Origin of the sequence: Mesorhizobium loti (assembly GCF_003148495.1) — a bacterium.
GTDB classification, from domain to species: Bacteria; Pseudomonadota; Alphaproteobacteria; order Rhizobiales; family Rhizobiaceae; genus Mesorhizobium; species Mesorhizobium loti.
In genome coordinates, this window is the sequence record NZ_QGGH01000010.1 from 1 (window position 1) to 113,317 (window position 113,317).

A 113,317-nucleotide genomic window follows, 5' to 3' on the forward strand; every position below is an offset into this window, starting at 1 on the left:
TTGACGTTGGCGAGCTCCACCGCCGAACCATCAGCCTTCACGCGAACCTTGACGTTCGCATCCACAACCCGCTTCACGGGCACAAGGATCTTCATAGCTCATCCTTTCGGGAGTTTCGGTGACTTTCCAACACCTGCACGATCACATGCGGGCGCGCTTGGCTTCCGGGTCGTAGGGCGACTCCGTGATCACGCGCGCCCTGCGACGCTCGCCAAGGATCGGCACTACGAGTTCAGTGCCGGGAACGGCAAGGTCGGTTGGAAGAAGGGCGATGGCTACGTCGTAACCCAGTGTGTAGGAGTAAGTGCCCGAGGTGATGCGACCGACGAGGCTGCCCTGGTGGTAGACACCCTCGTGAATCAGCGAGCTTGCTTCGTCGGTGTCGATCGAAAGCGTGACCGAGCGGCGAGCGATCCCCCTTTCCTTCTCCTTAACAAGGGCATCGCTACCGATGAAATTACCCTTGTCGAGTCGGATGAAGCGGTCGAGGTTGCTTTCCCAAGCGGAAAGCTCCGGGTTCATGTCACGATACATTGCCCGATAGGATTTTTCGAGGCGCAATGATTCCAGCGCATGCATGCCGATCAGGCGAAGGCCATGTGATTCCCCCGATGCGAGCAGCGCATCCAGCAGATGCCTCTGGTAGCAGAGTGGATGGTAGAGTTCCCAGCCGAGCTCACCTTCGTAATTGACGCGGAGCATTCGAACGTCGCTGGCGAGCCCAACCGTGCCCGATTTCACGCCGAACCATGGGAACGCGTCATTCGAAAGATCGATCTCCGTCAACGGTTGCAGCACGTCGCGCGCCTTCGGGCCTACGATGGTAAAGCAGCCCCGGTCATTGGTGACGTTGCGGAGATGGACGCTGCCGTCTTTCGGCAGTAGTTTCGAAAGGTCGTCGAAATTCCAGCGTTCCGCCCGCGGCGTAGAGATGAGATAGAAGGTTCCTGTCTCGAGACGGGCAACTACGTACTCGGCCTGGACGCCGCCTTTCGGTGTCAGATGATGGCTGAGGTTGACACGGCCAGTCTTTGGCAGTCGATTTGCAAGAACCCAGTCCAGCCAAGCCTCGGCACCAGGGCCACTGACCTCGAATTTGGTCATCGGCGTCATTTCTACAAGGCCGACGGCGTTGCGGACCGCATGAACCTCCTCGCCGATGTATTTGCCCTTCTCAGTCCAGCGCCAGCTGTACTGGTCCTTGGCTTCGACGCCTTTGGGCGCGAACCAGTTCGGCATTTCCCAACCGTTGAGAACACCCCAGATGGCGCCGCGCTCGGAAAGCCTGTCATAGGACGGCGCGGTCTTCTGGGGCCGGGCAGCAGGCATATCCTGACCGGGATAATGCAGCTCGGCATGGGTACCCCAAGCCTCACGGACCTTCTCGCGCGTCCAGTTTTTGTTGGCGTAGTCGCCGAAGCGACGCGAGTCGATCTCGGATGTGTCAAGACTGTTAGCGCCCTCCACGATGCGCTCGGAAAGATAATAGCCGATCGCTCCGCCCCACAGGATGCCGCCGGGCACGCCTTCGGCAATCCAGACATTTTCGAGACCCCAGGCAGGACCGACCAGCGGCAGTTCGTCGGCGGTCATCTGAAAAGGGCCACGCACATTGGCTTTGAGGCCAACACGGCCCAGCGCAGGGACCAGGTCCATCGCCCTTTCCCAGTTCCATGCGACCGCATCGAAATCTTCCTCGAGGAGATCGGCACCAAACCACTCCGGCACGCCGTTCTCGGCAAACAACTTCAGATGCTCGGTCTTTTCATAGGGACCGAACATCAGCCCGTCGCCCTCCTCGCGCAAATAGCCTTCAAAGCCCTCGTCGCGCAGGATCGGCATTTCCGGCAATCCCTGACGCTTGCGTTCGACGACCTCCGGAACCGCGTCCGTGATCCAATACTGATGCACGATCGGGATCGCCGGAATTTCGAGACCAAGCATCGCACCCGTCTGGCGAGCATAGTTGCCTGTGGCCGAAATGACGTGCTCGCAGACGATCTCCCCCTGACTGGTTTTTATTTTCCACTCGCCATTCGACATGCGCTCGAAGCTTCGGACCTCGGTGTTCGTGTAGATCTTGGCGCCACGATCACGCGCGCCCTTGGCCAGGGCCTGTGTCACGTCGGCTGGTGCGATATGGCCGTCATCGGGATGATAGAGGGCGCCGAGCATTGTCTTGTTGTTTTCAAGCAGCGGCCAGAGTGCACGCGCTTCGGCAGGCGATATGAGTTCAGCGCGGATCCCTTGAACCTCGGCGACGCTCATGTAGCTCTTGTACTCGTCGAACCGGTCACGCGTGTTGGCAATGCGCAGCTGACCGCATTTGTGCCAGCCGACATGCTGGCCAGTCTCCGCTTCGAGGTCCTCGTAGATCTCGATTGTCTTCTTGATCATCCGGCCGATGTTGATGCTGCGCGCGTAGGACGGGATAAGACCGGCGGCGTGCCAGGTGGAGCCGGCCGTCAGTTGCGTGCGCTCCAGCAGCGCGACGTCCGTCCAGCCGCGTTTTGTCAGACCGTAGAGAATGGCCGCGCCTACGCAGCCGCCGCCGACAACTACGGCTCGAGCATGACTTTGCATGAGAAGAGTATCCTCTTTGTGAAATTCCTGTCACCTTACAAAGCCCGACGGTGCTTGTGATCTTGCTAAAAAATGCCCCGAGGCATAACCTGGATTTATGCATCGACTTCGGTCCCTCGTGCCTTCGGCCAACTATCTTTTCGTGTTCGAAGCCGCCGCCCGACGGCAGAGTTTTACGGCGGCCGCCGAAGAGTTGAACATAAGTCAGCCTGCTGTAAGCAAGACGATTCGGCTCTTGGAGGATGCAACTGGACTGAAGCTTTTCCGGCGCGAGCATGCACGCCTGGAACTCACTGCCGAAGGCCGGCGGCTCTATAAGGAAACGCAGGAGGCGTTCGACCACCTGCACATGGTGATCTCAGCGCTCAGGCAGAAGCATTCGAAGGATATCGTCCGCGTTTCTTTCTCCGCTTCTTTCGTGCAGCTATGGCTGCTGCCACGATTGAATGATTTCAAGGCGCAATATCCGGATGTCGCCCTTCGCATCGAGGAAAGCGGTCGCGACGATCAGGACCTCATGGAGGAGGATATTGATCTGTCGGCGCGGCTTGGCACTGGCAAATGGCCAGGGGTCCATGCCTGGCATTTTGCAACTGAAGAGGTAGGGCCGGTATGTAGCCCGGCTTATCTCAAGGAGCATGGACCGATCCATCTGCCGGTCGAACTCGTCAATCACGCGCTGCTGCATTGCGAGGAGCGCCACCGTTCACGTATGGGCTGGCGGGAATGGTTGGAGCGCAACGATGTCCCCGTCACCAGGCTAACGCAGGGCTTCGTCTTCACTGACGCCCTGAGCACAATTGAGGCAGCTGTGCTTGGACAGGGGGTCGCACTTGGGTGGAAGCATCTGGTGCACGACCATATCCGGGCGGGGCGGCTTGTTTGCCCAATTCGCTTGAACTATCGGTCCGGCCAAAGCATCCATATCGTCATGCCGGCACAGCGTCCCCCGAAGCGGGGCGCGGAGCTGTTCCGTGATTGGCTTCTTGAGCAGGATGCCGACGCCTTGATTGCCACCTAGCTTATTTGCCGAACCGGTCAACTCTTCGGCCGACCGATCACATAGTCGGAAACCTTCGGCAGAAAGGTCTCGCTGTAATAGCTGCGGGGCTTGTCGCCGACTGACGCGCCGGCGTTGAGGATGCCTGCCTGATAGTCATCGGCGAAAAGCGAATAGGGATAGACAGGCTCGACGGCACTGGCCGCGTCGAGTTGCTTGCGCAACGGTTCGGGGATCTCAAAGTCGAGCGATGATAGGTTGTCGTCAAGCTGCCCGATACGGCTTGCTCCGATAATGGCGGCACCTATACCCGGACGGGCGACCACCCAGTTCAGTGCCACCTGTGCCATGCTACGGCCTATTTCAGTCGAGACCTGTTTGAGGACTTCCACGATCCGAACGTTGCGTTCGGTAAAGAAGCCAAGACCGTTGCCGGAGGCATCGAGGGCAAGACGCCCGGGAGTCTGCCGGCCAGTATGATACTTGCCGGAAAGCAGACCCATGGCGAGCGGGCTCCAGGCGGTGATGCCAAGGCCCAGCGCCTGCGCTAGCGGCACGAACTCGTTCTCCATGCTACGCTCCGCAAGTGAATAGGGAAGTTGTAAGCTGATCAGCGGCGTCAGAGCATGTGCTTCCGCCCAGGTCTGGGCGCGCGCCGCATACCAGCCCGGCACGTCGGAGAGCCCGGCGTAGCGGATCTTGCCGGCCCGTACCAGATCGTCGAAGGACCGCATGACTTCCTCGACCGGAGTCATACGATCCCAAGTGTGCAGGAGAAACAGGTCGATATAGTCGGTCTTCAATCGGCGCAGCGAGGCATCGACGGCGCGCATCAGGTTCTTGCGGCCGTTGCCACCTGCGTTCGGGTTGCCTGGTTCAAGGCAGTTCGAGAACTTGGTGGTGATGACCACGCGATCGCGCGCAGCTGCTTCGCTCACGAATTTGCCGACCAGCGTTTCGCTCATGCCTGCTGCGTAGGAATCGGCTGTGTCGATGAAATTGCCGCCGCAATCGAGGTATCGATCGAAGATCGCGCGTGCGGCGGTCTCATCGGACCCCCAGGAGCCGCCGAGACCGCGTATGCCGCCATTGCCGAAGGTCATCGTTCCAAGCGCGATACGGCTCACCCGCAAGCCCGAACGGCCGAGGAGATAGTAGTGATCAGCAGACATGGATGGCCTTCCTGTTTGGCGTCCGGCCGATCTTGCTTGTTCTTACATGTGGCCGGAGTAGGCCTTGCGGGTGACACTCTGCTGCACGTGGTTGATCATGGTGATGAAATCGAAGACCGGGCGCCCGGTTGCCGCCTGAACCGCGTGAGCGTAGGGGGGCAGATCGCTGCATTCGAGCAGGATCGAGCGAACATCGGGGTTGTCCTTCACGAGCTTGCGGGCCACTTCGGTGACCTCGCGTTCGATCGCGGCGGAATCGAGCGTGCCTTTCTCATCAAGGATCGCCTCACGGAATTCGGTCTGCGCTTCCATGCCGGCAACCGCTATCGGGATGTTGCCCGGCACGTTGCATGACTCGAAATGATGGGGCGTCAGACAAGCTCCATTGGCGGCGATAATGCCGACGGTGCCGCCAGAGAACGCGTGCATGAAGGGAACCTGCATGATGCTTGAGAGAAAAACCGGAATGTCGACGGCAGCGGCCACTTCCCTCTGGAAGTATGCCATGAACCCACACGCGCCGGTGATCGCTTTGACACCACGGCTCTGCAATTCCAGGGCAGCCTCCACGAAAACCTCGCACAGCGCGGGGTCGCGCTGGTTTATGAGCCGCTCGCTTGTGGCGCCTCGCACTTCCTGGTAGCGGACCGGAAATTGATAGGTCGTCGCGTTGCCAACATTGCCTGGTACGCATGGATAGGCAGCATCAAGAATTAGAATGCCGATCGATTCACCATACCACGACTGGGTCTTGCGAGTGACTGAGTGGACAGCCATCGTTTTGTCTCCGCAATTCTTCTTGTTTCGAGTTTTCCGCCCCGCCAAAAGCGGGGCGGAAGATTTGACCCAGATTTATTTCTCAGTGGATGAGACGCGGCGCACCCGTGTCGGCAGCCGTACCGTCCAGGCCATAGGACTTGATAATCGTCACGATCGTTCCGTCGGCATGCATGGCTTCGATGTCAGCGTCGAGCGCGGCACCGAAATCCTTGGCGGCGGAAGCATAGGGGAAAGCCGCCTGAGCTGCCTCTTTCGTCGCCTTCACGCGTTCGTCCGGAACTGTGACCTTGACCTGGATATTCTTCAGAGCGCCGCTCTTTTGCGCGACGACACCGGTCGAGTAGCCATCGAAGGCAACGTCGATGCGGCCTGACAGGAGGTCCTGCTGCAAGTTCACCGAGTTCGGATAGAGCTTGAGCTTGGAGCCGAGCATCGCCTTCAGGTCGCTGACCCAGAGGTAGCCCTGCACGGTACCGACACGCTTTTCGCCCAGATCGGCAAGCTTCGTCAGGCCCTCTTTCGAATAGATGCCCATCTGATCGGTATAGAGAGGACCAGAGAGGTTCATGACTTTTGCGCGCTCAGCGGTGCGATACCAATCACCGACAGTAATGTCGGCCTGTCCTGAAAGGACGTATTGAATGGCGGCCGCCGGATCGACAGCAATCGCCTTGACGGTCAGGCACTCCCGCTTGGCGAACTCGTTGGCGATATCGCCATCAATACCCTTCAAATTGCCATTCGCTTCGAGGTAGGAGTGGGGAACCAGGGTGGTGACGGCAACGGTCAATGAGCCTGTGGAAACCGTCGCGAACTTGTGCTTTGGCGTGCAGTCCTGAGCGAAGGCTGCCTGGCCGAAGGCAAGGGTACCTGTGATGCCGGTGAGAAAAAGGCGGACTGCGTTCTTCAGTGAGTAGGCCATGCTGGTAGGATCCTTTCCTTGTGAAGATCTAGCGAAGAGCATACCCGCCCGCCTTTCGAGATAGCTGACGATCAGGGCGGCGGGGATGGAGATGAAGGCGTAGAGGGCGCCGGCTGTGAGCAGCACCGGAAAGTAGCGGAATGTGTTCGATCCAATTTCGTAGGCGCGGCTGACGAGCTCCGGCAGAGCAATCGTGAAGCAGAGCGACGTCCCCTGAAAGATCAAGATGGAGAAACCAAGGAGTGCGGGAAGCGCGACGCGCAAGCCTTGCGGCAACAAGACGTACCGCAGCGTGTCGAGCCGATTGAGGCCGATCGACAGCGCGGCCTCGCGCTGGCCGTCCGGGATGGACTGCAGGCTGGCGCGGATGATCTCGCTGGTATAGGCGCCGGTGTTCCAGGTGAGCGCTATGACAGCAGCCGCAAAGGATTCCAGCGCCAGGCCGGCGGATGGCAATCCAAAGTAGATGAACTGCAGCAACACAAGCGCCGGTGCGCCGCGGCCGACCTCCACGAGGAACAGCGAAGCAGCTTTCACGGACTTCCTCTTCGCCAGTACGCCAAGGGCGAGCAAGAGCCCAAAGGGAATGCCGAACAACAGGCTGAAGGTCGTGACTTGCAGGCTTATCGACAGGCCGGCAAGCAGGTCCGGCATCCAAGCCGCAAGTTCATCGGAGGACGGGAACATCAGCGGGCCACCTTCGCCTGCAGATAGCTGTCAGCAATACGGGAAAGCCATGCGACCGGCAGACTGATCAGCACATAGATCAGACCGACCACGGCGAAGACTTCCAGACCGCGGAAAGTCAGCTGCGACTGCTGATTGCCGTAAAAGGTGAGTTCGGTGACGCCGATGGTGGAGGCGACCGCGGTTTCTTTCATCAGGCCAATAAGGTAGCTCGCCGCGGAGGGGAGTGCGACGCGAAACGTCTGTGGCGCGACGATATCGACGAGAGTAGACCAGCGTCCGAGATTGAGGGCGGAAGAGGCTTCCCATTGGCCAGGATGGATTGAGGCAAGCGCTCCACGATAGATTTCCGCCATGTTGGCGGCAGAGATCAGGCCGAGGCTGGCGACTGCCGCGCCGAATGGGCTGATCGGAAGATAGCCCGTTCCAAGGCCGAAGAAGACGATAAACAGCCACAGGATTGGCGGGATGCCACGCACGATCTGGATGATTGTCATTGAAAGCCCCCGCAGTGGTACCGAGCGGCTCTGGCGGGCGGCGAGAAGCGGCATTCCGAGAAGCGCGCCGATCAGGAAGGCCCCAAGGGTCAGGCCGAGCGTCCAGGGCAAACCGCGCAGGATCGGCAACAGGTCGGCGGCACTCATCGGTCGTGAACCGCACGAAGGAACCGTTTCGTGCGCTCGTGCTGCGGATTGCGCATGACCTCAGTGGAGGGACCTTTTTCGACGATCCTGCCATCGGCCATGATCATAACCGTGTCGGACACGTTTTCAGCAAAGCTCATCTCGTGAGTGACAACGATCATCGTCATGCCGGTCTCGGCAAGCTCGCGCATGACCGCCAGCACTTCGAGACCAAGTTCCGGGTCGAGCGCCGACGTCGGTTCGTCGAAGAGCATAACTTGAGGGTCGAGTGCCAGCGATCTGGCGATCGCGACACGCTGCTGCTGGCCGCCGGAGCAGCGGGCGGGATATTGCCCGGCTTTGTCCCCAAGTCCAACGCGTTTCAGCAGCTGCATCGAGCGCTCTTCAGCTTCCTTGCGGCTACGCCCGAGCACTCGCTCCTGCGCGAGGCTGATGTTTCTGAGCACCGTCATATGGGGAAAGAGATTGAATGACTGGAACACCATACCAACGGAGCGGCGCAACCTCGCGAGCTCGGTCGAAGAAGCTGGCATCGCGGCGCTGAGGGTGATGTCGCCGATGGTGACAAAGCCGCCATCCGGCGGTTCAAGATAGTTGATGCAACGGAGCAGTGTGCTCTTGCCAGAGCCGCTCGGCCCAATAATGGCAACGACCTCCCCCGACATAACCTCGAGATCAATGCTGTCGAGGACTGTATGGCCGCCATAGCGCTTACTAAGGTTGTCAAGCTGGATCAACGGGCGCTTCGGCGCGCCGGCGATGGCAGGCTCCTCGACTAGACGCACGCCTCTTGCAGCTGCCACAGACTTCTCGTATCCCCGATCCGTCATATTTGGTCCTTCGCCCTGGACACAGTAGCCAGCTCCGCCCATCGGATTCCTACGTCCGGAAGCCACGTGCTACCTAGAAGACATATACCTTGGCTCACGGCGGGTTGTTCGACGCAATCAAATCAGGTCGACAATAGCGCGCGACGCTGGTTCGTTCGGCCCGACCCAGCGGGCTTGATCCAGGCAGTTCCCTTATTATTAGGGTCACCTTAGATGACGGTGGTCGCCAAGATGAGTGCAAATAAAGTGGAGTGATCCATACCCTGGAGTTATGGGTGACTTCACGAACAATTCTTCGGCAAGCACGGAGCAAGCGGCCGGGTTCTTTGTTGTAATTGTGAGAAGGTTGTGTTCGCTCTCGGCCACGAGGGTCTGCCATGCCGGTGCTCGAATCCGACATCTTTCTGTCCAACGAACCGACCCGCAATCCGCTGATGACCAAGCCGTTCGGGCTGATGTTCGAAGCGCTGGATGATCTGAAGCCCGGCGAAATCTACGTGGCCAGTGGCGCTTCGCCGCGCTACGCGCTGTGGGGCGAGCTTATGTCGACCAGTGCGAAGATCCTCGGCGCGCATGGCGCGCTGGTCGACGGCTTTGCTCGCGACACCGACGGCATCAAGGCGCTGGGATTGAGCGCCGTTGCTTTCGCGCACGATTTCATCGTCTGGCATAGTGGATTAGATCGGACACGCCCACCTCCTTCCAGGCAAAGCACCCTGCCCCATCCTTGCTTATAAGTCCGCAGCCAATCTCAACACGTCGTCCACGGAAGCGCGCGAAATCTCGCCCACCTGCCTGGCACTCATGTCCTTCAGCATTGGTGAGAACACTTCCGCGCCGACCTGGTTGAGGCCGCCGGTCCGAGCCAGGATGCGAACGATCTCGACATTGGGGAACTGACCGTCGCCGGGAAACTTGCGGTCGTAGCAATCATCCTTGATCGTCACGCCGGCCGGCAGTTCCAGCGGCCCGTCATTCAGCTGCACACAGTGGATCTTGTCGCCCGGTATGGCTCTGAGATCGGCTAGGTCGGATTTCCCGCGCACGAAATGCCAGGTGTCGAAGACCAGCCCGCCATTGCTTGCGCCGGCGCCCTGCACGATCTGCCAGGCCATGTCGAGGGTCGGCACACCCCACAGCGGAATGAACTCCAGCGAGCAATCGAGGTCGAACCGGGCCGAGGCTTCGCAGATCGCCGCATAATCCTCGATGATCGCCTCCATCGGCATCGAGCCCAGCGGGAACGTCGCATTGAGGCTGATCGAGCGGCAGCCAAGCTCGGCGCACAGTGCGAAGACCCGCTCGCGCGGCGTGTCGACGGTGGCGATATAGGCATCGTCCATATTGTCGGGCAGCCAGACCCGCGACCAGGTGTTGAGCGGATCGAGCCGCAGGATGCGCATTCCGGCATCGTCGGCGCGCCGGCGCACCTCCTTGGCCGGAATGCCCGCCGCCGCCATCTGCTCGACCTCATAGGGCATCAGCGACAGCGCATTGCAGCCAGCAATGCGGGCCGCCTCGAATTTCTCCCTCAGCGGCAGATGGGCGACGTTCGAGAACGGCATCAGCGTGCTGTTGACGGCTTCAGACATGGTGGGTTTTCCCCAGTGGATTGGCGGTCGCAATGCCGAAGTCGGTCGCCGCGATATGGTCGGAGACGCGCAGCGCCTGGGCGGCGATGGTCAGCGCCGGATTGACTGCCGCCGAGGATGGAAAGAACGAGGCATCGACGACGAACAGGTTCTTGTGGTCGAACGCCCTGCAATAGGGGTCGAGTGCGGCCTTGGCCGGATCGCTGCCGAAGCGCACGGTGCCGCACTGATGCGAGGTCGTCGCCACCGGCATCAGCTTGGTCAGGGTCAACGGCAGTCCGGCGCGGAGCATGGCGCGGGCGGCGCGCCTGGTCAGTTCGGTGTGCGCCCTCAGATTGTTGCGGCGCACATCCATCTTGATCGTGCCGCCGGAGATCGACACCCGGTTGCGCGCATCGGGAAGGTCCTCCGACATGATCCACCAGTCATAGCTGCGGTCCGACAGCATCCTGTTGACCAGCTTCGGCACCAGCGGATTGGCAGCCGTCATCATGCCCGGCTTCAGCTTGCCGAGCGACATGATGCAGCCCATCGGATAGCGGAAATCGTCGTCGCCGAAATAGAAATCATTGATGGTGACGGTCTTCTGGAAAACGGTTGGGTTGCGGCGCGCCGAGATCGCCATCATCGCCGTGTTGTTGTGCGCCATATAGTGCCGGCCGACGACGTCCGAACTGTTGGCGGCACCCTGCGGCGCCTGGTCGGTCGCAGAGCGCAGCAGGATGGCGGCCGAATTGATGGCACTGGCGGCAAGCACATAGATGCCGGCGGTCAGCACCTCGAGATGACCGCCCTGCTCCACCTCTATGCCAGTCACCTCTCCGCCGTCCGGCGACAGCAGCACCCGCCTGGCGACTGTCCCAGTGCGCAAGGTCACCCGGCCGCTCGCCAGCGCCGGCGCTACGACGCTGCGCTCCGCATCTGCCTTGGCGCCGATCTTGCAGGGATAGCCGTCGCAGGTGCCGCAGCGCACGCAATTGCCCCGAGGCGGCATGTGGATGGCGGCCTGCTGCGGAAACGGGTGCAGCCCTTGCCCGCGCAGCCGGGCGCAAAGCACTTCCATCGGCGGATCGGAGCGCACACCGGGGTAAGGAAACGGGTTGGCGCGCGTCGCCTCTGTCGGGTCGATGCCTTCGGTGCCCATCGTGTGGAACAGGCGCTCGGCCTCGTCGTACCAGGGCTCCAGATCGGAATAGGAGATCGGCCATGCCGGCGACAGCCCGTCATGATGCTCGAGATCGCCAAAATCTCGTTCCCGGAAGCGGATCATGGTGCAGCCGAAGAACTTGGTGGCGCCGCCGACATTGTAGAAGACGGACGGATGGAACGGCCTGTCGTCGCCATCGAGCCAGGTTTCGCGGGCCGTGTATTTGCGGTCGATATAGACCGCTTGCGGGCTCCAGTTGTCGGCCTCCTTGGGCAAATAGTCGCCGCGCTCCAGCATCAGCACCGACAGGCCATGTCCGGCCAGCCGAAGCGCCGTGGTGCCGCCGCCGACACCACTGCCGACAACGATGACATCCGGTCTGGAAATCGCGTTCATGGATGTTCCGTTCTCTTGCCCACTCGGGGAAATGCATGCGCGGGAGTGAACCATCGCCCCCGCGCATCCTGTCCGGGTCAGACCAGGACCCTACTGGCGCAGGCGCGTCCAGATCAGGTCGTATTTCTTCGCCGCCTCTTCCGAGCAGACAGGGCTGACGACCTTCTTGTAGTCCGTGGGCACTTGCGCCTCCGGCGCGGTGGCGATCTCCTTGGGCAGCATCGGCTCCGTGCCGACGACGCCTGTGGGATAGCCGACATCCTTCTGCTGCAGCGCTGCATTGGCGGGGTCCATCAGAAAGGAGATGAACTTCTTGGCGAGATCCGGCCGGGCCGCCGAAGTCGGCACCACCAGATTGTCGATCCAGGCGACCCCGCCCTCCTTGGCGAAGACGAATTTGAGCGAGGGCTTCTGCATCCGCGCCTGCAAGCCTTCGCCATTGGCGACCTGCGATATCGCGGTCTCGCCCGACACCAGCCGGCCCATGATGCCGGCCGAGTCGTAGATCTTCACGAACGGCTTCTGCGCCTGCAGCAGCGCGTCGACCTTCTTCAGTTTTTCAGGATCGGTGGTGCAGGGTTCGATGTCGAGATAACGCATGGCGAGCGCAATCACCTCGGTCGGCGCCGAGAACATGCCGACCTTGCCCTGCAATTCGGCAGGCGGGTTGAACAGCAGCGAGAGGCTGTCGGTCGGCCCCTTGTAGAGATCGGTGTCGACTGCATAGGAGGTCACGCCCCAGAAATACGGAATCGAATAGACATTGCCCGGGTCCCAGGTGGTTTTCTTCCACTGCGCATCGAGATGATCGTAGTTGGGCAGTTCGGCAATGTTCACCGGCTGGATCAGTTTCTCGGCAATCATCAGCGGCACGAAATCCGTCGAGGCGACGGTGATGTCGTAGCCGCTGGAGCCGCCGCGCAATTTGGCCAGCAGCGTCTCGTTGTTGTCGAACGTATCCAGCGAAACCGCGACGCCGGTGTCCTTGGTGAACTTGTCGAGCATCGCCTGCGAGATGTAGCCGGTCCAGTTGTAGATATGCAGCGTGTCCGCCGCCATGGCGGAACTGCCAAGCAGACTGGCGAGAGCCAGCGCGATCGCCCCGCTGCGCATCAGTTTCAATACAGCTGTCATTGTTATTCCCCTTCGGTTTCTTGTGTTGAGTCTCTGCTATTCAGCTTTTGCGTTTCGTCATGCCTTGCATGCGCAGGGCGACGAGGACGATCACCACGGACGACGCCAGAAGCAGCGTCGACACCGCATTGATCTCTGGCGACACACCCAGACGGAGCATCCCGTAGATGTAGACAGGCAGAGTGGTCTGGCCGGCATCCGCCAGCAGCATGCTGATCAGGAAGTCATCCAGCGACGAGGCGAAGGCCAGCATGGCGCCGGACAGGATCGCCGGCAGAAGCAGCGGCAAGGTCACGCGGCGAAACACCTGCCATTCGTTGGAATAGAGGTCGCGCGCCGCATCCTCGACCGCCGAGCCCATGTCGGTCAGTCGCGCCTGGATGGGCAGATAGGCGAAGGGCACGCAGAACACGGTGTGGGCGATGATCAGATTACCAAGGCCAAGTTTCAGGCCGATGCCGGAAAAGAACACCAGCGTCGCCACCGCCACCACGATCTCCGGCACCACCAGCGGCATCAGGATCAGGCCGAGCGTGATCTGACCGCCGCCGCCTGCCCTGGCGTGGCGCAGGCCAAGTGCGGCGGTGACGGCAAGCATAGTCGACAGGATCATCGCTGCGACAGCGACGATCAGGCTGTTCGACAGGGCGATGCCGATATCACGGTTGTGGAAGACCTTGGCATACCAGTCGAGGCTAAAACCTTCCCAGAGCGTCGCCTGGCGACCGGCGTTGAAGCTGTAGATGATGATCACCAGAAGCGGTGCGTAGAGGAAAAGGTAGACCACCCAGGACAGCGTCGAGAGCCCCGGCGTCGCCTTCCAGTCGAATGGCTTGCTGCTCATCGTGCCGGCACCTTGTTGAAGCTCCTGCGCACGACCACGAACAGCACCGCCAGGATGGCGACCGAGACGACGCTGGCAAGCGCAGCGCCAAACGGCCAGTTGCGCGAGGAGGTGAACTGCAGCTGGATCAGGCTGCCGATCATCAGCCGGCGGCCACCGCCGAGCAGGTCGGGGGCGAGGAAGCTGCCCAGCGCCGGAGCGAACACCAGCAGGCTGCCGGCGATCGCACCCGGCATCGCCAGCGGCCAGACGATGCGCCGGAACGTGCTCCAGCGGTCGGCATAGAGATCGTGCGAAGCCTCGATCACGTCGCCATCGACGCGTTCGAGCACGGCATAGATCGGCAGCACCATGAATGGCAGATAGGTGTAGATCATGCCCAAAAGGATGGCGAAGTCATTGTAGAGGAAATGGCCGCCGGCCAGACCGAAGTAGCGCAGGCCGCCGTTGAGCAGCCCTTCGTCGCGCAGGATCAGCACCCAACAATAAGTGCGGATCAGCGTGTTGATCCAGAATGGCAGCGTAATCAGCAACAGCAGCCGGGCCCGCTTTGCCGGCGAGCTGCAGGCCATGTACCAGGCCAGCGGCAGGCCGATCGCGAGGCTCGCCACCACCGTCAGCGCGGCCAGCAGCACCGAGCGCCACAGGATTGCGAGATAGCCGGTTGAAAACACCAGATTGCCGTCGAAATCCTCCTGGAACAGCAGCTGGCGGTAGGCTAGCGCTGTGAACGGCATGCGCACGCCGCCATAGGCGCCATTGGTCATGAAGGAATAGACGACCGCCAGCGCCATCGGCGCCAGCATGAACAGCACCATGGTCACCAGGACAGGCGAACGCAAAAGGATGGTGGTGAGCCGGGCGTTCATTCGCTGAGCAGCCACTCGCTGGAGTGATCCCAGGCAAAGTCGGCGCGGTCGCCGACAGCCAGGCCCGAAACCGCGCCGCGCACCCGTGCCTTGATCGGCACGTCGCCGGCGCAGCGCGCCTCGATCAGCGTGTCGGCGCCAAGGAAGGTCAGCGCAGTAACGATCGCCTCGACGCTGCGCCTTGTCGTGGCCGGCCGCGAGCGCACCGAGATGTGCTCAGTGCGGATCGAGATCGTGTGGCCGTCGGCCAGACCGACAAGGCCTGCAGGGATCAGGTTCGCCTCGCCGATGAAGTCGGCGACGAAACAGGTTTTCGGGCGCGCATAGATCTCCTCGGGCGTGCCCACCTGCAGCACCTTGCCCTTGTTCATCACCGCGATGCGGTCCGACAGCGCCAGCGCCTCCTCCTGGTCGTGGGTGACCATGACGAAGGTCAGCGACGTCTCCCTCTGCAGCCGCTTCAACTCGCTCTGCATCGCCTTGCGCAGCTTGAGGTCGAGCGCCGACAGCGGCTCGTCGAGCAGCAGCACACGCGGACGCGGCGCCAGCGCCCGCGCCAGAGCGATGCGTTGCTGCTGACCGCCCGACATCTGCGTGGTGCGGCGGTCGGCGAAGGCCGGCATCTGCACGAGCTCGAGCACTTCATCGACGCGGCGCTTGATGTCGGCCGGCTTCCAGCGCAGCATTTCCAGCCCGTATGCAATGTTCTTTCGCACGTTGAGATGCGGAAACAGCGCATAGCTCTGGAACATCGTGTTGACCGGCCGCTTGAAGGGCGGCTCGTGGCCAATGTCGCGGCCGTCGAGGAGGACGCGCCCTTCGGTCGGATGCTCGAAACCGGCGATGATCCGCAGCAGCGTCGTCTTTCCACAACCCGACGGGCCGAGCAGCGTGAAGAACTCGTTGTCGGAGATCTCGAATCTGGCGTCGTCCAGCGCGGTGATTTGCCCCTCGCCGAAACCGAAGCGCTTGCCGACATGGTCGATGCCGAGCAGCACCGCGTCCCTGGCCTGCGGGCCGGCGGCCGGCTGCGATCCTGTCCTGGTCTGATCCTGCCTGGTCTGATCCGGGCTTGCGACGTTCACTGTGAGATGTCCCCTGTAGCTGGCCGATTTGTTCGTGTGCGCATGCACTGCTGACCTCTGCGGGCCATTTAGACGAAACGCCGATATGCGAGAACCTGCATGTTCGGAATTCAGTCGTGAAATCATCGAGTTACTCGACCCTCCCGTCAATTTCGCGAATCCGGTTTTTTGTTCTCACCATGACGCATTGTGTGCGTCAGTATGCTTCAAACGCAGAGACACCCTCCAGGAACGCCATCACCCGCAGCTAGTTGCCGGCAAGGTCGCGGTGGCGCGCGACATCCGCAATCGCCTGCGCCATCGCACGGGTGCACTCGGCCAGGTCCTCGCGCGTGGCGATCAGAGCCGGCGCGATCTCGATTGCGGTGCCGATCGGGCCGACGATGACGCCGAGTTCGCGCGCGCGCCTGGCGATCGCCACCACCGTATCGTCGGTGAAGGCGGCCCGGCTCGCCTTGTCTGCGGTGAAGTCGATTGCCTGCCAGAAACCGCGGCCGCGTATGTCGCCGACGATCGGATGATTGCCGAATGCGTCCTTCATCGCCCGCTGCCATTGCTGGCCGAGCACGTCGGAAGTTTCGACAAGGCGCTCACGCTCCATGATCTCGATCACCTTGAGCGAGGCGGCGCAGCAGATAGCGTGGCCGGCATAGGTGTGGACATGGCGAAAGTGGCTGATGCCGTCGGCGATCTCGTCGCGGGTCATGACGGCGCCAATTGGCGCATAGCCCGCGCCCATCGACTTGGCCATGTTGAGGATGTCGGGCTCGATGCCGAGCTGTTCGGTGGCGAACCAGGTGCCGGTGCGGCCGAAGCCAGTGATGACCTCGTCCATGATCAGCATGATACCGTATTTGTCACACAGCGCGCGCACCTTCTTCCAATAGCTCGGCATCGGAATCTGCACACCGTTGGCCTGCTGGAACGGCTCGCCGATAAAGGCGGCAACCAGTTCGGGATCCTCAAGCAGTATCTGCCGCTCGAGATGAGCGACGCAGACGTCTGAATAGCTCTCCTCGTCGAGCCCGTAGGAATTGCGGTAGCGCATCGGGTTAGCGACGAAACTGTGGCCCGGCACGCGCGGATCGGGCACGTCACGCACCGCCAGCCAGTCGGTGCAGGACAGTGCGCCCATGGTCGCGCCGTGATAGGCGCTCCAGCGCGAGATGACCTTGAAGGCGCGCGGCTTCCTGCCGCTCTGCTGCAGATATTGCTTGGCGATCTTCAGCGCGGTTTCCGTCGCTTCAGAGCCGCCGGAGGTGAAGGTCACCCGGTTCAACCGGCCAGGCGTGATCTCGGTCAGCTTCGCCGCCAGTCTGGCAGCCGCCGCGTTGGTGTTCCGACCAGCGCCGGAATAATGCATGGTGATCGCCTGGTCGTACATCGCCTGCGCGATCTCGCGATTGCCATAGCCGAGTGAGCCCGCGCGCGTGGTGGCGCTCATCATGTCAAGCATCGTCGTGCCATGCTGGTCGGTGACGCGCATCCCGCTGCCCGACATCAGGATGCTCGGACCGTTCGCCTCGATGTCCTCGCGCGGCACCAGTGGGAAGATCAAGTGCCGGGCGTCGGCCTCGGCATCCCGAGCGGAATTTCTCAGCATCTGCGTGGTCATGGCCCTGCCTTCCAGCTTGACTTCGGTGTCGATGCCGGAACGATAGGAGACCGGTGATCATCGGAAAATCGCCAGAAACAGACAAAGTGAGGATACCAGTTTGGGCGAGCCGATCCGCGATATCGCCATCGACCCGACCGGGTTCGAACAGCATGGCCAGGTTCCGATCTTCCAGCAGCTCTATCGCCGGATCCGCCACCAGATCACGGCCGGCGTGCTGAGAAGCGGCGCGCGCCTGCCTTCCACACGGGCGTTGGCTGCCGATCTCGGCCTGTCGCGCACCACTACCATCGCCGCCTTCGAGCAGTTGGAGACGGAGGGCTATATCGAGACCCGCAAGGGTGCGCGCGCCAGGGTGCTGCCGCTGCCTTCCGCCGGTGGCGGACGCGACGCCGAACCGTTGCCACGGCTTCAGGACAGCCTTTCGCGGCGCGGCCAGGCGCTGGTGACCTTGCGCCATGAAACCGGTTTTCCAGGCAGCCATTTCCTGCAGCCCGGCCTGCCCGACGCCGGTTCATTTCCCTTCACCATCTGGCGTCGCCTGTTGTCGAAGCATATGCGCCACACCGCTGGCGAAACCTTCGGCTACCATAGCTATGGCGGCCATCAGGGCCTGCGCGAGGTGATCGCCCAATACATGCAATCATCGCGCGGCGTGAAATGCCAGCCGGACCAGATCATGGTGACCGGCGGCGCGCAGAGCGCTTTCACGCTGCTGGCGCATCTGCTGATCGATGCCGGCGATCCTGTCATGATCGAGGAGCCGGGCTATACCGGTGCGCACGGCGCCTTCGGCGCGGCGGGCGCGCGCATCGCGCCGCTTGATGTGAATGGACGCAACTGGAACCTCAACACGATCACGGCGATACGGCCGAAGCTGATCTACCTAACCCCGTCCTGCCAGTTCCCACTCGGCTCGACCATGCGTATCGAACAGCGTTTGCGGTTGCTGCAGCTCGCCGCTGAAACCGGCGCCTGGGTGATCGAGGATGATTTCGACAGCGAGTTCCGCTTCAGCGGCAACCGCGTGCCCACGTTGCAGTCGCAGGATGCCGACCATCGCACCATCTATGTCGGCTCGTTCGCCAAGACGATGCTACCGGACCTGAGGCTGGGCTTCATCATCTTTCCCGGCGAAGTGGTGCGGCCGGTGCGCAAGGCGAACTTCCTGATGGGTACGGCGGCCCCGCTGGCCACTCAGGCTGCCCTTGCCGACTTCATCCGCAACGGCGACTTCGCCCGCCACACCAGGCGCATGAAGCGCCTGTACGCGACCAGGCGGGCGCTCTTGTCCGGACATGCACAAGCGCTGTTTGGCGACATGATGGAACAGCTCGACGAAGGCAATGGCCTGCAGACGACGTGGCGTTTTCGCACTCCGGTCGACGATGTCGCCATCGTCGAAAACGCGCTCGAGGCCGGCGTCAATGTCACGCCCCTGTCAGCGCATTATATCCACGGCGCCCCAGAGCACGGGCTGATGATCGGTTATGCGGCGACCGAAGACAAACGGATCCCGCGCGCCTTGCACAAGCTCAACCAGGTGATCCGCAGCCATCTGGGGTGAGGCGAACGACTCGCCTAGCGCAGCATCCGCTTCAGCACATTCCGCGTCAGCGTCGAGACGGTGTTATCGTAGCCATTGTGCGAGAGTGCGCTGAACCACTGCATCGAACCGACCGAGAAGACGAGGCCTCCTGCGGCGGTGTCGAAACAGACGATATCGGACCGCACCTGCGGATCGCCGGCGAGCATCGAGGCTTCGTTCACCTGGCGGCGCTCGTCGATGACCAGCTGGTAGTCGGTCGAAAACCCGGTTGCCGTCGCCAGCACCAGCGCGTGCGCCGGCGTGCCGAGCGTGGCGTCGGCGCGATCCACCTCGTCGCCGGCGGCACCGATGCCAAGCCCCAACGTCTCGAAATCGCCGATCGCCTCGCCCTCGCCGATGCCGGAAAGCAGTTCCGCCGCCAGCGGATGGCTACGGCCGGCAACCTGCTGATAGGGACGCGGCAGGCCGCAATCGTCGCGCGAAGTCCACCCTTGCGCGGTGAAGCCGACACCGACCAGGCGCTGCGGCGCGCGGCCGCGAAACCGCCACAGACCGCCAGGCTCACCGGTCAGCGCGTGATGGCCTTCGCCGGGATCGGATGACCATGGCCGGGTTCCGTTGGGACGACGCACCTCGATCATGCCGCCATCCTCGGCCAGGGAAGTAACGCTGTAGAAACCGTTGCCGCCGAGATAAGCGAGGCTGCCGCCGGCGTTGAGATAGGCTTCCAGCGCATCGAGCATCTGCCCGGAGACATATTCCGGATGCGAGCCAGTCATCACCGCCTTGTAGCGCGACAGCAGCGCAGCACCTTCGCGGTGCAATTCGTGGTCGGTGATGATGTCGACCGGCTGGCCGGTCGCGCTCAACCAGTCTACCGCATAGAGATCGGCGCACAGATGACGGCCGAAATGCTCGCCGGTCACCGACTTCAGCAGGCCGCGTCCGGGCCGGAAAGTCTTGATCGGGTGGTGCTGCGAGGCTAGCGGCACCCCTGCCCCGTCGACATAGTGGTCGTAGAGGCAGTTCAGCCCGTATTCGCCCCACATCTCATTGCCATAAGCGAGATAGGTGAAGGTCGGCACCAGCAGCGCCAGCGGCGCCGTTGCGACCCCCTTCGGCGGGCAGACGAGAAATGGCAGGTCGTCGGTCTCGTCGCCGGCCGTCAGCCGGGCCGAATAGACGCCGCTCGGCAGATCGTCCGGCACGGTGAAGGCAAAGCTCGGCCGCCAGCCGGCATCCGACAGACTGTCCTCGTGGAAATGGATCGCCGAGTAGCCGCGCGGATCGATTCTTGGGTCATCCGTCTCGCCGGTCCAGTGCGGTCCGGTCATGGCGCGCACCGGCGACTGGTGCATGGTGCCGTCCAACCCCAGCCCACCGGCGTCGCGAACGATCGCACTACTGCTGCCGACACTGAAATCCCAGGCTGCGATGCAGGGCTGCGGCAGGACGCCGAAATTAACGCCCCGCGCCAGGTCGCCAAGTTCGACGTCATCAAGGCATTTCCCGAAGATGCAAGGATCGGCGATCAGCCCGTTGTAAAAGCCGCCGCGCCGTCCGCCGCGCAGCGACGCCGCAATCAGCAACGGTGCGTCAGACCTTGCGGCGACCGGCAGACGCCCTGCCCCGCCAAAATCGCTCACCACGGTCAGGTCCCGCGCGGACAAACCGGCCGAGAGCCGGGCCGATCCGGTAGCAGCTTCGTAACGCGCGGCAACCCAGTGCCAGCGCTGCTCCAGTATCGGCGACGTCCCTTCGATGCGTACCGCGCCGATGCGCAGGAATAGCTTGCCGGTGTCGGTCAGGCCAAACCCATAGCCAGCATCGCCAGGCCCCTGCTTGGACAGGATCATTTGCTCGCCGGCGGCCAGTCGCGCTGGGCGAATCCAGGCGAACAGAGTGAAGTCGCCAGCCAGCCGCAGTTTCGCATGATCGGCAACGATGACGCAGGAGCCGGGAGAAAGCTCTTGCTCGACACCGGGATACTCGCCATCCACCTTGGCCCCAATGGCAAGTTCGCGGCGGCCTGGCCCGCGCGGATCGGTGTCGCCATGCAGCAGGCGCACGATCTCGGCCTCGAACAGCGGCGCATCGGTGCTGACCATGAAGGAAAGCGTTTCGCCCGGACGGGCACTGAGGCGATCGGTATAGCCAGTCAGCATCGTGTTGTTGTCGCTCCCTCGTGCCGCTTCACCTACTCGACAGCGCTGCCGTAGGGAACATTCTTGCCGCCATAGCGCCGCAGCCGCACATTGGCCTGTTCGGCGTGCCCTACAAATCCTTCCATGATGCAGAGGCGCGAGCAATATTCGCCGACCAGAACCGATGCCTCGTCGGTCAGCACCCGCTGGTAAGTGCAGGTCTTGAGGAACTTGCCGACCCATAGTCCGCCCGTATAGCGCGCCGCTCGTTTTGTCGGCAGCGTGTGGTTGGTGCCGATCACCTTGTCGCCATAGGCGACGGTGGTGCGCGCGCCGAGGAACATCGCGCCGTAGTTCTTCATCCTGTCGAGGAAATAGTCCGGGTCGGCGGTCATCACCTGCACATGTTCGGAGGCGATGCGGTCGGCTTCCGACACCATCTCGTCGAGCGCGTCGCAGACAATGACCTCACCATGGTCTTCCCAGGCCTTGCGGGCGATGGTCGCGGTCGGCAGGATTTTCAGCAACCGTTCGATCTCGGCAAGCGTGTCTCTGGCGAGCTTTTCCGAATTGGTCACAAGCACGGCAGGGGAATTGACGCCATGCTCGGCCTGGCCGAGCAGATCGGTGGCGCACAACTCGCCATCGACCGTGTCGTCGGCGATGACGAGTGTCTCCGTCGGGCCGGCGAAAAGATCAATGCCGACGCGGCCGAACAGCAGCCGCTTGGCCTCGGCCACATAGGCATTACCGGGGCCGGCCAGCATATCGACCGGCTGAATAGTCTCGGTGCCGAATGCCATCGCCGCGATCGCCTGCACGCCGCCCAGGCAATAGATCTCATCGGCGCCGGCCAGATGCTGGGCGGCGACGATCAGCGGCGCGATCGCGCCGGCAAAAGGCGGCGCACAGGTGATGACGCGGTCGCAGCCGGCGACTTTGGCGGTCAGCACCGACATGTGCGCGGAAGCAAGAAGCGGGTACTTGCCGCCCGGCACGTAGCAGCCGACATTCGCGACCGGTATGTTCCTGTGGCCGAGCACGACACCAGGCAAGGTCTCGACCTCGATATCCCTGAGAGCGTCCTTCTGCGCCTGGGCAAAACCACGAACCTGGTCCTGCGCGAATTCAATGTCGGCGCGCTGACGATTGGTAAGGCTGTCGATGCAGCGCCTGATCTCCGCATCGGTCAGCCGGTAGGACTGGCGATCGAGCCCGTCGAATTTGACCGACAGCGCCCGCACAGCCGCGTCGCCGCCGCGCTCGACCTCTGCCAGCAGGGCTTCGACCGTCCTGGTCACGGCGGCAGCCTGCGCGGTCTCGCCCTCAACCAGCGCCGACTTCAAATGTCTGATCATGGCAAGGGCCCTTCTGGTAGGCAAAGTCCGGCCGTCGCCGCGACAGGCATGGCGCTGAATCGGTCAATTTCGGTGGATGAGGGGCGGCTTCGCCGCCCGCTCGTGCTGTCTTAAAGATGCTGTTCGAGCGCGCGGCCTTCGGCGTAGGCCTCCTGCTCCTTGTCGTAATATTCTGGCGACGGGAAATCCCACCAGCCGGTGACGAACGGCCCCGCAGCATCGCGCGAGGTCGTCACCTCGACCAGCGCCGGGGCGCCGCAGTCGAGTGCTGCCTTGAGCGTCTTTTCCAGATCGGCCGAGTCCTCGACCTTCCAGGATTCCATGCCGAAATTTCTCGCCACCTCGGAGATGTTGGCGGTGTAGGGCTCGCCATTGCCCTTGTAGTTGAACTCGCTGGCGACATGGCGACCCATGAACTTGCGCTGGCCGCCACGGATCGACATGTAGCCGCGGTTGTTCTGCACCAGGAACACCGCCGGTATGCCGTTCATGACCGCGGTGCCCATTTCGGGCAGCGACATCATGAAATCGCCGTCACCGACGACCGCCACTACCTGGCGGTCCGGCATGGCGAGCTTGGCACCAAGGGCCGCCGGCACCGCCCAGCCCATCGGCGAGAACGAGCCCGAGGTCAGATGGGTGCGCGGCTCATAGACCGGGAACGTCTGCTTGACCGCGCCCTGCGTGTTGCCCGAGCCGGCCACAATGATACCGTTGCGATCCATCACCTTGCGCAGCGCGCCGAGCGGCCGCTGCGAGGTGAAGGGGCTTTCATGCGAGTCGCGGCGCGGCGCCAGCATCGCTTCCCATTCGGCCTTGGCGGCATGGATGTCGGCGAGGTAGCGGTCGCGGCGGTTCATCACCCTGGCCGATTGCTGGTCGGAGATCGCCGCCAGTATGGCCTCTAGCGTAACCCGGGCGTCGGCGACGATACCGACCTCGGTCGCGTAGTTCTTGCCGATCTCGTGATGGTCGAGATCGATATGGATCAGCTTGCCCGGAGGGATCGAGATCGAGGCGCCCTTGCGGTAGCTCGATGCCGACCAGTCGGTGAAGCGGCAGCCGACCGACATGACGACATCGGCGCTGGCAGTGATGGCGTTGCCGCACGAGGTGCCGGTCTGGCCGATCGCACCGATCGACAGCGGATGGTCTTCCGAGATCGCGCCCTTGCCGTTCCAGGTCGTCGAGACGGCAGCGCCGATCTTCTCGGCCAGTGCCATCAGCGCCTGGGAAGCATTGGCGCTGATGGCGCCGCCGCCGGCGAGGATTACCGGCCGCTCGGCCGACAGCAGCAGTGCAGCCGCCTTCTCGACGGCGATCGGATCGGGATAGGCGACGCCAACCGCCATGCGTTGCGCCAGCGGGTGGATGGTGACGTCGGCCGCCTCGGTCTGGATATCCATCGGCACTTCGACATGCACCGGACCCGGACGACCCGACAGCATGGTGTTGAAGGCGCGGTGCATGATGAAGGGCAGTTCGTCGACGCGGCCGGCCTTGTAGGCCCGCTTGGTCACCTGCTCGGTGATGCGCGGAAAGGCATTTTCCTGCTGGCGCTCGAGCTCCTGCATGACGCCATGGCCCTTCATGTGCGTCGCCGGTCCACCCGAAACGTAGAAGGCAGGAATAGAATCCGTGTAGCAGGTGGCGAGCCCGATGATGGTGTTGGTAGCGCCAGGCCCGATCGAGGTCGAGCAAGCCATCGGCTTGCCACTGGCGCGGAAATAGCCGTCGGCCATGTGCACGGCGCTCTGCTCATGCATGACCTGGATGAAGGGGATGTTCGAGCCTTCGGCGAGGAAAGCGTCGAACAGCGACCAGATGCCATGACCGGGCACGCCGGCGACATATTCGATCCCATAGTCCTTCAGCGCCCTGGCCACGATCTGGCCGCCCGTCAATCTCATGTGGTTCGTCCCTCTCTTGTTTCTTGCCCGGCAAGGCTCGCGAACCAGGCGAATTCCTTGCCGTGATGCCGTGCCCAATCAGCATCCGGCAAGCCGTTTCGGCAAGTTCGCAGCGATTTGATTGTTGAAGCGACATGAGGCATTATGTGCGCAAGATTGCTTCAGATTCTGACAAGGGTGCACGGCAGGAATGAACCACGACGCCGGCAATATCGCGGATTTCGCCGCCAATCTGCGTTTTCTGTGCGAACGTCAGGGATCGATCAGCACGGTCTGCCGCAAGATCGCCCTCAACCGGCAGCAATTCAACAAATATCTCTCCGGCCTGCACCTGCCCTCGCCGCAGAACATGAGCCTGATCGCCAATTTCTTCGGCGTCAGCGTCTCGATCCTGTTCTCGCCGGCCTTCGAATTCAGGACACTCGTCGAAGGCAATTTCTTCCAGGTGATGGAGAAGCTGCGGGAATCGCCCGAGGTCACGAAATTCATCGAAACGGCCATCATCGGCGCCAAGTCGGACGGCAACGACCTCGTCGGCGTCTATGACCGCTACCAGTATTCCTCGATCTACAAGGGCTCGATCCTGCGCTCGGCCTACTGCATCTACCGCAACAACGACTTCTACCAGCACTATTACATCGAGCGTTTCCCGAGCTACGACGCGCCTGACAAGATCGACTATGTCTTCAAATATTACGGCTTCGTCTTCCCTGTGGCGGGTCGCGTCTTCTCCGTCGATTTCGAGCGCACCCAGCGCAACGAGCTGACCTTCGGCGTGTTCGCGCCGGTGCAGCGCAGCTCCAAGAAGTTCATGTTCGGCATCACCAGCGGCATCGCCGCGACCATGTTCCGCCAGCCCTATTCGACCAAGGTGGCGCTGCATTATCGCGGCCCCGGCCTGATCGGCCGCCAGCAACTGAAAAGCCTGACCGTGCTCAACGCGAAGGATCCTTCGATCCCCAAGGAAGCCCTTCAGTTCCTTGGGGACGGCAGCGACATGATCCAGATCATGTAAGCAATTCCTCTCTTTGTCATGGGTTCTCCCTAGGGCGAGCACAGGGAATAATATCGGCGCTCTACTTCCGCCGAAAGGGCGCTTGCATGGATTTCATAATTCATACAATAACATCAACAGTATCATTGTGGGCCATTACGCCTCGTCGTTCCCGATCCCCGGATTTTTGCCGCGCACAAATTCTGGATGTCGAAACGAGCTGATCGCGAGCCAATCAAGCGCCGTCGCGACTTGGCCCAGGCGCAAGCTGTTGCCGGGCTCACGACCCAGTATCTCAAGCATCTTCCGTGCGAAGCAAGCGAGCTTCGGGCCCTTGCCCGGTCCGTTTTCGACGACGCCCATCATTTGTTCGCATGACTCGCGTCGACATCGTTCAGCGCTTGTCTGTGACTGCCGATTTTCTCTGGCTCCAAGGACGCGCGTGCATCGTTGGTCGTGCACTTCCAGACTAGATGGAGTGAGTTCGACCCCATCCATGAGCAGGCGATCTATGGAGCGCCAGAGCCGTATTCGCTTTCAAGGGATGAGCAGCAACTTGCCGGTTGTCACTCGATTCGACACTTCATCATTTCGACCAAAGACTTCCTTTGGAGTGACGGCGTGCGGTTTGAAGATGTGAGCGACCTTTCCTGAACTTTCGAAATCGGATGGCGAGCACAATTATGCCTTCGAACGTGACGATGGCGAAGGCGGCCCAGAAGCCAACTCGCGCCAGATCGTGGCCGCTGCTGCGCAAGGCATAGCCAAGACACAGAAACGGCGTATTCCACAGCAGGCAGCCAAGCGAGGTCGCTGCCAGGAAAGTTCTGGTTTCAAGCTTCAACGCGCCTGCCGGCAAGGCAAGATAAATTCGAACCGCCGGAACGACCTGCCCCGCCAGCGTCACCCAGAAATGATTGCGGCGGTAGGCGTCGGTCAGCCTGTCATAGAATGACAGTTTCAGGAATACGCATTTGCCATAACGCGCCACAGCCGCGCGCGCCCGTTGCGGCCCAAGCGACAAGCCTATCGCATACCAGCACAGCCCTCCAATCACCGACCCTGATGTCGTGACTACAATGGTCAGCAGGAGTGCCCCGCCATCCGGAACGGTCAATCCCAACAGCATCAGCAAGATATAGGAAGGAAAGAGAGGGACGAACTTTTCGGCAATCGCGAGACATCCGATACCAGCAAGCCCGAAGCTCATCAGCACGGTGACAGCGTGCGGCACGTGCATGGTGAGCTCAGGCGCAGTCATCGGATCTGCAAATCCGGTAGACGGACGCCGGCGGTATGTTCCAGACGGTTCGGCCGATATGCGCTGAATTGAGGCTCAGGTGATCGAGAACGGAATCGGGAACCGGACAGCGTGGGCCATAGGTGATCTGATAAAACGCGCCGTTGGGTCTCAGATATTTGAAGGCTCCGCTCAAGATGGCGGTGACCTGCTCGGGCTGCATGGCACGAAAGCCCAGCCCGCTGACAACCGCGCCAACCGAGGCGCGCTCAAACAGCCTGAAGTCGGCAAGCCGTGTGGCATCCATCTTGAGAACGCGGGCCTGGGGGAAGCGCGACTTCAAGAGCTGAACAAAATCAGTGCTGAACTCGACCAGCGTAAGATCCTTCTCGCACACACCGCGCTTGAGCAGTGAATAGGTGAAAGCCCCGGTGCCGGGTCCTAGCTCCATGACGGGTCCGGTCGCAGAATCGATGTCCTGGGTCATCAGCGCCGCGACCCGGCCGCCCGATGGGGCCACAGCCGCGATGCTGCGTGGATTGCGAAGCCAGGCAAGAAAGAATGGCGGGATATCAGCGATCGACATGCTGGCCCTCCAGGATCGAACCATGAACAGAAGGGGTGACTCGTCGTTCAGCCGCGAGGCTGGCGAAATTGCAGGGCATTGATCTCGTCCTATTCAGTGAAGAGCCGAGAACTCACACGCCCGGATTGAGAAAACCTGTCACACAAATATTCTTCGAAGGATGGGGTGGGCGGCGTCGGGATAAGCCAAAAATCTCTCGCAAAAGCTTGCCTGCAAGGTTTTCGCAATGCAGCGGCGCCGGTGCCCGGCTAAACTATGCGCGTGAACGACGGAGCTGATTGGATGCGCGTGCTGTTGGTGGAAGACGAGCAGGCCATGGTCGGGGTTCTGCGCAGTGGGCTGGTCCGCCACGACATGGTTGTCGACGATGTGGCAAGCCTGGCGGAGGCTGACGCCGCGCTCTGCGATGACATTTACGACGTGGTGGTGCTGGACCGCAGATTGCCGGATGGCGACGGGCTTTCGCTGATCAAGTCGCTGCGCGCAAACGGCAACGTAGTGCCGGTGCTGGTGCTGACGGCAAAGGGTGACCTGATCGACCGGGTTGCCGGCCTGGACAGTGGTGCTGACGACTATCTTGGGAAACCGTTTGCCTTTGAGGAGCTGCTGGCTCGGCTGAGGGCCATCATGCGCCGCCCAGCCAATGTGCAGGCCGACATCGTGAGCATAGGTCGCATGTCATTCGACTTCACGCATCGCGAGGCGCATGTCGACGGGGTTCATCTGCGGATGCCGCGGCGGGAATTGCTCGTTGTTGAAGCCCTGATGCGGCGGATGGGACGCATGGTGCTGCGCGAGACGCTGATGGAAGCCGTTTTCGGCATCAATGACGATATCCAGTCGAATGCGCTCGATACGCATATTTCGCGGGCTCGCCGCAAGCTCACGGATGCCAACGCGGGCGTGGTGATCAGTGGCATACGTGGCGTCGGCTATCTGCTGCGCGAGACGGCGTAATGCGGTCGAAGCCTCGTTCCCTGAAATGGCTGCTGGTCAGCAGAATTGTGGCGCTGCAGGCTGCAATGATTGCAGCACTTGTGGCGCTGACCGTCGGGGCCCTCTGGAGCACCGGCTATCTCGTCGACGATTACGAAGGAGGCAGTCTCGACGTGCTCGCGGATGCGATTGTGCGAGACGCAAGCGGCGGGTTGGCTCTTCAGCCGACCTCCGCACTTGTTCGTCTTCGGTCGGAAGCGCCGGGGTTATGGTTCGTGATCCGAGATGCTGAGGCGCATCGCTTGTCGGAGGGCAACATTCCGCCGACCTATGCGCCCGTCATCGGCATACTCGACAAGTTGAATGACGCCCGGCTAGGGCAGCTCGGAATGGGTGGAAAACCTGATGCAGTCATCAAGTGGGTCACTACTGCTGCTGGCAAAGTTCACATCTTGACGGGCACGCAAGGGCAGATGTCCATCCGTCGCCTTGCCTTGGGAGTATCTGGTGGATTTGTGTCTGTCATCTTGCCGGTGATCGCCCTCATGACGCTGGCAACCTTGGTCGCAACACCTTTTGTCGTACGCCGGGCGCTGGCGGGGCTGGGCCGGGCAGTGGCGCAAGCGACCCGCATCGAATTTGACAAGCGCGGCGTGCAGCTACCGGTGAATGATGTGCCTGTCGAAATCGGCCCTCTCGTCAACGCGGTCAACGATGCGCTCCAGCGCCTCGATGCGGGATATGCGCGCCATCAGCATTTTCTCGCGCAGGCCGCGCACGAACTGCGCACGCCCATTGCCATCTTGAATGCTCGAGTTGCGGCGTTGCCTCCCGGATCCGACAAGACGAGCCTGCTAGAGGACGCGGCACGCCTGACAACCCTCGCCGGCCAGCTTCTCGATCTTCAGCGGCTTGATCAGAAGTCGAACCACTTCCTGCCGGTCAATCTTGTCGGAATGGCCAAACAGGTGGTCTTTGACCTCGGCCCGCTGGCGCTTGCGGCAGGCTACGACATGTCATTCGAAGCTGAACGCGGCGAAATCCTCGTCATGGGCGACCAGACCTCGCTCGAAAGGGCGCTGACCAATCTGGTGCAAAACGCCATCGACCATGGTGGCCGCCACGGAACCATCACGGTTCGTGTCGACGCAGCCGGCTTCGTCGAAGTTTGCGATGAAGGTAGAGGCATTCCGGCCAATGAGCGGAGGCAGATCTTCGAACCGTTCAACCGCTTGACACCTGACGGTCGCGGCGCCGGACTAGGGCTAAACTTGGTGCAGGAGATCATGCGCCTGCACGGTGGCCAGGTTGCTGTCGTCGAAGCTGACAAAGGCGCGTGTCTGCGAATGTCCTTTGCGATGCCGAGCTGACGGTCGATGACCGGTGACCCAGGGGACAAGCGTGACTCGTGGGACTTCTCGACGAAGGCGAACTTGCTGCCCGATAGTTGTACGGTCGCTGTGAAAGTGCCCGCAACGGTCTCGCCATCGGCGGCGGCTCGGAACGGCGTAGTCTTCTTCGCCGCCAGCGTCGCCCCGTGATGGCGACCTCACGCTCCTGATGCGTGGCGATCGGATTGGACCGTGTGTCGACGGCACTCCGTTGGCGCCATCAAGGGCTTCAAGCGTATCGCAATCCGATTTGACCGAAGCCGTGCCTCCGACAGGACGCACGGCGCTACGACCGGACCCAAATCAGGCCGCCTTCCCGCGTTCGGCGATCAGCGCGCCGGCGGCAAGATCTGCCTCCGTGAACGAGGTAAGCCGCTTCAGGCGACGGCCAAGCCAGACGTTCAGATCGTCCATGGTGGTGAACATGACCGGCACGACCATCAGGCTGAGCAGGGTCGAGGTGATCAGCCCGCCGATCACCGCAACGGCCATCGGCGCGCGGAAGCTGGCATCGGCGCCGACGCCGATCGCCGCAGGCATCATGCCGGCCACCATGGCGATCGTGGTCATGATGATCGGGCGGGCACGCGCCATGCCTGCCTTCATCAGTGCGGCGCGCCGGTCCATGCCCTCGGCCTGGCTTTCGATGGCATAGTCCACCAGCAGGATCGAGTTCTTGCAGACGATGCCCATCAGCATCAGGATGCCGATTGTCGACGACAGGTCGAGGGCTGCGCCATAGAGCAGCAGCGCCAGGGCAGCGCCGCCGAGCGACAACGGCAAGGCGATCAGGATGGTAAGCGGCTGCAGGAAGTTCCTGAACAAAAGCACCAGCACCGCCATGACCATCAGAATTCCGGCCACCAGCGCCAGTGCGAAGCCGCGGAACATCTGCGTCATCTCTTCCGTAGCCCCATATTCGATGTGGCTGACGCTGGCGGGAAGGTTCTTCAGCGCCGGCAGTGCGGCGACCGCTTTCATCGCATCGCCAAACACGACCCCGTTCAGATTGGCCTCGACCGCGACCAGGCGCTTGCGGTCGAGGCGTTGCACCTCGCCTTCCTCGGCGCCGAACGAAATGTTGGCGACCGAAGTCAGCGGCACGACCTTGCCGTCGGCCGTGCCGACACGCAGTTTGCGCAAGGTTTCGAGGTCGCCACGCGCCGATTTGTCGAGCAGCACGCGGATCGGCACCAGCCGGTCGTCAAGGTTGAACTGGGCCGAATTGGAGTCGGTTTCGCCGAGCGTGGCGATGCGCGCCACGGTGCCCAGCGACATCACCGACACACCAAGGCGGGCTGCCTCGTCCAGGCGCGGCTTGACCAGCAGTTCGGGAGCCAGCGGTGCCTGGTTGGACAACACATTGGCCAGTTCCGGCATCGCCCGCATTTCAGTCTCGAGCTGGTGCGCAGCCCTGTTCAGTTCTTCAGGATTGTTGCCGGCCAGATAGATCGAGACTTCCTTGCCGCCAGAATCCGAAACGAAGGTGAACCGTATATCGGGTGTCTTGGCCAGGATCGGAAGCGCGGCAAGCTCGAAAGACTTGCGGTCGAGCTGCCTCTCGCTGCGCGGCTTGAGCTTGATGAGCAAGGTCACCTTGTTGACGTCGTCGGTGGTCACCAGAACGTTTGCGACGTCCGACCGCGCCCTGAGGTCGCGCACGATGGTGTCGGAAACCCGCGCGGTCTCCTCCAGCCGCGTGCCCGGCGGCAACGTCACCTGGACCTGCGAGACGTTGCTGTCGCCGGTCGGCACGAAGCCGGTCGGCAACTGGGTCAGAAGGAAGACCGAGCCAGCAAAGAACACGGCGACCAGGCCAAATGTCGTCTTGCGATGGTCGAGCGTCCAGCCCAGCACGGAAAGATACCACAGCGACAGCCACGATGGCCCAGCCCTTTGGTTTCCAGCAGCCTTCGGCTGCAACAGATAGGCCGCCATCAGCGGCGTGAGCAATCTAGCCACCACCAGCGAAATCAGCGCGGCGACAGCGACCGTCACGCCAAACTGCCTGAAATATTGGCCTACAGCACCACCGATGAAGCTGACCGGCGCAAACACCGCGACAATGGTCAAGGTTGTGGCAACGACTGCCAGGCCAATCGCATCCGCCGCCTCGATCGAGGCCAGATACGGCCTTTTGCCCATGTCGATATGGCGTTCGATGTTTTCGATCTCGACGATGGCGTCGTCGACCAGAATGCCGACCACCAGCGTCAGCGCCAGGAGGCTGACGCCGTTCAGCGTGAAGCCGAGAAGATCCATGATCGCGAAGGTCGGAAGGATCGACAGCGGCATCGCCACTGCGGCAATCAGCGTGGCACGCCAATTGCGCAAAAACAGGAACACCACAACCACGGTCAGGACCGCGCCCTCGACAAGTGCGGTGATCGCGGCGTTGTAGCTCTCCAGTGTGTATTCGACATTGGAGATGACCTCGTTGAACGCAACGTCGGGGGTGCGTGCCGCAATTTCGGCCAGCCGCTTGGTCACGCGGGCGGCGACGGCTGTGTCGCTGTGGCCCTTGGCGCGGGAGACGGAAAACCCGACGACGGCTTCGCCATTGAAACGCGCAAAGCCGCGCGGCTCGGCCGGCCCATCCTTGATCGTGGCGATGTTGCGGAGTTGCACCCAGCGGTTTCCCGGCAAGGAAACCGAAAGGCCAGACAGCTCGTTGAGCGATCCTACGCTGCCCAAAGTGCGGATCGACTGCTCCCTTTGGCCGATCTCGCCGCGGCCGCTTGGAACATTGACGTTGATCTGGCGTAGCGCAGAATTGACCTGGTCCGCCGTCACACCCAGCGCCAGCAACCGGTCGGGGTCGAGCGAGACGGTTATCTCTCGATTGACGCCGCCGAGACGCTCGACCTTCTGGACGCCGGGAAGGGCGAGAAGCTCGCGGTTGATCGTGTCTTCTACGAACCACGACGCGTCGAGCACCGACATGTTGGGTGCTTGCACCGTGTAATAGAGGATCGCCCCACCCTCGACATCGACACGCGAGACGATCGGCTCCTGGATCGATTGCGGCAGATCAGACCTGACCTGGCCGACGGCCTCGCGGACGTCGCTGGTCGCCCGGTCGGGATCTATGCCGATCTTGAACTCGATAGTGGTCGTCGACACGCCATCTTTGATTGTCGAGGAGATGTGGTTGACCCCGGCGAGACCGGAGGCGGCCCCTTCGATGCGGCGCGTGACCTGGCTTTCCATCTCGGCCGGTGCCGCACTTGCTTGCGACACGGTGACGGTGACGATCGGAAACGACAGGCTCGGATTGGCATTGACCGGCAGGCGCAGAAACGCCGCCAATCCGGCCAGCGTGACGACGACAAACAGCACGATGGTGGGCACCGGTTTGCGGATCGCCCAAGCGGAGATGTTGCTGATCATGGGCGGATACTTCCGGTGATCGCACCGATGTCGACGGTCGCCACCGCATCGCCTTCGCGCAGCCACGCACCGGCCTTGGCGACGACGACGTCGCCTGCCTCTAGACCGGCAACGATTTCGAGCCGGCCATTGTCCCGCAGGCCGGTTTCGACCGCACGCAGCATCGCCCGACCATGCTCGACCACAAAGACCGAGGTCTTGTCGCTTTCGCTGTCATAAAGAAGTGCTGAATCGTCGATGACGATGGCCTCACGCTTCGCCACCACAATTTCGGCCCGGCCAAAGGCGCCAGGGAACAGCGCGGAATCGTACTCAAGCGCGATCCTGGCCCCGCCAAGACGGGTGTCGCGATCGATCTTTGGCGTTATCATCCGCACCTTGCCGCTGATCGCGCCGTCGCTGCCGGGAAGTCTCACTTCAGCCGGCTGGCCAACGGCCAATTGTGGCAGCTCGCTTTCAGGAATGTCGGCGGCCAGTTCGACCTCGCCATCGCGGATCAAGCGGACCAGCGGCTCCGATCCGGTGAGTGCACCGGCATTGGCATGGCGTTCTGAGACGACGCCGCCCACAGGCGCCACGACGACGGCGCGTTCGCGCAGCCGGCGGGATTCCGAGAGCTGGGCTTCGGCCTGACTGAGTTCGGCCTGTGCCACGGCGACGCCCTGGTGGGCGACCGCTGCTGCCGACGTGCGTTCGTCATAGACCTGCCCGGAAACCGTCCCGGATGCCTTGAGCCGGCTGGCGCGCTCCAGTGCGGCTTGCGCCTGCGCGGCCGTTGCCTGCTGCTGGGCGACAGCAGCACTTGCGCGTGCGACGCGGCCTTCGGCCTCGCGCAGTTGATTGTCGAGCATGGCCGTGTCGAGCCGCACCAGAACCTGCCCGGCTTTGACACGATCGCCGACCTCGACGTCGACGCCTGATATGCGCTGGTCCTGCTGCGGAGCACCGACTGCAACCTCCTCGCGGGCAGCGAGAACGCCACTGAACGACAGCGTCCATTCGCTCATGCCGCTTGCAACGACAAAGGTCGATACCATGCGCTTGGCCGCCTCCGTCTGTACGGTGGCAGCGGCGGTGCCGCCGGCGCTGTGAGTGGTGGAGGCGCTGACCAAAAAAGTGATGGCAAGGGCGGCTGCGCTGCCGCATTTGTAGCAAAAGGGGCGTGTCATGCTTGCCCAAATGACAGGGGACTATTGCAGCAGCCTGTCGCAACGCGGGGCGGCTTACGTGTTTTTAGGTCCGCGGTCGCTTTCCTCTCCAAATTGATGAGCGGCTTGGGCGTTCGGATCCTGCCTCAGTTCAACGACCGCAGCGGCAGCAGCGCTGGAGGCGCGCCACCCCGCGCACCCTGCCGCGTGCAAGAGGATATTGCCAAGGCGGCGTTCACAACGAAATGAAACCGGCATAGGGCTTTAGCGGAATGATTTCGAAGTCGAGCATCGCCGCCTTTGCCAGGGGCAACGTCGCCAGCTTCTTGCGAACCTCGCTCTCGTCCCTCGCCTCGACGATCTGACAGGCACCGGGCCTGTCGCCACGATGCCAGATCTGGCGTGTGAAGCCGATCTTGTAGAGATGACGCGCCTGTGCAGCCTCGTCTGGGACCAATAGATCGAAATCAGCATCGCTGAACTGTTCCGTGCGACGGCGAGACAAAACAAGAAATTGCACCGGCCTGGTCTCCGAAAACTTACGCTACTGCTGCGACCATGTGGCGGGCGCGTGCAGACTGCACCCCCTTGATCAGATCGGCGCCCTTTTCGCCGATCATCATCGTTGGCCCATTCGTGTTGCCGCTGATCAGGACTGGCATGATCGACGAGTCGATCACCCGCAGACCGTCGATTCCGCGCACGCGCAGTTCGGGATCGACGACCGCGGTCTCGTCGACGCCCATCTTGCAGGTGCCGACTGGGTGATAGTCGCAGCAGGCATATTGCCTGATGTAGGCCATCAGTTCCTCGTCGGTCTTCGCAGTCGGCCCTGGCAACCGTTCGACCTTGATGAACTTGGCGATCTCGCTTTGTGTCAGCACCTCCCGGATGATCCGCACTGATTTCAGCGCCATGCCGCGATCATAGGGGTCGGACAGATAATTGGGGTCGACCAGCGGCTCGTCGGCGGGGTTTGATGAGCGCAGCTTGACGGATCCAATGCTGCGCGGCCGAAGGAATGTCGAATTGATGGTAAAGCCATGCCCGTCGAGCCGCGTCTGGCCGCCGCGCACCACCATCGCTGGCGCGATGTGAATCTGAAGGTCGGGCCGCTTCGCTCCGTCGCTCTGGAAGAAGCCACCGCCCTCGACGATGACCGAGGCGGCAGGGCCATTGCGATAGAGCAGCCACCGTATGCCGTGCAGCAGCGCCTTGGGATAGCGATCCTCGCCGTCATAGCTGATCGGATCCCTGAGCGTCAGATGGACGTTGGTGCAGAGATGATCCTGCAGGTTCCGGCCGACACCGCTGAGATCGGCGACCGGCGCGATGCCGAGAGCTTTCAACTCGTCGGCCGGTCCAATACCCGACAGCATCAGCAAGCGCGGCGAGTTTATGGCCCCTGCCGATAGGATCACCTCGCTTTCGGCGCGCAGCACCTTCCGCGACTTACCCTCGGAAAGTTCGACGCCGACGGCGCGGCCTTTCTCGACAACGATCCGTGCGACCCGGGCGTGTGTCATGACCGTCAGATTGGGGCGGCCGCTAACCGGGTGCAGATAGGACACAGCCGATGAGCGGCGGCGCCCGTCGCGGCAGGTGACCTGGTAGAAGCCTGCACCATACATGGTGTCGCCGTTGAAGTCTGGATTGTAGGGCAGCCCATATTGTTGCACGGCGCGGACAAAGGCCCGGGTCAATGGATGCGGGCCGACCTGATCCGACACCGCGAGTGGACCACCCTGGCCATGATAGCGATTGGCAAGCCGGTCATTGTCCTCGGATTTGCGGAAATAGGGCAAGATATCCTCATAAGCCCAGCCGTCGTTTCCGAGTGCTGCCCAATTGTCGTAGTCCTCCTTTTGGCATCGGATATAGATCATTGCGTTGATTGAGCTCGACCCGCCGAGCGTCTTGCCTTGCGGATACCAGATAGAGCGGTTGTCGAGGTTCGTCTGCGGCACCGTGTGGAACCGCCAGTTGACGCCCGGCCCAAACAGCTTGCCGATGCCGCCAGGAATATGGATCATCGGATTCCAATCCCGGCTGCCGGCTTCCAGCAGCAGGACCTTGACGTCGGGATCCTCGGACAAGCGGTTGGCCAGCACGCAACCGGCCGAGCCTGCGCCGACAATGATGTAATCCCACATATTCTGCCTCCACTCGCGCCCGAAGGCGCCTGTTCACCGGCGCCGCGAGACCGGCCGCCGGCCCTTGCTCCTCAGTCCTATTCGCCCCTGAAGACAGGCGCCCGTTTCTCGGCAAAGGCTCGCAGCCCTTCAATCCGGTCCTCCTTGCCGAACGCCTCGACGGCCAGCCGGTGCTCGATCTCGAGCCCGTTTTGCAGGTCGCTTTCGAATGCCGCCTGAACGGCCTTCTTGGCATAGGGCGTGATGGCAACTGACTTGGCGGCGATGGCAGCGGCGATCTCCAGCGCGCGCGGCAGGAGCCTGTCGGCCGCCACGACCTCGCTGACAAGTCCTTTGCGCTCCGCGAGCGCCGCATCGACCATGTCGCCTGTCAGCACCATCTGCATGGCAAAGGATTTGCCGACCAGGCGCGGCAGGCGCTGCGTGCCGCCATCGCCAGGGAATGAACCGATCTTGATTTCCGGCGTCGCGAATTGAGCTGTCTGCGAAGCAATGATGATGTCGCACAGCAGCGCGAGCTCCAGCCCGCCGCCCAGAGCATAACCATTGACGGCGGCAATGATGGGCTTGGAGAATGCCTCTATGGCGCGCCAGCAGGCCAGTCGGTCGGGATCGGTGTAAGAGGCGACGCCGCGCTCCAGCATGTCGGAAATATCGGCGCCCGCCGCGAAGGCGCGGCCAGCACCTGTCAGCACCAAGCAACCGACTGCCGCATCGGCATCACAGCTGGCGAGCAAATCGCGCAGTTCACCGAGCAGCGCCTTGGAAAGCGCGTTCAGCTTTTCAGGCCGATTGAGCGTCAGCAGCCGTATGCCCGGCGCTGGTTCTGATGCCTGCACAAGGCGATCCGTCATCGATCAGGCAACCTTCCTATACAGCGTGTCCGAACGCAGGCCGGCCTTGGCCAGCAGGGCGCGTATCTTCTCGATCTCGGCTGGTGCGGGCTTCATCAGAGGTGGACGGACATGGGATTCATCCAGCCGTCCGAGCAGCACCAGAGCCTCCTTCATGCGATTGTGCATATCGAGAAGCGGCGCGTCGTAAAAGGCCCTGACTGTCGGGTAGATGCGATCGTTGATCGCCTTGGCCGCCTTGAGATCGTTTGCTTGCACGGCACGAAACAGCGCAACCTGAAGGCTGGCAATGACACTGCCGGCGCCCGACAGAAGCCCGTCGCAGCCAAGTGCCAGGGAGCCGAGCAGCCAGGCACTGTGGGTGGTAAGGGTGTTGACCTGACGGTCGAGAGCTTTCAGGTCGCGTATCTGGCGTTCATGCAAATTGCCATCGCCGCACTGGTCCTTGATCGCGACGATCGAGGGAAAGCGGCGGCAGAGTTCGAGCAACGTCGGCAGTGGGTAAGCAAGGTTCGATGCCAGTGGGTACTGGAACAGGATGATCGGCAGTTTGGACGCATCTGTGATGCGCTTGAGATGCTCGACGATCATCTCCGGCCGTAGGTGGCCACCGAGCGTCATGAAGTCAGGCGGGAAAACCAGCAGCGCGTCGGCACCCTCCCGCTCCGCGTAGGCGGCGATACGTGCGGCCTCAAGGCTGGAGTTTGTATAGACACCGACAATAGTCGGAACCTGGTCCTGCAGCACATCCTTGGTTATCACGATCGCGCGGTATTGTTCGTCGATGGTGAGCGCATGCACTTCGGCCGCATGACCATTGATGGTGATGCCGGAGATGCCTTCGACCGAGGAGACGTCAGCGAGGTGCTTGCGGTAGGCACTTTCGTCAACATCCAAATCGGCGGTGAACGGCATCAGGCAGGCCGGAATGACGCCATGGGCAGCAAACGGTTTCTTGTCGCTCGTCATCGGAATTCCTTTTTCGAGATTGTGGGACGCCGCGTGATCGGGCGGCGTCCCCTTGTTCGTGGAAGACTGTCTCAGAAGCCCTTGCCGATCATGTCGGCGATGTTGTCGGGCGTCACCGAAACCGTGGGCAGGGTGATCGTCTCAGGGACCTCCTCACCCTTGGCCACCTTGTAGGCGGTCTCGATCCCTTCCGGCGCCACGAAAGGATAGACGAAGGTTGCGGCGAGCTTGCCCTGTTTGACCGCCTCGAAGGCCGTTTCCTGGCCGTCGATACCGACCACCGCCACTTCATTGAGCCGCCCGGCGGCCTCCAGTACCTGGATCGCGCCGAGCGCCATCTCGTCATTGTGCGCGTACACGGCCTGGATCTGGCCAGGCCCAAAGCGCTGCACCATGTCCTCCATGAACTTCACCGCCTTGTCGCGGGTATAGTCACAGTTCTGCGATGCAATCACCTTCATGTCAGGGTGCTTTGCTATCGCTTCGGCAAATCCCTTGTTGCGATCGATGGTGGCCGATGCCCCAGCCGTCCCCTGCAACTCGATGATGTTGCCCTTGCCGTTCAGTTTCTTCGCGAGGAATTCGCCAGCGCCAACGCCGAGCGGCAGGTTCTCGCCACCGACATGGACGGTGACGGGCGTGTTGACCTTGCGGTCGAGCGTCACAACCTTGATGCCAGCGTCCATTGCTTCCTTGACGACCGGCGTCAGTGCCTGCTCCGTCAGGGGCGAGATCATCAGCACCTTGATGCCTTGTGCGATCAGGCTTTCGACATCGGCCACCTGCTTGGAAGCATCATTGTTACCGTCAGTGACGATGAGATCGACATCCGGATAATGCTCGGCTGCGTACTTCTTGTTGCCCTCCACCATGGCCACGCGCCAAGGATGGTTCATGGTGCCTTGGCTGAAGCCGATCTTGATTTTCTCCTGAGCCAAAGCCAGGCCCGGCATCATGCCGCCCAATACCAAGGTTGCGGCTATTGCAGTGGTTTGTAGGAAATGTCTGCGACTGGTCATTTTTTCACTCCTCCATTGTTTTTCATTTCAGGCTCCAAAGCGCGACGGCCAGCCCTTCCGGCAAGTGCCGCCGCGCATGGATGTCAGGACCGTCTTTTGCGACGGTAGACCTCGAACATCACCGCAGCGATGATGATGGCGCCCTTCACGATCTGCTGCGTGAAAGGCGATATGCCTAGCAAATTCAATATATTAGCCATGACAGCAATGATCGCGGCGCCGATCACGGTACCGATCACGCCGCCTTCGCCGCCAAACAGGCTGGTGCCGCCGATAACGACGATCGAAATGGCCTCAAGCTCCAGATTGGTGCCGGCGGTGGGCTCACCAACGGTAAGCCGCGAGACAAAAACCAGGGCGGTCAGCGCCGACAGCACTCCGGAGATGGCATAGACCGACATCAGCACACGCGGCACGTTGATGCCGGCAAGCCGTGCCGCTTCGGTGTTTGAACCGACCGCGTAGATCTGGCGACCGAAAGGCGTGTGTCGCAGGATGACGAAAGCCGCGGCCGCGATGGCAACGAAGATCCAGATCGGCACGGGAATGCCGAGGAGAAAACCGCTGCCCAGATAGGAGAAAGCATCCGAAGCATCGCCTAGCGTCTTCGGTTCGCCGTTGGCGATGGTCATGGCGATGCCACGCCCCATCACCAGCGTGCCGAGGGTCATGATGAAGGGCGGCATGCCGAAGAAAACGACACCGGCTCCGTTGATGGCGCCGAACAAGGCTCCCATCCCCAGCGCCGCGATCACCGCCAACGGGATCGGAACGCCCGACGAGAGCAGGAGCGCAGTGGCAACCGCGACGACGCCAACGATGGAGCCGACAGAAAGATCGATGCCGCGCGTCAGAATGACGAAGGTCATGCCGACGCTGACGATGCCAAACAGCGCGACCTGGCGGCCGACATTCAAGATGTTGCCGGTCTGGATGAAGCTCGGCGACAGATACACCGCGAAGGCGCACAACACGATCAGGACCCAGAGCAGGCCAAGGCTTTGCGCCCAGCCTCGCAGGCGTCCCACCGACCCCGGCCGGATCGACGCCAATCCATGTCCAGTTGTCATCTCAACCATTCCTTCCTCCCGTTTGGTCAGCCGTTGCGAGGGTTAGTTTCGGCTGCATCAGCCAGGCCACCGCATCGGCCAGTCCCCCAACGTCGCAGGACGGTCCGACGAACTGTGCCAAGCGCTTGGCCTCCGGAATCGCGTTGCCGACCGTGACCGCCATTCCGGCCCAGGCCAGCATGGCGAGATCGTTTTCGGCGTCGCCGGCAGCGGCGCAGTCTCCCGCTGGAATTCCCAGCTTGGCCGCAACGGTCGCGATGGCGACCTTCTTGGAGGCGTCTGCCGGTCCGATTTCGAGCAGACGCGGATGCGATCCCGACACCGACAGGCAGTTGCCGAGCTTTTCGCGCAGCGCTCCAAAGGCCCCATGATCGGCCGGCTGAGCTGCAACGCACATGATCTTGCCCGGCGTCCCCGGCAGGCCTTCAATCGCGTCCGTCAACAGCAAAGGCTCGTTGGTCACGGCGGCTTCGCGGACGATAAGCGGGTCTTCGGCAAGCGCGTGAATGGCGGTGCCGGTGAACCACATCGGCCGCACGCCGGCAGCCTGAGCCAATGCCATGGCGTGCAGCGCATCGGCGCGACCGATCCGCTGCTCCGACAGCGCGATGCCGGTCGAGACATCGCCGATCCAGGCGCCGTTGAAGCAGATGACGAGGTTGGCAACTCCGAGCCGTTCCGCGTAGGGCTTCACGCCAAGCGGCGAGCGCGCCGTCGCCAGAACAACTGTGATGCCTGCCTTCCGCACCATGCCCAGCGCGTCGGCCACACGCTGCGGCAGTATATGGTCGTGTGTAAGCAAGGTACGGTCGACATCGGTGACGATGAGGCGCGGAATGGTCATGGCTCGCCTCAGACCGGAAACACCGGAGCGCGCGGCCCGGTCTGGATGAGTAGTGTCTTGAGCTGGGTGAACTCCTCGAAGCCGGCCTGACCCATCTCGTAGCCGAAGCCGGACCCCTTCACCCCGGTGAGCGGCAGCTGCGGCGCACCGTCGATGATTGTGTTGGCCTGCACCCAGCCGCTTTTCAGGCGTTTGGCGACGGTCAGAACTGTGTCGATGTTCTTGGACCAGATGTAATTGGACAGCCCATAGGCGGTGTCGTTGGCCAACCGCACCGCGTCATCCACCGTATCGAACCGGGTGATGCTCAGCACCGGGCCAAAGATCTCCTCGCGGAAGATCGTCATATGAGGCTCGACCCGGTCGAAGATGGTCGCTTCGTGAAAGTGACCGCCCGCCTTTGTCGCTACGTTGCCACCGAGTATGAGTTGGGCGCCGTCCTCGACCCCGCTTTTGACGAAGCCGGCCACCTTGGCCAGATGGTTGTGATCGATCAGCGCGCCGATATCCGTGTCGTCGTCGAATGGGTCACCGACCTTCATCTTGCGGGAGCGCGCGACCACCTTGGCGATGAAATCGTCGGCGATGGAGGATTGCACGAACAGGCGCGAACCGGAAACGCAGCACTCGCCATTGTTGAAGAACACGCCCATCAGCGCGCCGTCCGCCGCGGCTTCCAGATCCGCATCGGCAAAGACAATATTGGCCGACTTGCCGCCCAGCTCGACCGAGGATTTGACCAGGTGACGGGACGTGTTGCCGACGACGCGGCTGCCGGTGCGAGTCGAACCGGTGAAGGACACAAAGTCGATGCCCGGGTGCCCGGTCAGATGGTCGCCGGCGGTTGCGCCATAGCCGCTGACGACATTGAAGGCGCCGGCCGGCACGCCGGCCTCCGCCGCTAGCGCGGCAATCTCGAACGCGGAGCCCGAAGTGAACTCCGATGGTTTCAGCACCACAGTGCAGCCGGCGGCGAGCGCAAACGGGACTTTCTGCGACAGGATCAGCGCCGGGAAATTCCATGGCGTGACGAGTGCCACGACACCGACCGCTTCGCGGCTGATCAGCGCCGTCTTGCCGTCGCCGATGTTCGTATAGGTGAGGCCGGACATCTGCATTGCGAGCGACGCGGCGTAGCGCGTCAGGCCGGCGGCACCATCGATGTCGCCGCGCGCGAAGCGGATCGGCTTGCCTGCTTCCTCGACCTCAATCCTGACCAGCCGGTCGCGGTTGATGTGGATCAGATCGGCAAGGCGGTTCAGGACCTCGGCGCGCTCCATGCCGCTTCTACGCGGCCACGGCCCTTCCTCGAAAGCGATGCGCGCCGCCTCCACGGCAAGATCGACATCCTCGGGCGTGCCATCGGCGAAGCGGGCGACCAGGTCTCCGCTTGCCGGGGACCGGCGCTCGATCGAGCCGGAGCCTGAATTCTCGACAAACCGCCCGCCGATGAATTGTTGGTAGCTGCGCGTACTCATGTCGTTCCTCACTGCCAGACCGCGTGGGCCATGATTGTTTCCTCGGTCGCGTGCTCGCCCTCGAGAACCGCTGAAATGGTTCCCTCGCGCATGACGATGATGCGATTGCAGAGGCCGAGAATTTCCGGCAATTCGGATGAGACCATCACGACGCTTGCCCCTTGCTTCGATGTCAGTTCGGCGAGCAGGTCGTAGATTTCGCGCTTGGCTGCGACGTCGACGCCGCGCGTCGGTTCGTCGACCAGCAGGATTTCCGTCCCCGCATGCAGTTGACGGGCAATGCCGCATTTCTGCTGATTGCCGCCCGACAGCGTGCGGACCTTGGTGCTGGGGCTTGGCGTCTTGATGCGCATCTGCTGAATGAACCGGGAGACAGCCTCGTGCTCGCGACGGCCGCTGATCAGGCCGCTGCGGGTCAACGACATCATCTGCGAAACGGTGACGTTGAATGCGACCGACTGGTCGAGGAACAGCCCCTCGGTCTTGCGATCCTCTGGCAGCAGGCCGACGCCGTGCGCAAGCGCCCGGCGCGGCCCGTCGAGGACGACGAGTTGGCCGTCGATCCTAATTTCACCTCCATCAATTGGATCGGCGCCGGCGATGGCACGCAGCACTTCGGTCCGGCCCGCGCCGGCAAGCCCGCAGATGCCGACGATCTCGCCCCGCCGGACATCGAAGGAGATATCCTTCAGCACGCCGCTCCGCGACAGGTTGCGCACCTCAAGACGAATTCCGTCACCCGGTTGCGCGCGCGGCGGAAAGACGTCCTTGAGTTCACGCCCGACCATATGGCGGATGAGATCGGTCGTGGTCGTCTGGCCAATCGGCATGGAGGCGACGACCTTTCCGTCTCGCAGGACGGTGACCTCATCGCAGATCTCATAAAGCTCTCTCAGGCGATGCGTGATGTAGATGAACGAAACACCGTGCTCGCTGCTCAGCCGCCTGATCGTCCTGAAAAGGTGTTCAAGCTCGGCGTCGCCCAGGACGGCGGAAGGCTCGTCGAGCACGACGATACGGGCCTCGCGGGCAATCGCCTTCGCGATCTCGACCATCTGGCGCTGCGCGACGCTGATGGTGTCGATGCGGACGGCCGGATCGACACGGAAACCCAGCCTGTCGAGGACCTCCTGTGCCAGGGTTTTCGCCCGGCGCCAGTCGATGGTGCCCAGCCGTGTTCTAGGAAGGCGCCCGAGGAAAATGTTCTCTGCGACCGTCAGGTGCGGAGCCTGGGCGAGCTCCTGGTAGATGACCGCAATCCCAAGCTCAAGCATGCGCTCTGGCGTGGGAGTAGCCACCACATTCCCGTCGAGGACAACCTGCCCTTCATTGGCCAGGAATGCGCCTGACAGGACGCGCATCAGCGTCGACTTGCCGGCGCCATTTTCGCCGATCACGCCATGCACGCTGCCCTTGTGCACGGCGAAGCTGACATTGTTCAGCGCATACACACCCGGAAAGCGCTTATGGATGCCGCGCATTTCGAGAACTGCGTCCTTCATCACGTCATCTCCAAACCGAGAAATCGTTTTCTCGGCCCACTCAAAAAAGCTCACAAACGGTGCATCTGCATGCCGCCGCCGATGTGGTAGATGTCCCCGGTGCTGAATGGCATGCCACCGATGGCCAGTGTCGCCACGCCGCGGGCGATATCTTCGGGTTGGCCCCATCGCCTGATCGCCGAGAGCTGCCCGGCCTCGACCTGCGCCGAGTATTTCTCATAGACGTCGGCGGTCATGTCGGTCTGGATCAGGCCGGGGCGAATCTCGTGGACCCGGATGCCCGCATCCGCCAGACGAATGGCAAACTGCTGCGAGGCCATAGACAGTCCGGCCTTGGATATGCAGTACGGCCCTTTTTCCGGCGAGACGAGACCGGCATTCGCCGACGTGATCGTGACGACGGAGCGCTCGACCAGGGTCTGCGGCCGGGCAAGCATGGCGCGGGCCACCGCCTGGGTGAAGAAAAATGTGCCGCGCAAATTGACGCCGACCAGCCGATCAAAACTCTCCTCGGTGACATCGAGAAGATCGCCGCGCACGGACACTTGCACACCGGCATTGTTGACGAGGCAGGTCAGCTCGCCCAGATCTCCTTCGATGCGCTGGACGAGTGCCGAATTGTCTGCCGTTTCGGAAATGTCCTTGTGGTAGAAAGCGGCATTTCGCCCATGCTTGCGCACGAGATCCACGGTCTCGCTGGCGTTTCCGTCATCGACGACGTCGACGACGGCAACATCGAAACCCGCTTGCGCGAGCTCAACGCAGATCGCCCGGCCGATGCCGCGACGGCCGCCGGTCACGAGCGCAAGTCCGCGGTTGATGGACGCTGCCTGCTCGGGAACAGCAATGCCGATTGCAGCTGGGGAAGTCTGGTCCAGCATCACGAAGCCTTCCTTGCCACGGCATCATCCTTTTCCCGGGAAGCGACCACGGCCTTCGACGCCAGCAGGCGCTGGACCTCGCCATCGCCATAGCCAAGCTCGTCCAGGATCTCGCGCGTGTGCTCGCCGATCTCCAAGGCGAGGTATCGCAGCGCGGGCACCTCGCCGTCGTAGCGGTTGGGGTGATTGACCAGATGGATCGTGCGGCCACGTACGCTGACCTGCCGGAACACCTGAGCATGGCTGAGCTGCGGATCGGCCAGCAGATCGTCGTAATAGTTGATGGGTGCCCACCAGATGCCATGGCGATCAAAGCGCTCGGCAAGTTCGGCCACCGCAAACCGCGCCGTCGCATTGGCCAGCCGGCGTGCATAATCGTCGCGTTCGACGTAGCGGTCGACACCAACCGCCTCGCGCAGACTGTCACTGTCGAGCGCTTCGGCCAGCACGGAAGAATCACACAGAGACACCACCACGTGGCCATCGGTGGCAGGGTAGACACCGTAGGGCGCGGCATGGAACCACGTCGCCAGATTCACCTCGCGGTTCAGCACCTGGCGGGTCATGCCGCCAGCGAAGTAGTTGACCAGCGCCTCGCCCTGAAGGTCGATTGCCGAGTTGATCAGGCTTGCCTCGACGCGCGCACCTTTGCCGTCGCGCAGGCGGCGCACCAGCGCGCCCAGAATGCCCATTGCAAGCAATGCACCGCCATGCTGGTCGACGATTGCAGCCCCCACCGGCGTAGGGCCGCGCTGCGGGGTTCCGGTAACGCTCATCAGGCCGGAGCGCGCCTGGGCGAGAAGATCCTGGCCGGGCTTCAGTGCCATCGGGCCTGTCGCGCCAAAACCGCTCGCCGAGGCGAAAATCAGATTGGGATTGATGACCCGGAGCGCCTCATCGTCAAAGCCGAGCTTGGCGAATACGCCGGGCCGGAAATTCTCCATCACCACGTCGGCGCTGGCGATGAGGCGGCGGGCGACCTGCTTGCCTTCGGCGCTCTTGAGGTCGATGCCGATGGAGCGTTTGTTGCGGTTGGCGCAGAGATAAAAGCCGCTGACACCTTCGACATAGACGTCCGCGCCCGACCAGCGGCGCTCATGGGCGCCGTCAATCGGTTCGACCTTGATGACATCCGCGCCCATGTCCGCGAGGTATTGAGCCCCTGCGGGCCCCTGCAGAAAATGGCAGAAGCTGACGACTTTTATGCCGTTGAGCATTTCTCTCCCCTTGGTCTCGCGCTATAGGTTGCGCGCTTTGTGAAATCGTTTTCTTAAGTTTTCCAAAGGCTGTCAAGCCCTGAAATTGGCCTTTTGTGAAAGAAAGATGATTGTGGCGTTGAGAAAAGAAGTGTGTCATCTAGAAAACGGTTTCTCGAAACCGGCGGATTCGAGGCTCGATGGATACCGAGGATGGTGGTGCAAAACTGATCGACGTGGCGCGGCTGGCGAACTGTTCGCCAGCCACCGTCTCGCGCGTCCTCAACGGCAATCCCACCGTCAACGAAACCGTGCGGGAGCGCGTGGCCCGGGCAGCGCGCGATCTCGGCTATGTGCCGAATGGCTCTGCCAGGGCACTGCGGTCGACCCGGACAAGGCTGGTCGGCGCCATCATCCCGACATTGGACCACGCCATCTATGCCACGATGGTCGACGGGCTCCAGGCGCGGCTTGCCGAAAAGAACGTCTCCCTCATCATCAACACCTCGACCTACGACATCGACCTCGAGTACGAGCAGGCCCGCCTGCTGGTCGAACGAGGTGCCGAATCCATTGTCCTTGTTGGCTCGACGCACCGATCCGAAACGCTGGCCATGCTCGAGCAGAAGCGGATCGGCTATGTCTACACTTACACGTCGAGGGCCACCGAAGCTGGCGCGGCCGTGGGCTTCGACAACGAGAAGGCCGGGCGCACCGCGGCGCGCTACCTGCTCGATCTCGGCCACACCAGGCTCGGGATGATCGCCGGTATCACCCAGGACAATGATCGCGCGGCCGGGCGCCGCGACGGCTTCCTGAACGAACTCGAACGTTCGGGCATCGATCTCGCCTCGGTGCCTGTTGTCGAGGGCGCCTACAGACTGGACGACGGCAAGACCGGGATGAAACGCGTGATGGAAGACAGGAGGCGACCAACCGCCGTTTTTTGCGGCAGCGATATCCTCGCCGCTGGCGCAATCAAATACTGTCACGGAGCGGGCATCGCAGTGCCGGGAGAGGTTTCGATCGTTGGGTTCGACAATCTGGAGATTGCGGAACTGACCTCACCCGAACTGACGACGCTGGAAGTGCCTGCGCGCGACATGGGGCGCATTGCTGCCGACTATATCCTCGCCTCGCCGTCGCAACGACTTCACCTGAGGCAACGCGAACTGGCAATCAGGCTGGTTGTGCGAGAGAGCACGGCCGTCGCACCCCGTTAGTTGCTGGCCGCCAATGAAATCCCAGCGATCCGGCGCATCAGAATGCCCTGCCCAGAAGCAGGGGAGCCTCTTGCCGAAGTATCGATGAGAGTGAAGATCTTGAAAAGGCAGGCGTCAGTGGCTTCCATAGTGCGGCCGAGTGTTTGACCGCGGCTGTAAAATGCGCCCTTCGCTTTTCGGAAGACAAGGATGCCCAATCAAAGCCTGGGATCAAACATCTAGACTAGCTCCGCTCCCGCGCGAACTCCGCTCGGAACAGCTTGATCGTTTCCAGCGAGGCGACGCCGCCTTGCGGCCCCTCGATTGCGACCGCACGCGAGGCGGCAGCGATTGCCAGTTCCAGCGCCTCGGGCACGCTGAGGTTTTCGCCGAGCGCATAGGTCAGCGCGCCGCCAAACGTGTCACCGGCGCCGGTCACGTCGATGACGGGAACCTTGTAGCCCCGGACCTCGATGCGACCTTGCCCATCGAACGCCTCCGCGCCGGCGGCGGCCAGCGTGCGGATGACCGTGCCGACCTGATGCTTCCGCATCCACGCATTCATGCCGGCGAGATCGATGTCGCCGAAGGCGTGGCCGAAGCCGATCTGGTTCATGATCAGCACATCCGCGCCGTGCAGGTAATCAAGATCGCCAGCCGAAAAACCGTCGACGTCGAGATCGAGGATCAGCTTGCGGCCATGGCGGCGGAAATCCGCCAGCAGTTCCCTACCCTGCAGCCCCTCGGCCCGCAGCCGCTTCGTGCGGCCAAGGCTCATATAGAGGTAGCCGGGCGTGCGCAGGCCGGCCAGCGCTTCGGGCGTCAGCTGCATCGGCTGGTTGCCCATCTCGATGATCAGAACCACATGCTCGTCGCCGACCAGGAAGATCAGGTTGCGCGAATCCGCCAGCGACGGATCATGCAGCATATGCCGTGTCGAAACGCCGGTCTCGTTCAGCGCCATGCACAGCCGCGCGGACAACTGGCTGTCGTTGAGCAGCGAGATGAATTCCGTGCGCCCACCAAGCCCGGCATGGACGCTCGCCGCGTTGGCGATCATACCGCCAACATAGCTCTTCGCCTCCCGGACCAAGGCTTTGTCGGCAATGTCGGGCCAGCGTTCTGCGGTGAAATAGTCGTCGAGAGCGACATCCCCGATAAAGAAGGCGGTTCTTGCCTCAGGCATCGAAGCGGCCCGCCGCTGTCACATGCACCGGCCCGCCCTCGATATCGACCCAGACGGAGCCGCCGCCGCACGTCGCCATCCAGTAGTAATGCGTCGGCTCGTCGATGCCCCGGCAGGCATCGTGCCAGGTGCCCTTATGCATGACCACGACCGTGCCCGGTTCAATGATAAAGGCGCGGATATCCCCGGCCTTTGGTCGCGCTGCTTCCGTAGCTGCGGCCACCGCCAGCACGATGGGTTTGGCAGCACAGAACAGCGCTTCCTGCGTGTCGAGATGGCGCTCCATCTTGACGGTGTCGAACGGCCCGCCCTCGCCCAGCGTGTAGCCGAGGCTGCCAGTGGTGCTCAGCAGCGGCGCCGCTGTGTAGGTGTCCGTCCAGCCGAGGCCCGAAGAACGCACCAGCCCTACCTCGCTCGCAGGCGTGCCGGGAGCCGCCAACGAATGGACCGTTCCGTAGGCGGAGAAATCCGCTTCGCGGACCGGCATGGCGCTGATGCTGATCGTCATGTGCCCGCTCCCGCTCTCACGGCCACCGGCTGATGGCGAATGCCCGCGACGACACCCATCAATTCGCGGACATGATCCTCGTCGACGATGCCGGTGTCGACATAACTATCCTTGAAGAAACTGCCGACGATCGCACCATCGGCGAGCGCCAGCTGGTCGGCGGCATTGGCGGCGGTCAGTCCCGCGCCGATCAGCAGCGGGAAATGGCCGCCCGTCAGCGCGCGAAAACGCCGGACTTTTTCGAGGTCGGTCTCCTGGCCGGTGGCGTCGCTGGTGACGACAAAGGCATCGCAGCGCTGCATGCCCAGAAGCAAATCTTCCTCCTCGGTGCGGCCGGAATTGACCGGCTGGTACTTGAACCGCACGCCGCCAAGCAGCAAGGCATTCGCGCCTTCACGAAGTTCCTTCAACTCGGCGGCGAAATCCGCGTCCTCGTCCGGGCGCAGGTGGCCGGCGACCGAATCCATCTGGATGAAGTCGACGCGAAACTGGCGGGCGAGCTCGAACGCCAGATGATGATCGCGCAGCACGTTGAGCCCGACCTGCGCGTCCGGCTGGCGCGCCTCCAGCCATTCCAGCACGCCGCGGACGTCGTCCTTGTCGCCAAAATAGTTTTCGACGATGACGCCGTCGACGCCGTTGGCCAGCAGGATTTCGGCTTCACGCCGCGCAATGGCGAGCCGCTCGGCCGGCGTCGCGCCGGTCAGGTGCAGCATGCCGAGAATGGGTTTGGGCGTGGCGAAGGTCTGTTCGAAGCGGGAGTCCAAGGCAATTTCCAATCAAGCTGAGATGGTGAATTTCTGTCGCTGCCCCGCATATCCTCCTCCCAGGATCGCCAACCGGCGGGCGCGATGACGCATGTCAAAACAAGGATTTAAGCGCGCCGCCTGATTCTGTCTGGCAGCGGCGCGCCTGCGTAATCAGGCGCCCGGCGGCTGGCCGTTACCCGTGCTCCACGAGGTGCCGACGCGCATTTCCAGCGTCGGCGAGTAGATGACGGAGGTTCTCTCCACCAGCTCGTCGCTGCTGCTGAACACGTCGCCGGTGGCGCAGAGAAAGCCGGGCACGTCGAGCCCGTCGCCGAACACTTTTGTGGTCAGCGCTGAAGGCGCCACCACCGATAGCGTCAGTTCCGAGCGGGCCGGCGAGACGCCGTAATGGTCGCGCAGCACCTGGTAGAGCGACTGTTTCTCGAAATCGAAGATGTCGAGACCGGGATAGCGCTTCAGCGACAGCCAGGACGTGTCGAGGTTGAGGAACAGCGTCACGTCCTCGACGGCGATGCCGCGGGCACGCACCAGCTTCAGCACCGGCCCGTTCGCCCCGTCCTCCGTTGCCTGCTCCAGCAAGGAAGTGACGGGGCGCTGCCCGCGCGCCCGCGAATAGTCGGTGAAGCCGCCAAAGTTCCAGACGCTGTTGTTGATCGGCGCGTAGCTGACGATCGTTCCCTTGCCGCGAAACTGGCGCACCAGCCCCTCGTTCACCAAGAGCGCGATGGCCTTGCGGACAGTGCTCCTGGTGATGCCGTGCTCGTCGCGCAGCACGTTCTCGGAGGGGATGGCATCCCCTTCCGCGTACTGCCCTTCGAGAATCCGCAGCCGCAGGATCCGGTAGAGCTGCGTGTACAGCGGAATCGGTGCGTGCGGATCAAGAACGATCAAGTCAGCCATCAGGCGCCCCTTACCTGCCGGCGTTGACGGTGAATTCCGGCACCGCGGCGTTCTTTAGTCCATAATGGTCGAGGATCGCGACATAGGTGCCGTCAGCCTTCATGGCCTCCAGCGTTGCCTTGACCGCCTTTTGCAGATCGCCAGAGTCTTTGGCAAAAGCAATGCCATAGTGGCCGGGCTCGAGCAGATCGCCGATCGTATAGAACTCGCCCGGCTTCTGTTTCTGCAGTTCGAGGATGCCCTCGAAACCCATGATCGAGGCCTGCGCGCGATCCTGCTTCATCTGCAAGATGTGCTCGGCCTCGGTCGGCAGCTGCAACACGGTCAGCGGCGAGCCTTGCGTGCAGGTTTCCTTGCCGACGCGCTCGACCAGGCCCACCCAGCTTGTGCCGGTGGCTACCGCGACGGCCTTGCCGCAGAGGTCCTTGACCGACTTGATGGTCTCCTGGTTCTTCACCATCGAATAGAGCTGGTTGCCGGTCTGGAAATAGTCGATGAAATCAAGCTGCGTCTGACGCTCGGTCAGATCGGAAAACGCGGTCCAGATCATGTCGGCGCGGCCGGTGGTCACCGAGGTGATCAGCTGTGGAAACTCGACGTTCTGGAAGTTCGGCTTCAGCCCGAGACGGTCCGCGACTTCCTTGGCCATGTCGATGTCGGCGCCCTTGAGATCGGTGGAGCCAGCGTCCGAATATTCCATCGGCGGATAGGCAAGGCTGATGGCGATGTTCAGTGCGCCGCTGTCGCGCACCTTGGCCGGCAGCATTGCACGCAGTTTATCGTCAGTGCCGGCGGAGGCGGCGGATGCCAGCACGCCCAGCGAAACCATGGCGCAGGCGAGAATCCGCGAGATGGTCGCGGCGGTGGAAGTCGTCATTTCAGGCTCCTTGCTGTTTTGAAGATATTGCGGAAAGAGGGTGGAGGGTCGTTCAGGAGAGCACGCGGCTGAGGAAGCTGCGCACCCTTGCGTCCTTGGGATTGGCCAGCACCTCGGCGGGCGGGCCCATTTCACGGATCTCGCCGTCGACCATGATCGCGACGCGGTCGGCGACATCGCGGGCGAAGGCGATCTCGTGGGTGACGACGATCATCGTCGTGCCAGTGGCGGCGAGCGCGCGCATCACGTCCAGCACCTCGCCGACCAGCTCCGGGTCAAGCGCCGAGGTCGGCTCGTCGAACAGCATGATCTTCGGCTTCATGGCCAGCGAGCGCGCGATCGCCACGCGCTGCTTCTGGCCGCCCGAAAGCTGCACCGGATAGGCGCCGCAATGGTCGGCGAGCCCGACGGAGGTCAGCAGCTCCCGCCCGCGCGCCTCGGCTTGCGCCTTCGGCTCCTTGCGCACGGTGACCGGCCCTTCGATGACGTTTTCCAGCGCTGTCATGTGCGGAAACAGGTTGAAGTGCTGGAACACCATGCCGATCTCGCGCTGCTGCATGCGCAGCAGGCGCGGCGGCAGTTCGTGCAGCGTGCTGCCCTTGAGCTCGTAGCCGATGATCTCGCCGTCCACCCAGATGACGCCGTCATTAAGGTCCTCCAGATGGTTGATGCAGCGCAAAAGCGTGCTCTTGCCGCCGCCGGAAGGCCCGAGGATGCACAGCACCTCGCCGTTTTCGACCTCGAAGTCGACGCCGCGCAGCACCTGGTGCGCGCCGAAACTCTTGCGGACATTGATGGCCTTGACGATGGTGGTCATGCCTTGGACTCCTCGACGCCGCCCGACAGGGGCGTGTTGCTCCTGAACGGCAGGCGGAAGGAGAATTTCGCCGGCGTGCCGGCCACGCCGCGCCCGAAATGCTGCTCGATGTAATACTGGACGATGCTGAGCACGGTGGTGCCGGCGAGGTACCAGATGCCGCAGACGAACAGCAGTTCGATGACCGCGCCATTGATGAAATAGATCTGCTGCGCCGCGTTCAGCATCTCGCCCATCGAGATGGCGGCGGCGAGCGAGGAGAATTTCAGCATGCCGATCGCCGAATTGCCCATCACCGGAATGATCAGCCGCATGGCCTGCGGCAAGATGATGCGCCGCAGCGTCTGAAAGCGGGACATGCCCAGCGTCTTGGCGGCTTCCGTCTGGCCGTGGTCGACCGACGAGATGCCGCCGCGCACCACCTCGGTCATATAGGCGCCCTCATTGATGCCGAGCCCGAGCAGTGCTGCGACGAAAGGCGTGACGACATCGACCATGCGCGCCTCATAGAGGCCGGGAATGACCAGCCGCGGGAACACCAGCGCGATGTTGAACCAGATCAAAAGCTGCAGCATCACCGGCGTGCCCCGGAACACCCAGACATAGAGCCAGGCGACGAAGCGGGTGACCGGATTGGCCGACAGCCGCATGATGGCAAACAGGGTGCCCAGCGACACGCCGATGATCATGGCGAAGAACGAAATCAGCAGCGTGTTGCCAAAACCGCGCACAATGACGCCGGCGGTCAGGAACTCTCCCACCGTCGCCCAATGGATCTGCCCATGCGCGAAAGCCTGCACCAGCAGCGCAAGTGCCACGACCACGACAAGCGCCCCAATCCAGCGCCCCACATGCTTCAGCCGCACGATCCTGTAGCTACGCTGATTGAGCGCCCCGACATCGACGCGCACCGCGCCGGAGGCACGTTGGAGTATCATCAAACTCTATTCCCGCTCTTATTATTTGTAGGGTTAGGTGTACAACTTTTAACCGGATCGCTCGTGATGTCAATCGGCGCTGAGCAGATCCTGACGGAGCCTGAGGCGTTATTGCGGCCTGATCCCGAAATGGTCAGGTCGGTCTATGGCGCGGCCTATAGCCATGAACCGGAAATTCCGGACGATGGTTTCGCGTCTCGAGGATTTCCCTCAGGTCGGCGAAAGGATGCTCGGGGAATGGCAAGCCGGAGTGGGCTCGCTTTGCGAGGGAAAGACGATCCACGTGATGGAGGTTCCGGACGAACAGACAGCAAAAATGGCTAGAAAATAAGCTGTTTCAGAGCATACTGAATATAACGGCTAGTATTTAAGCTGTTCAGACTCAGATGCTGTCGACTCCGCCAGGATTGAGGCGATCGGGGATCGACCGAACTCCGCTAAGAAATGTTCCAAGAAACGAGGGCACGGGGAGTGTGTCGTTGCATCCGAACAATCTGGCCAGTTGCGACCTGCCGCACCCCCAAATGGCGCGCCTTTAGAAGGCAATATGAAAAAGCAGCACTCGCAAATGCGCTAGATTTGTCCCTTTCACAGGTCGAAGCCGCAACGGAACCGTAAACGGCTCCAGAGGCATCAGCCAGTCCACCCGCTTCAGGACCTTCTTCGCGACGTCAGCCACCTTAGTCGACATCGGACGGGCGCGACGAAGCTCGTCGACATAGTCTCGAGGCTGCGCTTACGTCCTTCCCTCCCACGCGCCCACATGTCCGACCACTCCTGCATCATGTGGCGGCGCTGCACCTCGTCGTCGGCTTGTTATAGAGGCCCGACCCTACGGACAACCAACGCCAACGGGGCGTTGACATTGTTGTACCGATCGGTTTATTTTGTACCTATCGGTACAATGCGCGAGATACCCGTTCTCCCTGTACCGTTCAACCCACGATGGATTAACCGGTACAGGAAAAACGCGAATGAGCATGATCGCCCCACCTTTCACCCTCGAAAGCGCAACGCAGAAGGTCCGCCTTGCGGAAGATGGATGGAACAGCCGTGACCCTGAAAAGGTGTCTAAGGCCTACACCCCGGACAGCCGCTGGCGGAACCGGGCCGAATTCACCGGCGGTCGCGCCGAGATCGTGGCCTTCCTCACCCGGAAATGGGCAAAGGAACTCGATTACCGCCTGATCAAGGAACTCTGGGCCTTTAATGACAATCGGATCGCCGTCCGCTACGCCTATGAATGGCACGACGACAGCGGCAACTGGTTCCGCTCTTACGGCAACGAGAACTGGGAATATGATGCCGCAGGCTTGATGCAGCGACGGTTCGCCTGCATCAATGACCTTCCGATCAAGGAAGCGGATCGCAAGTTCCATTGGCCTCTCGGCCGGCGACCGGACGATCACCCGGGGCTCTCTGACCTGGGCCTCTAATGCAGCGAGGCTAATCGCATGCGGACGCTCAACCAGCGCCCAGACGTCATTCCCCTCGTAGCCGAAGTCTTCCGGGAGTTTGGCTACGAGGGGACATCGTTGAGCCGGATCACCGAAAGGACCGGCATGGGCAAGGGCAGCCTCTATCACTTCTTCCCGGGCGGTAAGGAGGAGATGGCGAACGCGGTACTGGAGGATGTTGGTGCCTGGTTTGAGCGCCATGTCTTCGAGCCACTGCGCAGCGAGCCACCTAGCGCTGCCATTGCGCGTATGTGGGACGCCGTTGATTCCTACTTCCGCTCGGGTGGACGCATTTGCCTCGTGGGCGCCTTTGCCCTCGATGGTACGCGCGATCGGTTTGCCGATCGGATTTCAGGATATTTCATCCAGTGGATCGCGGCTTTGCGCGACGCTCTAATCCGGCAAGGATGGGGTCCCGCCGCCGCCGGGGAGAGCGCCGAGGATGTCGTGCTGGGAATCCAGGGCGCTCTCGTGCTCGCACGCGCGACCGCGGACGAGGGCCTATTTGCCCGAACAATCGTGCGGCTCAAATCCCGCTTGCGGCCCGGCGAAGGCCGTTGAACCTATCGGAGCGACGCCTATCGCCATCCTTCTCGGGCTGCTGGCGACGCGCGCGGCGCCGATCCCTCGTGTAGATTTTCTCTTTTGGTTTCAACGCCTTGAGGGCGGCGTCCGTCAGCATAACCATTGCCTCCTGAAAAGTACCGTCAGTACAATTTCGAGGCTGCGTGAAAGGAAATTCCTTTTTTCTTCAATGCCTTAAGGCACAAAAAAGTACCGTCACGAGCCACATTGGCTCCGACGGTACTTAGAAAAATTCGAGTGGGCAATACGAGGAAGGTCCGTCAACCGGTCCGTCAAAGCCAATCTCTGCGTGCCGATTGTCGCCGAATGTCCCTGCAAGGATTTATTTTTGTTTTCAGTAGGTTACGTCGCAGATTGGGGTGCTCTCGGCGGCGTTTGGGTGGGCCTGAATCATTCCCACTCGATTGTTCCCGGCGGCTTCGAGGTGACGTCGTAGACGACGCGGTTGATGCCGCGGACTTCGTTGATGATGCGGGTGGCGGCAGCGCCGAGGAACGTCATGTCGTAGTGATAGAAATCCGCCGTCATGCCATCGACCGAGGTGACGGCGCGCAGCGCGCAGACGAACTCGTAGGTGCGGCCGTCGCCCATCACGCCGACCGTCTGCACCGGCAGCAGCACGGCAAAGGCCTGCCAGATGGCGTCGTAGAGGCCGGCCTTGCGGATCTCGTCGAGATAGATGGCGTCGGCCTCACGCAGGATCTCCAGCTTTTCGCGGGTGATGCCGCCGGGGCAGCGGATGGCAAGACCGGGGCCGGGGAACGGATGGCGGCCAATGAAGCTTTCGGGCAGGCCGAGCTCCTTGCCGAGCGCCCTCACCTCGTCCTTGAACAGTTCGCGCAGCGGCTCGACCAACTGCATGTTCATGCGCGCGGGCAGGCCGCCGACATTGTGGTGCGACTTGATCGTCACCGAGGGTCCGCCGGTGAAGGAGACGCTTTCGATGACGTCGGGATAGAGCGTGCCTTGCGCCAGGAAGTCGGCGCCGCCGAGCTTCTTGGCCTCTTCCTCGAACACCTCGATGAACAGCCTGCCGATGGTCTTGCGCTTCTTCTCGGGGTCGGCCTCGCCTTCCAGCGCCGAGATGAACTTGTCAGAGGCATCGACCAGGATCAGCGGCAAATTGTAGTGCTGGCGGAACATCGCCACCACGCCCGCGGCCTCGTCCTTGCGCATCAGGCCGTGGTCGACAAGGATGCAGGTCAGCTGGTCGCCGACCGCCTCGTGGATCAACAGCGCCGCGACGGAGGAATCGACGCCACCCGACAGCGCGCAGATGACCTTGCCCTTGCCGACCTGCTTGCGGATCGTCTCGACCGCGTGCTCACGATAGGCGCGCATGGTCCAGTCGCCCTCGATGCCGGCGATGTTGTGGACGAAGTTGCGCAGCAGCCGGGCACCATCGGGCGTATGCACCACCTCGGGGTGGAACATGATGCCGTACATCTTGCGCTCGATATTGCCGAAAATGGCGAAGGGCGAGCCTTCCGACTTGCCTAACACTTCGAACCCCTTGGGCAAGGAGATGACGCGGTCGCCATGGCTCATCCACACCTGGTGGCGCTGGCCGGGCGCCCATAGGCCCTCGAACAGCGGGCTGTCCTTTTGAATCTCGACGAAGGCGCGGCCGAACTCGCGATGGTCGGAGCTTTCGGCGACGCCACCCATCTGCACGCACATAGCCATTTGGCCGTAGCAGATGCCGAGCACCGGCACGCCGGCGTCGAAGACGATCTGCGGCGCGCGCGGGCTGCCGATATCGCTGGTCGAAGCCGGGCCGCCGGACAGGATGACAGCCTTCGGATTGATGCGCTTGAACGCCGCTTCGGCCGACTGGAACGGCACGATCTCGGAAAACACACCCGCTTCGCGGATACGGCGGGCGATGAGCTGGGTAAACTGGCTGCCGAAATCGACAATCAGGACGGTGTCGGGATGATTGGCTGTTTTCATGGCGAGCGTTTAGAGAAAGAAATGAGTCGGCGCAATGGGTTGCGAGGCCTGACCTTCAGACTGGCCTGGCATCTTCACGGGATGGTGCCGTCCGAAGCACACCCGAGCCGATCGCCTGTTCGAGCCGCATGACGGCGTCCGCCAGCTTCTCGTCGATGACATGCAGATACTCGGTCCAGTCGCCGACATGCCTGAGATCAGCCGCGCCGTCGGAAATGCCGCGCAGGCCGATCAGCGGCACGCCGAACAGCTGGCAGGCGCGCAGGCAAGCGAAGGTCTCCATGTCGACCATGTCGGCGGCGATCGCATCATAGGCCGCACCGGTGATGATCGCGCCGCCGGTCGACAGCGTCGCCTCCCTTACATCAGGAATCCTAAACGGCAGCGGCACCGTAACCGGCAGGTCGAGAAACGGCGTCGCCCCTTTCTCGAAACCAAGCGGCGAGGCGTCGATGTCGCGGTAGCTGACCGAAACGGCCTGGTAGATTTCCGTCTGCTCCAGCGTGCGGCTGCCGGCTGAGCCAAGCGACACGACGAGGTCCGGCAGCGCCTTCTGCGACTTCAGCCAGGAGAGTTCAGCGCCCAGCCTGACGCCTGCTTCGACCGGACCGACGCCTGTCATCAATGGCGTGACCAGCTGTTTGAGGTGCGGGCCATATTCGGCCTGCGCCGCCATGACGAAGAGGACGTCCTTACCTCCTATTCGCGCAACGTTGCCCATAGGATCACCCTTCTATGCCGTCCCGCCCGACTACCGTCATCATGGTCCCGGTCATGGTGGCGATCAGCTTGGCCTCGCCATCGGCAGCGAAGGCATAGGCCTGGCCATCGGCGACGATGATGGTGCGGCCGGGCTTGGTCACCGAGCCGCGAAACAGGAAGCGCTCGCCCCGGCCCGGCGCCAGCAGATTGACCTTGAACTCGATGGTCAGCACGCCGGAGTTTTCCGGCATCAGCGAAAACGCCGCGTAGCCGCAGGCCGAATCCAGCGCCGTCGAAATGACACCGGCATGCAGAAAGCCGTGCTGCTGGGTGAGTGCTGCCGAATAGGGCATCTCGATCTCGATGATGCCGGGCGTCACCAGCGTCAGTTCGGCGCCGATCGTGGCCATCGCCTTCTGGCGCGCGAAGGAGGTCCTGACGCGTTCTTCATAGTCCGGGGCGGGAACGATCTTTGCTGCCATGGCCGCTGCCTTCCTTTATGCGGATAAGCTTATTGCAGAGGCATGGGCGGCAGGCAAATGCTTTTGCTGCACTGCAGCAATCGACCTCGTCTTCCGGTTGGCGGCACACATCCGTCAGGGATTGGCGATATCCAATGGGTTCAAGCCGACCTGCGCAGCGCACAGAAGTAAAACCCGTCGGTGCCGCTCAGCGCCGGCGACAGCGAGATGTCGCCTTTAGCACCGATGCGTACAGCTGCCTCATGGCCGGGAAAACGGCTGTCCCAAAGCGCGCGATGGTCGACCGGGACAAAACCGTTGTTACGGTCCCGGAAGGCCGCGATCTGCTCGCCATTCTCCTCATCGAAAACCGAGCAGGTGATGTAGACCAGCAGGCCGCCCGGTTTTACATAGGCCTTGGCCGCATCGAGGATCGCCGACTGCTCACCCTTGCGAGCGTCGAGCTGTCTTTGCGTCAGCCGCCATTTGGCGTCGGGACGGCGCCGCCAGGTGCCGCTGCCGGTGCAGGGCGCATCGACCAGCACAATGTCCATGTGGTTGCCGAGCGGGGCGAGTTCGGCCGGCTTGGTGACGATCTGGACATTGCGGTTTTCAGAGCGGCGAATGCGGTCGAAGATCGGCGCCAGCCGCGCCTTTTCGGCATCGTGGGCAAAGATCTGGCCGCGGTTGTCCATCGAAGCCGACAATGCCAGCGTCTTTCCGCCGGCGCCGGCGCAGAAATCCAGCACCTGCATGCCGGCTTCGGCCCCGGCAAGGGCGGCCGCGATCTGCGAGCCTTCGTCCTGGACCTCGAACCAGCCTTTCTGGAAGGCCGGCTCAGCCTGGACGTTCGGGTGCCTGCCGTCGCCGTCGATGGGCGGGATGCGGATGCCGTGCGGAGCGATGGCGGCAGGTTTCGCCCCGGTTCCCGTCAGTTCGGCCAGCACCTTGTCGCGATTGGCCTGTAAAGTGTTGACCCTGAGATCGAGCGGCGGGCGTGTCGCCAGTGCGGCGCCCTCATCGACCCATGTGGGGCCAAAGGCTCGCTCGAAAAGCGGCGCGCACCAGTCAGGAACATCCGCCCGCACCGCGTCCGGCGCATCGGCAAGCCGGCGCCCGGCAATTGCCTGAAGCTCTGCGGCGGTCAGCAGCGGCGGTGCGAACTTGTCGCCGTCGAGGGCGTCGTTGAGCGATTGCGCCGTCTGGCCCCATTCGAGCAGCAGCGCGCCGAAGCCGATGGCACGCGGCGTGTCCTCGCCCAGCAGCCAGCCGGCGGAACGCTTGTGGCGCAAGGCGTCGTAGACGATGTTGCCGATCGCCGCGCGGTCACCGCCGCCGGCGAAGCGATGCGACAGGCCCCAATCCTTCAGCGCGTCCGCCACCGGCCGGTGGCGCCTGCCGATGTCTTCCAGCACTTCGATGGCCGCAGCCAGCCGTCCGCCCAGTCGCATGGTCTTGTTCCGTCACGCAGAAAATTATTCCGGCCCTGCTCTAGAGCGCGCAACCGGCGCGCACAAGCAGGTCGGCCAGCACAACCGCTCTGCTTTCCAACTTTTCTGGTTGCGAATACTCTTTCGGTTGTGATTCGCGGCGCGAAAAGGCGGACCAGCGGATCGACACGAGGAGAGGGCAATGAAGACTTATCTGGCGGAAGTTCTAGGCACATTTCTATTGGTGTTCATCGGTACGGCTTCTGTGGTGACGGGCGGCTTCGGCGGTGCGCTGCCGCTCGGCCAGGAAGGCATCGGCCTGGCATTCGGCATCGGCCTCATTGCGGCGGCCTATGCGATCGGCCCCATTTCGGGCGCGCATCTCAATCCGGCGGTGACACTCGGCGTCTTCCTTGCCGGCCGGCTGCCGGCCAAGGATGTCATCCCCTACTGGATCGCGCAGATCATCGGCGGCGTCCTTGCTTCGCTGGCGCTGTGGATCATCGTCTCCGGCCAGGTTGGCGGACACACCACCGGCTTCGGCGCCAATGGCTGGGACGTGGCGAAATGGGGTGTCAGCTCGGCATTCCTGTGGGAAGTGATCGGCACCTTCACCTTCGTCACCGTGATCCTGGGCGTCACGGCAGAAAAGCACTCGACGGCGTTCGCCGGGCTGGTCATCGGCCTGACGCTGGCAGGGTTGCATTTCGCCATCATCCCGGTGACCGGCACGTCGCTCAATCCGGCCCGCTCGATCGGCCCGGCGCTGTTTTCGGGAACTGCGGCGATCGGCCAGCTCTGGCTGTTCATCGTTGCACCGTTGATCGGCGGCGCCATTGCCGGCGTCGTCGCCAAGGCACGCATCTTCGAGAAGGACTGAGTTTCGAAGGCTCGGGCATCGAAAGGCGCGGGCCAGGTCCGCGCCTTTTTTGTTGGCGATAGACCCATCTAATTCTCGCCAACGGCTCGGCCTCGAAACAATGATTAGTCTCGGCATTTTACCCGAGATCAAGTGTTTTTGAGAAACAGGTTTTCAGGAGGGTCCGAAATTTCTGCATAGTCTTTTCGGTTGTCTGCGCATCGGCAGCCGCAAAGCCCATGACAAGACCGTTTTGCTCCGTGCCGTGACGGTACTGGATCGACAGCGCCGAGACATTGATGCCCTGCTGGAGCGCCGCCTCGGCGACCGCCCTGTCGCTGCATATGTCGCGGAAAATGCCGACGACCTGGATGCCGGATTCGGTCGTGTGGAAATCCAGCCATTCGCCGAGATGCCTTTGCGCACTTTCCAGAAAGAACTGCCGCCTCTCCGCATAGAGCCGCCGCATGCGCCTGAGGTGGCGGGTGAAATGCCCCTCATTCATGAAGTCGGCCAGCGCGGCCTGGGTCAGCAAGGGGGCGAACTGGCCGGTCACGCTCAGCGCCGAGACGATCGTATGGTCGATCGCCTTGGGCACCACCAGGAAGCCTAGCCGCATGGCGGGGAAAAGGATCTTGGCGAAGGTGCCGACATAGACCACGCGGTCTGACGCGCCGATGCCCTGGAGCGCTGGAATAGGCTGGCCCTGAAAGCGGTATTCGCCGTCATAGTCATCCTCGATGATCCATGAGCGCCAGGTCTCGGCCATGTGCAGGAGATTGAGCCGCTGTTCCATCGGCATGGTTATGCCGAGAGGGTGATGGCAGGAGGGCGTCACAAAAATCATGCGCGGAATGACAGGCGGTGGATCAAGGTCCCACCCTGCATTACTCACCCGCAGCGGGGCCAGTTTCGCCCCCGCCGAGACGAAAGCCGAACCCGCGCCGTAGTATCCTGGTTCCTCCATCCATACCGTGTCGCCTTCATCGATCAGCAGCCGAGCCAGAAGATCGAACGCCGACTGGGCACCATTGGTGACGACGATCTGTTCGGGGCTGCACTTCACGCCCCGCGAAGCCGTGAGATAGCGAGCTATGGCTTCGCAAAGAGGGGGATAGCCTTTGACGTGATAGGTTCCGAAAAGGTCGATATGCGCGAATTTTGCGCGGCGACTGAGCAGCTTGGACCAGGTGTTGAAAGGAAAGTTATCCGGGTCCGGCATGCCGGGGTGAAAGGCCAGCATGCCCGGCCGGCCATGATGGTAGGGTTGGGCGAGCATGGTCTGCCCACGCAAGGATATCGGGTTCTCGTCCGCTGCCGAGACATGTTCCTGCACGGCCGAACGGGTTGGCAGATCCATCACCACTGAGGGCCTGCGCGGCCGCATGGCCAGGTAGCCTTCCAGCGCCAGTTGGTCGCAAGCAGCAATCACGGTGTTGCGGCCAACGTGCAGATCCCGCGCCATAACCCGTGTCGAGGGCAGCGCGTGACCGCTCGGCAACACGCGTTGCTCGATCAGATCACGCAACTGGACATAGAGCTGCCGATGCAAATTGGCGGGGCTGTCGCGATCCAGTGAAATGCCGTCGATCGGAAAACTGGTCTTCATTGTGGTTCCAAAAAATCAAAGCGATCTGGTTCTAACAATGGAACCAAAGCAGTCCTAGGCTCAAGAAAAATGCGATCAGGTTCAGATGGGGCTGACCGATGCAATGCATAAGGGTGGGTGTGATCGGTGCCGGTGGCGTTGCCCAGGTCGAACACATTCCCAATCTGCTCAAGTTGCACCGGCAGTTCGAGGTCCTCGGGGTCTATGATCCGTCGCAGAAAGTCCGCGCCTTTGTCGAAGAGGAGTTCGGCCTCAGGACATTTGCCGAGCTCGATGAGCTTCTTGCCATGCCGCTTGACGCCGTAGTCATAGCTTCGCCGGATGCGTTGCACCTGGAACAGAGTCTCGCTGCCCTCGCCAGGGGCCTGCACGTCTTCTGCGAAAAACCGCTTTGCTACGGTGCGCAAGACGTCGACGAATTGATCGCCGCCAGGGATCGCGCCGGAAAGGTGCTCCAGGTCGGCTATATGAAGCGCTTCGACCCAAGCTACGAGGCGGCACTGAAAATGCTGCCGGGCACGGCGCGGACGCTTCGCTACATTTCGGTCGAGGTCAACGATCCCGACGCCTGGCCCTTCATCCGGCACGCCTCCAGTTGCCGGGGTGACGACGTCGCGGCGGAATTGATTGCCTCGACCGAAGCAAGGCAGCGCGAGCAGGTGGACCGCGCGGTACCCGGGATCGACGATCCCAACGCGTTTCGCGGCTTCGTCGGCGCCTATTGTTCGTCGATCGTACACGACGTCAACGCCATCCATGGCTTGCTTGATGCGCTCGGCATCGCCGATGGCGAAATCGTCGGCGCCTGGCTGTTCGCCAAAGGCGAAGGCGGACAGGGCGCCGTGCGACTGCTCAACGGCCAGGCATTGTGGAACATGGTCCACATCGCCACTCCAGGGCTGCCCGAATACCGCGAGCGCATAACGCTCTACTTCGACGACGCCTCGCTTGAGCTGGAATTCCCCTCGCCCTATCTCAACCATCAACCGACGCGGCTGACCATCCGCACCGGCGACGGCCACACGCTCTCCAGCCGCGACATCCGCAGCGGCTACGAAGAGGCATTCGTCGAGGAGTTGAAAGGTTTTTGGTCGGCGATCGTCGAAGGCACGCCAGTGCGCAACACGGCCGAACACGCTCGTCGCGACATGGTGCTTCTGGTCGGCCTCACGCGGCATCACCTTGCCCAACTCAAGCAATCAGGAGTTCGCCCGTGAAGGTTCGCATCGGCATCAATCCGATCACCTGGACCAACGACGATGTGCCGGAACTCGGCGGCGATACGCCACTCGAGGTCTGTCTTCGCGAAACCAAACAGGCCGGCTATTCCGGCACCGAGCTTGGCGGCAAGTTTCCGCGCCGGTCGGCTGAACTGAAGCCGATCATGGAGCAGTATGGACTTGCCGTGATCTCCGGCTGGTATGATGGCCGTTGCGACGAGAAGGATGTCGGCGCGGAAATGGATGCGATCACGCCGCATCTCCAGCTTCTGAAGGATATGGGCTCGACCCATGTCGTCTATGCAGACACCTCGCGAGGGCGCCACAATGCCATTTGGGGGCCGATCTCGCAGCGCCCGGCTCTTGGCACTGAGGAATGGCCGGCCTACGGCAGAAAACTGACCGCGCTGGCCGAGAGAATGGCGGATCTCGGCGTGCGCATGGCCTTTCATCACCATATGGGGACTATCGTCGAGACCGATGCCGAGGTGGGCTCGCTGATGCGGCACACCGGCGAGGCGGTCGGACTTCTCTACGACACCGGCCATTCGATCTTCTCAGGCGGCGACCCGCTGGCTTTGATCAAGGCGCATGTCAAACGCGTCGTGCATGTGCATTGCAAGGACGCGCGCAAAGCCGTCCTTGATCGTGCCCGCGCAGGCGACATGAGTTTCATGGGCGCGGTCATGGAAGGGATCTTCACGGTCCCCGGTGACGGGTTCATCGATTACCCGGCCATTTTGCGGGTGCTTGCCGACAACGGCTATAGTGGCTGGATGGTCGTCGAGGCCGAGCAGGATCCCAACAAGGCCAACCCGCTGACCTATGCGACAATGGGATTCCAAAATCTCTCGCGCATGGCCAGGGGAGCCGGATTTACCGTCATGGAATGATCGAGGCCGCGATGCGGCCTCCAAGGAACCAGTGCTGATGAATGAAACTGGACTGAAGGGGCAACTGGACTGCCGGCCGTAACTGCGGCGGCGGAAAACAAACAGGAGGTTCTATGTTTTCGCTCGCGAAATTAATAAAGCCTGCGCTCGGCCTTTTGGCCGGCGTCACACTGATGACAGCGGCCACGAGCCTTGCGGCCGCCGACGATACGCGCGTGGTATTTGTGACTCACGGCCAGAGCGGCGACCCGTATTGGTCGGTCGTGAAGAACGGCATGGACGACGCGGCCAAGACCCTGGGGGTCAAGGCTGAATATCTGGCGCCCGAAACCTTCGACATGGCCAAGATGGCGCAGATGATAGACGCCATTGCAGCCTCGAAGCCTGACGGAATGGTTGTTTCGATCCCCGACGCAGCGGCTCTGTCAGCGCCGGTCAAGAATGCCATTGCCGCCGGCATCCCGGTCATCGTCATCGATTCCGGTGGCTCCAAACTGACGCATGACCTTGGCGGCCTGCTGTTCATGGGCCAGGACGAGTTCCAGGCGGGCGTCATGGCGGGCGAGCGCATCAAGGCGCTCGGCCTCACCAAGGCAGTCTGCGCCAATCATGAAGTGGGCAATTCGAGCCTTGATGACCGCTGTGCCGGCTTCGCCAAAGGTCTTGGTGTCGATGTTCCGGTGATGAACGGCGTCATTGACCCGACTGAAATGAAAAACCGCGTGATCGCCTACATGACTGCCCATGGGGATACGCAGTTCGTTCTCGCGGTCGGCGCCAGCGGTGCCGAACCGACGCTGGCCGCGCTCGATGAAATGGGCCTTGCGGGCAAGGTGAAAACCGGCACATTCGACCTTTCTCCCACGATCCTGCAGGCCGTAGTTGCCGGCAAAATGGAATGGGGTATCGACGCCCAGCAATATGCCATGGGCTATATACCGGTCGCCATGTTCGACCTTTGGAAGAAGTACAAGATCATGCCGATCGCCGACTATCCGACGGGGCCCGGCTTCGTCACCAAGGATACCGCCGCCTCGGTCATCGAGCTGGCAAAACTGGGCAAGCGTTGACAGTTCGCGGCCGGGCATCAGCCCGGCCGCCTTCACTGACGAAGGTAACGCATCCATGACTGCAGAGCTTCGCGACGAGCGGGTCCGCTCCGTCTCCCGCCTGAGCCGTCTTCTGAGCAGGCCGGAGCTTGGCGCGGCGGCCGGAACCGTTCTGGTCTTTGTGTTCTTCGCCATCACCGCGGGAAATACGGGACTTTTCAGCGCCAAGGGCATCATCAATTTCCTTGAAGTCTCGGCCCAGCTTGGCATTCTCGCTGCGCCCGTGGCCCTTTTGATGATCGCGGGTGAGTTCGACCTGTCGGTCGGCTCGATGATCGGGTTTGCGGGAATCCTAATCGCCATCCCTTCGGTATTCTGGGGTTGGCCCATCTGGCTTTCCCTGCTGTTTTGCTTTGCTGTTTGCGGCGGCATCGGCGCGCTTAACGGGCTCGCCGTCGTCAGAACCGGATTGCCCTCCTTCATTGTGACGCTCGGAAGCTTGTTCATGTTGCGCGGCCTGACGCTCGGCCTCACGCGCGGCATATCTGGGCGAACGCAGGTTTCAGGCGTGCACGAACTGGCCTTGAACGATCCCCTCAACAGCCTGTTCTCGGGACAGGTATTTTCCGGCCCCATCGCTTGGCTTTCGGACATCGGCCTGATTGGCAAGCGGGCGGACGGCCTGCCGTCGATATCGGGAATTCCGGTGTCGATCGTCTGGTGGGTCGTATTGACCCTGGGCTGTACGTGGCTGCTGACGCGCAGCCGCTTCGGCAACTGGATCTTCGCCGCGGGCGGAGAAGCCAATGCCGCGCGCAATCTCGGCGTGCCGGTTGCACGCACCAAGATCACCCTGTTCGTCATGACGGCTATGGCCGCCGCGCTCTTTGCGGCGATCCAGGTTCTGGTCACGGGCTCGGCCGATACGCTACGCGGCACCCAGAAGGAATTCGAGGCCATCATTGCCGTCGTCATCGGCGGCACGTTGCTTACCGGTGGCTACGGATCGGCCATAGGCGCCATGTTCGGGGCATTGATCTTCGGCGTGGTGCAAATGGGCATCTTTTACACCGGCATCGACACAGACTGGTTCAAGCTGTTCATGGGTGCCATGATGGTCATCGCGGTGCTGTTCAACAGCTATGTGCGCAACCGCGCCATGAGGAGCCGGTGATGGCCGAGCCCTATGTCGAACTGAGATCGGTCAGCAAGTATTTTGGGTCGGTCGTCGCGCTGAAAGACGTGTCTTTCGATGTATGTCCCGGCGAGGTGCATTGCCTGCTCGGCGACAATGGCGCCGGTAAATCGACGCTGATCAAGACGCTATCCGGCGTCTACACCCCTGACGAAGGTGAAATCCGCGTACAGGGCAAGCCCGCAAGGTTTGCCTCGCCGGCCGATACGCGCAACAGCGGCATTGCCACCGTCTACCAGGACCTCGCCTTGGTGCCGCTGATGAGCGTGGCGCGAAACTTTTTTCTCGGGCGCGAGCCGATGCGAAAGTTCGGACCGATCCGACAGTTTGACACCGAGTTCGCGAACCGCACAGCATATGACGAGTTGGCGGCGATGGGAATCCAGCTGCGCGATCCCGAGCAACCCGTCGGCACGCTTTCAGGCGGCGAGCGTCAGTGCCTGGCTATCGCCCGCGCCGTATACTTCGGCGCCAAGGTTCTGATCCTGGATGAGCCGACATCGGCGCTGGGAGTCCATCAGGCATCCGTGGTTTTGAAGCTCATCGTGCAGTCCAAGGCGCGCGGCATCGGCGTCATCTTCATTTCCCACAACGTTCATCACGCCTATGTGGTTGGCGATCGCTTCACGTTGTTGAAGCGCGGCAAAAGCACCGGCACTTACGCAAAAAGCGAAATTGATCGTGATCAGTTGCTCAATCTGATGGCGGGTGGCAAGGAACTGGTCGATCTGGAGCAGGAACTGACCAAAGCGGTCAGAAGCAGCCTGGCTTGAGGCGCCGCCGCCGGTCAATAATCCTTGTGCCCGACTTGCTGATAGGCGTGATGCTTTCGGTCGATCGGTCTGGTGCTATTTTCCGGCAGCACCGCGATCGGCCAGCTCCTGCTCTTCATCGTAGCACCGTTGATCGGTAGCGCCATTACCGGCGTCGTCGCCAAGGCGTGCATCTTCCGGAAGGACTAAGCTTCGAAAGCCTGAACACGAAGAAGGCGCGGGCGAGGCCCGCGCCTTTTTCTTTGGTGGATCCTCTTGCCGTCAAAGCACTCGCGACAGGAACTCGCGGGTTCGCGGCGATACCGGATTGGCGATCATCTCGCGCGGAGCGCCGCGTTCGATGATCACGCCGCCATCCATGAAGACGAGCTGATCACCGATCTCACGGGCAAAGCCGATCTCGTGGGTAACCACGACCATCGTCATGCCGCTTTCGGCCAGATCGCGCATGACCTGCAACACCTCGCCGACGAGTTCGGGGTCGAGCGCCGATGTCGGCTCGTCGAACAGCAGGACCTTCGGCTTCATCGCCATCGCCCGTGCAATGGCGACACGCTGCTGCTGGCCGCCGGACAGTTCCCTCGGATACCGGTCGACCTTGTCCAGGAGACCGACGCGTCGGAGCAGGATCTCCGCTTCGGCCTTTGCCTGGTCCGGCGGGATGCGCCGCACCTGCATCGGTGCCTCAATCAGGTTCTCCATCACAGTCATGTGGGAGAACAGGTTGAACGACTGGAACAGCATGCCGGTCTCGGCGCGTCGCTGGCAAAGCAGGTCGTCCTTGACCTCGTAGAGCTTGTCGTCCCTGAGGTCGTAGCCGACGAACTGGCTGTCGACGAGCAGGATGCCGGCGCTGAGCTTCTCGAGATGGTTGATGCAGCGCAGGAACGTGCTCTTGCCGGAACCCGAAGGGCCGATGATGCAGGCGACCGATCCGACAGGCACATCGAGATCGACACCCTTGAGAACCTCGAGCGGACCATAGGACTTGCGCACGCCGCGCGCGAAGACCATGGAATCGGCTGGGACGCCGAAGCGGGCGCGATTTTCATCCTTCACGTCGCTCATCGGGAAATGCCACGCAGGCTGATGAAATTGCGCAGGAAGCGCATCGTCATGGGATCGCGGCGTGTGTCGCTGCGACCGAAATGGCGTTCGAGGAAATGCTGTCCCACCGACATGACGCTGACTACGGCGAGATACCAGAAGGCGACCACGATCAAGAGCGGGATCGTCTCGAAGGTGCGCGCATAGATGCTCTGGGCCGAGTAGAACAGGTCGTCGACGGCGATGAACGTCACCAGCGACGTCATCTTCAGGAGGTTGATGGCCTCGTTGCCGGTTGGCGGCAGCACGAAGCGCATCGCCTGCGGCAGCGTGATGCGCTTCAGGATCAAGCGGTAGGGCATGCCAAGCGCGCTCGCCGCTTCAGCCTGGCCCGACGGCACCGACTTGATGCCGGCCCTGATGATCTCTGCCATGTAGCCCGCCTCGCACAAGGAAAGGGCAACGACGGCAGAGAAGAATGGCGTCATGAAATCATTGGTGCGCACGGAAAACAGCGTGCCGACAAAGGGGATGGTCAAAGAGACCTCGCGCACGAGCAGCGACAGGTTGAACCAGAAGATCAGCTGTATCAGGGCCGGTACGCCACGGAAGAACCAGACGTACAGGCCAGCGAATGAACGCAACACCGGGCTTGGCGACACGCGCATGATGGCGATGACCGTGCCGACAACGATCGCCAATATCATGATCACCGCGGTCAGCATCAAGGTGTTGCCCAGACCGCGCATGACAGAGGGATGCAACAGGTAGCCCACCACCGTCGGCCAGGCAAAGGCAGGATTGCTGGCGAAGGCCCGGATGATGAGAAACGCCAAGAACAGGGCCAGCGCGGTGCCGACCCAGATGCCGTAGCGGCGCTGCGGCACGACGGTCAGGCGCGAAACCGCCTCGGCGACGCCTGGCTCGATGCGTATCTCGGTAGGGTGGGCCACGCCCATCTCGGCTTCTCCTGGTCTTCATCCGCAAACGGCGCCCGATACGAGACCGGGCGCCGACAGTCGCTCTCGCATGAGTGCGAAAAGCACGATGCGAACTTTCAAAGTCTCAAAGTGCGCCCGAATGGACGCACAAGGCCTCAGTCGGCGCGCAGCGCCTCCATGGTGCCCACGAAATAGGGCTCCTTGATTGCGTAGGCGCCCATGCCATATTTGTCGAGAACAGCCTTGTAAGTGCCATTCTTGAACAGCTCGGAGAGTGCGCCCACCATCATGTCGGCGGTCTCCTTGTCGTCCTTGGCGATCGCCATGCCGAGCGGCGCGACTTCATAGAGGGTCGGCAGCACCACGAGCTGGCCCTTGCTGGTGACCTCGAAATAGCTCGATGCGGTCGCATCGTCCATGCGGGCGTCGACGCGGTCGGACAGCACCGCCTGGACGATATCCGTCGACGAGTTGAAGACCGATTTTTCGATGGCTGCCTGGCCCTTGCCGGTGCAATCCGTGCTCAGCTTGTCGACCAGGAAATCCGATGCGCTGCCTGCCGAAACGCCAATCCGCTTGCCGCAGAGCGGGGTGTCGCCGCTGAAGCTCGCCTTCTTGTCCGGCGAAGTCGAAACAGCCAGGCCGGCCTTGAGGAACATGACGAAATCGACCTGCTTGAGCCGCTCGGGCGTTGCCGAGAACGTTTCCCAGGCGACCTTGAAGCGGCCGGCCGCCAACCCCGGTATCATCGAGGGGAAAGGCGTGCGCGCCACGTCCAGCTTGGCGCCGACCAGCTTGGCCACCTCACCGGCCAGTTCAATGATGATCCCGGTCTGCTTGCCGTCGGCGTCGAGATACTCGAAAGGCGCATAGTCCAGCGTGTTGGCGACGGTCAGCATGCCGGTCCGCTGGACCTCGGCCGATTTCGTCACCTCGGCGGCACCTGAAGGTCCGCTCCAGGCCACGGCAAGTGCGGCCAGCGCCAAACCGGCCATCTGCAAATGTGCTCTCATTTTCGTTCCCCTTTTTTGATTACAACGGTTCTTGCAGTCTGCTCTCCAATCCGGGCCTCGCGTCCGCACCGACGCAGCCGCGCATTGATCCGTCTATGAACCGGCTGCTTCCGCAGCCTTTTTCTTGCGGTAGTGGTAGTTCTTGTCGATGCGCTCCATCAGATAGTCACCGTAAAGCACCGGCTCATATTTCGGCCGGCTACCGGCCGGCACGCAGACTGGCAGCGCTTCGATCGTTTCATCCATGGACGGGTCGAAGAAGAAGGGCTGGGAATAGCGCTCGCGCCCCGACCGGTTGATGACGCGATGCGGCGTCGAGACGAACTGGTCGTTCGACCAGCGCGCCAGAATGTCGCCGACATTCATCACGAAGGAGTCCGGGACCGGCGGCGCGGGAACCCAGTCGCCGGCCTTGTTCTTGACTTCCAGGCCGCCGACATTGTCCTGCGCGAGCAGTGTGATGAAGCCGTAATCGGTGTGTGGGGCCGAGCCGAAAAGCCCCTCTTCCTGGGGCTGCGTCGGATAGTGCAGCAACCGCAGGAAGGTCGTCGGTTGATCGAAATAGCGGTCGAGACTGTCGGTCGGGAGCCCAAGCGAAAGGGCGATGGCGCCGACCATCTTGCGGGCCAGCGTGCTCATCTCATCGACATAACGTTCAATCGTCAGCCTGAAGCCGGCAAGTGCCGCCTCGTCCGGCCACTGGTTGGGGCCTTGCAACGGCTTGTCGGCCAATGCCCTGGGGTCGCCGGCCTCGACCTCGTGCATGAAGAAGATCGATTCGCTCTGGTTCGGCTTGCTCACGGTCGCCACCGACGACGTCACGATGGTCGAGCCGGCAAAGGGCAGATAGCCACGGAAATTCCTGTCGATCTTCAGCGCCAGTTTCTGTTCCTCGGGCAGGGCGAAGAAGCGCTTGCTGGCTTCGCGAACCGCCTCGACGTCGGCACGCGGGATCGGGTGCCCTACGACATAGAGGAACCCAATCGTCTCGAGATGGCGGCGCAGTGTCGCCGCTGTCGCAGCGATCGCATCCTGGTCGCTGCCGTAAAGCGCCGACACGTCGAGGATCGGAATTTCGGAAAAGTCGCCGCGTGCGTCCATTCGAACACCTTGTCTTGAACATAAGATACAGTACTGTATTTCTACACATCCAAATCGCCTCAGCAATAGGCTTTCGAACGCAACGGGAAAATCGCGGCACAATGGCACCACGCAAGATAATCATCGACACCGATCCTGGTCAGGATGACGCGTTCGCGATCCTTTTCGCGCTTGGTTCGCCAGCCGAACTCGAGGTGGTCGGCATCACGACGGTCGGCGGCAACGTACCGCTCGCCCTGACGTCGAAGAACGCGCTCAAGGTCGTGGAACTGGCCGGGCGGCCCGATGTGCCGGTCTATGCCGGCTGCCCGGCGCCGATGGTGCGCAAGCTGATCACGGCCGAATATGTTCACGGCGAAACAGGCCTCGATGGCGCCGATCTGCCCGAACCCGTCACGCCGCTGCAGAGCGAGCACGCGGTCAATTACCTGGTGCGCACGATCATGGATGCGCCGGAAGGCGAGTTGACCGTCTGCACGCTCGGCCCGATGACCAATCTGGCTATGGCCATGACCATGGAGCCAAGAATCGTCCCCCGGCTGCGCGAAGTCGTGCTGATGGGCGGCGGCTTTTTTCAAGGCGGCAATGCCACGCCTGCCGCGGAGTTCAACATCTTCGTCGATCCGCATGCCGCGCACAAAGTGTTCGACAGCGGCGTCCCGGTGACGATGGCGGGCATCGACTGCACCTACACCGCCCTGATGACGCCCGAATGGCTCGATGCCCTGCGTGCCACGGGCAGTCGCGCGGCGATCGAGGCCGCCAACATGGCCGACTTCTATCGCCAATACGGCACCCACAAATTCGCGACGGCGGCGCGCCCCATCCACGATGCGTGCGTCACCGGTTACCTTCTGGCGCCCGAGATCTACGAGCAGCGCCAGTGCGCCGTGACGGTCGATATCGTCTCGCCCGAGACCATAGGCATGACCGTCGTCGACTGGTGGCACGTCACCGGCCGCCGCAAGAACTGCAACGTCCTGCGCCGGATCGATCCGGCTCCGTTCTTCGCGCTGATGCTGGAGCGGATCAGTGCACTGCCTTGAAAAGGTGTATCCGGCGATAGACGGTGACACGGAGAATTGCGAAGCAGTCAGGGGCCGGTTCGATTGGCGAATCGGCTATGCGCGTTGTACGCGGCGACGAAGGTCTCGAATTTCATGAACGGGAAAGGCGCGCTGGCGAAAACGAAGAGACCGCCTCGACCGGCGGCGCGATCAAAAGCGGCGCGGCAGACGCTCAGCCGCGAGGCCTGGATCGCGGCGGCGCGCAAGGTGCTCGAAAAACGTGGCATCGGCGAGGTCAAGATCGACCGCCTGGCGCAGCAATTGAAGGTCACGCGCGGCAGCTTCTATTTCCATTTTGCCAGCCTGGCGGATCTTCGCGGGGGCCTCTTGCAGGAATGGCGCAACAGCAACTGCGCGCCGTTCTGGGCGATGCGCGAGATACACGACATAGACGGCCTGCAGTTCTTCACCGACATCGTGCATGTCTGGGTGGATGAAGCGCCCTTCAGTCCTCTGCTCGACCTGGCCGTGCGCGATTGGTCGCGGACATCGAAAAAGCTCGCCCAGGAAGTCAAGGAGATCGACGATCTGCGCATCGAGCTGCTCATCCGGTCGTTCCGCGCCATGGGCTATTCGGAGGATGAGAGCATCGTGCGGGCGCGCATCACCTATTTCCATCAGATCGGTCAGTACGCACTGTCCTTCAAGGAAGACCCGGCCGTGCGCCGCCGCTATCAGCCGCTGTTCGGAGAGGTGCTGCTCGGACCGCTTGTGCAGGAACCTGGTACAGCACCGCGGCCGTCGGAGATGCGCAACGGGCGGCGCTAGGATTCAAAAATGACCCCTCCGGATGCTCTAGGAAGCAGTCGCTCCATCCGCGATGGCTCGGGTTGCGTTCTGGTGAGGACGCAGCAGAAAATAGAGTGCGGCGATGTGCGTGATCATCAGCAGCGGCACGTAGATAATCGGGATCGCGTAGGCGGCGCCCAGTTGCTCCGCATGTGCGGGAAGGCCGACCTGGATGGCGTGGTAATAGTCGACGACGAGTTCGACCGTGCCGACGAGATTGAAGGCGACGACGAACGCCCAGAAGAGCCGAGGCAGCCTCATCGTGAGCAGCGCTAGCATGGCCAGCAGCCCTGTTGCAAAATCACCGTAGGCGGCGAGCACGGCGAAGCCGGCTGGGAGATCGGGGCTCACGACGCCCGGCAGGATGAAGACGAGCCCGAAGAAGCGGAAGCTGTGCAGAGTGGCGATGGCTCGCTGCGCCGCGACCCGGTCCATTGAACTCAGCCAGGGCCAGATGTATGCACCGAAGCAAAGCAGCCACGCGACATAACCTAGAATTAGATGTGTCTGGAAAACGAATTCCGTCGACATTCGGGTCTCCTGTCAGCTGTTGGTCGATGCTGCCTCGAACACCGCGGTCAGAATGCCGAGCCGGCCTTCCATGAGATTTCGTCCCAAATTGGCTGTAAGCTCGGCAAAGTCCGGTCCCATTACAACGCCAAGATTTGGCGAAGGCGGCGGACCGGACGCACGCAACTGCCTAAACCAGGCTTTGGCAACCTCGGTGTCATCTTGCCATGCCAGCATGCTGAAGCCGGCCGGTTCGATCGCCTGACGTGTCGCGTCGACTGTCAGGAGGAAGCTCGTCGCCGGCGTTCGCGCCCAGGGAAGCGGATAGTGCGGCTCACCGCCAGACAACACGACGTCGAATGTGGCAAATCTGCCGCCTGGCTTCAGCACGCGCCTGATCTCGCGATAGAGCAGCACTCTGTCGGAGATGTTCATCGCCACATGTTGCAGCAGCACGGCGTCGAAACGGCCATCATCGAATGGAAGTTCCAGTGCGCTGGCGGTCTGGAACGATAGCTGCCCGCTCTGTCCGGTGCGCTCGGTCAGATAGCGCGCGGCATCCACGAAAGGCTCGCTGATATCGACGCCGGTAACCCGGCAGCCATAGGTGGCAGCCAGAAAACGCGCTGGCCCGCCGACGCCCGACCCGACGTCCAGCACTGACATGCCCGCGGCGATCCCGGCCAATTGGGCAAGCTCGGCGGTGGCAGCAAGCCCGCGTGTGTGAAACTGATCCAGGGTGGCCAACTGCTGGGGCGTGAGAAGCTGATCCTCCGGGCCGAGGGCAGCCAGCACTGTTTTCAGCCGCCCGGTCAGGCCGGTCGCGCGATAGTGGTCGCGCACGCCATCAAGTCCATCGGTCATTGCAGGATGTCTCCAGTGTCCATCTCTCCTACCTAGACCCGCTTCCATAATTCGACTATCCGGTATAATCACAACAACCTATGAAGCAGAACTACACAGTCCGGCACGGTGCGCTGGAGGGCGTCGAGGTCTTCCTTGCTGTCGCCAGGCGCCGCAACTTCCGCCGCGCCGCCGCCGATCTCGGCGTGACGCCGTCCGCCGTGAGCCAGGCGGTGCGCACGCTGGAAGCCCGCATGGGTGCGGCGCTGTTCGTCCGCACGACCCGAAGCGTCGGTTTGACCGAGGCTGGTCAGCGGTTCCTCGATCGTGCAGGCCCTGCCTTCGAGGAACTCGTCGCGGCAGGCGAGGCCGCGCGCGATGTCGGCCAACGGCCAACCGGGTTGCTGCGCCTGTCCGTACCTCGCGCCGTCGTGCCGTTGATCCTGGAGCCGGTGATCGCGTCGTTCTGCCAGGCCTATCCCGAGATCGAACTGGAGATCGCCGCGAGCGACGAGATGGTCGACCTCGCCACCGGCGGGTTCGATGCCGGCATCCGCCTTGGCCAGTTCATCGCGCCCGACATGGTTGCTGTGCGGCTGACGCCGTCGTTCCCGTTCGTGATCGTCGGCAGCCCAGACTATCTCGAGCACCACGGCCACCCCGAGCGTGTCGAGGATCTGCGCCACCACGCCTGCCTGCGCTTGCGCCGCTCGAACGGCGCCATCGCGCCCTGGTCCTTCGTCGACGGCAACGGGGAGATCGAAGCGATGGTCTCAGGCCCGCTGATCGCGCACGACTATCCGACATTGCTCGGGGCCGCGATGCAGGGCATTGGGCTGGCACAGGTGCCGCGACCCGTCGCCGAAGGTCCGATAGCCCAGGGAAAACTCAAATCGGTGCTCGACGGCGTCGCCGCCACGACACCGGGCGTCTTCCTCTATCATCCCGGCAAACGCCAAATCCTGCCGAAGCTGCGCGCCTTTATCGACCACCTCAAATCCGCGATCTGAGGTAACAAAGGATGCCGCCCCCTTGGCGCTTCGCTTGCACCAAAGCTCTCATGGTATAAATATCAGAAATACATAAGTAAAAAATACTACAAGATGGACCATTCCGGTCAAGAACGTCGTTCTTTCAGTACTGAAGCTTACATTGCATATGAAAAGCGCCAAGACCAAAAGGACCGCATCAGCAGCCGGCAGCCCCAGGGTCAGTCCTCTCCCCGTCAGCAGGCTGGCGGCTGCGACTCCCGGTATGGTCAGGCCGATCGTGGCGCAAGCCGAACCCATCGCGACATTCAAGCCGCGCTGCAGCTCGTTGTTGAGTGAAGCGCGCACCGCCGAAATGGCCTCCGGCATCAACACCAGCCCCGCGATCATTGCCCCCACAATGCTGTCAGCCTGGGTCACCTGGTAGGCAACGAGCGTATCTTCGACGCTTGCCGCGACCTGCTCGGCGAGCATGACAATTCCGATCAGGCCGACCATCAGCAACAGAGCGCTGGCAGAGACGTTCTCGTGAGGGGCAGCGCGCACCGAAACGCCGTGTGGTTGTCCCTGGATAAAGTCTTCCCGGTGTCGGACGGTCTGTGCGAACACGAAGCTTGCATAGAGCAGTACTGAAAGGACGCTGACGAAACCAAGTTGGGCTGCCGAAAACGTGCCGGGATCCGTGGTCTGGGTGTAGGTCGGCAGAATGAGCGTCATGACGGTCAGCGCGATCAGAACCGCCAGATAGGCACTGGTCCCTTGCCGCACGATGGCCTGCTTGCGATGACGCCAGCCGCCAAGCGCGAGACACATGCCGACAACGCCGGTGGATGCGATCATCACCGTCGAGAAGACGGACTCCCGTGCCAGCGTCGGGTTGTTCTCTCCATGCAGCATCATGGAAACAATGATCGACACTTCGATCGCCGTGACGGCAAACGTCAGCACCAGCGTTCCGTACGGCTCCCCTACCCGCCGAGCTACCGCCTCGGCGTGGTCGAGCACGACGAAAATGGTGACGAACATGATCGCACACGACAGCGCACCGACAAGGATCCTGGTGCTCGGCGAACCTACGTCTACAGACAGCCCGCTGGCTCTGACGGCGACAGCCATCACCAAGGCGGCCAGCGGCATCGCATAAGAAGTCACCGATCGTCCGAAACCGCTCATGCAAGCCCCTGCGCGCTTCTGCGAACCGTGGCTGCATTCGCGCACCGACAGATCGAAGCGTTCATCCGTTCACGCCGTCTTCTGCGCCACCAATCCCAGTTCCTCGACCATCGCATTGCGCATCAGGAACTTCTGCGGCTTGCCGGTCACCGTCATCGGCAATTCACTGCGGAAGCGGATGTGGCGGGGGATCTTATAGTGGGCTATCTGGCCGGCGCAGAAATTCCTGATCTCCTGCTCGGTGGCGATCTGGCCGGGCTTGAGCACGATCCAGGCGCAGAGCTCCTCGCCATATTTGGCGTCGGGAATGCCGAACACCTGCACCTCTCTGACCTTGGGATGGCGGTAGAGGAATTCCTCGACTTCGCGCGGATAGACGTTCTCGCCGCCGCGGATGACCATGTCCTTGACCCGGCCGACAATGTTGCAATAGCCCTCGGCATCGATGGTGGCGAGGTCGCCGGTGTGCATCCAGCCGTCGGTATCGATCGCCTCGCGGGTCTTCTCCTCGTCGTCCCAATAGCCCTTCATCACCGAATAGCCGCGCGTGCAAAGCTCGCCCGGCGCGCCGACGGCGACGGTGGCGCCATCGGCGTCGACCGCCTTGACCTCGACATGAGGGTGGATGCGGCCGACGGTCGAGACGCGCTTTTCCAGCGGGTCGTCGACGCCGCTCTGGAATGAGACCGGGCTGGTCTCGGTCATGCCATAGGCGATGGTCACTTCTTCCATATGCATCAGCGACACCACCTTCTTCATCACCTCGATCGGACAGGGTGAGCCGGCCATGATGCCGGTGCGCAGGCTGGAGAGATCGAAGGAATGGAAATCCGGGTGATCGAGGAGCGCCACGAACATGGTCGGCACGCCATAGAGCCCGGTGCAGCGTTCCTGAGCCACCGCCTTCAGCGTAGCGCCGGGGTCGAACCCCTCGCCTGGGAATACCATGGTGGCGCCTTTCGACACGCAGCCCATCGTGCCCATCGACATGCCAAAGCAGTGATAGAGCGGCACCGGGATGCAGAGCCGGTCGTCGACGGTCAGCTTGATCGCCGAGGTGACGAAATTGCCGTTGTTGACGATGTTGTTGTGGGTCAGCGTCGCGCCCTTGGGCGCCCCTGTCGTGCCTGACGTGAACTGGATGTTGATGGCGTCGCCGGGCTTCAGCCCCTCCGAGATGCGGTCGAGGCTGTCATGCTCGTCGCGGCCGGCCATGGCCAGCACGTCGCCGAAATTGAACATGCCGGGCGAGTTCTCGTCGCCCATGCGGATGACGATCTTCAGCGCCGGCAGTTTTTGCGCCTTGAGCTTGCCCGGCGTGGCCTTCGCGATCTCAGGCGCCAGCGTCTCGATCATGCCGAGATAATCCGAGGTCTTGAATTTGGCCGCCGTGACCAGCGCCTTGCAGCCGACCTTGTTCAAGGCGTATTCGAGTTCGGTCAGCCGGTAGGCCGGATTGATGTTGACCAGGATCAGGCCGATGCGGGCGGTGGCGAATTGCGTCACCAGCCATTCCCAGCGGTTGGGCGACCAGATGCCGACGCGATCCCCTTTCTCCAAGCTAAGTGCCAGGAAGCCGGCGGCCAGCGCATCGACCGTGTCCGACAGTTCGCTCCAGGTGAAGCGCTTGTCCTGGTCGACGAAGACGGCGGCGTCTTGCGTGGCATATTTGCTGGCTGTGTCGGAAAACAGCGCGGGAATTGTCTTGTTGAGCAGCGGCACGCCGCGCTCGCCCGAGACATGCGCCTTGCCGTCGACGGGTGCCACGAAGGTGCCGCCATTGCGCGCTCCGCGTCCGCGCAAATTGGTGGCGTTCTTCAGCTCGTCGAGATTGACTGGCATCGCTCTCTCCTCCCGGGACTGGCCGAGCCTATCAGCCTGCCGGGATGGAGGAAATCCCGCCGATGGTACTGGGGTCTAGGCGGCCCGGGATGCCATCCTGGCGGAAATATCGCGCAAGACCGCTTCATCGGCCGCCACACGTGTCTTGCGCGACGCCACGAGACAGGCCTGCGAGCGTAGGACCAGGCCATCGCCCAGCACCTTGAGATGATTGGCGCGCAGCGTCGAGCCTGACGTGGTGATGTCGACGATGACATCGGCCAGCCCGGCCGCCGGCGCCCCTTCGGTGGCACCTAAGCTCTCGACGATGCGGTAGACCTGGATGCCGTGTTTTTGCGAGAAGAATTGCTGGGTCAATCGCCAGTATTTGGTGGCAATGCGCAGCCGACGGCCATGACGCTGGCGAAAATCGGCGGCGACGTCGTCGAGATCGGCCATGTTCTCGACGTCGAGCCAGATGTCCGGCACGGCCACCACGACATCGGCATTGCCAAAGCCGAGACGAGCGACGATTTCGGCGCGCGTCTCCCAGTCGGCGAGGTTTTCACGCACCAGGTCCTCGCCGGTGATGCCGAGATCGACGGCGCCCTGGCCGATCTCGCCAGCAATCTCGGAAGCCGACAGGAACACCATTTCGACATTGTCCAGGCCCTCGACGCGGGCGTGGTACTTGCGCTCGTCGCCGGGCAGGCTGACGGCTAACCCGGCCTTGGCCAGCACTTCCAGCGCCTGTTCCTTCAGCCGGCCTTTCGACGGAACCGCCAGCGTGATCATGGCGCCATCTCCCGCAATGCCTCGATACGGTCGAGCCAGACGGAAAAGCCAACGCCGGGGATCGGCGTTTTCGCGCCGAGCAAGGTCAGCAGCCGGTCATAGCGGCCGCCACCGGCCAGCGGCCGGTCGCCATTGTCGGCCGCGATTTCGAAAACCAGACCGGTGTAGTAATCGAGCGGGCGGCCGAAGGCGGCGTCGTAACGGATTTTTTCGGCCGGCAAGCCATGCGCGTCGATCGCCTTGGCACGGGCAGCGAACTTTTCCAGCGCGGTATCGAGCGACAGCCCGGCGCCGTTGGCGAAGGTCGCCAGTGCCTGGGCCGCGCCATCAAGCGGAACGTCGATTGCCAGAAAACTCTTCAGCGCCGAAAAAGCCTCGTTCGACAGCCGCACGCTGCGCAATTCGGCTTTCTCGATCAGCCGCCGGGCAATGTCGGATGGCGAACGCCCGGCGGAGGCCGACAGGCCTGCCTCTTCCATGCCGCTGGCGATGTGGGTGGAAAGACCGTCCAGATCACCATCGAGGACAAGAGCGGCAACCGGGCCGGAGAGCTGGCTGTTGCGCGGCGGGTTGGCGAGGTCAGCGAGCGCCGCCTCAAGCATCGGCGCCGAGCCGAAGGCGCGGGCAAGGCGCATGCGCCAGCCGCGCGGCAGGCCAAGGGCGGCCAGCACCGCCTCGAAAATGGTCTGGTCGCCGAGCGTGATCGCCAGTGCCTGACCAGGCAGCACCAGCGACAGCAGCGCGTGCGCGTCGGCCAGCGAGCGGGCATCGGCTTCAGCCGTATCGCGGTCGCCGAGATCCTCAATACCGGCCTGGAAGAACTCATTGCCGCCCTCGCGGCGCTGGCGAAACACCTCGCCGAGATAGGAATAACGGCGCGGCGTGCCGGCCTGCGAACTTATGTGATCAAGGCAGACCGGAATGGTGAATTCCGGCCGCAGGCACAATGTCTGCCCGGTCTCGCTTTCGGTCAGGAAGATGCGGCGGCGCAGATCCTCGCCGGCCATGTCGAGGAAGGGGTCGGCCGGCTGCAATATGGCAACCTCGACCGCATGCGTGTTGCGTGTGGCGAAGAGGTTGGTGATGTCGGTTGATATGGCGGGGTAGCGGGAGGTCATGAGGCGCCACCTTCCCTTCTCCCCTTGTGGGAGAAGGTGGATTGGCGCGCGGCGCCAAGACGGATGAGGGGTGGGTGACGGAATGAGACGTTGGCATTCCCTGGAACACCCCTCATCCGACCGAGCTTCGCTCGGCCACCTTCTCCCAAAAGGGGAGAAGGACAAGAGAGGGCAGCGCTCGTCACTTAGACCGTTCCTCGGCCTGCGCCGCCAGGATCTTCCTCACCTCTGCGACCAGCTCGCCCTCCGCCACCGTCACCTGCGCCGGACGCGCGGCGCGCCATTCGGCATTGTCGGTGATCTCGGCGGACATGCGGGCGCCTTCGATCAGGTCCTTGATCTGCAGCTCGCCCTTGGCGCGCTCATCGCCGCCCTGGATGACAGCGACCGGACAACCACGCCGGTCGGCATATTTGAGCTGCGCCTTCATGCCCGCGCCGCCGAGATACATTTCGGAACGGATGCCGGCGGCGCGCAGTTCCGACACCATCTTCTGGTAGCGGCCGAGGCTGTCGGTATCCTTGTCCATCACCAGCACCACGACCGGCGCGATCACATCCGAGGCGTCGAGCTTGCCGAGGTTCTTCAGCGCCGTCATCAGCCTGCTAACGCCGATGGAAAAGCCGGTCGCCGGCACCGGTTCGCCGCGAAAGCGCGAGACCAGTCCGTCATAGCGGCCGCCGCCACCGACCGAGCCGAAGCGGACAATCTGGCCGTCCTCGTTGGGGATCTCGGCCAGCAGTTCGGCCTCGAAGACCGGGCCGGTGTAATATTCGAGGCCACGCACGACGGAGCGGTCCATGGCAATACGATCCTCGCCATATCCTGCCGCCCGGACCAGGGCTTCAATCGTCGCGAGTTCTCCAACGCCTTCCTGGTAGGTCGCGTTCGAATTGACCATGGAATCCTGGCCGGCCTGTATAGTCCTCGCTGTCGCGAGAAGAACCGCCTCGGCTTGCCCGTTGTTCAACCCGGCGCCCTTGGCGAAGTCGCCCTCGCCTTCCTTGCCGCCATCCCAGCGCCCCGGGCCGAGCAAAAGCTTCACACCTTCCGGCCCGAGCTTGTCGAGCTTGTCGATTGCCCGCAGCACCGTCAGCCGGCGGCCGGCATTCTCCTCGCCGCCGAGGCCGATCGCTTCCAGCACGCCGTCGAGCACCTTACGGTTGTTGACGCGGATGACGTAGTCGCCGCGCTTGATACCGAGCGCTTCCATGACGTCGGCCATCATCATGGCCATTTCGGCGTCGGCGGCCACGCCCGGCGTGCCGATCGTGTCGGCATCGAACTGCATGAACTGGCGGAAGCGGCCCGGACCGGGCTTCTCGTTGCGGAACACCCAGCCGGAGCGGTAGCTGCGATAGGGTTTGGGCAGCCGCTCATAGTTCTCGGCGACAAAGCGCGCCGTCGGCGCGGTCAAATCATAGCGCAGCGACAGCCATTGGTCGTCGTCGTCCTGGAAGGAGAACACGCCTTCGTTCGGCCGGTCCTGGTCGGGCAGGAATTTTCCGAGCGCATCGGTGTATTCGATGAGCGGCTGGTCGGCCGGTTCGAAACCGTAAAGCTCATAGACCGAGCGGATCGTCGCCATCATCTTCTCGACGGCGCGGATGTCTTCAGCGCTGCGGTCGGCAAAACCGCGCGGCAGCCGCGCTTTCGTCTTTTCCGATTTGTCGGCCATGAGCTGGGGTCTTTTTGTTGGATAAATGCGGACTTGTTTCGAGTGCGCGTGTCCTAGCCGAAGCGGCTTTGTGCGGCAAGGCCGCCGAGGCGCACCCATCTCCGCTCTCTCGGCAAGATGGGCACGAGCACTCGCCTTCGTTTCAACCACCTCTGAAACAAAACCGCACCGAAAATGAAACAATCCCGCCATGAGCGCGGCATCGTGCCGACACAATCGCGAGAGATAAACGCGCCGAAATGAGGGGTTCGCGGCGATGACCAGTACAGCAAGATTCCATGCCATCGACGGCGATGCAGGCGAATTGCCAGCACGCTTGCGCCCGGCCGACATCCACGCCCCGAAAATGGTCAGCCAGGCTGCCGGCCCGTTCGAAATACCCGCCGACACCGGCAGGGGTCCGTCCATGCGCGACGCGTTGATGACCGGCCTGCTGGTGATCTATCCGACCGTGGCCACGGTGGTGGCCATCGTCGCCGGCCTGATGCTGGCCAGCGCCAACGGGACCTGAATTACCCGCTTCACCGGAAGCAGAGGGGCTACTTCGGCCTTTTGAAGGCCCTCCGCTCTTTCTCGACCTCTTTGCGGCAGACGCAGCCCTCGAGGTGGTCGTTGACCAGACCCATCGCCTGCATGAAGGCGTAGACCGTGGTGGGGCCCACGAAGCTCCAACCGCGCTTCTTCAACTCCTTCGAAATCCGCACCGAGACCGCCGTGGTCGGGTTGGCGCGCAGATGGGCGAGGTCGACGATCACCGGCCGCTCGTCCTTGCCGGGTTCGAACTTCCAGAACCAGGCGGCCAGCGAGCCGAACTCATCGGCCATTTCGCGGGCGCGCTTGGCGTTGTTGATGGTCGAGACGATCTTGCCCCGATGGCGGATGATGCCGGCATTGCCGAGCAGGCGTTCGACATCCTTGTCGGTAAAGGCCGCGACCTTGTCGAATTCGAAATTGGCAAAGGCTTCGCGAAAATTCTCCCGCTTGCGCAGGATGGTCAGCCACGACAGGCCCGACTGAAAGCCTTCGAGGCAGATCTTTTCGAACAGCCTGCGGTCATCGGCGACAGGCCGGCCCCATTCATGGTCGTGGTAGTGCAGATAGTCCGGCAGATTGCCGTGCCAGAAGCAGCGCGCGACACCATCGGGACCGGCGAGCAGGCCGGTGTTTTCCTTGTCCATAAGCCAAAATCCGTTCGTTAATGCGCTTTTGCGCTGCATTTACTGCGGCTTTACCAGATTCCTGAACCCGGCGGTAACCACACCAAAAGGTTTACTGACACTTGCGCATTTTACGCATTCCGATTCATGCTTCGGTTGCTGCTTGCGCGCCAATGATCGCCGAACCGGGAGGACGTTTCCACCCGTTTGTATCAGACGATCAAGGTGCGTTCCGATGAAGACAGTTCTGTTTCCCGTGCTCGGCGCCGTGGCTGTGTTTGCCGCCGGCGTCACACCCTCAACCGCCGGCGACCGCTATGCCGATAGGCCGCCGGTGATGGTCAGTCCCGACCTTTCCGCACCCTGGGTGCTGCAGCTTGGCCATGCGCCCGGCATCGTCCGGCAGAATCGCCAGGTCGTGCAGCAACAGCAGCCGCGCCTGCGCCAGGCGCAGCCCGACCAGGTCCAGACGGCAGCGGTGCAGCCGCCGGCCAAGCGCATGGTCATGCGCCCGCAGATCAACCCGATCTACCTGCCGCAGGAAGTTGCCTATGACGGCGCGCAAAAGCCGGGCACGATCGTTATCGACACCACCCAGAATTTCCTCTTCCTGGTCGAGAAGAACGGCAAGGCACGGCGCTACGGCGTCGGCACCGGCAAGCCAGGCTTCGAGTGGTCGGGCACGCACAAGATCACCAACAAGCGTGAGTGGCCGGACTGGCGCCCGCCGGCGGAGATGATCAAGCGCGAAGCCGCCAAGGGTCGCTATTTGCCGACCTATCTGGCCGGCGGCATGGAGAACCCGCTCGGCGCCCGCGCGCTCTATCTCGGCACGACAGAGTACCGCATCCACGGCACCAACCAGCCGTGGACGATCGGCGGCGCGGTGTCATCGGGCTGCATCCGCATGCGCAACGAGGACGTCGTCGACCTCTATGAACGGGTCAATGTCGGAACCACGGTCGAGGTGATATGATAGTTCTTGCGAATCACTTGGCCGGCAAAGCAGTCCGCTTTTCGAGGCCAGTCTGTGATAACGGGGGACGGGCCGTATGGGGATGCGGCCAGTCAGGAAGGGCAGCACGGGAAACCGCGCTGCCCTTTCCGTTTTGATCGGAGCCTGACGGTTAGCGACACAATGTCAGAGCGACACGTCGCGCAGGAGGCATGACGGTTCGCTTTCATGCTGCCCTTGTCGATGTTCTTTTGCTATGTCGGCGGCAACGTTCCATAAAAGAGTCCACCATGTCCCTGTCCGAAGACAGCCGCTATCTCAAGGGCGGCCCGGTTGCCCAGCGCATCATCGCCGCCGTCCGTGAGGACGCCGCGATTGCCAAAGCCGAGGGATTTCCGCCCAAGCTGATCTCGATCACCGTCGGCGACACCGCTGCGGTGGATGTCTATGTGCGCAACCAGCGCGCCAAGGCACAACTCGCCGGTATCGATTTCGAGGAACGGCGCTTTCCCGCCGCCATAACCGCCGGAGAACTGGAAGCGGCAATTCACGGCCTGAACGCCGATCCGCGCGTCACCGGCATCATCATCCAGCGACCGGTCCCAGTGCATATCCCGATCAGGACGCTGCAGGCGGCGGTGCATCCGCTCAAGGATGTCGAAGGCATGCACCCGGCTTCGATCGGCAACATCGTCTACAACCAACTCGACCTCGCGCCTTGCACGGCGGCCGCGTCGGTCGAGCTGCTGAAGGAGACCGGCCTCGACCTCAAGGGGCTGGAAGTCGTAATCGTCGGCCATTCGGAAATCGTCGGCAAGCCGATCGCCTTCCTGCTGATGAGCGAAGGCGCGACAGTCACGGTCTGCCACCACATGACGCGATCGGTTGCCGCGCATGCGCGGCGCGCCGACGCGCTGTTCGTTGCCGTCGGCAAGCCAAGGCTGATCAAGGCCGACATGGTCAAGCCAGGCGCTGCCGTCATCGACATCGGCATCAATTCCGAAATCGGCCCTGACGGCTCCAGCCGCATCGTCGGCGACGTCGACACCGAAAGCGTGCGCGAGGTCGCCTCCTGGATCACGCCGGTACCGGGCGGCGTTGGGCCGATCACGGTGGCGATCCTGCTCCGTAACACCATGGTGGCACTCAGTCGCCAGCGCGCGCTTTATGAGGCGACCTACGGCACAGCGGACAGGCTCGCGGCGGAGTAGCGCCGGGGCGGCACCCTATTCCGCGGCGATCAGGCTCTCTTCCAGAACACCTTCCGGCTTTGGCCCGCCATAGGCCCAGTCGAGCAGTTTTATCGTGTGCACCACCGGCATCTTCGCGGCCGAGGCGATCTGCGTGATGCAGCCGATGTTGCCGGTGGCAACGATCGACGCACCCGTCGCCTCGATGTTTTTCACCTTGCGATCGCGCAGCTTGGCCGAAATCTCGGACTGCAGGATGTTGTAGGTGCCGGCGGAGCCGCAGCACAGATGACCTTCGCGCGGCTCGCGCACGATGAAACCGGCCTTTGCCAGCAGCTCCTTTGGCTGGCGGGTGATCTTCTGGCCGTGCTGCATCGAACAGGCCGAGTGATAGGCGACCACCGTGCCCGGCTTGCGCACCGGTTCGGGCAGATCGAGGCCAGCCAAGTACTCAGTAATGTCTTTGGCCAGCGCCGAGACACGCGCGGCCTTGTCGGCATAGGCCGGATCCAGCCGCAGCATGAAGCCATAGTCCTTGATCGTCGTGCCGCAGCCGGACGCGGTGATGACGATGGCATCGAGCCCACCCTGTTCGATGGCGCGTGTCCAGGCGTCGACATTTTGTCTGGCTGAGGCAAGCGCGGCTTGCTCCCGCCCCATATGGTGAACCAGGGCGCCGCAACAGCCCTCGCCCGGCGGTACCACGACCTCGACGCCGAGCCGTGTCAGCAGCGAAATCGTCGTGTCGTTGATGGCGGGATCGAGCACCGATTGCGCGCAGCCGGTGAGGATGGCGACGCGGCCCTTTTTCGCCCCCTGCCCGGCATGGATGCCAGGTGAAGCCATCGGTGAGGCTGTGGGGATCGATGCCGGCGCGAGTTTGAGCATTGCGCTGAGCGGTTTCAGTGCCGGGACTTTTTCGAACAGGCCGATGAGCGGCTTGCCCAGCTTCGCCAGTTTCAGCGCGACGCGAAAACGCTGGGGATAGGGCAGCACGAAGGCCAGCATGGTGCGGGTCAGGCGGTCGAGCAACGGCCGCTTGTAGGTCCCCTGGATATGGGCGCGGGCATGGTCGACCAGATGCATGTAATTGACGCCCGACGGGCAGGTGGTCATGCAGGCGAGGCACGACAGGCACCGATCGATATGGGTGACGATCTCCTTGTCGGCCGGACGGCCGTTCTCCAGCATGTCCTTGATCAGGTAGATGCGCCCGCGCGGTGAATCGAGCTCGTTGCCCAGTGTCACATAGGTCGGGCACGTCGCGGTGCAGAAGCCGCAATGCACGCATTTGCGCAGGATCTTTTCCGACTCCGCGACATGCGGATCGGCAAGTTGAGCAAGCGAAAAATTGGTCTGCATCGCGTTGGATCCTAAGCCATTCGACCGGGATTGAGGATGTTCTTGGGGTCGAATTCCTGCTTCAGGCGCTCGCTGAGTGCTGCCAGTGCGGGCGGCTGCGGCTCGAACACGGGCAAGGCGGCGCGATGCGAGGGTGCCGCGCGCACCAGCGTCGCATGGCCGCCGCCATGTTTCCTCAACAGCCCGCGCAGCAGAGCGGCTTCCGGGTCGCCCTCTTCCATGCGCAGCCACACAAGCCCGCCCTGCCAGTCATAGAAGGCGCTGACGGCGGCCTGCATGCGCAGCGTCAGGACCATCTGGTGGCCCTCTCCCGGCGTCATCGAAACGCGCCAGACCGGTTTCTCGCTGTTGTCGGCGAAGGGCCTGCAATCGCGCACATCGCGCCAGATCAGCCGCGAGGCTTCGCCGGCAATCTCCTCCAGCGGCCCGGCCTTGCCGAGCAGCGTTTTCAGCGCGGCGATGCGATAGGCGACCGACGGGCCGAAGCCCTCGACACGCAGCAGCGTGGCGGCATCGTTGCCGAGACTGCCGCCGGCGACGCGCGCGGCGATCCGCTCCGGCAGATGGGCGGCACTCGACACTTCAGCACTCGAACCGAGCGCCATGGCCATGGCGGCGGCAGCCGCGTCGTCGAGCAGGCCACGGATGGCAAGCGTGACTTCGGTCTCGGCGGCGGGCAACACCTTGAAGGTGACGTCGGTGAGCACGGCCAGCGTGCCCCAGCTGTTGGCCATCAGCTTGGACATGTCATAGCCGGTGACGTTCTTGACCACGCGGCCGCCGGACTTGAAGGCCTCGCCACGCCCGGACACCACATTGATGCCGAGGATATGGTCGCGCGCAGCACCCGCCTTCAACCGGCGCGGGCCGGAGAGGTTCGCGGCGAGCACGCCGCCGATCGTGCCTTTTCCCGGCTCGCCGCCGAGCAGCGGGCCGTAGTCCATCGGTTCGAAGGCGAGTTGCTGGCCGTTTTCCGCCAGCAGCTTCTCGATGTCGGCCAGCGACGTGCCTGATTTGGCCGACAGCACCAGTTCGGCCGGTTCGTAGAGCGTGACGCCAGAGAGCCTCGACAGGTCGAGCGTGTGTTCGGTCTGCAACGGCCGGCCGATGCCGCGCTTGGAACCGTGGCCGAGGATTTCGAGCGGCGATTCTTCCGCCACAGCCCAGGCGACGGTGGACAGGACTTCTTCCGACGTGGTTGGAGTGAAGGTGGTCATGGTCGACCCCTGTTCCTCGCCCAGCGAAGCGGGGAAGAGGAACCTTCATTCTGAGGCGCCATCATCTCAAAACCTCGGAATGTCCGGAAACGGCAGCTTGCCGCCGGAAATGTGCATGCGGCCGAGTTCGGCGCAGCGGCGCAGCTGCGGGAACACTTTTCCCGGGTTGAGCAGATGGTTGGGATCGAAGGCGCATTTGACGCGCATCTGCTGGTCGAGGTCGACCTGGGTGAACATTTCCGGCATCAGGTCACGTTTTTCCACGCCCACCCCGTGTTCGCCGGTGAGCACACCGCCAACCTTGACGCAAAGCCGCAATATGTCGGCGCCAAAGCTTTCGGCCTTGTCGAGTTCGCCCGGCACATTGGCGTCGTAGAGGATCAGCGGATGCAGATTGCCGTCGCCGGCATGAAAGACATTGGCGACGCCGAGGCCGTATTTCTCCGACAGCTCGCGCATGCCGGCCAGCACACGCGGCAGTTCCTTGCGCGGGATGGTGCCATCCATGCAGTAATAATCGGGAGAGATGCGGCCGACCGCCGGGAATGCCGCCTTGCGGCCGGCCCAGAAGCTCAGCCGCTCCTGCTCCGACTGCGATATGCGGCAGGTGGTCGAGCCGTTCTTGTAGGCGATGGCCTCGACAAGGCCGATCAGATGATCGACCTCGACCCCCGGCCCGTCGAGTTCGACGATCAGCAGCGCCTCGACATCGAGGGGATAGCCGGCATGGACGAAATCTTCCGCCGCGTGGATCGCCGGTCGATCCATCATCTCCATGCCGCCCGGAATGATGCCGGCGCCGATGATGTCGGCGACGCACTGGCCGCCCTGCTCGCTGGTAGGAAAGCCGATCAGCAGCGCACGTGCCGTCTCCGGCTTCTTCAGGATGCGCACGGTGACCTCGGTGACGACGCCGAGCAGACCTTCCGAGCCGGTCATGACGCCGAGCAGGTCATAACCTTCCGCATCGAGATGGCTGCCGCCGAGCCGCACCACCTCGCCGCTCATCAACACCATCTCGATACCGAGCACATTGTTGGCGGTGAGGCCATATTTCAGGCAGTGCACGCCGCCGGAATTCTCCGCGACATTGCCGCCGATCGAGCAGGCGATCTGGGAGGATGGATCGGGGGCGTAGTAGAAGCCCTCCTGCTCGACGGCGGTGGTGATGCCGAGATTGGTGACGCCCGGCTGCGCGACGACGGTGCGATTGGGAAAATCGATCGCAAGGATGCGGTTGAAGCGGCTCATGACCAGCAGCACCGCGTCCTCGAGCGGCAGCGCGCCGCCCGACAGCGAGGTGCCGGAGCCGCGCGGCACGACGCGGATGTTGCGCTCGTTGCAGTACTTCAGCACGCGCGAAACCTGCGCCACCGTTTGCGGCAAAACGACAACGAGCGGCAGCTGCCGATAGGCGGTCAGGCCATCGCTCTCGAAAGCGCGCATGGAATTGGCGGCGTCGACGACGCCCTCGCCCGGCACGATGATGCGCATGTCGGCGACGATCTCGTCGCGCCGGCGCATCGTGGCGTCGTCTGGTTTCGGCATGGCTAGGCCGGACATCAACAGCCTCGTTTCGCTTGACTGGTCAAAATCTTTTACCAGTGAAGCGCGTCGGTTGCAAATCCTGCCTCGGTGGGGAAACCAGCCTCATGGTCGAGACAGGCTTCCGCAGCGGCAATCTGCCGCTGCCTCGTCTGCCTGTTCTGCTATTCGCCCGCCAGCTTGCCGGGTTCGGAATGCATCCGCCGCACGCGACGCACGCCCCACCAGACCAGCAGGATGGCGACCGGCACCGAAGCGGCGGTGATGACCTCCGGTGCGAAGGCATGGCCGAAGATCGAGGCGCCCTTGGCGACATAGCCGATGAGGCCGACGACGTAATAGGAGACGGCGGCGACCGAGAGGCCTTCGACAGTCTGCTGCAGGCGCAATTGCAGGCGGGCGCGGTTGTTCATCGAGGCGAGCAGGTCGCGGTTCTGCTTCTCGACCTCGACATCGACCCAGGTGCGCAGCAGCGTCGTGGCGCGGGTCAGTTTTCGCGAGAGATTGGCTTGCCGCTCCTCGACCGAGCGGCAGGTGCGCATGGCGGGTGCTACGCGACGCTGCAAAAAACCACCCCAGGTGTCGTAGCCGGGCACGGCTTCTTCCTCGAGCGCTTCCAGCCGCTCGACGACAATGCCGTCATAGGCGCGGCTGGCGCCAAAGCGATAGAGGCTCGACGCCGCGTCCGCCTCCAACTCCGCGGCAAGCTCGGTCAGGTCGGCCAGCAAGGTCTGACTGTCGCGGGTCTCAGTGACTTTCATCTCCAGCGTGGTTTGCGCCAGCCGGTCCTCGATGCGGCGAGCGCGGCCGGACAAGTTCAGGGCCAGCGGCAGGCCGAGCATGGCCAACGTGCGGTAGGTTTCGATGTCGATCAGCCGTTGCGATAGCGCGCCGGTGCGCGCCGGGGTCAGGCCGCGATCGAGCACCAGCATGCGCGTCATGCCGTCGCCATCCTGGCGGAAATCGGTGACGATGGCGGCGTTGCCGCGCTCGACCAGCGAGTAGCACAGGCTGGTTGGATCGAAGCCGGCGATCAGCCGCTCGCTCGCTTGCGTCCACTTGCGAATTTCGAGCCGGATGCCGGAGATGACTGTTCCCGGGGGAGAAAACCCGTTGCCGAAGGGCGAATCCTCCTGCGTCCTGCCGCTTTCGGAGAGCGGCCCTTCCCACAGATAGGTCGAGAATTCGGTGTGCCGCTCCCAGCGCAGCGAGCCCTTGCCCCATTTCATAGCGTGGTGGCGAGCCTGGCGGTCGGGTGCGGCGATGCCGAGGCGTCGCGACAGTTCGGAAAGCACGGCCATGTCGACGCCGGAGCCGCCCTCGGTCATAAAGGCGAGTTGCACCAGGACGCGCGGCTTTTCGATCAGCGGATGCGGCCGGGCATGGACCTCGCCGAGCGCGCCGGGCCGGCCCTCATGCGCGGGAAATCCCATGACGCTGCCCTTGGCGCGCGGCTGGAATTCGAGATTGGACGGGTCGTCTGACACGGCTTGTCCCCCGGGTTTCTTTGAACCCTCTTGCACTCGCGTCCCTCTAGAGCCAATGGCCGGATGACGCAAACAGCAAAGTTAGCCGAAGATGATATGACGCCAGGCGGCAAATTCGACACGCTTCGGCCAATTGGATAAATAATTTGACCAGTTGGCGACGCAGGCTTTATCCTGCGCCCCACCGGTTCACCTTCCAGGCATCGAGTTGAGCGATATTTTTTCCAGGATCGAGCATTCGCGCACCGCCGACGAGGTGGTGCAGCAGATCGAGAGCCTCATCCTCGAAGGCGTGCTGCGCACCGGCGACCGGTTGCCGGGCGAGCGCGAGCTTGCACGCCAGTTCGACGTGTCGCGGCCGATCCTGCGCTACGCACTGAAGGCGCTCGAAGGGCGCGGCCTTTTGACGACGAGGCCGGGTGGTGGCACGCATGTCGCCGATGTCATAGGCCAGCTGTTCACCAAGCCGGTGACGGACCTGATCTCGATGCACCGCAAGGCTGTGACCGACTATCTGGAATACCGCCGCGAGATCGAAGGGGTGGCGGCTGAATACGCTGCGCGGCGCGCCACGTCAGACGACATGGCGCTGCTCGACAAGATCATGGCACGCATGGACGATGCGCACCGGACCGGCGACTTCGATGACGAGGCTGAAATCGACGTCGAGTTCCATCATGCGATCTGCGAATGCGCGCACAACATCATCCTTTTGCACACGCTGCGCTCCTGCTATCGGCTGTTGTCGGAAGGCGTGTTCCAGAACCGGCTCTTGGTGTTCACCGTGCCCGGCGCGCGCGAGGCGCTGCTTGCGCAGCACCGGGCAATCCATGCGGCAGTCAAAGCCGGCGACCCGGCCGCTGCCCGGCAAGCGGCGATGGACCACATCACCTATGTCGAACGGTCGATGGCTGAGGCCGAGCGCAGCGGCGACTGGCAGCGCGTCTCGCGACTGAGGCTGAAACAGCGCGTCGATGCCACCGATACCGAACCTGCACGCAAACGCTCCTAGCTATCGAAACGGGAAGCCCATGAGCCAAATCCTGACCATCGCCGACCTCAAGGACCTCGCGCGCCGGCGCGTGCCGAAGATGTTCTTCGACTATGCCGATTCCGGCGCCTGGACCGAAAGCACCTACCGGGCCAATGAAGAGGATTTCCAGAAGATCAAGTTCCGCCAGCGCGTGCTGGTCGACATGAGCAACCGTTCGCTGGAATCGACCATGATCGGCGAAAAGGTGGCAATGCCGGTGGCGCTGGCCCCGACCGGCCTGACCGGCATGCAGCATGCCGATGGCGAGATGCTGGCGGCGCAGGCAGCGGAAGAATTCGGCGTGCCGTTCACCTTGTCGACGATGAGCATCTGCTCGATCGAGGATGTCGCCTCGGTAACCACGAAGCCGTTCTGGTTCCAGCTCTATGTGTTGCGCGACAAGGATTTCGTGATCAATCTGATCGACCGGGCGAAGGCGGCGAAATGCTCCGCTTTGGTGCTGACGCTCGACCTGCAGATTCTCGGCCAGCGGCACAAGGATGTCCGTAACGGCTTGTCGGCGCCGCCCAAGATGACGTTGGCCAACATTGCCAACATCGCCATGCGCCCGCGTTGGTGGATGGGCATGGCCGGCACGAAGCGCCGCACCTTCCGCAACATTGTCGGTCATGCCAAGGGTGTCGGCGACGTCTCATCTCTGGGTTCATGGACGAACGAGCAGTTCGATCCGCATCTGTCGTGGAAGGATGTCGCCTGGATCAAGGAGCGCTGGGGCGGCAAGCTGATCCTGAAAGGTATTCTCGACAAGGAGGACGCGCTGATGGCGGCCAAGACCGGCGCCGACGCGATCGTTGTTTCCAACCATGGCGGGCGCCAGCTCGACGGCGCATCGTCGTCGATCATGGCGCTGGAAGAAATAGCCGACGCTGTCGGTGACAGGATCGAAGTGCACATGGATGGCGGCATCCGCTCCGGCCAGGATGTGCTGAAGGCGCTCTGCCTCGGCGCCAAGGGCACCTATATCGGCCGGCCATTTCTTTACGGGCTGGGTGCGCTCGGCAAGGAAGGGGTTACCAAGGCGTTGGAAATCATCCGCAAGGAGATGGACATCACGCTGGCGCTGTGCGGAAAGCGTCTGGTCACCGACATGGGCAAGGACCAGCTCCGGCGCTAAGTCCCGTGACCGCCTGACCACGGAGACAACGGAAAATTGGCAGAACCCGGCATCCATTTTCTCGACGCGCATGGGCCGGAAGGTGTGCGTCTTTACGCCATTGGCGACGTCCACGGCCGGCTCGACCTGCTGGTCGCCATGCATCAGCGCATCAAGGCCGAGATCGAGCAGGAAGCGCCTGCCGACTGGCGCGTCATCCATCTTGGCGACTATGTCGACCGCGGGCCGGACTCAAAGGGCGTCATCGATTTCCTGATCGAAGCGCGAGAGCGCGACCCGCGCCATCTGATGCTGGCCGGCAACCACGACATCGGCTTTCTCGATTTTCTCAAGACCCCCGACCCGGACGGGCTTTTCATCCGGTTTGGCGGCATCCAGACGGCGCAGTCCTACGGCGTGGCGATCAGTGAAGGCACCAGCGCGTGGTTCGGCAAGGCCGAGTCCGCCGTGCGCAAAGGACATCAGGCCCTGGTCGAGGCCGTGCCGCAAAGCCACATCGACTTCCTGCGGTCGCTGCCATTTTCGGTGACACTGGGCGACTTTTTCTTCTGCCATGCCGGCATCCGGCCCGGCATCGCGCTGGAAAGGCAAAACCCGCAGGATCTGATCTGGATCCGTGACGTCTTCCACAACCACCCCGGCCTTTATCCGAAGATCGTGGTGCACGGCCACACGCCGGTGCCGGAGGCGGAAGTGATGGCCAACCGCGTGAATGTCGACACGCTCGCCTGGCAATCCGGCATGCTGAGCGCGCTCGTCGTCGACGGGCCGGACAAACGCATCCTGACACTGACGATCAAGGAGCCTGGGACGATCAAGGAACCCGGAACGATAAAAGAGGCCTGAGCGCTGCGCGTCCGAGGACGCCAAAGACGCTCCGGCTCGTGGCGCAGCCCCGGCTTTTAGCGAAGCGAGGCGGTGACGCCGTAGCCGTCGACGGCGTTGTGGTTGTTGGCTGCGTCGGCGGCATAAATGCCGAGGCCGCACAGCACGATGGCGGATACCATGGCAAAGGACAGAAGCGCTGCTTTCACGGACGTCATCTCTTGTTGAGCTTTCTGCATCTGTGCACGAGGCGGTTACCAATGCGTTGAAACGGAGAATTCGCTTCAAAGTTTCGACGATTTCGCGCTTCTAGGCATGTTCTGTATCAACGGTGTGTCGCGCGGGTCACACAAAAGGTTCATCGCGGTTGCACCGAAGATGCAGAGCGCGCGCCTTCTAGGCTGGCGGGCGGACGTAAACCAAGGATGAAAGGCGTTTTCCCCAGGCGGATTCACCGCCGCGTGCCAATTATGTCACGCGGCCATGCACCGAGGGATGGGTGTTCTCAGATGGTCGCTACCCAGGCGCGGGCAATGGCCAGGCCGGCAGCGTCAGCGTCGAGCCCGTTGCGGGCCATTTCGCCGTCGAGCTTGCCGGCCCAGTCGGGATGGCGCGCGGCGATGGTCGGGGCAAAGGACGAACTCCAGTCTTGCACCATCGGCCGGTCGGCCTCGAAATGGAACTGGAAACCGTAGACGGCGCGGCCGACGCGGAACGCCTGGTTCTCGGTGACATCGTTGCCGGCGAGCCGCACGGCGTTCTCGGGCAGCACGAAGGTGTCGTCGTGCCACTGGAAGATCGGGAATTTCTCCGGCAACTGAGCCAGCACCGGATCGTCCTTGGCATCCGGCGTCAGCGAGACGCCGTGCCAGCCGAACTCGTTAGCGCCGCCAATGCGGTTCTCGCCGCCGAAGGCGCGGGCGACGAGCTGGCTGCCGAGGCAGATGCCGAGCACGGCGCGGTCCTTGCCAGCGAAATCGCGGGTCAGTTCGAGCAGTGCCGGGAAATAGGGGTACTCATCGTCGGCCAGCGCATTCTGGCCACCGCCGAGCACCACCATGGCGTCATGCCCGGCCGCGTCATCCGGCAGGGGATCGCCTTTGTAAGGGAGGCGCAGATCGAGATCTGCGCCCGCCTCCGCAAGTGCTGCGCCGACCTGGCCAAGGCCGGTATTGTCGTAGTTCTGGACCACCAGCACCCGCATGAAAAACCCTGCTGACATGAAAATGATGCGACGAGCGATACCATGCCGTCAGCACTGCAGCCAAGATGCGCGTTCGGAGAGAAAGCTATGCCACTGCAAAACCGGGTCGATCCGTTCGGCGCCATCCACGCCGTGCCCGAGCGCGGGCTGTTCACCGGCAATCGCGGTATCATCCACGATCCCGAGACGAAGACGCTGCTGAAAAAGCGCTGGGCGCTTCAGGCCTGGATCATCTGCGTTTGCCAATTCCGCGACGTGCGGCGCGAACCGATGGGCAGCAACCGGAAGGGCGGTAAAGCGGGCTGGACCGAGCTGTTCTTCCTCGACGAGGTGACGGCATTGGCGGCCGGGCATCGCCCCTGCTTCTTTTGCCAGCGCGAACGGGCCAAGGTTTTCGTTGGCCGCTTCGGCGAAGCCTTCGGCATTGCCGAGCCGCGCGCGCCGATGGTCGACAAGCGGCTGCACAAGGAGCGGCTGGCTTCGGGCGCCAAGCCGCCGATGGTGGCATTTGAAGAGCTTGCCGGCCTGCCGGACGGCGTCATCGTTGCGGATGGCGGCACCGTTTATGCCTTGCGCATGGGCAAGACACTGCGCTGGTCCTTTGCGGGATACGGGCAGCCGAACGATTTCGGCCAGCTCAAAGGCAAGACGCTGTCGCTGCTGACGCCGGCCACGACGCTCGCCGTGCTGCGGCAAGGCTTTCGGCCGGCGTGGCATCCGACCGCCGAGGCTTGACGCCGGCGGCCGGCTCGCTCATTCCTCGGCGATGCGCGCCAATTACAAGATGCAACGTCTGTTCGTGCCCGACGATCTGCGGCCAGACATCGAGTTCGACGCCGGCCAGCAGCAGAGCCACTATCTCCTGCATGTGCTGCGACTTGCCGAAGGCGCCGAAATCCTGGTGTTCAATGGCCGCGACGGCGAATGGTCGGCGGCCCTTGTCTCGAAAACAAAAAGGGCGGTGCGGCTGAAGGTGTCGGCGCTGCAACGGCCACAGCCGCCGCTGCCCGATCTCGTCTATTGCTTTGCGCCGCTGAAGCAGGGCCGGCTCGACTATCTCGTGCAGAAGGCAGTCGAGATGGGCGCCGGCGTCCTGCAGCCAGTCATCACCCAGCACACGCAAGTGGCCAAGCCGTCGATCGATCGCTTGCGCGCCAATGTCGCCGAAGCCGCCGAACAATGCGGCATACTGGCGGTGCCGGAGGTGCGCGAAGCGGAAAAATTCGACCGCCTGCTGACCGGCTGGGACAAGGAGCGACGGCTGATCTTCTGCGACGAGGACGCCTCGACCAACAATCCGCTGCCCGCGCTGCAGGCGGTGAAGGAAAAGAAGCTTGGGTTGCTGGTCGGGCCGGAGGGCGGCTTTTCCGACGACGAGCGCAAGATGCTGCGCGCCCTGCCCTTCGTCATCGCCATTCCGCTCGGCCCGCGTATCCTGCGCGCCGATACGGCGGCGGTGGCCGCGCTCGCGGTGATGCAGGCGACAGTCGGAGACTGGTAAGACCTCGCCTCTTGCAAGGAACGAGCAGCGCTGCCACGTTCAATTCCTCTTGACCTCTGGCTCAGGATTTTTCGCTTGATCGGCTGCTGACATTTCGTCCATTTACCGCCGGCGGTCGTCCGACCGCCTCTGAGGGCTCAATCATGGCGCGCGATACAACCGATTTTCGGCCGATCGAAGACTTCGACGAACTCGTCGAGCACCTCGCCGAAGGCAACAAACCGCGCGACAAGTGGCGCATCGGTACCGAGCACGAGAAATTCCCCTTCTACGTCGACGGCAATGCACCGGTCCCCTATGGCGGCGAGCGCGGCATCCGCGCCATCCTCGAAGGCATGCAGTCAAAGCTCGGCTGGGATCCCATCGTCGACGACGGCCGCATCATCGGCCTGGTCGAACCGACCGGCCAAGGAGCGATTTCGTTGGAACCCGGCGGCCAGTTCGAGCTTTCCGGCGCACCGCTGGAGACGATCCATCAGACCTGCCGCGAGGGCAATGCCCATCTGGCGCAGGTGCGCGAGATCGCCGAACCGATGGGCATCCGCTTCCTTGGCCTCGGCGGCAGCCCGAAATGGTCGCTGGCCGAGACGCCGAAAATGCCGAAATCGCGCTACGAGATCATGACACGCTACATGCCCAAGGTCGGCACCAAGGGCCTCGACATGATGTATCGCACCTGCACGATCCAGGTGAATCTCGACTTCGAGAGCGAGGCCGACATGCGCCGCAAGATGCAGGTGTCGCTGAAGCTGCAGCCGCTGTCGACGGCATTGTTCGCCAATTCGCCGTTCACGGAGAGTCACCCGAACGGGTTGCAAAGCTGGCGTGGCGACATCTGGCGCGACACCGACAACCAGCGCTCGGGCCTGCTCGAATTCTGCTTCTCGCCCGATTTCGGTTTCGCCGACTATGTTGAATGGGCGCTCGACGTGCCGATGTATTTCGTCATCCGCGACGGCCACTATCACGACATGACGCACATCACCTTCCGCCAGTTCATGGCCGGGGCCGCGCGCAATGAAGTGCCGGACGGGCTGCCTACTATGGGCGACTGGGCGAACCATCTGTCGACGCTGTTCCCGGACGTGCGGCTGAAGCGCTTCCTCGAGATGCGCGGCGCCGACGGCGGGCCGTGGCGGCGCATCTGCGCGCTGCCGGCCTTCTGGGTCGGGTTGCTCTATGATGAAGCAGCACTCGATGCCGCCGAGGCGCTGACGTCGAGCTGGACGTATGAAGAAACGCTGGCGATGCGCAACGCCGTGCCGGAACAAGGCATTTCCGCGCCCTTCCGCAACACCACGCTGCGCGAAATCGCGCGAGACGTGATGGTCATTTCCCGCATGGGCCTGAAGAACCGTGGCCGCAAGAACCGCGACGGCTACGACGAGACCTCCTTCCTCAACACGCTCGACGAAGTCGTGGCCCGCGGCACAACCAGCGCCGAGGAGATGCTGTCGGCCTATCACACGCGCTGGGGTGGCTCGATCGAGCCGGTTTTCATGGAATACGCCTATTAACCCTCGGATTTGACGCAGCCGATTGATCGGCAAAAGTCGCTTCAATCGGAAGTGGAAACAAACTAGGCTTCTTCGGCGAGGATTTCCGGAGGAGACGCCGATGCCTACCTTGTTCGACATGCTGACACAGGCCCAGAACGGCAGCGGCATGCAGGCCCTTGCCCAACAATATGGGCTATCGATGCAGCAGACGCAGGCGGCAGTTGCCGCACTGCTGCCGGCCTTTTCGCAGGGGCTGCAACGCAACACTGCCGACCCCTATGGGCTCGGCGCCTTCATGACGGCGATGGCCAGCGGCCAGCACGCCAAGTATTTCGAGGACGCAACCCGAGCCTTCTCGCCGCAAGGCGTCGACGAGGGCAACGGCATTCTCGGGCATTTGTTCGGCTCGAAGGATCTGTCGCGCGCGGTGGCCAGCCAGGCCGCGCAAGCGAGCGGCGTCAATCAGCAGATCCTGCAGCAGATGCTGCCGGCTATCGCCTCGATGGTCATGGGCGGGCTGTTCAAGCAGACGACAAATCAGATGCAGGCCGCCGGCGGTTTCGGCGGCGGCGGCAACAATCCGCTCGGCGAGATCATCGAGCAGATGATGCGGCAAGGCGGCGGCATGCAGGCCCCGGCGCCACAGCAACGCCAGGCGCCGCAGCCCCAGAACCCGATGGACAACCCGCTCGGCAAGGTTTTGCAGGACATGTTCGGCGGCGGGACGCCACAGCCGCAAAGTCAGCCGCAGCCGGCACCCAACCCCTATGGCGACAACCCGCTCGGCAAGGTGCTGCAGGACATGTTCGGCGGCGGCGCGCCTCAGCCACAGCCGCAAGGTCGGGCACAGCCACAGCCTCAACAGACGCAGAGCCCTTATGGCGACAATCCATTGGGAAAAATCTTCGAGGAGATGCTGCGGCAAGGCGGCGGTGGCGGCTTCGGCATCCCGGGCGGCCAGCCGGCGCCGCAACAGCCTCAAGCGCCCCCGCAGCAGCGTCAGGCCCCCCAGCCACAGGCCAATCCGAGCGGCAGGCCAAGGAATCCGTTCGACGATTTGTTCGGCAAGATGTTCGAAACCGGCGCCCAGCAGCGTGACGAGTATCAGAAGGGCGTGGAAACGATCTTCGACCAGTTCAAGCGGGATATGGACCGGCGGTAGGCAAGCAACAAGCAGCCTGTCTTCGACAGGGGGTAGAAAAAGAAAAGCCCGGTTCTGGGAGGACCGGGCAGAGTGCAGGCGGGCCGGCGGGGATCCGGCAGGGAGTGTGGGCCTGCATACTCTTCAGTCGCGTCGAACCTCGAAAAGGTTCACGGCAACCAAAACGACAAGCGACAGATCAGGCCACCTTGCGGGCAATGTCCTCGATCGTCTCGACGCGATCGCTGGCGATTTCGCGCAACATCGCCGTCGGGTCGCGGCCAAACGGCACGTCGATGGCGACATGCAGGTCGGCGCGCGTCAGGCCGATATCGGCGAGTTCGGAATCCGACATCTCGCCAAGGCGATAGAAGGCGCGGCGGTTTTTCCAGGCGCGGTAGGCGTTGGAGACGGTATTTGCCACGCGCGTCGCAACGGCCGGACGCGAGGTGATGCGCGAGGTCTCGGTGGCGAAATCAAACGTGGTCATGTCGGTCTCCTTCAGACTGCCGCATGACCCCGAACCGGAGGTTCGGAAAAGGATCATGCGCAAAATCAAAGTGCTACAGCGTCCTTTGCGCGTCCAAAGGACGCGCGGCGCTGTAGGCCGGGCGAGACCAGGCAATCGGCGCTGGCAACAGCGGCCGTTCCGGTCCCAATTCACATGACTTCATGTAGACAATGCCAATTTGCCATCGACCGATTGATTAATCCAACGAATGTTTCTAATCTCTAACATCAACACCAGTGATGGATCATATCGATGAAATCGCCGCTCGATCTCGATCAGTTGCAGACCTTCATCTCGATTGCCGACACCGGCAGCTTCACCCGAGCAGCCGAAGAGGTGCACCGGACCCAGTCGGCGGTGTCGATGCAGATGCGCCGGCTGGAGGAGCGGCTCGGCAAGCCGCTGTTCGAAAAGGACGGGCGCACCAACAGACTGACCGAGGAAGGCGACAAGCTGCTCTCCTACGCGCGGCGGCTGCTTTACCTCAACCGCGAAACGCTGGCCGCTTTCGACGACCGGCGGCTCGAAGGCACGATCCGCATCGGCACGCCCGACGACTATGCCGACCGTTTCCTGCCCGAGATCATGGCGCGGTTCACGCGCTCCAATCCGCGCGTCGAGTTGACTGTCATCTGCGAGCCGACGCCGGGGCTAGTCGAACATATCAAGCGCGGCAATCTCGACCTGGCGCTGGTGACGCACAACGACGTACGCGGCCAGTCGGAAGTGGTGCGGCGTGAACCGCTGCTGTGGGTCACCTCGGCCAACCATGCGACGCATGAGCAGGTAACGCTGCCGATGGCCTTCGGCCGGCCGAACTGCATCTGGCGGCGCGCCGCGGTCGATGTGCTTGACCAGCAGAACCGCGATTATCGCATCCTGTTCACCAGCTTCTCGGCCACCGTCATCACCGCCGCGGTGCTTTCGGGCCTGGCGATTTCGGTGCTGCCGGAATGCGCGCTCAGGCCCGGCATGCGGGTGCTGGGTGAAGCCGACGGCTTTGGCGCCCTGCCCGATTGCCGCATCGGCATCATGCGCGGCCAGACGTCGCGGCCGGAGATCGTCGATGCGCTTGCGCGTCATATTTCGGAAAGCCTGGACAATATTTCCGTGCCGATCAGCGAAGACACCGGGACATTCGATTTCGCAGCCCTCGCCTTCACCAAGCTGCGGCGAACCAAGCCGAACCAGATCCTGCCCGGCTGGTAGGCAGGGTCCGGCATGCGGGTTATGAACGGCTGGCCTGACGCGGCCACCTTGACGCGGGGGCCCAACCGTCCCCCAATCGGCCGATGAGCGACGCAGCATCCGAATCACGCACCAACGCCGCCGAATACACGGTGAGCGAGATTTCCGGCGCGCTGAAGCGCACGGTCGAGGATGTCTTCGGCAATGTGCGGGTGCGCGGCGAAATATCAGGCTATCGCGGGCCGCATTCCTCAGGTCATGCCTATTTCGCGCTGAAGGACGACCGCGCGCGGCTCGACGCCGTGGTGTGGAAAGGCACGATGAGCCGGCTGAGGTTCCGCCCCGAGGAGGGGATGGAAGTCATCGCCACCGGTAAGCTCACCACCTATCCCGGCAAGTCCAACTATCAGATCGTCATCGACAATCTGGAGCCGGCCGGCGCCGGCGCGCTGATGGCGCTGCTGGAAGAGCGCAAGCGGCGGCTGCAGGCCGAGGGCCTGTTCGACACCAGCCGCAAGCAGTTGCTGCCGTTCATGCCACGCGTCATCGGCGTCGTCACCTCGCCGACGGGGTCCGTCATCCGCGACATCATTCACCGCATCAAGGACCGGTTTCCGCTGCATATCCTGGTCTGGCCAGTGCGTGTGCAAGGCGAGACGTCAGGCGCGGAAGTGGCTGGCGCGGTCAACGGCTTCAATGCGCTAGCATGGGATGGCGCCATCCCGCGCCCCGATCTGCTGATCGTGGCGCGCGGCGGCGGCAGTCTCGAAGACCTCTGGGGCTTCAATGACGAAGCCCTCGCCCGCGCCGTCGCCGCTTCCAGCATTCCTGTGATCTCGGCTGTCGGCCATGAGACGGACTGGACGCTGATCGACCTCGTCGCGGATGTGCGGGCGCCGACACCGACAGGTGCGGCCGAAATTGCCGTGCCGGTGAAGGCCGACCTCGAAGCGACGCTTGCCAGTCTCGGCGCGCGGCTCAAGGCGGCGGTCCTGCGCAATTTCGAACGCAAACGGCAGGCTGCTCGTGCCGCCGCCCGCGCTCTGCCCTCGCCCGATCAATTGCTGGCGCTGCCGCGCCGACGCCTCGATGAGGCGACATCCAGGCTCGGCCGGGCGCTGTCCGTCAGCGTCGACCGCAAGCGGGCGCGGTTGCAAGGCCAAAGGCTGACGCCGGCCACGCTGTCGCGGCGCATCAATGAAGCGCGCACGCTGACCGGCCGCGACCTCGCCCGCGCACAAGCAGCGTTTTTTGCCATCGTGCGCGAACGCCGCGCGCGATTTTCCCGCACCGCGACGCGGCTGTCGCCGGCACCGATCATACGGCGCCAGAAACTGCTGGGGGACACGCTGGCGGCGCTGGCGCGGCGGCAGGATCGGGTGATCTCTGTGCGGCTCGAGCGCCTGCGCGGGCAATTGAGCCAGGCCGACCGACTGCTTGCCACGCTGTCGCACAAGGCGGTGCTGGCACGCGGCTTTGCCCTGGTGAAGGACGCCGACGGGGTGGTGATCAAGCAGGCGGCCGATGTGGCGTCGGGAATGGCGCTTTCGCTCGAGTTCGCCGATGGCACCGCCGATGCGGTGGCAACCAGCGGTGCGGCGAGGCCAAAGCCGGTTGCCAAGCCGGCAGCCAAGGCCAAAGAGCCAGGCAATCAGGGATCCCTGTTCTGACACCATGACCGACAATCCGAACCATCTGGCAACGCCCTCAGGCAAACCGCGCGCGCGAAGTTTTGGCATCGGCTTCGACGGCACGCCCGGGCCGTTCAATGCGATCACCGATGTGCCTGGTGTAGCGGTCGGCTATGAGACGCTGATTTCGGGCGATGGCGCGCTCGTCGTCGGCGAGGGGCCGGTGCGCACCGGCGTGACCGCGATCCTGCCCAGGCGGCGCACCGATCTTGCGACGCCGGTCTTCGCCGGCATCTTCAGCCAGAACGGCAATGGCGAACTGACCGGCTCGCACATCGTCGAGGAAACCGGCGCTTTCAACTTCCCGATCACCATCACCAACACGCATTCCTGCGGTGTCTCCCGCGACAGCACGCTGCGCTGGATGCAAAGCGTGCTGCCGGCGGCGCTCGACAGCGGCTGGGGGCTGCCGGTGGCGGCGGAGACCTATGACGGCTTCCTCAACGACATCAACGGCCACCATTTGACGTCAGAGCATGTTGCCCAGGCACTGGACGGTGCTGTGGGCGGACCGATCGAGGAAGGCAGCGTCGGCGGTGGCACCGGCATGATCACCTTCGGCTTCAAGGCCGGGTCCGGCACAGCATCGCGCATCGTTGAATGGCACGGCCGCACTTATACGGTCGGTGCCTTCGTGCAGTCGAATTTCGGCAAGCGGCACAATTTTGCCGTTCGCGGTATGCGCGCCGGGCCGGAACTCGTCGAACCGGCGGTCCGCGAAGGCACGCCGCGCACTGAAAAGGGTTCGATCATCGCAGTCGTCGCCACCGATGCGCCGTTCCTGCCGCATCAGATGAAGCGGCTGGCCCGCCGGGTGCCGCTTGGCGTCGCCATGACCGGCGGCTTCGCTTACCACAGTTCAGGCGACATTTTTATCGCCTTCTCGACCGCCAATGCGAGCGCGGCGCTTCCGCCATCCGGCCGCATCGCCAGCGCCGATTTTATTCCGGACACCGACATCGACCCGTTTTTCGATGCGGTGATCCAGACCGTGGAGGAAGCGATCCTCAACGCATTGGTCGCCAATGACGACATGACCGGGCGCGACGGAAACTTCGTGCCGGCGCTGCCGAAGGCGTGGTTGAAAGAAAAATTTGGCTGAGAGCCACCGCTGAAACGAAAACGCGGGCCAAGCAGCCCGCGTGTTTCGGATGGAGTCGCTTTTATGCGGTCATTCCGCGGCTTTGCTGGATGCCTGCTGCTGCTCGTCGGCCTCGGCCGCTTCCTCGAGCCGGGAGGCAATGAGTTCCTTGATATCGCCGACTTCTTCCTGGATATCTTCCAGCGGGATGCCGACTTCCGCCGCCTCGGCAGCGCATTCCTTGGCCAAAGTCTCGGCCTGCTTGTCGATCCGGGCCTGGGATGACTGGCAATGGACCTTTTCGCCGATCCATCCCCGCAAGAACTCGATCGCGTGCTCACTCATACTGCTGTTCCCTGGCGGCAAAGCCGGTTGGTAATCAGAAACGTCGACATCCCAGAAAGGATGCATGTCCCCATTCGAGCCGAGTCGCGGTCAGCCGGCAAGCCGATGCCGTCCAAGGTCCACAGAGCCATAGGAAATCGAGGGTTCAAGAGCATTTTCTGATTCTGGGGGGTCGGTACCGTTAGCTGGGCCACGCCCAGCTTTGCGCCACTGTTTCTACTTGCTTTTTTCCGGTTTCCGAGCCGATTTTCGTCACAATAGATGGCGCAACACACAACACATTTACAGTTGCTTCGCGGCGCAAACCCTCAGGCGCGCGGGTCGAAGCCGCCGGTATATAGTGTCATCCTCATGCAATGTCGACTCCGCTCGCCATCCTGCTTCTTTCCGCCGCGCCGGAGGGCTCCGCGAAGGATAAAGAGCAGGTGATGATGGAGCTGACCGGTGCGGAGCAGGCCTCGGCGGAACCGCTCAGACCTGCACCGCCACTACCGCCGCGCAGTCGCCGGCCTTGACCAGGCCGGGGAAATGCCTCGCCGCCAGCATGCCCGCCATTTTTGCCCTGATTTCTTGAGGGGCGATGCCAGTGCGGCCGACGGAATGGATGCGAGCGAGCACCGCGCCTTCTTCGACGGGTTCACCGAGATCGACCATGGTTTCGACCATGCCGTCATCCTCGGCGAACGAAAAACAATCGCCAGACGGCATGTCGAGCCACTGGGTTTTGCTCTTCTCGACCGCTCCGGCAACGATGCCGGCATGACGCAGCACATTGAGAATGCCGCGCCGCGCGATCCGCACGGTTTGCGCGCGCGACGTGCCGCCGCCGCCAAGCTCGGTGCTGACAAAGACCTTGCCCATCTCCTCGGCAGCCGTGTCGTACATGCCGACGGCGTCGATCTCGATCATGCGCATCGAGAACGGAGCGGCGAAGGCCGCGACCGCGTCGAAGGCTTTCCGTTCCAGCGCCTTGTCGGGCAGCGTGTGCGCGGCGCAGAACGGCACGAAGTCCAGCGTCTTGCCGCCAGAATGGAAGTCGAACACGATGTCCGCGCGGGGAAGTAGCTCACGCTGGAAATAGTCGGCGATCTTTTCGGTCACCGTACCGTCCGGCCGGCCGGGGAAGCTGCGGTTCATATTGCCCTTGTCGATCGGCGAGGTGCGTGTGCCGGCGCGAAAGGCCGGATAGTTCATCGCCGGCACGATGATGACCGTTCCGCTGACTTGCTTGGGATCGAGCGTGCGGGCGAGATCGTAAAGCGCCAGCGGCCCCTCATACTCGTCGCCATGGTTGCCGCCGGAAAGCAGAGCCACCGGCCCCTTGCCGTTGCGGATGACGCAGATCGGTATCATCACCGAGCCCCAGGCCGAGTCATCTCGGCTGTAGGGCAGACGCAGGAAACCGTGCTGGACACCGTCGCGGTCGAAATCGACGGTCGGCGCGATCGGTGATGGGCGGAGGCTAGACATCGGCTTCAATCCTTCACCACCAGCTTGCGCGGCACATTGGCCAGGCACTCTACACCGGTTTCGGTGATCAGGATGGATTCGGTGATCTCCAGCCCCATCGTCTCCAGCCAGAGACCAGTCATGAAATGGAAGGTCATGCCGGGCTTGAGTTCGGTGCGGTCGCCGGGGCGCAGGCTCATCGTGCGTTCGCCCCAGTCCGGCGGATAGGACAGGCCGATCGAGTAGCCAGTGCGGTTATCCTTGACGATCCCATACTTCTTCAGCACGGCGAAGAAGGCATTGGCGATGTCCTCGCAGGCGTTGCCGGGTTTCGCTGCGGCCAAGCCGGCTTCCATGCCTTCCAGCGTCGCCTTCTCGGCATCGAGGAATTCCTGCGTCGGCTTGCCGAGGAACACGGTGCGCGACAGCGGGCAGTGATACCTGTTGTAGCAGCCGGCGATCTCGAAGAAGGTGCCCTCGCCCCGCTGCATCGGCCTGTCGTCCCAGGTCAGATGCGGCGCCGAGGCATCGGCACCCGACGGCAGCAGCGGCACGATCGCCGGATAGTCGCCGCCAATGCCATCGACACCGCGCGTGCCGGCATCATAGATTTCGGCAACGAGATCGCATTTGCGCATACCGACCTCGATCTTGTCGACAATGCGCTGGTGCATCGCCTCGACGATGCGGGCGGCCTTGCGCATATAGTCGATCTCGGTCGGGCTCTTGACCGCGCGCTGCCAGTTGACCAGCGCCGTCGCGTCGACAAAGCGGGCATTGGGCAGATGCTTCTGCAGCGACGCAAAGGCGGCAGCCGAGAACCAGTAATTGTCCATTTCGACACCGATCGTGAGCTTGCCCCAGCCGCGATCGGCAAGCACGCCGGCCAAAAAATCCATCGGATGGCGCTCGGTCGACTGCACATAGTGGTCGGCATAGCCGACGATGTTGTCGTGCGCGAGATAGGCAGTGCGCTTGGCGCCGTTGGCATCCTGGCCACGGCCGTACCAGACCGGTTCGCCAGATGGCGGCACGATGACGGCTTGGTGCACATAGAACGACCAGCCATCGTAGCCGGTCAGCCAGGCCATGTTGGAGGGATCGCTGATAACAAGCAGATCGACGCCCTTCACCTCCATGGCTTTGCGCGTCTTGGCGAGGCGATCCGCATATTCGCCGCGCGAGAACTTCAGGTTCGGTTGCATTGTTCTTGGTCCTCGTTTGTTGGGCCTCGCGGCCAGCATCAGCTTTCGAAAGTGGTCCCGGAATTGGCCGCCCGCGCGCGGTCTCGAGCGAGCGTGGCAATCGCCGTGTCCTGCACGCCGGTGCCGGTGAGATCGGCGATGGTGATATCGCTGGCCGAGCGGCGGCCATGTTTTTCGCCGGCGATGATCTGGCCGAGTTCGGTCACCTCTGCATCTCCAGCCATCACACCCGCCGCGATGGCATGATGCAGCTCGCCCAGCCGCCGCGTCTGGCGGGCGCTGTCGGCGACATAGAGGTCGGCCATGCGCAGGATGGCCGGTGCGATCTCGTTCTTGTGCTCGGCGTCGGAGCCCATCGCGGTGATGTGCTGGCCGGCGGAAACGAACCCCGCCTTGATCAGCGGCTCGGTGGAGGGCGTGGTGGTGACGATGATGTCGGCGCCGGCAACCGCGTTTGCGGCATCGGATTCGGCGCGCACGGCGATGCCGAGCTTTTCGCGCAAGGCAGCCGCGGTCATCTCTGCCTTGACGGCATCGCGCGCCCAGATGCGCGCTTCGGCGATCGGCCGCACCAGCATGAGTGCTTCGAGCTGCAGCCCCGCCTGCACGCCGGCGCCGAAGATCGCGGCGACAGACGAGTCCTGCCGCGACAGATGTCTGGCCGCGACTGCGCCGGCCGCTGCCGTACGGACATCGGTGAGATAGCCATTGTCGAGCAGCAACGCTTCGACCAGGCCCGTTTTCGACGACAACAGTACCATCATGCCGTTGACGCTGGGCAGGCCGAGCTTCGGATTGTCGAAGAAGCCTGGGCTGATCTTGATGGCGAAACCGTCGATGCCTGGCACATAGGCGGTCTTCACGTCGACCTCGCCGCGATACTCGGGAATGTCGAGCCGCAGGATCGGCGGCATCGCCACCGGCAGAGTGGCGAGCGCGCGGAAGGCGTTCTCAACGCAGGCGACGGCATCGAGATCGAGCGTGACGATCGCCCGCAATTCGGCTTCTGTGAGGATCGTCATCCGGCTCATGCGGCACGCTCCTTAAGCGACGGCGCCTCGCCGCAGACAATTGTGCGGTGCGCGTTCATATCGATGTTGCGGCCGGAAAGCAGAACAACCACTGGACCGCTCGCCTTGACCTTGCCGGCGAGCAGCGCGGCGATGCCGACCGCGCCAGCGCCCTCGACGATCTCGCGTTCCTGCGCATAGGCGTGGCGGATGCCGGCGGCGATCTCGTCCTCGCCGAGCAGGATGACATCGTCGAGCAGGTCGCGGCACATGGCGAAGGTCAGCTGGTTGTCGAGGCCGATGCCGCCGCCGAGCGAATCCGCCAGCGTCGGCAGCTCCTCCACCAGCACCGGATGGCCGGCATCGAGGCTCACCTTCATCGCCGCGCCGCGTGCCATCGAAACGCCGATGACTTTTGTCCGGGGACTGACACCTTTGACGGCTGCGGCAACGCCGGAGGCGAGCCCGCCGCCGGAGAGCTGGACCAGAACGAGAGCAGCATCCGGGACCTGCTCGATCATCTCCAGTCCGAGCGTGCCTTGCCCGGCGATGATAGCCGGGTGGTCGAAGGGCGGCAGCATGACCAACCCCTCCTGCGCCACCAACCGATCGACCTCCTGCTGGGCATCGTCCTGGCTGTTGCCGACGATGCGGACCTCCGCGCCAAGCCGGCGGATCTCGTCGAGCTTGTTTTCAGGTACCAGCCGCGACATGCAGATCGCCGCGCGCATGCCTTCAAGCTTCGCCGCATGGGCAAGCGCGCGGCCGTGATTGCCGGTCGAGGCTGCGACCACGCCGTGAGCCTTCTCCTCGGCGCTCAGCGAAGCGACGGCATTCGAGGCGCCGCGCAACTTGAAGCTGCCGGTGGTCTGCCGGTGCTCGAGCTTGAGATGAACCTGTGCGCCCAACTGTTCGGAAAGACTCTGGGATAGCACGGTCGGCGTGCGCTCGATCTTGCCGGCAATGCGCTCACGCGCGGCGCGAATGTGCTCAAGGGTGACCTGTGTCATGATCATCAAGCACGCGGCAATGGCAGCGTCATCAGACGGCCGAATTCGGGATGGGCTGTGTCATCGCCGCAAAGCCGCAGACAATTCCAGGCGGTCGCCTGGTTGCTGGTGACCACGGGACGGCCGATCGCCTTTTCCATTCCGGTGACCGCCAGTGCACCGCGCAGCGCCGTGCAGGAGACGAACAGCGCATCGGCGCTCGCGTCGGTCGCCTCACGCGCCAGATCGACAAGCGTTGCGGGTGCGATGCGCGCCATCTCGCGGTCGTCCTCGAAGCCGAGACAGGTGAAGCTAACGATGTCGAAGCCGCGCGCCGCGAAATAGGCGGCCATCGGCCTAGATGTCTCGACCGTGTAGGGAGTGAGCATGCTGATCTTGCTCGCGCCCAGCACACGCAGCCCGCGCACGCCCGCCATCGGCGGCGTGACGACTGGCACGCCGGGCTTTGCAGCCTGGATCGCGGCCTCGATCTCGGTATCGCCGATCACCACCGACGCCGAAGTGCAGGAGTAGCAGATGGCATCGAGTGGCTCGTCCGGCAGGATCAGGGCCGCGCCCGCCGTCAGCGCCGGCTGCATCTTGCGCAGGTTTTCCGGCGTCGTCGGGTTGGCGTAGGGAATGCGCGCGACGTAGACGCCAATCCGCTCGCTCGCCACCATGCGGCGGAAATCCGGCTCGCTGGTGTGGTCGGTGGCAAGGATGATCAGGCCGACGCGCCGCTCTAGCGGGCGCACATCCAGCGCTGGCCTCTTTGGGTAAACTTTGATCTCGGGCAAGGGTTTCATCGGCTACCTCTCGATCTTGCCGTAGTGGCGTTCCAGCCAGCGCAGCAGCACGACCGAAAACAGACTGATGACGAGGAAGAAGGCACCGACCAGCGTGATCGGCTCGATGTAGCGATAGTAGGTGTTGGCGACACTTTTCGCCTGGTTCATCAGCTCCAGCACGGTGATCGCCGACAGCAGCGGCGTTTCCTTGAACATGGCGATGAAATAATTGGCCAGCGCCGGGATCATCGGCGGAATGGCCTGCGGAATGATGATGTGGGTCCAGGTCTGCCTGGCGCTAAGATTGCAGGCCTTGGCGGCCTCCCATTGGCCGCGCGGCACATTGTCGATGCCGGCGCGATAAACCTCGGCGGTGTAGGTGCCGTAGTGCAGCCCGAGTCCGATGACACCGGCGACCAGCGGCGGTAACAGGATGCCGATGTCGGGCAGCACGTAGAAGATGAAATAGAGCTGCACTAGCAATGGCGTGCCGCGAATGAACTCGGCCAGGAAACCGACGGTGCGCGATAACGCCCTGTTGGGCGAGCGGCGCGCCAGCGCGATGCCCAGCCCGACGATCGCCGCCAGCACCGAGCCGAGCAGTGTCGCCAGGATGGTGATCTTCACGCCCTGGATCAGCGTCGGCATGATTTCCCAGACGAAATTCCAATCCCATTCCATCAGGCACGCACCCCATCGAGGCCGCGCGCCATGCGGCGTTCCAGTGAGCGCACGCCCCACGAGATGAGCAGCGCCAGGACGAAATAGATGATCAGGATGGTGGCGAACGGCACCAAGGTGTTGCCGGTCTGCGACCGCACCACCTGCGCCTGGAAGGTCAGGTCGGTGAGCGAGATCAGCGATACCACGGCGGTCGCCTTGAGCAGTTCGATGGCGTTGTTGCCGAAGGTCGGCAGCATCACCAGCAGCGCCTGCGGCAGGATGACGTGGCGCATGCCTTGCCAGCGGCCGAGATTGAGCGCGGTGCAGGCTTCATACTGTTCACGGCCGATCGACTGGATGGCGCCGCGCACCACTTCGGCGGCATAGGCGCCGACATTGAGGCCGAGCGCCAGCACGCCGGCCTGCAACGGCGTCAGCGAAATACCGATGAAGGGCAGCACGAAATAGGCCCAGAACAATTGCACGAAGATCGAGGTGCCGCGGAAGAATTCGATGTAGGCGGTGGCCAGCGCGCGCAGCACGAAGAAACGCGACAGCCGACCCATTCCGGCGAGAAAGGCCATGAACAGGGCAAGCACCGATCCCATCAGCGTCAGCTCGATGGTGACAAGCGCTCCCTGCAATATCAGGCCGAAATAGCCGGACCACTGGGTCATTGAGGTTCCACGTTGGTAATTCTTGGACCCTTCTCCCCGTTCACGGGGAGAAGATGCCGGCAGGCAGATGAGGGGCAGCGCTAGCTTGGCAAAACTTGGCACCGCCCCTCATCCGGCCCTTCGGGCCACCTTCTCCCCGTAAAACGGGGAGAAGGAAAACAGGCGCTACTTCGCCGCGCAGAGCTTGTCGCGGGTCGTCGACATCGCGGCTGCCGCGGAGAAGCCATAGGGCTCGATGATCTTGGCGAACTCACCCGACTTCTTCATCTTTGCGAGCTCGACGTCGAAGGCGTCGCGCAGCGCCTCGTCGCCCTTCTTGAAGGCGGCGCCGTCGCAATAGACCGGCGCGCCCTGCACCGGAGCGATGACTTCGAGGTTTGGATCAGCGGCCTTCTTGACCAGATCATTGATCGACAGAACCGGCAGCGAATAGGCATCGATGCGGCCGTCCTGCAGCATCTTCACGCCGCTCTGGCCGTCCGGCACGACAATGACACGCTCGCGCGGCACGCCGGCGTTGAGCGCCAGCTTCTCCTCGGTGCCGCCGCCGGGCGCACCGATCGTGGCGGTCGTGTCCTTGGCGACATCCTCGTAGCTCTTGAAGCCTTTCGGGTTGCCCTTCTTCACCAGCATCGCCTCGGCGTCGCACAGCACCGGCTCTGAATAGACAACGGCAGCGCAGCGTTCCGGCTTCATGAACAGGCCGGCGGTGACGACATCGAAGCGACCGGCCTGCAGGCCGGGAATCATCGCGCCATATTCGGAGATCGAGGCGACGATGTCGGCGACGCCTAGGCGCTTGAAGATCTCGCGCGCCACATCGGGCGCCGCGCCCGAGACCTTGCCGTCGGCGGCGACCGCCGTATAGGGCGGCTCGTTGGCGATGGCGACGCGGGCAAAGCCTTGTGCCTTGAGTTGCTCGAGCTTGCTGTCGTCGGCCGAACCGGCGGTCGAGGCGGCCAGCACCGCCGTCAGTGCAAGACCGGCAACGCCGGCCAGAATGCTAGGTTTGTTCATTGTTCCCAACTCCTTGTTTCTTGTCTTGCTTTTGTTACGGGCGGCCTCGCCGCCCTTGACGGCGGCGTTGCCGCCTCGGCATTACGGTCAGACGCGATGTCCGGCCGCGATGATCTTCTTCAGGAAGCCTTGCGTACGCTCCTGCTTGGGATGACGGAAAATCTCGTCGGGCTTGCCTTCCTCGACGATCTTGCCACGATCGAAGAACAGCACCCGATCGGCGAAATCATGGGCGAAACCCATCTCGTGGGTGACCAGCAGCATGGTCATGTCGGTCTCGGCGGCGAGCTTGCGCATGACGTTCATCACCTCCTCGACCAGTTCCGGATCGAGCGCCGACGTCACCTCGTCGAACAGCATGATCTTCGGCGATAGCGCGAGCGCCCGGGCGATCGCCACGCGTTGCTTCTGCCCACCGGAAAGCTGTGCCGGCATGTTCTTCGCCTTGTCGGCCATGCCGACCATCTCGAGCAGTTCCATCGCCCGCTTTTCGGCGGCGGCACGCGGCGTGCCCTTGGTCAGCATCGGGGCCAACGTGACATTGTCCATGACGCACTTATGCGGAAACAGGTTGAACAGCTGGAAGACCATGCCGATCTTCTGGCGCATCCTTGTCAGGTGCCGCTCATCGGCGGGCAGCAACTGACCATTGCGCTCCATGTGGTAGAGCTGCTCGCCGTCGATCTGGATATGACCGCCATCGATGCGCTCCAACGTCATCAGGATGCGCAGGATCGTCGTCTTGCCCGAGCCTGACGGACCGATCAGCGCCAGCTTCTCGCCAGGCATGACCTGCATCGACAGGCCGTCCAGCACCTTGAAGCTGCCGAAGCTCTTCGAGATGCCGTCGATCTTGATAATGGGCGCTGATGCGGACAAATGAATTTCCCCGTGCTGGAGAAGCCTGTGCCCCTTAACGATGCGGAACGCGCCAAATCATGTCAATTGGGAAAATAATATCATGACAATATTTCCCATTCCGCACAATTCTTGAGCAACCAGTGCCGAAGAGTGCGCCGGGATTCGGGTCAGGCCGAGCCGAGAATGGGAGCCTCCGAGAACCGGAACGGAGCGTACTTTCGTACGTGAATACCGGAAGCGCAGGAGGCTACCTTTCGCAGACCGGCATCACCCGAATAGCGGCGTACTCGCTAGATAGCGAGCAGCAGATGCTCCGGATCGCCAAGCAGCAGCTTGGTGACAACGCCGAGGCCGGCGCGCAGTTCCCCCTCGGTGGTCGAGCCCAGCGAGATGCGCACCGCCGGATGCCA

106 protein-coding genes and 1 pseudogene (1 of these 107 cut by a window edge) are annotated in these 113,317 nt (G+C 62.7%); 32 read left to right on the plus strand and 75 right to left on the minus strand.

Annotation, left to right across the window (positions count from 1 at the left end):
• Positions 1-141: 141 nt before the first annotated feature.
• On the minus strand, positions 142-2,583 hold the full coding sequence (locus C8D77_RS26860; protein ID WP_109669848.1) for a GcvT family protein: 2,442 nt from the start codon (positions 2,581-2,583) through the stop codon (positions 142-144).
• A 142-nt stretch (positions 2,584-2,725) separates the two neighbouring features.
• On the opposite strand from C8D77_RS26860, the gene C8D77_RS26865 reads away from it, so the two are divergent.
• Positions 2,726-3,604 (plus strand): LysR substrate-binding domain-containing protein, encoded by an 879-nt coding sequence (locus C8D77_RS26865; protein WP_245468837.1) that lies wholly within the window; start codon positions 2,726-2,728, stop codon positions 3,602-3,604.
• Between the two features lie 17 nt (positions 3,605-3,621).
• Here the strand turns inward: C8D77_RS26865 and C8D77_RS26870 are convergent, their stop codons facing one another.
• The 5 genes from C8D77_RS26870 to C8D77_RS26895 form a co-directional block, all read right to left on the minus strand.
• On the minus strand, positions 3,622-4,755 hold the full coding sequence (locus tag C8D77_RS26870) for an aldo/keto reductase (protein WP_109669853.1): 1,134 nt from the start codon (positions 4,753-4,755) through the stop codon (positions 3,622-3,624).
• A 42-nt stretch (positions 4,756-4,797) separates the two neighbouring features.
• Positions 4,798-5,532, minus strand: coding sequence for an aspartate/glutamate racemase family protein (locus tag C8D77_RS26875; RefSeq protein WP_109669855.1), 735 nt, complete (start codon positions 5,530-5,532; stop codon positions 4,798-4,800).
• A gap of 82 nt (positions 5,533-5,614) precedes the next feature.
• The gene (locus tag C8D77_RS38415) at positions 5,615-7,144 is read right to left on the minus strand and encodes an ABC transporter permease subunit (RefSeq protein ID WP_245951882.1); all 1,530 of its coding nucleotides are present in this window, start codon (positions 7,142-7,144) and stop codon (positions 5,615-5,617) included.
• Positions 7,144-7,788, minus strand: coding sequence for an amino acid ABC transporter permease (locus C8D77_RS26890; RefSeq protein WP_109669857.1), 645 nt, complete (start codon positions 7,786-7,788; stop codon positions 7,144-7,146). Before C8D77_RS26890 ends, C8D77_RS38415 begins: the two co-directional genes overlap by 1 nt.
• Positions 7,785-8,618, minus strand: coding sequence for an amino acid ABC transporter ATP-binding protein (locus C8D77_RS26895; RefSeq protein ID WP_109670181.1), 834 nt, complete (start codon positions 8,616-8,618; stop codon positions 7,785-7,787). Before C8D77_RS26895 ends, C8D77_RS26890 begins: the two co-directional genes overlap by 4 nt.
• Positions 8,619-8,995: 377 nt before the next feature.
• On the opposite strand from C8D77_RS26895, the gene C8D77_RS26900 reads away from it, so the two are divergent.
• Positions 8,996-9,355 carry an RraA family protein gene (locus C8D77_RS26900; protein WP_245951883.1) on the plus strand — a complete coding sequence of 120 codons (360 nt, stop codon included), beginning with the start codon at positions 8,996-8,998 and terminating at the stop codon, positions 9,353-9,355.
• Here the strand turns inward: C8D77_RS26900 and C8D77_RS26905 are convergent.
• From C8D77_RS26905 to C8D77_RS26935, 7 genes are all read right to left on the minus strand, one after another.
• A complete protein-coding gene (locus C8D77_RS26905; protein WP_109669860.1) occupies positions 9,350-10,210 on the minus strand; it encodes a sugar phosphate isomerase/epimerase family protein in 861 nt (286 codons plus the stop codon). The two genes, C8D77_RS26900 and C8D77_RS26905, sit on opposite strands and share 6 nt — an antisense overlap.
• The gene (locus C8D77_RS26910; RefSeq protein WP_109669862.1) at positions 10,203-11,753 is read right to left on the minus strand and encodes a GMC oxidoreductase; all 1,551 of its coding nucleotides are present in this window, start codon (positions 11,751-11,753) and stop codon (positions 10,203-10,205) included. The genes C8D77_RS26905 and C8D77_RS26910 overlap by 8 nt, the downstream gene beginning before the upstream one ends.
• A 90-nt stretch (positions 11,754-11,843) precedes the next feature.
• Positions 11,844-12,887 (minus strand): extracellular solute-binding protein, encoded by a 1,044-nt coding sequence (locus C8D77_RS26915; protein ID WP_109669864.1) that lies wholly within the window; start codon positions 12,885-12,887, stop codon positions 11,844-11,846.
• Positions 12,888-12,927: 40 nt separating this feature from the next.
• Positions 12,928-13,731, minus strand: coding sequence for an ABC transporter permease (locus C8D77_RS26920; protein WP_109669866.1), 804 nt, complete (start codon positions 13,729-13,731; stop codon positions 12,928-12,930).
• Positions 13,728-14,600, minus strand: a complete 873-nt coding sequence (locus tag C8D77_RS26925; RefSeq protein ID WP_109669868.1) for an ABC transporter permease — start codon at positions 14,598-14,600, stop codon at positions 13,728-13,730. The genes C8D77_RS26920 and C8D77_RS26925 overlap by 4 nt, the downstream gene beginning before the upstream one ends.
• Positions 14,597-15,595, minus strand: a complete 999-nt coding sequence (locus C8D77_RS26930) for an ABC transporter ATP-binding protein (RefSeq protein ID WP_425453764.1) — start codon at positions 15,593-15,595, stop codon at positions 14,597-14,599. The genes C8D77_RS26925 and C8D77_RS26930 overlap by 4 nt, the downstream gene beginning before the upstream one ends.
• A gap of 337 nt (positions 15,596-15,932) precedes the next feature.
• Positions 15,933-17,300 carry an aminotransferase family protein gene (locus tag C8D77_RS26935; RefSeq protein ID WP_109669872.1) on the minus strand — a complete coding sequence of 456 codons (1,368 nt, stop codon included), beginning with the start codon at positions 17,298-17,300 and terminating at the stop codon, positions 15,933-15,935.
• A gap of 100 nt (positions 17,301-17,400) precedes the next feature.
• Here C8D77_RS26935 and pdxR point away from each other — a divergent pair, with 100 nt between their 5' ends.
• Positions 17,401-18,867: a MocR-like pyridoxine biosynthesis transcription factor PdxR gene (gene pdxR / locus C8D77_RS26940; RefSeq protein ID WP_109669874.1), complete on the plus strand. Its 1,467-nt coding sequence runs from the start codon at positions 17,401-17,403 to the stop codon at positions 18,865-18,867.
• Between the two features lie 14 nt (positions 18,868-18,881).
• Here pdxR and C8D77_RS26945 read toward each other — a convergent pair whose 3' ends face one another.
• From C8D77_RS26945 to C8D77_RS26955, 3 genes are all read right to left on the minus strand, one after another.
• The gene (locus tag C8D77_RS26945; protein WP_109669875.1) at positions 18,882-21,014 is read right to left on the minus strand and encodes a N,N-dimethylformamidase beta subunit family domain-containing protein; all 2,133 of its coding nucleotides are present in this window, start codon (positions 21,012-21,014) and stop codon (positions 18,882-18,884) included.
• A 32-nt stretch (positions 21,015-21,046) separates the two neighbouring features.
• On the minus strand, positions 21,047-22,351 hold the full coding sequence (gene hisD / locus C8D77_RS26950; RefSeq protein ID WP_109669878.1) for a histidinol dehydrogenase: 1,305 nt from the start codon (positions 22,349-22,351) through the stop codon (positions 21,047-21,049).
• A gap of 110 nt (positions 22,352-22,461) precedes the next feature.
• Positions 22,462-24,261, minus strand: a complete 1,800-nt coding sequence (locus tag C8D77_RS26955) for a thiamine pyrophosphate-binding protein (protein ID WP_109669880.1) — start codon at positions 24,259-24,261, stop codon at positions 22,462-22,464.
• 190 nt (positions 24,262-24,451) lie between these two features.
• On the opposite strand from C8D77_RS26955, the gene C8D77_RS26960 reads away from it, so the two are divergent.
• Positions 24,452-25,276 (plus strand): helix-turn-helix domain-containing protein, encoded by an 825-nt coding sequence (locus tag C8D77_RS26960; RefSeq protein ID WP_109669882.1) that lies wholly within the window; start codon positions 24,452-24,454, stop codon positions 25,274-25,276.
• A 186-nt stretch (positions 25,277-25,462) separates the two neighbouring features.
• Positions 25,463-25,633, plus strand: a complete 171-nt coding sequence (locus C8D77_RS26965) for a GSU2403 family nucleotidyltransferase fold protein (RefSeq protein ID WP_245951884.1) — start codon at positions 25,463-25,465, stop codon at positions 25,631-25,633.
• A gap of 208 nt (positions 25,634-25,841) precedes the next feature.
• Here the strand turns inward: C8D77_RS26965 and C8D77_RS26970 are convergent, their stop codons facing one another.
• Entirely contained in the window at positions 25,842-26,516 is a 675-nt protein-coding gene (locus C8D77_RS26970) for a DedA family protein (RefSeq protein WP_109669886.1), read from the minus strand.
• The gene (locus C8D77_RS26975) at positions 26,503-27,081 is read right to left on the minus strand and encodes a class I SAM-dependent methyltransferase (protein WP_109669888.1); all 579 of its coding nucleotides are present in this window, start codon (positions 27,079-27,081) and stop codon (positions 26,503-26,505) included. Before C8D77_RS26975 ends, C8D77_RS26970 begins: the two co-directional genes overlap by 14 nt.
• A gap of 282 nt (positions 27,082-27,363) precedes the next feature.
• Here C8D77_RS26975 and C8D77_RS26980 point away from each other — a divergent pair, with 282 nt between their 5' ends.
• Together C8D77_RS26980 and C8D77_RS38420 are read left to right on the plus strand one after the other, a co-directional pair.
• Positions 27,364-28,038, plus strand: a complete 675-nt coding sequence (locus tag C8D77_RS26980; RefSeq protein ID WP_109670184.1) for a response regulator transcription factor — start codon at positions 27,364-27,366, stop codon at positions 28,036-28,038.
• Positions 28,038-29,387: a sensor histidine kinase gene (locus C8D77_RS38420; protein ID WP_127264312.1), complete on the plus strand. Its 1,350-nt coding sequence runs from the start codon at positions 28,038-28,040 to the stop codon at positions 29,385-29,387. The genes C8D77_RS26980 and C8D77_RS38420 overlap by 1 nt, the downstream gene beginning before the upstream one ends.
• Here the strand turns inward: C8D77_RS38420 and C8D77_RS38425 are convergent.
• The 14 genes and pseudogenes from C8D77_RS38425 to C8D77_RS27050 form a co-directional block, all read right to left on the minus strand.
• A pseudogene (locus C8D77_RS38425) lies at positions 29,378-29,601 on the minus strand (DUF3363 domain-containing protein); the annotation flags it as partial. The gene C8D77_RS38420 and the pseudogene C8D77_RS38425 sit on opposite strands and share 10 nt — an antisense overlap.
• A gap of 110 nt (positions 29,602-29,711) precedes the next feature.
• Positions 29,712-32,798 carry an efflux RND transporter permease subunit gene (locus C8D77_RS26990; RefSeq protein WP_109669892.1) on the minus strand — a complete coding sequence of 1,029 codons (3,087 nt, stop codon included), beginning with the start codon at positions 32,796-32,798 and terminating at the stop codon, positions 29,712-29,714.
• Entirely contained in the window at positions 32,795-33,967 is a 1,173-nt protein-coding gene (locus C8D77_RS26995; protein WP_109669894.1) for an efflux RND transporter periplasmic adaptor subunit, read from the minus strand. The genes C8D77_RS26990 and C8D77_RS26995 overlap by 4 nt, the downstream gene beginning before the upstream one ends.
• Before the next feature lie 214 nt (positions 33,968-34,181).
• Positions 34,182-34,466, minus strand: coding sequence for a muconolactone Delta-isomerase family protein (locus C8D77_RS27000; protein ID WP_109669896.1), 285 nt, complete (start codon positions 34,464-34,466; stop codon positions 34,182-34,184).
• Between the two features lie 19 nt (positions 34,467-34,485).
• Positions 34,486-36,099 (minus strand): GMC family oxidoreductase, encoded by a 1,614-nt coding sequence (locus C8D77_RS27005; protein ID WP_109669899.1) that lies wholly within the window; start codon positions 36,097-36,099, stop codon positions 34,486-34,488.
• 77 nt (positions 36,100-36,176) lie between these two features.
• A complete protein-coding gene (locus C8D77_RS27010) occupies positions 36,177-36,953 on the minus strand; it encodes an enoyl-CoA hydratase-related protein (protein WP_109669900.1) in 777 nt (258 codons plus the stop codon).
• A 3-nt stretch (positions 36,954-36,956) separates the two neighbouring features.
• Positions 36,957-37,922 carry a dihydrodipicolinate synthase family protein gene (locus C8D77_RS27015; protein ID WP_109669903.1) on the minus strand — a complete coding sequence of 322 codons (966 nt, stop codon included), beginning with the start codon at positions 37,920-37,922 and terminating at the stop codon, positions 36,957-36,959.
• A 71-nt stretch (positions 37,923-37,993) separates the two neighbouring features.
• Positions 37,994-38,941, minus strand: coding sequence for a substrate-binding domain-containing protein (locus C8D77_RS27020; RefSeq protein ID WP_109669905.1), 948 nt, complete (start codon positions 38,939-38,941; stop codon positions 37,994-37,996).
• A gap of 83 nt (positions 38,942-39,024) precedes the next feature.
• Entirely contained in the window at positions 39,025-40,020 is a 996-nt protein-coding gene (locus C8D77_RS27025; RefSeq protein ID WP_109669907.1) for an ABC transporter permease, read from the minus strand.
• Complete coding sequence (locus tag C8D77_RS27030; RefSeq protein ID WP_109669909.1) at positions 40,013-40,855, minus strand: HAD hydrolase family protein; 843 nt, start codon at positions 40,853-40,855, stop codon at positions 40,013-40,015. Before C8D77_RS27030 ends, C8D77_RS27025 begins: the two co-directional genes overlap by 8 nt.
• An 8-nt stretch (positions 40,856-40,863) precedes the next feature.
• A complete protein-coding gene (locus tag C8D77_RS27035) occupies positions 40,864-42,333 on the minus strand; it encodes an aldehyde dehydrogenase family protein (protein WP_109669911.1) in 1,470 nt (489 codons plus the stop codon).
• An 8-nt stretch (positions 42,334-42,341) separates the two neighbouring features.
• Entirely contained in the window at positions 42,342-44,003 is a 1,662-nt protein-coding gene (locus C8D77_RS27040; protein WP_245951885.1) for a sugar ABC transporter ATP-binding protein, read from the minus strand.
• A complete protein-coding gene (locus C8D77_RS27045; RefSeq protein ID WP_109669915.1) occupies positions 43,886-44,716 on the minus strand; it encodes a 3-ketoacyl-ACP reductase in 831 nt (276 codons plus the stop codon). The genes C8D77_RS27040 and C8D77_RS27045 overlap by 118 nt, the downstream gene beginning before the upstream one ends.
• Positions 44,716-45,933 carry a CaiB/BaiF CoA transferase family protein gene (locus tag C8D77_RS27050; protein ID WP_109669917.1) on the minus strand — a complete coding sequence of 406 codons (1,218 nt, stop codon included), beginning with the start codon at positions 45,931-45,933 and terminating at the stop codon, positions 44,716-44,718. The genes C8D77_RS27045 and C8D77_RS27050 overlap by 1 nt, the downstream gene beginning before the upstream one ends.
• Before the next feature lie 179 nt (positions 45,934-46,112).
• Between C8D77_RS27050 and C8D77_RS27055 the strand changes: the two genes are divergently transcribed.
• Positions 46,113-47,135, plus strand: coding sequence for a LacI family DNA-binding transcriptional regulator (locus C8D77_RS27055; protein ID WP_109669919.1), 1,023 nt, complete (start codon positions 46,113-46,115; stop codon positions 47,133-47,135).
• Positions 47,136-47,358: 223 nt separating this feature from the next.
• On the opposite strand, the gene C8D77_RS27060 is transcribed toward C8D77_RS27055, so the two are convergent.
• From C8D77_RS27060 to C8D77_RS27090, 7 genes are all read right to left on the minus strand, one after another.
• Positions 47,359-48,300 carry a carbohydrate kinase family protein gene (locus C8D77_RS27060; RefSeq protein ID WP_109669921.1) on the minus strand — a complete coding sequence of 314 codons (942 nt, stop codon included), beginning with the start codon at positions 48,298-48,300 and terminating at the stop codon, positions 47,359-47,361.
• Positions 48,293-48,808 (minus strand): ureidoglycolate lyase, encoded by a 516-nt coding sequence (locus C8D77_RS27065; RefSeq protein ID WP_109669923.1) that lies wholly within the window; start codon positions 48,806-48,808, stop codon positions 48,293-48,295. The genes C8D77_RS27060 and C8D77_RS27065 overlap by 8 nt, the downstream gene beginning before the upstream one ends.
• Entirely contained in the window at positions 48,805-49,575 is a 771-nt protein-coding gene (locus C8D77_RS27070) for a BtpA/SgcQ family protein (protein ID WP_215732083.1), read from the minus strand. The genes C8D77_RS27065 and C8D77_RS27070 overlap by 4 nt, the downstream gene beginning before the upstream one ends.
• A gap of 153 nt (positions 49,576-49,728) precedes the next feature.
• Positions 49,729-50,478 (minus strand): GntR family transcriptional regulator, encoded by a 750-nt coding sequence (locus C8D77_RS27075; protein WP_109669926.1) that lies wholly within the window; start codon positions 50,476-50,478, stop codon positions 49,729-49,731.
• Positions 50,479-50,488: 10 nt separating this feature from the next.
• Positions 50,489-51,355: an ABC transporter substrate-binding protein gene (locus C8D77_RS27080; protein WP_109669928.1), complete on the minus strand. Its 867-nt coding sequence runs from the start codon at positions 51,353-51,355 to the stop codon at positions 50,489-50,491.
• Between the two features lie 52 nt (positions 51,356-51,407).
• A complete protein-coding gene (locus C8D77_RS27085; RefSeq protein WP_109669930.1) occupies positions 51,408-52,172 on the minus strand; it encodes an amino acid ABC transporter ATP-binding protein in 765 nt (254 codons plus the stop codon).
• Entirely contained in the window at positions 52,169-53,110 is a 942-nt protein-coding gene (locus C8D77_RS27090) for an amino acid ABC transporter permease (RefSeq protein ID WP_109669933.1), read from the minus strand. Before C8D77_RS27090 ends, C8D77_RS27085 begins: the two co-directional genes overlap by 4 nt.
• Before the next feature lie 974 nt (positions 53,111-54,084).
• Between C8D77_RS27090 and C8D77_RS27100 the strand changes: the two genes are divergently transcribed.
• Positions 54,085-54,546: a nuclear transport factor 2 family protein gene (locus C8D77_RS27100; protein ID WP_109669937.1), complete on the plus strand. Its 462-nt coding sequence runs from the start codon at positions 54,085-54,087 to the stop codon at positions 54,544-54,546.
• Positions 54,547-54,564: 18 nt separating this feature from the next.
• Positions 54,565-55,128: a TetR/AcrR family transcriptional regulator gene (locus tag C8D77_RS27105; RefSeq protein WP_109669939.1), complete on the plus strand. Its 564-nt coding sequence runs from the start codon at positions 54,565-54,567 to the stop codon at positions 55,126-55,128.
• A gap of 414 nt (positions 55,129-55,542) precedes the next feature.
• Here the strand turns inward: C8D77_RS27105 and guaA are convergent, their stop codons facing one another.
• From guaA to C8D77_RS27125, 4 genes are all read right to left on the minus strand, one after another.
• Positions 55,543-57,105 carry a glutamine-hydrolyzing GMP synthase gene (gene guaA / locus C8D77_RS27110; protein ID WP_109669942.1) on the minus strand — a complete coding sequence of 521 codons (1,563 nt, stop codon included), beginning with the start codon at positions 57,103-57,105 and terminating at the stop codon, positions 55,543-55,545.
• A 55-nt stretch (positions 57,106-57,160) separates the two neighbouring features.
• The gene (locus C8D77_RS27115; protein WP_109669944.1) at positions 57,161-57,826 is read right to left on the minus strand and encodes a 5'-methylthioadenosine/S-adenosylhomocysteine nucleosidase; all 666 of its coding nucleotides are present in this window, start codon (positions 57,824-57,826) and stop codon (positions 57,161-57,163) included.
• Positions 57,827-57,830: 4 nt separating this feature from the next.
• Complete coding sequence (locus C8D77_RS27120; protein ID WP_109669946.1) at positions 57,831-58,289, minus strand: PaaI family thioesterase; 459 nt, start codon at positions 58,287-58,289, stop codon at positions 57,831-57,833.
• A gap of 140 nt (positions 58,290-58,429) precedes the next feature.
• Complete coding sequence (locus C8D77_RS27125; RefSeq protein WP_109669948.1) at positions 58,430-59,719, minus strand: RsmB/NOP family class I SAM-dependent RNA methyltransferase; 1,290 nt, start codon at positions 59,717-59,719, stop codon at positions 58,430-58,432.
• A 181-nt stretch (positions 59,720-59,900) separates the two neighbouring features.
• On the opposite strand from C8D77_RS27125, the gene C8D77_RS27130 reads away from it, so the two are divergent.
• Positions 59,901-60,578, plus strand: coding sequence for an MIP family channel protein (locus tag C8D77_RS27130; RefSeq protein ID WP_109669950.1), 678 nt, complete (start codon positions 59,901-59,903; stop codon positions 60,576-60,578).
• A 118-nt stretch (positions 60,579-60,696) separates the two neighbouring features.
• On the opposite strand, the gene mocR is transcribed toward C8D77_RS27130, so the two are convergent.
• Positions 60,697-62,166, minus strand: a complete 1,470-nt coding sequence (gene mocR / locus C8D77_RS27135; RefSeq protein ID WP_109669952.1) for a rhizopine catabolism transcriptional regulator MocR — start codon at positions 62,164-62,166, stop codon at positions 60,697-60,699.
• Between the two features lie 98 nt (positions 62,167-62,264).
• On the opposite strand from mocR, the gene C8D77_RS27140 reads away from it, so the two are divergent.
• The 5 genes from C8D77_RS27140 (at position 62,265) to C8D77_RS27160 (ending at position 67,296) form a co-directional block, all read left to right on the plus strand.
• On the plus strand, positions 62,265-63,383 hold the full coding sequence (locus C8D77_RS27140) for a Gfo/Idh/MocA family protein (protein WP_109669954.1): 1,119 nt from the start codon (positions 62,265-62,267) through the stop codon (positions 63,381-63,383).
• A complete protein-coding gene (gene iolE / locus C8D77_RS27145) occupies positions 63,380-64,279 on the plus strand; it encodes a myo-inosose-2 dehydratase (protein WP_109669956.1) in 900 nt (299 codons plus the stop codon). Before C8D77_RS27140 ends, iolE begins: the two co-directional genes overlap by 4 nt.
• Before the next feature lie 113 nt (positions 64,280-64,392).
• Complete coding sequence (locus C8D77_RS27150) at positions 64,393-65,349, plus strand: rhizopine catabolism ABC transporter substrate-binding protein (RefSeq protein WP_109669958.1); 957 nt, start codon at positions 64,393-64,395, stop codon at positions 65,347-65,349.
• Positions 65,350-65,404: 55 nt separating this feature from the next.
• Positions 65,405-66,502 carry an ABC transporter permease gene (locus tag C8D77_RS27155; protein ID WP_109669960.1) on the plus strand — a complete coding sequence of 366 codons (1,098 nt, stop codon included), beginning with the start codon at positions 65,405-65,407 and terminating at the stop codon, positions 66,500-66,502.
• Positions 66,502-67,296: an ATP-binding cassette domain-containing protein gene (locus C8D77_RS27160; protein WP_109669962.1), complete on the plus strand. Its 795-nt coding sequence runs from the start codon at positions 66,502-66,504 to the stop codon at positions 67,294-67,296. The genes C8D77_RS27155 and C8D77_RS27160 overlap by 1 nt, the downstream gene beginning before the upstream one ends.
• 14 nt (positions 67,297-67,310) lie before the next feature.
• Here C8D77_RS27160 and C8D77_RS38095 read toward each other — a convergent pair whose 3' ends face one another.
• The 5 genes from C8D77_RS38095 to C8D77_RS27185 form a co-directional block, all read right to left on the minus strand.
• The gene (locus C8D77_RS38095) at positions 67,311-67,460 is read right to left on the minus strand and encodes a hypothetical protein (protein ID WP_215732084.1); all 150 of its coding nucleotides are present in this window, start codon (positions 67,458-67,460) and stop codon (positions 67,311-67,313) included.
• 97 nt (positions 67,461-67,557) lie between these two features.
• Entirely contained in the window at positions 67,558-68,364 is an 807-nt protein-coding gene (locus tag C8D77_RS27170; protein ID WP_109669964.1) for an amino acid ABC transporter ATP-binding protein, read from the minus strand.
• A complete protein-coding gene (locus tag C8D77_RS27175) occupies positions 68,361-69,302 on the minus strand; it encodes an amino acid ABC transporter permease (RefSeq protein ID WP_109669966.1) in 942 nt (313 codons plus the stop codon). The genes C8D77_RS27170 and C8D77_RS27175 overlap by 4 nt, the downstream gene beginning before the upstream one ends.
• 137 nt (positions 69,303-69,439) lie before the next feature.
• Complete coding sequence (locus tag C8D77_RS27180; RefSeq protein WP_109669968.1) at positions 69,440-70,297, minus strand: ABC transporter substrate-binding protein; 858 nt, start codon at positions 70,295-70,297, stop codon at positions 69,440-69,442.
• A gap of 93 nt (positions 70,298-70,390) precedes the next feature.
• Positions 70,391-71,398 carry an isopenicillin N synthase family dioxygenase gene (locus tag C8D77_RS27185; RefSeq protein WP_109669970.1) on the minus strand — a complete coding sequence of 336 codons (1,008 nt, stop codon included), beginning with the start codon at positions 71,396-71,398 and terminating at the stop codon, positions 70,391-70,393.
• A 101-nt stretch (positions 71,399-71,499) separates the two neighbouring features.
• Between C8D77_RS27185 and C8D77_RS27190 the strand changes: the two genes are divergently transcribed.
• A complete protein-coding gene (locus tag C8D77_RS27190; RefSeq protein ID WP_109669972.1) occupies positions 71,500-72,444 on the plus strand; it encodes a nucleoside hydrolase in 945 nt (314 codons plus the stop codon).
• A 114-nt stretch (positions 72,445-72,558) separates the two neighbouring features.
• Positions 72,559-73,233, plus strand: coding sequence for a TetR/AcrR family transcriptional regulator (locus C8D77_RS27195; protein WP_109670189.1), 675 nt, complete (start codon positions 72,559-72,561; stop codon positions 73,231-73,233).
• Between the two features lie 27 nt (positions 73,234-73,260).
• Here the strand turns inward: C8D77_RS27195 and C8D77_RS27200 are convergent, their stop codons facing one another.
• A complete protein-coding gene (locus C8D77_RS27200; RefSeq protein ID WP_109669974.1) occupies positions 73,261-73,785 on the minus strand; it encodes a hypothetical protein in 525 nt (174 codons plus the stop codon).
• Positions 73,786-73,797: 12 nt separating this feature from the next.
• Entirely contained in the window at positions 73,798-74,607 is an 810-nt protein-coding gene (locus tag C8D77_RS27205; protein ID WP_245951886.1) for a class I SAM-dependent methyltransferase, read from the minus strand.
• Positions 74,608-74,708: 101 nt separating this feature from the next.
• On the opposite strand from C8D77_RS27205, the gene C8D77_RS27210 reads away from it, so the two are divergent.
• Positions 74,709-75,617, plus strand: coding sequence for a LysR family transcriptional regulator (locus tag C8D77_RS27210; protein WP_109669978.1), 909 nt, complete (start codon positions 74,709-74,711; stop codon positions 75,615-75,617).
• Positions 75,618-75,665: 48 nt separating this feature from the next.
• Here the strand turns inward: C8D77_RS27210 and C8D77_RS27215 are convergent, their stop codons facing one another.
• The 5 genes from C8D77_RS27215 to hisS all read right to left on the minus strand — a co-directional run bounded on the left by C8D77_RS27215 (position 75,666) and on the right by hisS (position 82,181).
• On the minus strand, positions 75,666-76,769 hold the full coding sequence (locus tag C8D77_RS27215) for a calcium:cation antiporter (RefSeq protein ID WP_109669980.1): 1,104 nt from the start codon (positions 76,767-76,769) through the stop codon (positions 75,666-75,668).
• Positions 76,770-76,838: 69 nt separating this feature from the next.
• A complete protein-coding gene (locus C8D77_RS27220; protein WP_109669982.1) occupies positions 76,839-78,611 on the minus strand; it encodes an AMP-binding protein in 1,773 nt (590 codons plus the stop codon).
• Positions 78,612-78,686: 75 nt separating this feature from the next.
• On the minus strand, positions 78,687-79,385 hold the full coding sequence (gene hisG, locus C8D77_RS27225) for an ATP phosphoribosyltransferase (RefSeq protein ID WP_109669984.1): 699 nt from the start codon (positions 79,383-79,385) through the stop codon (positions 78,687-78,689).
• Complete coding sequence (locus C8D77_RS27230) at positions 79,382-80,503, minus strand: ATP phosphoribosyltransferase regulatory subunit (RefSeq protein ID WP_109669986.1); 1,122 nt, start codon at positions 80,501-80,503, stop codon at positions 79,382-79,384. Before C8D77_RS27230 ends, hisG begins: the two co-directional genes overlap by 4 nt.
• 181 nt (positions 80,504-80,684) lie before the next feature.
• Complete coding sequence (hisS, locus tag C8D77_RS27235) at positions 80,685-82,181, minus strand: histidine--tRNA ligase (protein ID WP_109669988.1); 1,497 nt, start codon at positions 82,179-82,181, stop codon at positions 80,685-80,687.
• 256 nt (positions 82,182-82,437) lie between these two features.
• On the opposite strand from hisS, the gene C8D77_RS27240 reads away from it, so the two are divergent.
• Entirely contained in the window at positions 82,438-82,692 is a 255-nt protein-coding gene (locus tag C8D77_RS27240) for a hypothetical protein (RefSeq protein ID WP_109669990.1), read from the plus strand.
• 28 nt (positions 82,693-82,720) lie between these two features.
• On the opposite strand, the gene C8D77_RS27245 is transcribed toward C8D77_RS27240, so the two are convergent.
• The gene (locus tag C8D77_RS27245; RefSeq protein ID WP_109669992.1) at positions 82,721-83,359 is read right to left on the minus strand and encodes a DNA-3-methyladenine glycosylase I; all 639 of its coding nucleotides are present in this window, start codon (positions 83,357-83,359) and stop codon (positions 82,721-82,723) included.
• 214 nt (positions 83,360-83,573) lie between these two features.
• Here C8D77_RS27245 and C8D77_RS27250 point away from each other — a divergent pair, with 214 nt between their 5' ends.
• On the plus strand, positions 83,574-84,314 hold the full coding sequence (locus tag C8D77_RS27250; protein WP_109669994.1) for a L,D-transpeptidase: 741 nt from the start codon (positions 83,574-83,576) through the stop codon (positions 84,312-84,314).
• A 269-nt stretch (positions 84,315-84,583) separates the two neighbouring features.
• Entirely contained in the window at positions 84,584-85,504 is a 921-nt protein-coding gene (locus C8D77_RS27255) for a bifunctional 5,10-methylenetetrahydrofolate dehydrogenase/5,10-methenyltetrahydrofolate cyclohydrolase (RefSeq protein WP_109669996.1), read from the plus strand.
• A 15-nt stretch (positions 85,505-85,519) separates the two neighbouring features.
• Here C8D77_RS27255 and glcF read toward each other — a convergent pair whose 3' ends face one another.
• From glcF to C8D77_RS27275, 4 genes are all read right to left on the minus strand, one after another.
• On the minus strand, positions 85,520-86,845 hold the full coding sequence (gene glcF, locus C8D77_RS27260; RefSeq protein WP_109669999.1) for a glycolate oxidase subunit GlcF: 1,326 nt from the start codon (positions 86,843-86,845) through the stop codon (positions 85,520-85,522).
• An 11-nt stretch (positions 86,846-86,856) separates the two neighbouring features.
• On the minus strand, positions 86,857-88,062 hold the full coding sequence (gene glcE, locus C8D77_RS27265) for a glycolate oxidase subunit GlcE (RefSeq protein WP_109670001.1): 1,206 nt from the start codon (positions 88,060-88,062) through the stop codon (positions 86,857-86,859).
• A gap of 66 nt (positions 88,063-88,128) precedes the next feature.
• Positions 88,129-89,625 (minus strand): FAD-linked oxidase C-terminal domain-containing protein, encoded by a 1,497-nt coding sequence (locus C8D77_RS27270; protein ID WP_109670003.1) that lies wholly within the window; start codon positions 89,623-89,625, stop codon positions 88,129-88,131.
• A 146-nt stretch (positions 89,626-89,771) separates the two neighbouring features.
• Positions 89,772-91,094 carry a DUF3422 family protein gene (locus C8D77_RS27275; RefSeq protein ID WP_109670005.1) on the minus strand — a complete coding sequence of 441 codons (1,323 nt, stop codon included), beginning with the start codon at positions 91,092-91,094 and terminating at the stop codon, positions 89,772-89,774.
• A 208-nt stretch (positions 91,095-91,302) separates the two neighbouring features.
• Here C8D77_RS27275 and C8D77_RS27280 point away from each other — a divergent pair, with 208 nt between their 5' ends.
• The 3 genes from C8D77_RS27280 to C8D77_RS27290 are packed head-to-tail and all read left to right on the plus strand — an operon-like array spanning position 91,303 to position 94,108.
• Positions 91,303-92,106, plus strand: coding sequence for an FCD domain-containing protein (locus tag C8D77_RS27280; RefSeq protein WP_109670007.1), 804 nt, complete (start codon positions 91,303-91,305; stop codon positions 92,104-92,106).
• Between the two features lie 19 nt (positions 92,107-92,125).
• On the plus strand, positions 92,126-93,262 hold the full coding sequence (locus tag C8D77_RS27285) for an alpha-hydroxy acid oxidase (RefSeq protein WP_109670009.1): 1,137 nt from the start codon (positions 92,126-92,128) through the stop codon (positions 93,260-93,262).
• A 36-nt stretch (positions 93,263-93,298) separates the two neighbouring features.
• Positions 93,299-94,108, plus strand: a complete 810-nt coding sequence (locus C8D77_RS27290) for a metallophosphoesterase (protein ID WP_109670011.1) — start codon at positions 93,299-93,301, stop codon at positions 94,106-94,108.
• A gap of 56 nt (positions 94,109-94,164) precedes the next feature.
• Here the strand turns inward: C8D77_RS27290 and C8D77_RS38850 are convergent, their stop codons facing one another.
• Positions 94,165-94,296 (minus strand): hypothetical protein, encoded by a 132-nt coding sequence (locus C8D77_RS38850; protein ID WP_274533732.1) that lies wholly within the window; start codon positions 94,294-94,296, stop codon positions 94,165-94,167.
• A 296-nt stretch (positions 94,297-94,592) separates the two neighbouring features.
• Entirely contained in the window at positions 94,593-95,291 is a 699-nt protein-coding gene (locus C8D77_RS27300) for a type 1 glutamine amidotransferase (RefSeq protein WP_109670014.1), read from the minus strand.
• Positions 95,292-95,378: 87 nt separating this feature from the next.
• Here C8D77_RS27300 and C8D77_RS27305 point away from each other — a divergent pair, with 87 nt between their 5' ends.
• The 4 genes from C8D77_RS27305 to C8D77_RS27320 all read left to right on the plus strand — a co-directional run bounded on the left by C8D77_RS27305 (position 95,379) and on the right by C8D77_RS27320 (position 99,453).
• Positions 95,379-96,026: a hypothetical protein gene (locus C8D77_RS27305; RefSeq protein WP_109670016.1), complete on the plus strand. Its 648-nt coding sequence runs from the start codon at positions 95,379-95,381 to the stop codon at positions 96,024-96,026.
• 31 nt (positions 96,027-96,057) lie between these two features.
• The gene (locus C8D77_RS27310) at positions 96,058-96,792 is read left to right on the plus strand and encodes a 16S rRNA (uracil(1498)-N(3))-methyltransferase (RefSeq protein WP_109670018.1); all 735 of its coding nucleotides are present in this window, start codon (positions 96,058-96,060) and stop codon (positions 96,790-96,792) included.
• Between the two features lie 143 nt (positions 96,793-96,935).
• Positions 96,936-98,309, plus strand: a complete 1,374-nt coding sequence (locus C8D77_RS27315) for a glutamate--cysteine ligase (RefSeq protein WP_109670020.1) — start codon at positions 96,936-96,938, stop codon at positions 98,307-98,309.
• A gap of 100 nt (positions 98,310-98,409) precedes the next feature.
• Entirely contained in the window at positions 98,410-99,453 is a 1,044-nt protein-coding gene (locus C8D77_RS27320) for a DUF937 domain-containing protein (protein ID WP_109670022.1), read from the plus strand.
• A 178-nt stretch (positions 99,454-99,631) separates the two neighbouring features.
• On the opposite strand, the gene C8D77_RS27325 is transcribed toward C8D77_RS27320, so the two are convergent.
• Positions 99,632-99,922, minus strand: a complete 291-nt coding sequence (locus C8D77_RS27325) for a DUF1127 domain-containing protein (RefSeq protein WP_109670192.1) — start codon at positions 99,920-99,922, stop codon at positions 99,632-99,634.
• 273 nt (positions 99,923-100,195) lie between these two features.
• Here C8D77_RS27325 and C8D77_RS27330 point away from each other — a divergent pair, with 273 nt between their 5' ends.
• The 3 genes from C8D77_RS27330 (at position 100,196) to C8D77_RS27340 (ending at position 103,924) form a co-directional block, all read left to right on the plus strand.
• The gene (locus C8D77_RS27330) at positions 100,196-101,152 is read left to right on the plus strand and encodes a LysR substrate-binding domain-containing protein (RefSeq protein ID WP_109670024.1); all 957 of its coding nucleotides are present in this window, start codon (positions 100,196-100,198) and stop codon (positions 101,150-101,152) included.
• 83 nt (positions 101,153-101,235) lie between these two features.
• Positions 101,236-102,801 carry an exodeoxyribonuclease VII large subunit gene (gene xseA / locus C8D77_RS27335; protein WP_109670026.1) on the plus strand — a complete coding sequence of 522 codons (1,566 nt, stop codon included), beginning with the start codon at positions 101,236-101,238 and terminating at the stop codon, positions 102,799-102,801.
• Positions 102,802-102,805: 4 nt separating this feature from the next.
• Entirely contained in the window at positions 102,806-103,924 is a 1,119-nt protein-coding gene (locus tag C8D77_RS27340; RefSeq protein ID WP_109670028.1) for a DmpA family aminopeptidase, read from the plus strand.
• Between the two features lie 69 nt (positions 103,925-103,993).
• Here C8D77_RS27340 and C8D77_RS27345 read toward each other — a convergent pair whose 3' ends face one another.
• The 11 genes from C8D77_RS27345 to ehuR all read right to left on the minus strand — a co-directional run.
• Positions 103,994-104,314 carry a hypothetical protein gene (locus C8D77_RS27345; RefSeq protein ID WP_245468932.1) on the minus strand — a complete coding sequence of 107 codons (321 nt, stop codon included), beginning with the start codon at positions 104,312-104,314 and terminating at the stop codon, positions 103,994-103,996.
• Between the two features lie 405 nt (positions 104,315-104,719).
• A complete protein-coding gene (gene doeB / locus C8D77_RS27350) occupies positions 104,720-105,718 on the minus strand; it encodes a N(2)-acetyl-L-2,4-diaminobutanoate deacetylase DoeB (protein WP_109670196.1) in 999 nt (332 codons plus the stop codon).
• Positions 105,719-105,723: 5 nt separating this feature from the next.
• Positions 105,724-106,902 carry an ectoine hydrolase DoeA gene (gene doeA, locus C8D77_RS27355; protein WP_109670194.1) on the minus strand — a complete coding sequence of 393 codons (1,179 nt, stop codon included), beginning with the start codon at positions 106,900-106,902 and terminating at the stop codon, positions 105,724-105,726.
• Positions 106,903-106,940: 38 nt separating this feature from the next.
• Positions 106,941-107,933 (minus strand): ectoine utilization protein EutC, encoded by a 993-nt coding sequence (gene eutC, locus C8D77_RS27360; protein ID WP_109670032.1) that lies wholly within the window; start codon positions 107,931-107,933, stop codon positions 106,941-106,943.
• Positions 107,930-108,922, minus strand: a complete 993-nt coding sequence (eutB, locus tag C8D77_RS27365) for a hydroxyectoine utilization dehydratase EutB (protein WP_170136823.1) — start codon at positions 108,920-108,922, stop codon at positions 107,930-107,932. The genes eutC and eutB overlap by 4 nt, the downstream gene beginning before the upstream one ends.
• A gap of 5 nt (positions 108,923-108,927) precedes the next feature.
• Entirely contained in the window at positions 108,928-109,707 is a 780-nt protein-coding gene (gene eutA, locus C8D77_RS27370; protein WP_109670036.1) for an ectoine utilization protein EutA, read from the minus strand.
• Between the two features lie 3 nt (positions 109,708-109,710).
• Complete coding sequence (gene ehuD / locus C8D77_RS27375) at positions 109,711-110,370, minus strand: ectoine/hydroxyectoine ABC transporter permease subunit EhuD (RefSeq protein WP_109670038.1); 660 nt, start codon at positions 110,368-110,370, stop codon at positions 109,711-109,713.
• Positions 110,370-111,029, minus strand: a complete 660-nt coding sequence (ehuC, locus tag C8D77_RS27380) for an ectoine/hydroxyectoine ABC transporter permease subunit EhuC (RefSeq protein WP_109670040.1) — start codon at positions 111,027-111,029, stop codon at positions 110,370-110,372. The genes ehuD and ehuC overlap by 1 nt, the downstream gene beginning before the upstream one ends.
• Positions 111,030-111,194: 165 nt before the next feature.
• Positions 111,195-112,046, minus strand: a complete 852-nt coding sequence (gene ehuB, locus C8D77_RS27385) for an ectoine/hydroxyectoine ABC transporter substrate-binding protein EhuB (protein WP_109670042.1) — start codon at positions 112,044-112,046, stop codon at positions 111,195-111,197.
• 87 nt (positions 112,047-112,133) lie between these two features.
• A complete protein-coding gene (gene ehuA / locus C8D77_RS27390) occupies positions 112,134-112,925 on the minus strand; it encodes an ectoine/hydroxyectoine ABC transporter ATP-binding protein EhuA (RefSeq protein WP_109670044.1) in 792 nt (263 codons plus the stop codon).
• 272 nt (positions 112,926-113,197) lie between these two features.
• A protein-coding gene (gene ehuR / locus C8D77_RS27395) for a MocR-like ectoine utilization transcription factor EhuR (RefSeq protein WP_109670046.1) crosses the window boundary here: on the minus strand, positions 113,198-113,317 show its 3' portion. Its footprint extends 1,266 nt past the window's final position; the window shows 120 of its 1,386 coding nt (coding positions 1,267-1,386); its start codon lies off the right edge, out of view; it ends in the stop codon at positions 113,198-113,200.

What these genes read in the sequence shown, in the direction of transcription:
- C8D77_RS26860 (WP_109669848.1), bottom strand. Translation starts at nt 2,583, where the DNA reads ATGCAAAGTCATGCTCGAGCCGTAGTTGTCGGCGGCGGCTGCGTAGGC.
- C8D77_RS26870 (WP_109669853.1), bottom strand. Translation starts at nt 4,755, where the DNA reads ATGTCTGCTGATCACTACTATCTCCTCGGCCGTTCGGGCTTGCGGGTG.
- C8D77_RS26875 (WP_109669855.1), bottom strand. Translation starts at nt 5,532, where the DNA reads ATGGCTGTCCACTCAGTCACTCGCAAGACCCAGTCGTGGTATGGTGAA.
- C8D77_RS38415 (WP_245951882.1), bottom strand. Translation starts at nt 7,144, where the DNA reads ATGTTCCCGTCCTCCGATGAACTTGCGGCTTGGATGCCGGACCTGCTT.
- C8D77_RS26890 (WP_109669857.1), bottom strand. Translation starts at nt 7,788, where the DNA reads ATGAGTGCCGCCGACCTGTTGCCGATCCTGCGCGGTTTGCCCTGGACG.
- C8D77_RS26895 (WP_109670181.1), bottom strand. Translation starts at nt 8,618, where the DNA reads ATGACGGATCGGGGATACGAGAAGTCTGTGGCAGCTGCAAGAGGCGTG.
- C8D77_RS26900 (WP_245951883.1), top strand. Translation starts at nt 8,996, where the DNA reads ATGCCGGTGCTCGAATCCGACATCTTTCTGTCCAACGAACCGACCCGC.
- C8D77_RS26905 (WP_109669860.1), bottom strand. Translation starts at nt 10,210, where the DNA reads ATGTCTGAAGCCGTCAACAGCACGCTGATGCCGTTCTCGAACGTCGCC.
- C8D77_RS26910 (WP_109669862.1), bottom strand. Translation starts at nt 11,753, where the DNA reads ATGAACGCGATTTCCAGACCGGATGTCATCGTTGTCGGCAGTGGTGTC.
- C8D77_RS26915 (WP_109669864.1), bottom strand. Translation starts at nt 12,887, where the DNA reads ATGACAGCTGTATTGAAACTGATGCGCAGCGGGGCGATCGCGCTGGCT.
- C8D77_RS26920 (WP_109669866.1), bottom strand. Translation starts at nt 13,731, where the DNA reads ATGAGCAGCAAGCCATTCGACTGGAAGGCGACGCCGGGGCTCTCGACG.
- C8D77_RS26925 (WP_109669868.1), bottom strand. Translation starts at nt 14,600, where the DNA reads ATGAACGCCCGGCTCACCACCATCCTTTTGCGTTCGCCTGTCCTGGTG.
- C8D77_RS26935 (WP_109669872.1), bottom strand. Translation starts at nt 17,300, where the DNA reads ATGACCACGCAGATGCTGAGAAATTCCGCTCGGGATGCCGAGGCCGAC.
- C8D77_RS26945 (WP_109669875.1), bottom strand. Translation starts at nt 21,014, where the DNA reads ATGCTGACTGGCTATACCGATCGCCTCAGTGCCCGTCCGGGCGAAACG.
- hisD (WP_109669878.1), bottom strand. Translation starts at nt 22,351, where the DNA reads ATGATCAGACATTTGAAGTCGGCGCTGGTTGAGGGCGAGACCGCGCAG.
- C8D77_RS26955 (WP_109669880.1), bottom strand. Translation starts at nt 24,261, where the DNA reads ATGAGATTGACGGGCGGCCAGATCGTGGCCAGGGCGCTGAAGGACTAT.
- C8D77_RS26960 (WP_109669882.1), top strand. Translation starts at nt 24,452, where the DNA reads ATGAACCACGACGCCGGCAATATCGCGGATTTCGCCGCCAATCTGCGT.
- C8D77_RS26965 (WP_245951884.1), top strand. Translation starts at nt 25,463, where the DNA reads ATGTCGAAACGAGCTGATCGCGAGCCAATCAAGCGCCGTCGCGACTTG.
- C8D77_RS26970 (WP_109669886.1), bottom strand. Translation starts at nt 26,516, where the DNA reads ATGACTGCGCCTGAGCTCACCATGCACGTGCCGCACGCTGTCACCGTG.
- C8D77_RS26975 (WP_109669888.1), bottom strand. Translation starts at nt 27,081, where the DNA reads ATGTCGATCGCTGATATCCCGCCATTCTTTCTTGCCTGGCTTCGCAAT.
- C8D77_RS26980 (WP_109670184.1), top strand. Translation starts at nt 27,364, where the DNA reads ATGCGCGTGCTGTTGGTGGAAGACGAGCAGGCCATGGTCGGGGTTCTG.
- C8D77_RS38420 (WP_127264312.1), top strand. Translation starts at nt 28,038, where the DNA reads ATGCGGTCGAAGCCTCGTTCCCTGAAATGGCTGCTGGTCAGCAGAATT.
- C8D77_RS26990 (WP_109669892.1), bottom strand. Translation starts at nt 32,798, where the DNA reads ATGATCAGCAACATCTCCGCTTGGGCGATCCGCAAACCGGTGCCCACC.
- C8D77_RS26995 (WP_109669894.1), bottom strand. Translation starts at nt 33,967, where the DNA reads ATGACACGCCCCTTTTGCTACAAATGCGGCAGCGCAGCCGCCCTTGCC.
- C8D77_RS27005 (WP_109669899.1), bottom strand. Translation starts at nt 36,099, where the DNA reads ATGTGGGATTACATCATTGTCGGCGCAGGCTCGGCCGGTTGCGTGCTG.
- C8D77_RS27010 (WP_109669900.1), bottom strand. Translation starts at nt 36,953, where the DNA reads ATGACGGATCGCCTTGTGCAGGCATCAGAACCAGCGCCGGGCATACGG.
- C8D77_RS27015 (WP_109669903.1), bottom strand. Translation starts at nt 37,922, where the DNA reads ATGACGAGCGACAAGAAACCGTTTGCTGCCCATGGCGTCATTCCGGCC.
- C8D77_RS27020 (WP_109669905.1), bottom strand. Translation starts at nt 38,941, where the DNA reads ATGACCAGTCGCAGACATTTCCTACAAACCACTGCAATAGCCGCAACC.
- C8D77_RS27025 (WP_109669907.1), bottom strand. Translation starts at nt 40,020, where the DNA reads ATGGTTGAGATGACAACTGGACATGGATTGGCGTCGATCCGGCCGGGG.
- C8D77_RS27030 (WP_109669909.1), bottom strand. Translation starts at nt 40,855, where the DNA reads ATGACCATTCCGCGCCTCATCGTCACCGATGTCGACCGTACCTTGCTT.
- C8D77_RS27035 (WP_109669911.1), bottom strand. Translation starts at nt 42,333, where the DNA reads ATGAGTACGCGCAGCTACCAACAATTCATCGGCGGGCGGTTTGTCGAG.
- C8D77_RS27040 (WP_245951885.1), bottom strand. Translation starts at nt 44,003, where the DNA reads ATGGGGCCAACCCGAAGATATCGCCCGCGGCGTGGCGACACTGGCCAT.
- C8D77_RS27045 (WP_109669915.1), bottom strand. Translation starts at nt 44,716, where the DNA reads ATGCTGGACCAGACTTCCCCAGCTGCAATCGGCATTGCTGTTCCCGAG.
- C8D77_RS27050 (WP_109669917.1), bottom strand. Translation starts at nt 45,933, where the DNA reads ATGCTCAACGGCATAAAAGTCGTCAGCTTCTGCCATTTTCTGCAGGGG.
- C8D77_RS27055 (WP_109669919.1), top strand. Translation starts at nt 46,113, where the DNA reads ATGGATACCGAGGATGGTGGTGCAAAACTGATCGACGTGGCGCGGCTG.
- C8D77_RS27060 (WP_109669921.1), bottom strand. Translation starts at nt 48,300, where the DNA reads ATGCCTGAGGCAAGAACCGCCTTCTTTATCGGGGATGTCGCTCTCGAC.
- C8D77_RS27065 (WP_109669923.1), bottom strand. Translation starts at nt 48,808, where the DNA reads ATGACGATCAGCATCAGCGCCATGCCGGTCCGCGAAGCGGATTTCTCC.
- C8D77_RS27075 (WP_109669926.1), bottom strand. Translation starts at nt 50,478, where the DNA reads ATGGCTGACTTGATCGTTCTTGATCCGCACGCACCGATTCCGCTGTAC.
- C8D77_RS27080 (WP_109669928.1), bottom strand. Translation starts at nt 51,355, where the DNA reads ATGACGACTTCCACCGCCGCGACCATCTCGCGGATTCTCGCCTGCGCC.
- C8D77_RS27085 (WP_109669930.1), bottom strand. Translation starts at nt 52,172, where the DNA reads ATGACCACCATCGTCAAGGCCATCAATGTCCGCAAGAGTTTCGGCGCG.
- C8D77_RS27090 (WP_109669933.1), bottom strand. Translation starts at nt 53,110, where the DNA reads ATGATACTCCAACGTGCCTCCGGCGCGGTGCGCGTCGATGTCGGGGCG.
- C8D77_RS27100 (WP_109669937.1), top strand. Translation starts at nt 54,085, where the DNA reads ATGAGCATGATCGCCCCACCTTTCACCCTCGAAAGCGCAACGCAGAAG.
- C8D77_RS27105 (WP_109669939.1), top strand. Translation starts at nt 54,565, where the DNA reads ATGCGGACGCTCAACCAGCGCCCAGACGTCATTCCCCTCGTAGCCGAA.
- guaA (WP_109669942.1), bottom strand. Translation starts at nt 57,105, where the DNA reads ATGAAAACAGCCAATCATCCCGACACCGTCCTGATTGTCGATTTCGGC.
- C8D77_RS27115 (WP_109669944.1), bottom strand. Translation starts at nt 57,826, where the DNA reads ATGGGCAACGTTGCGCGAATAGGAGGTAAGGACGTCCTCTTCGTCATG.
- C8D77_RS27120 (WP_109669946.1), bottom strand. Translation starts at nt 58,289, where the DNA reads ATGGCAGCAAAGATCGTTCCCGCCCCGGACTATGAAGAACGCGTCAGG.
- C8D77_RS27125 (WP_109669948.1), bottom strand. Translation starts at nt 59,719, where the DNA reads ATGCGACTGGGCGGACGGCTGGCTGCGGCCATCGAAGTGCTGGAAGAC.
- C8D77_RS27130 (WP_109669950.1), top strand. Translation starts at nt 59,901, where the DNA reads ATGAAGACTTATCTGGCGGAAGTTCTAGGCACATTTCTATTGGTGTTC.
- mocR (WP_109669952.1), bottom strand. Translation starts at nt 62,166, where the DNA reads ATGAAGACCAGTTTTCCGATCGACGGCATTTCACTGGATCGCGACAGC.
- C8D77_RS27140 (WP_109669954.1), top strand. Translation starts at nt 62,265, where the DNA reads ATGCAATGCATAAGGGTGGGTGTGATCGGTGCCGGTGGCGTTGCCCAG.
- C8D77_RS27150 (WP_109669958.1), top strand. Translation starts at nt 64,393, where the DNA reads ATGTTTTCGCTCGCGAAATTAATAAAGCCTGCGCTCGGCCTTTTGGCC.
- C8D77_RS27155 (WP_109669960.1), top strand. Translation starts at nt 65,405, where the DNA reads ATGACTGCAGAGCTTCGCGACGAGCGGGTCCGCTCCGTCTCCCGCCTG.
- C8D77_RS27160 (WP_109669962.1), top strand. Translation starts at nt 66,502, where the DNA reads ATGGCCGAGCCCTATGTCGAACTGAGATCGGTCAGCAAGTATTTTGGG.
- C8D77_RS27170 (WP_109669964.1), bottom strand. Translation starts at nt 68,364, where the DNA reads ATGAGCGACGTGAAGGATGAAAATCGCGCCCGCTTCGGCGTCCCAGCC.
- C8D77_RS27175 (WP_109669966.1), bottom strand. Translation starts at nt 69,302, where the DNA reads ATGGGCGTGGCCCACCCTACCGAGATACGCATCGAGCCAGGCGTCGCC.
- C8D77_RS27180 (WP_109669968.1), bottom strand. Translation starts at nt 70,297, where the DNA reads ATGAGAGCACATTTGCAGATGGCCGGTTTGGCGCTGGCCGCACTTGCC.
- C8D77_RS27185 (WP_109669970.1), bottom strand. Translation starts at nt 71,398, where the DNA reads ATGGACGCACGCGGCGACTTTTCCGAAATTCCGATCCTCGACGTGTCG.
- C8D77_RS27190 (WP_109669972.1), top strand. Translation starts at nt 71,500, where the DNA reads ATGGCACCACGCAAGATAATCATCGACACCGATCCTGGTCAGGATGAC.
- C8D77_RS27195 (WP_109670189.1), top strand. Translation starts at nt 72,559, where the DNA reads ATGAACGGGAAAGGCGCGCTGGCGAAAACGAAGAGACCGCCTCGACCG.
- C8D77_RS27200 (WP_109669974.1), bottom strand. Translation starts at nt 73,785, where the DNA reads ATGTCGACGGAATTCGTTTTCCAGACACATCTAATTCTAGGTTATGTC.
- C8D77_RS27210 (WP_109669978.1), top strand. Translation starts at nt 74,709, where the DNA reads ATGAAGCAGAACTACACAGTCCGGCACGGTGCGCTGGAGGGCGTCGAG.
- C8D77_RS27215 (WP_109669980.1), bottom strand. Translation starts at nt 76,769, where the DNA reads ATGAGCGGTTTCGGACGATCGGTGACTTCTTATGCGATGCCGCTGGCC.
- C8D77_RS27220 (WP_109669982.1), bottom strand. Translation starts at nt 78,611, where the DNA reads ATGCCAGTCAATCTCGACGAGCTGAAGAACGCCACCAATTTGCGCGGA.
- hisG (WP_109669984.1), bottom strand. Translation starts at nt 79,385, where the DNA reads ATGATCACGCTGGCGGTTCCGTCGAAAGGCCGGCTGAAGGAACAGGCG.
- C8D77_RS27230 (WP_109669986.1), bottom strand. Translation starts at nt 80,503, where the DNA reads ATGACCTCCCGCTACCCCGCCATATCAACCGACATCACCAACCTCTTC.
- hisS (WP_109669988.1), bottom strand. Translation starts at nt 82,181, where the DNA reads ATGGCCGACAAATCGGAAAAGACGAAAGCGCGGCTGCCGCGCGGTTTT.
- C8D77_RS27240 (WP_109669990.1), top strand. Translation starts at nt 82,438, where the DNA reads ATGACCAGTACAGCAAGATTCCATGCCATCGACGGCGATGCAGGCGAA.
- C8D77_RS27245 (WP_109669992.1), bottom strand. Translation starts at nt 83,359, where the DNA reads ATGGACAAGGAAAACACCGGCCTGCTCGCCGGTCCCGATGGTGTCGCG.
- C8D77_RS27250 (WP_109669994.1), top strand. Translation starts at nt 83,574, where the DNA reads ATGAAGACAGTTCTGTTTCCCGTGCTCGGCGCCGTGGCTGTGTTTGCC.
- C8D77_RS27255 (WP_109669996.1), top strand. Translation starts at nt 84,584, where the DNA reads ATGTCCCTGTCCGAAGACAGCCGCTATCTCAAGGGCGGCCCGGTTGCC.
- glcF (WP_109669999.1), bottom strand. Translation starts at nt 86,845, where the DNA reads ATGCAGACCAATTTTTCGCTTGCTCAACTTGCCGATCCGCATGTCGCG.
- glcE (WP_109670001.1), bottom strand. Translation starts at nt 88,062, where the DNA reads ATGACCACCTTCACTCCAACCACGTCGGAAGAAGTCCTGTCCACCGTC.
- C8D77_RS27270 (WP_109670003.1), bottom strand. Translation starts at nt 89,625, where the DNA reads ATGTCCGGCCTAGCCATGCCGAAACCAGACGACGCCACGATGCGCCGG.
- C8D77_RS27285 (WP_109670009.1), top strand. Translation starts at nt 92,126, where the DNA reads ATGAGCCAAATCCTGACCATCGCCGACCTCAAGGACCTCGCGCGCCGG.
- C8D77_RS27300 (WP_109670014.1), bottom strand. Translation starts at nt 95,291, where the DNA reads ATGCGGGTGCTGGTGGTCCAGAACTACGACAATACCGGCCTTGGCCAG.
- C8D77_RS27305 (WP_109670016.1), top strand. Translation starts at nt 95,379, where the DNA reads ATGCCACTGCAAAACCGGGTCGATCCGTTCGGCGCCATCCACGCCGTG.
- C8D77_RS27310 (WP_109670018.1), top strand. Translation starts at nt 96,058, where the DNA reads ATGCGCGCCAATTACAAGATGCAACGTCTGTTCGTGCCCGACGATCTG.
- C8D77_RS27315 (WP_109670020.1), top strand. Translation starts at nt 96,936, where the DNA reads ATGGCGCGCGATACAACCGATTTTCGGCCGATCGAAGACTTCGACGAA.
- C8D77_RS27320 (WP_109670022.1), top strand. Translation starts at nt 98,410, where the DNA reads ATGCCTACCTTGTTCGACATGCTGACACAGGCCCAGAACGGCAGCGGC.
- C8D77_RS27325 (WP_109670192.1), bottom strand. Translation starts at nt 99,922, where the DNA reads ATGACCACGTTTGATTTCGCCACCGAGACCTCGCGCATCACCTCGCGT.
- C8D77_RS27330 (WP_109670024.1), top strand. Translation starts at nt 100,196, where the DNA reads ATGAAATCGCCGCTCGATCTCGATCAGTTGCAGACCTTCATCTCGATT.
- xseA (WP_109670026.1), top strand. Translation starts at nt 101,236, where the DNA reads ATGAGCGACGCAGCATCCGAATCACGCACCAACGCCGCCGAATACACG.
- C8D77_RS27340 (WP_109670028.1), top strand. Translation starts at nt 102,806, where the DNA reads ATGACCGACAATCCGAACCATCTGGCAACGCCCTCAGGCAAACCGCGC.
- C8D77_RS27345 (WP_245468932.1), bottom strand. Translation starts at nt 104,314, where the DNA reads ATGCATCCTTTCTGGGATGTCGACGTTTCTGATTACCAACCGGCTTTG.
- doeB (WP_109670196.1), bottom strand. Translation starts at nt 105,718, where the DNA reads ATGTCTAGCCTCCGCCCATCACCGATCGCGCCGACCGTCGATTTCGAC.
- doeA (WP_109670194.1), bottom strand. Translation starts at nt 106,902, where the DNA reads ATGCAACCGAACCTGAAGTTCTCGCGCGGCGAATATGCGGATCGCCTC.
- eutC (WP_109670032.1), bottom strand. Translation starts at nt 107,933, where the DNA reads ATGAGCCGGATGACGATCCTCACAGAAGCCGAATTGCGGGCGATCGTC.
- eutB (WP_170136823.1), bottom strand. Translation starts at nt 108,922, where the DNA reads ATGACACAGGTCACCCTTGAGCACATTCGCGCCGCGCGTGAGCGCATT.
- eutA (WP_109670036.1), bottom strand. Translation starts at nt 109,707, where the DNA reads ATGAAACCCTTGCCCGAGATCAAAGTTTACCCAAAGAGGCCAGCGCTG.
- ehuD (WP_109670038.1), bottom strand. Translation starts at nt 110,370, where the DNA reads ATGGAATGGGATTGGAATTTCGTCTGGGAAATCATGCCGACGCTGATC.
- ehuC (WP_109670040.1), bottom strand. Translation starts at nt 111,029, where the DNA reads ATGACCCAGTGGTCCGGCTATTTCGGCCTGATATTGCAGGGAGCGCTT.
- ehuB (WP_109670042.1), bottom strand. Translation starts at nt 112,046, where the DNA reads ATGAACAAACCTAGCATTCTGGCCGGCGTTGCCGGTCTTGCACTGACG.